This window comes from Rhodococcus sp. G6(2025) (assembly GCF_058628105.1).
This window is the reverse complement of sequence record NZ_CP179750.1, coordinates 392,518-507,860: the sequence shown is the minus strand read 5'-3', so window position 1 is coordinate 507,860 and position 115,343 is coordinate 392,518. Positions and strand designations below refer to the sequence as shown.

Annotated in this window: 105 protein-coding genes, 4 tRNA genes and 1 pseudogene (1 of these 110 running past the window's edge); 50 read left to right on the top strand and 60 right to left on the bottom strand. The window is 68.2% G+C overall.

Going from position 1 to position 115,343, the window contains the following annotated elements:
* Positions 1-9 precede the first annotated feature (9 nt).
* Positions 10-426 carry a VOC family protein gene (locus tag ACLIVD_RS02550; protein WP_491931885.1) on the bottom strand — a complete coding sequence of 139 codons (417 nt, stop codon included), beginning with the start codon at positions 424-426 and terminating at the stop codon, positions 10-12.
* A 168-nt stretch (positions 427-594) separates the two neighbouring features.
* On the opposite strand from ACLIVD_RS02550, the gene ACLIVD_RS02545 reads away from it, so the two are divergent.
* Positions 595-1,563, top strand: coding sequence for a sterol desaturase family protein (locus tag ACLIVD_RS02545; protein ID WP_491931884.1), 969 nt, complete (start codon positions 595-597; stop codon positions 1,561-1,563).
* Here the strand turns inward: ACLIVD_RS02545 and ACLIVD_RS02540 are convergent.
* The 6 genes from ACLIVD_RS02540 to ACLIVD_RS02515 form a co-directional block, all read right to left on the bottom strand.
* A complete protein-coding gene (locus ACLIVD_RS02540; RefSeq protein WP_105413961.1) occupies positions 1,495-2,178 on the bottom strand; it encodes a YceI family protein in 684 nt (227 codons plus the stop codon). The genes ACLIVD_RS02545 and ACLIVD_RS02540 overlap by 69 nt on opposite strands.
* A 69-nt stretch (positions 2,179-2,247) precedes the next feature.
* A complete protein-coding gene (locus ACLIVD_RS02535; protein ID WP_280781817.1) occupies positions 2,248-3,042 on the bottom strand; it encodes an SDR family NAD(P)-dependent oxidoreductase in 795 nt (264 codons plus the stop codon).
* A gap of 94 nt (positions 3,043-3,136) precedes the next feature.
* Positions 3,137-3,227 (bottom strand) — tRNA-Ser (locus ACLIVD_RS02530).
* Between the two features lie 55 nt (positions 3,228-3,282).
* Complete coding sequence (locus ACLIVD_RS02525; protein ID WP_280781818.1) at positions 3,283-3,474, bottom strand: CsbD family protein; 192 nt, start codon at positions 3,472-3,474, stop codon at positions 3,283-3,285.
* 138 nt (positions 3,475-3,612) lie between these two features.
* Entirely contained in the window at positions 3,613-4,071 is a 459-nt protein-coding gene (locus tag ACLIVD_RS02520; RefSeq protein WP_005561213.1) for a nucleoside deaminase, read from the bottom strand.
* Between the two features lie 11 nt (positions 4,072-4,082).
* The gene (locus tag ACLIVD_RS02515) at positions 4,083-4,622 is read right to left on the bottom strand and encodes a tRNA adenosine deaminase-associated protein (RefSeq protein ID WP_037228037.1); all 540 of its coding nucleotides are present in this window, start codon (positions 4,620-4,622) and stop codon (positions 4,083-4,085) included.
* Between the two features lie 49 nt (positions 4,623-4,671).
* Here ACLIVD_RS02515 and ACLIVD_RS02510 point away from each other — a divergent pair, with 49 nt between their 5' ends.
* The gene (locus tag ACLIVD_RS02510) at positions 4,672-5,640 is read left to right on the top strand and encodes a prephenate dehydrogenase (protein ID WP_280781820.1); all 969 of its coding nucleotides are present in this window, start codon (positions 4,672-4,674) and stop codon (positions 5,638-5,640) included.
* A gap of 51 nt (positions 5,641-5,691) precedes the next feature.
* On the opposite strand, the gene ACLIVD_RS02505 is transcribed toward ACLIVD_RS02510, so the two are convergent.
* Positions 5,692-6,279 (bottom strand): putative glycolipid-binding domain-containing protein, encoded by a 588-nt coding sequence (locus ACLIVD_RS02505; RefSeq protein ID WP_005248751.1) that lies wholly within the window; start codon positions 6,277-6,279, stop codon positions 5,692-5,694.
* A complete protein-coding gene (locus tag ACLIVD_RS02500) occupies positions 6,276-7,388 on the bottom strand; it encodes a hypothetical protein (RefSeq protein WP_283332852.1) in 1,113 nt (370 codons plus the stop codon). The genes ACLIVD_RS02505 and ACLIVD_RS02500 overlap by 4 nt, the downstream gene beginning before the upstream one ends.
* 180 nt (positions 7,389-7,568) lie before the next feature.
* Between ACLIVD_RS02500 and ACLIVD_RS02495 the strand changes: the two genes are divergently transcribed.
* The 4 genes and pseudogenes from ACLIVD_RS02495 to ACLIVD_RS02480 form a co-directional block, all read left to right on the top strand.
* A complete protein-coding gene (locus ACLIVD_RS02495; protein WP_491932839.1) occupies positions 7,569-8,714 on the top strand; it encodes a DNA cytosine methyltransferase in 1,146 nt (381 codons plus the stop codon).
* 14 nt (positions 8,715-8,728) lie between these two features.
* Entirely contained in the window at positions 8,729-9,133 is a 405-nt protein-coding gene (locus ACLIVD_RS02490; RefSeq protein WP_491931883.1) for a very short patch repair endonuclease, read from the top strand.
* 128 nt (positions 9,134-9,261) lie between these two features.
* Positions 9,262-9,528, top strand: coding sequence for a hypothetical protein (locus tag ACLIVD_RS02485; protein ID WP_280781821.1), 267 nt, complete (start codon positions 9,262-9,264; stop codon positions 9,526-9,528).
* Positions 9,529-9,617: 89 nt separating this feature from the next.
* A pseudogene (locus ACLIVD_RS02480) lies at positions 9,618-10,154 on the top strand (class I SAM-dependent methyltransferase); the annotation flags it as partial.
* 49 nt (positions 10,155-10,203) lie between these two features.
* On the opposite strand, the gene ACLIVD_RS02475 reads toward ACLIVD_RS02480, so the two are convergent.
* From ACLIVD_RS02475 to ACLIVD_RS02455, 5 genes are all read right to left on the bottom strand, one after another.
* Positions 10,204-11,007 carry an NmrA family NAD(P)-binding protein gene (locus ACLIVD_RS02475; protein WP_280781822.1) on the bottom strand — a complete coding sequence of 268 codons (804 nt, stop codon included), beginning with the start codon at positions 11,005-11,007 and terminating at the stop codon, positions 10,204-10,206.
* A gap of 76 nt (positions 11,008-11,083) precedes the next feature.
* Positions 11,084-12,397, bottom strand: a complete 1,314-nt coding sequence (locus tag ACLIVD_RS02470) for a serine hydrolase domain-containing protein (RefSeq protein ID WP_317569541.1) — start codon at positions 12,395-12,397, stop codon at positions 11,084-11,086.
* Between the two features lie 102 nt (positions 12,398-12,499).
* On the bottom strand, positions 12,500-14,068 hold the full coding sequence (locus ACLIVD_RS02465; RefSeq protein ID WP_491931882.1) for an MFS transporter: 1,569 nt from the start codon (positions 14,066-14,068) through the stop codon (positions 12,500-12,502).
* A complete protein-coding gene (locus tag ACLIVD_RS02460) occupies positions 14,065-15,303 on the bottom strand; it encodes a cation:proton antiporter (RefSeq protein WP_491931881.1) in 1,239 nt (412 codons plus the stop codon). Before ACLIVD_RS02460 ends, ACLIVD_RS02465 begins: the two co-directional genes overlap by 4 nt.
* Positions 15,304-15,425: 122 nt before the next feature.
* Entirely contained in the window at positions 15,426-16,499 is a 1,074-nt protein-coding gene (locus ACLIVD_RS02455; protein WP_283353568.1) for a D-2-hydroxyacid dehydrogenase, read from the bottom strand.
* Between the two features lie 208 nt (positions 16,500-16,707).
* Between ACLIVD_RS02455 and ACLIVD_RS02450 the strand changes: the two genes are divergently transcribed.
* Genes ACLIVD_RS02450 through ACLIVD_RS02440 form a run of 3 tightly spaced genes read left to right on the top strand, consistent with a single transcriptional unit; the run spans position 16,708 to position 19,657 of the window.
* Positions 16,708-18,156 carry an MFS transporter gene (locus ACLIVD_RS02450; protein ID WP_491931880.1) on the top strand — a complete coding sequence of 483 codons (1,449 nt, stop codon included), beginning with the start codon at positions 16,708-16,710 and terminating at the stop codon, positions 18,154-18,156.
* Positions 18,153-18,893 (top strand): fumarylacetoacetate hydrolase family protein, encoded by a 741-nt coding sequence (locus ACLIVD_RS02445; RefSeq protein WP_491931879.1) that lies wholly within the window; start codon positions 18,153-18,155, stop codon positions 18,891-18,893. Before ACLIVD_RS02450 ends, ACLIVD_RS02445 begins: the two co-directional genes overlap by 4 nt.
* Positions 18,890-19,657: an SDR family oxidoreductase gene (locus ACLIVD_RS02440; RefSeq protein WP_418341877.1), complete on the top strand. Its 768-nt coding sequence runs from the start codon at positions 18,890-18,892 to the stop codon at positions 19,655-19,657. The genes ACLIVD_RS02445 and ACLIVD_RS02440 overlap by 4 nt, the downstream gene beginning before the upstream one ends.
* A 4-nt stretch (positions 19,658-19,661) precedes the next feature.
* On the opposite strand, the gene ACLIVD_RS02435 is transcribed toward ACLIVD_RS02440, so the two are convergent.
* Positions 19,662-20,561: a LysR family transcriptional regulator gene (locus tag ACLIVD_RS02435; RefSeq protein ID WP_491931878.1), complete on the bottom strand. Its 900-nt coding sequence runs from the start codon at positions 20,559-20,561 to the stop codon at positions 19,662-19,664.
* A gap of 100 nt (positions 20,562-20,661) precedes the next feature.
* Between ACLIVD_RS02435 and ACLIVD_RS02430 the strand changes: the two genes are divergently transcribed.
* On the top strand, positions 20,662-21,027 hold the full coding sequence (locus ACLIVD_RS02430; RefSeq protein WP_283332683.1) for a YybH family protein: 366 nt from the start codon (positions 20,662-20,664) through the stop codon (positions 21,025-21,027).
* Positions 21,028-21,113: 86 nt separating this feature from the next.
* Entirely contained in the window at positions 21,114-21,587 is a 474-nt protein-coding gene (locus ACLIVD_RS02425) for a hypothetical protein (protein WP_280781832.1), read from the top strand.
* A 16-nt stretch (positions 21,588-21,603) separates the two neighbouring features.
* Here the strand turns inward: ACLIVD_RS02425 and ACLIVD_RS02420 are convergent, their stop codons facing one another.
* The gene (locus tag ACLIVD_RS02420; RefSeq protein WP_283332681.1) at positions 21,604-21,963 is read right to left on the bottom strand and encodes an Rv2640c family ArsR-like transcriptional regulator; all 360 of its coding nucleotides are present in this window, start codon (positions 21,961-21,963) and stop codon (positions 21,604-21,606) included.
* Positions 21,964-22,056: 93 nt separating this feature from the next.
* Between ACLIVD_RS02420 and ACLIVD_RS02415 the strand changes: the two genes are divergently transcribed.
* The gene (locus ACLIVD_RS02415; protein WP_491931877.1) at positions 22,057-22,527 is read left to right on the top strand and encodes an ArsI/CadI family heavy metal resistance metalloenzyme; all 471 of its coding nucleotides are present in this window, start codon (positions 22,057-22,059) and stop codon (positions 22,525-22,527) included.
* 73 nt (positions 22,528-22,600) lie between these two features.
* Here the strand turns inward: ACLIVD_RS02415 and ACLIVD_RS02410 are convergent.
* The 3 genes from ACLIVD_RS02410 to ACLIVD_RS02400 form a co-directional block, all read right to left on the bottom strand.
* Positions 22,601-22,673, bottom strand: a tRNA-Arg gene (locus ACLIVD_RS02410).
* Between the two features lie 45 nt (positions 22,674-22,718).
* Positions 22,719-22,810 (bottom strand) — tRNA-Ser (locus ACLIVD_RS02405).
* 99 nt (positions 22,811-22,909) lie between these two features.
* Positions 22,910-23,635 carry a dienelactone hydrolase family protein gene (locus tag ACLIVD_RS02400; RefSeq protein ID WP_283353571.1) on the bottom strand — a complete coding sequence of 242 codons (726 nt, stop codon included), beginning with the start codon at positions 23,633-23,635 and terminating at the stop codon, positions 22,910-22,912.
* A 61-nt stretch (positions 23,636-23,696) separates the two neighbouring features.
* On the opposite strand from ACLIVD_RS02400, the gene hisC reads away from it, so the two are divergent.
* The gene (gene hisC, locus ACLIVD_RS02395) at positions 23,697-24,773 is read left to right on the top strand and encodes a histidinol-phosphate transaminase (protein ID WP_280781836.1); all 1,077 of its coding nucleotides are present in this window, start codon (positions 23,697-23,699) and stop codon (positions 24,771-24,773) included.
* Between the two features lie 89 nt (positions 24,774-24,862).
* Positions 24,863-26,563: a bifunctional metallophosphatase/5'-nucleotidase gene (locus tag ACLIVD_RS02390; protein ID WP_283353573.1), complete on the top strand. Its 1,701-nt coding sequence runs from the start codon at positions 24,863-24,865 to the stop codon at positions 26,561-26,563.
* A gap of 9 nt (positions 26,564-26,572) precedes the next feature.
* On the opposite strand, the gene ACLIVD_RS02385 is transcribed toward ACLIVD_RS02390, so the two are convergent.
* Positions 26,573-27,574, bottom strand: a complete 1,002-nt coding sequence (locus ACLIVD_RS02385; protein WP_105413986.1) for an alpha/beta hydrolase — start codon at positions 27,572-27,574, stop codon at positions 26,573-26,575.
* Between the two features lie 250 nt (positions 27,575-27,824).
* Positions 27,825-28,457 (bottom strand): maleylpyruvate isomerase family mycothiol-dependent enzyme, encoded by a 633-nt coding sequence (locus ACLIVD_RS02380; RefSeq protein ID WP_283353574.1) that lies wholly within the window; start codon positions 28,455-28,457, stop codon positions 27,825-27,827.
* Between the two features lie 142 nt (positions 28,458-28,599).
* On the opposite strand from ACLIVD_RS02380, the gene ACLIVD_RS02375 reads away from it, so the two are divergent.
* The 4 genes from ACLIVD_RS02375 to ACLIVD_RS02360 are packed head-to-tail and all read left to right on the top strand — an operon-like array spanning position 28,600 to position 31,032.
* Positions 28,600-28,866 carry an ArsR/SmtB family transcription factor gene (locus ACLIVD_RS02375; RefSeq protein WP_009477195.1) on the top strand — a complete coding sequence of 89 codons (267 nt, stop codon included), beginning with the start codon at positions 28,600-28,602 and terminating at the stop codon, positions 28,864-28,866.
* Positions 28,866-29,849, top strand: coding sequence for a TIGR03086 family metal-binding protein (locus tag ACLIVD_RS02370; RefSeq protein WP_283353576.1), 984 nt, complete (start codon positions 28,866-28,868; stop codon positions 29,847-29,849). The genes ACLIVD_RS02375 and ACLIVD_RS02370 overlap by 1 nt, the downstream gene beginning before the upstream one ends.
* A gap of 25 nt (positions 29,850-29,874) precedes the next feature.
* A complete protein-coding gene (locus tag ACLIVD_RS02365) occupies positions 29,875-30,666 on the top strand; it encodes a VOC family protein (protein ID WP_280781841.1) in 792 nt (263 codons plus the stop codon).
* Positions 30,667-30,669: 3 nt separating this feature from the next.
* On the top strand, positions 30,670-31,032 hold the full coding sequence (locus tag ACLIVD_RS02360) for a TfoX/Sxy family protein (RefSeq protein WP_349307518.1): 363 nt from the start codon (positions 30,670-30,672) through the stop codon (positions 31,030-31,032).
* A 53-nt stretch (positions 31,033-31,085) separates the two neighbouring features.
* Here the strand turns inward: ACLIVD_RS02360 and ACLIVD_RS02355 are convergent.
* Positions 31,086-31,173 (bottom strand) — tRNA-Ser (locus ACLIVD_RS02355).
* 42 nt (positions 31,174-31,215) lie between these two features.
* Positions 31,216-31,698, bottom strand: coding sequence for a MarR family winged helix-turn-helix transcriptional regulator (locus ACLIVD_RS02350; RefSeq protein ID WP_005248780.1), 483 nt, complete (start codon positions 31,696-31,698; stop codon positions 31,216-31,218).
* 121 nt (positions 31,699-31,819) lie between these two features.
* Between ACLIVD_RS02350 and ACLIVD_RS02345 the strand changes: the two genes are divergently transcribed.
* Positions 31,820-32,815: an NAD(P)H-quinone oxidoreductase gene (locus ACLIVD_RS02345; protein WP_280781843.1), complete on the top strand. Its 996-nt coding sequence runs from the start codon at positions 31,820-31,822 to the stop codon at positions 32,813-32,815.
* A 109-nt stretch (positions 32,816-32,924) separates the two neighbouring features.
* Here ACLIVD_RS02345 and ACLIVD_RS02340 read toward each other — a convergent pair whose 3' ends face one another.
* Positions 32,925-34,127 carry a cysteine desulfurase-like protein gene (locus ACLIVD_RS02340; RefSeq protein WP_105413992.1) on the bottom strand — a complete coding sequence of 401 codons (1,203 nt, stop codon included), beginning with the start codon at positions 34,125-34,127 and terminating at the stop codon, positions 32,925-32,927.
* A gap of 133 nt (positions 34,128-34,260) precedes the next feature.
* On the opposite strand from ACLIVD_RS02340, the gene ACLIVD_RS02335 reads away from it, so the two are divergent.
* The 6 genes from ACLIVD_RS02335 (at position 34,261) to ACLIVD_RS02310 (ending at position 39,764) form a co-directional block, all read left to right on the top strand.
* Entirely contained in the window at positions 34,261-34,845 is a 585-nt protein-coding gene (locus ACLIVD_RS02335; RefSeq protein WP_105413993.1) for a bacterial proteasome activator family protein, read from the top strand.
* 48 nt (positions 34,846-34,893) lie between these two features.
* A complete protein-coding gene (wzm, locus tag ACLIVD_RS02330) occupies positions 34,894-35,766 on the top strand; it encodes a galactan export ABC transporter permease subunit Wzm/RfbD (RefSeq protein WP_280781845.1) in 873 nt (290 codons plus the stop codon).
* 12 nt (positions 35,767-35,778) lie between these two features.
* Positions 35,779-36,675, top strand: a complete 897-nt coding sequence (gene wzt, locus ACLIVD_RS02325) for a galactan export ABC transporter ATP-binding subunit Wzt/RfbE (RefSeq protein WP_005571489.1) — start codon at positions 35,779-35,781, stop codon at positions 36,673-36,675.
* Complete coding sequence (gene glfT1 / locus ACLIVD_RS02320; protein WP_007298361.1) at positions 36,672-37,583, top strand: galactofuranosyltransferase GlfT1; 912 nt, start codon at positions 36,672-36,674, stop codon at positions 37,581-37,583. The genes wzt and glfT1 overlap by 4 nt, the downstream gene beginning before the upstream one ends.
* Positions 37,584-37,740: 157 nt before the next feature.
* On the top strand, positions 37,741-38,823 hold the full coding sequence (rsgA, locus tag ACLIVD_RS02315) for a ribosome small subunit-dependent GTPase A (protein WP_491931876.1): 1,083 nt from the start codon (positions 37,741-37,743) through the stop codon (positions 38,821-38,823).
* 65 nt (positions 38,824-38,888) lie between these two features.
* A complete protein-coding gene (locus ACLIVD_RS02310) occupies positions 38,889-39,764 on the top strand; it encodes a class I SAM-dependent methyltransferase (RefSeq protein ID WP_105413996.1) in 876 nt (291 codons plus the stop codon).
* Here the strand turns inward: ACLIVD_RS02310 and ACLIVD_RS02305 are convergent.
* The 3 genes from ACLIVD_RS02305 to ACLIVD_RS02295 form a co-directional block, all read right to left on the bottom strand.
* The gene (locus ACLIVD_RS02305; protein ID WP_491931875.1) at positions 39,736-41,259 is read right to left on the bottom strand and encodes a glycosyltransferase family 39 protein; all 1,524 of its coding nucleotides are present in this window, start codon (positions 41,257-41,259) and stop codon (positions 39,736-39,738) included. The two genes, ACLIVD_RS02310 and ACLIVD_RS02305, sit on opposite strands and share 29 nt — an antisense overlap.
* Positions 41,256-43,145: a glycosyltransferase gene (locus ACLIVD_RS02300; RefSeq protein ID WP_491931874.1), complete on the bottom strand. Its 1,890-nt coding sequence runs from the start codon at positions 43,143-43,145 to the stop codon at positions 41,256-41,258. Before ACLIVD_RS02300 ends, ACLIVD_RS02305 begins: the two co-directional genes overlap by 4 nt.
* An 81-nt stretch (positions 43,146-43,226) precedes the next feature.
* A complete protein-coding gene (locus ACLIVD_RS02295; RefSeq protein WP_491931873.1) occupies positions 43,227-44,030 on the bottom strand; it encodes a glycosyltransferase in 804 nt (267 codons plus the stop codon).
* Positions 44,031-44,112: 82 nt separating this feature from the next.
* Here ACLIVD_RS02295 and ACLIVD_RS02290 point away from each other — a divergent pair, with 82 nt between their 5' ends.
* Positions 44,113-46,296 carry a glycosyltransferase family protein gene (locus ACLIVD_RS02290; RefSeq protein ID WP_491932838.1) on the top strand — a complete coding sequence of 728 codons (2,184 nt, stop codon included), beginning with the start codon at positions 44,113-44,115 and terminating at the stop codon, positions 46,294-46,296.
* Here ACLIVD_RS02290 and ACLIVD_RS02285 read toward each other — a convergent pair.
* Positions 46,268-47,119 (bottom strand): SGNH/GDSL hydrolase family protein, encoded by an 852-nt coding sequence (locus ACLIVD_RS02285; protein WP_317569570.1) that lies wholly within the window; start codon positions 47,117-47,119, stop codon positions 46,268-46,270. The genes ACLIVD_RS02290 and ACLIVD_RS02285 overlap by 29 nt on opposite strands.
* Before the next feature lie 61 nt (positions 47,120-47,180).
* A complete protein-coding gene (locus tag ACLIVD_RS02280) occupies positions 47,181-47,774 on the bottom strand; it encodes a helix-turn-helix domain-containing protein (protein ID WP_280781959.1) in 594 nt (197 codons plus the stop codon).
* A gap of 115 nt (positions 47,775-47,889) precedes the next feature.
* Here ACLIVD_RS02280 and ACLIVD_RS02275 point away from each other — a divergent pair, with 115 nt between their 5' ends.
* Positions 47,890-48,846, top strand: a complete 957-nt coding sequence (locus ACLIVD_RS02275; RefSeq protein ID WP_491931872.1) for an NAD(P)/FAD-dependent oxidoreductase — start codon at positions 47,890-47,892, stop codon at positions 48,844-48,846.
* Here ACLIVD_RS02275 and ACLIVD_RS02270 read toward each other — a convergent pair.
* A complete protein-coding gene (locus ACLIVD_RS02270) occupies positions 48,836-49,801 on the bottom strand; it encodes a Gfo/Idh/MocA family protein (protein ID WP_283353584.1) in 966 nt (321 codons plus the stop codon). The genes ACLIVD_RS02275 and ACLIVD_RS02270 overlap by 11 nt on opposite strands.
* Positions 49,801-50,901 (bottom strand): DegT/DnrJ/EryC1/StrS family aminotransferase, encoded by a 1,101-nt coding sequence (locus tag ACLIVD_RS02265; RefSeq protein ID WP_491931871.1) that lies wholly within the window; start codon positions 50,899-50,901, stop codon positions 49,801-49,803. Before ACLIVD_RS02265 ends, ACLIVD_RS02270 begins: the two co-directional genes overlap by 1 nt.
* Positions 50,902-51,005: 104 nt before the next feature.
* Here ACLIVD_RS02265 and ACLIVD_RS02260 point away from each other — a divergent pair, with 104 nt between their 5' ends.
* From ACLIVD_RS02260 to ACLIVD_RS02250, 3 genes are all read left to right on the top strand, one after another.
* Positions 51,006-51,725 carry a DapH/DapD/GlmU-related protein gene (locus ACLIVD_RS02260; RefSeq protein WP_491931870.1) on the top strand — a complete coding sequence of 240 codons (720 nt, stop codon included), beginning with the start codon at positions 51,006-51,008 and terminating at the stop codon, positions 51,723-51,725.
* Between the two features lie 69 nt (positions 51,726-51,794).
* A complete protein-coding gene (locus ACLIVD_RS02255) occupies positions 51,795-52,787 on the top strand; it encodes a lysylphosphatidylglycerol synthase transmembrane domain-containing protein (RefSeq protein ID WP_317569577.1) in 993 nt (330 codons plus the stop codon).
* A 10-nt stretch (positions 52,788-52,797) separates the two neighbouring features.
* A complete protein-coding gene (locus ACLIVD_RS02250) occupies positions 52,798-53,589 on the top strand; it encodes a class I SAM-dependent methyltransferase (RefSeq protein WP_317569578.1) in 792 nt (263 codons plus the stop codon).
* Here ACLIVD_RS02250 and rfbB read toward each other — a convergent pair.
* Positions 53,579-54,583: a dTDP-glucose 4,6-dehydratase gene (gene rfbB, locus ACLIVD_RS02245; protein ID WP_317569579.1), complete on the bottom strand. Its 1,005-nt coding sequence runs from the start codon at positions 54,581-54,583 to the stop codon at positions 53,579-53,581. The genes ACLIVD_RS02250 and rfbB overlap by 11 nt on opposite strands.
* Before the next feature lie 63 nt (positions 54,584-54,646).
* Between rfbB and rfbA the strand changes: the two genes are divergently transcribed.
* Genes rfbA through ACLIVD_RS02215 form a run of 6 tightly spaced genes read left to right on the top strand, consistent with a single transcriptional unit; the run spans position 54,647 to position 59,035 of the window.
* Positions 54,647-55,522, top strand: coding sequence for a glucose-1-phosphate thymidylyltransferase RfbA (gene rfbA, locus ACLIVD_RS02240; protein ID WP_283353590.1), 876 nt, complete (start codon positions 54,647-54,649; stop codon positions 55,520-55,522).
* 1 nt (position 55,523) lies between these two features.
* Positions 55,524-56,111, top strand: coding sequence for a dTDP-4-dehydrorhamnose 3,5-epimerase family protein (locus ACLIVD_RS02235; RefSeq protein ID WP_280781860.1), 588 nt, complete (start codon positions 55,524-55,526; stop codon positions 56,109-56,111).
* Between the two features lie 57 nt (positions 56,112-56,168).
* Complete coding sequence (locus ACLIVD_RS02230; protein WP_491931869.1) at positions 56,169-56,675, top strand: SRPBCC family protein; 507 nt, start codon at positions 56,169-56,171, stop codon at positions 56,673-56,675.
* 22 nt (positions 56,676-56,697) lie between these two features.
* A complete protein-coding gene (locus ACLIVD_RS02225; RefSeq protein ID WP_105414011.1) occupies positions 56,698-57,507 on the top strand; it encodes an enoyl-CoA hydratase in 810 nt (269 codons plus the stop codon).
* Between the two features lie 15 nt (positions 57,508-57,522).
* Positions 57,523-57,930, top strand: coding sequence for a TIGR03618 family F420-dependent PPOX class oxidoreductase (locus tag ACLIVD_RS02220; protein ID WP_105414012.1), 408 nt, complete (start codon positions 57,523-57,525; stop codon positions 57,928-57,930).
* A 28-nt stretch (positions 57,931-57,958) separates the two neighbouring features.
* Positions 57,959-59,035: a S1C family serine protease gene (locus ACLIVD_RS02215; protein WP_491931868.1), complete on the top strand. Its 1,077-nt coding sequence runs from the start codon at positions 57,959-57,961 to the stop codon at positions 59,033-59,035.
* On the opposite strand, the gene ACLIVD_RS02210 is transcribed toward ACLIVD_RS02215, so the two are convergent.
* The 3 genes from ACLIVD_RS02210 to ACLIVD_RS02200 form a co-directional block, all read right to left on the bottom strand.
* Entirely contained in the window at positions 59,036-60,073 is a 1,038-nt protein-coding gene (locus ACLIVD_RS02210) for an alpha/beta hydrolase (protein WP_105414014.1), read from the bottom strand.
* Positions 60,074-60,243: 170 nt separating this feature from the next.
* Positions 60,244-61,152: a PIN domain-containing protein gene (locus ACLIVD_RS02205; RefSeq protein ID WP_491931867.1), complete on the bottom strand. Its 909-nt coding sequence runs from the start codon at positions 61,150-61,152 to the stop codon at positions 60,244-60,246.
* Positions 61,153-61,274: 122 nt separating this feature from the next.
* Positions 61,275-61,751, bottom strand: coding sequence for a GtrA family protein (locus ACLIVD_RS02200; protein WP_280781864.1), 477 nt, complete (start codon positions 61,749-61,751; stop codon positions 61,275-61,277).
* A gap of 98 nt (positions 61,752-61,849) precedes the next feature.
* On the opposite strand from ACLIVD_RS02200, the gene dprE1 reads away from it, so the two are divergent.
* The 4 genes from dprE1 to ACLIVD_RS02180 all read left to right on the top strand — a co-directional run bounded on the left by dprE1 (position 61,850) and on the right by ACLIVD_RS02180 (position 66,335).
* Positions 61,850-63,283, top strand: a complete 1,434-nt coding sequence (dprE1, locus tag ACLIVD_RS02195) for a decaprenylphosphoryl-beta-D-ribose oxidase (protein ID WP_005253221.1) — start codon at positions 61,850-61,852, stop codon at positions 63,281-63,283.
* Positions 63,283-64,044: a decaprenylphospho-beta-D-erythro-pentofuranosid-2-ulose 2-reductase gene (dprE2, locus tag ACLIVD_RS02190; protein WP_005248822.1), complete on the top strand. Its 762-nt coding sequence runs from the start codon at positions 63,283-63,285 to the stop codon at positions 64,042-64,044. The genes dprE1 and dprE2 overlap by 1 nt, the downstream gene beginning before the upstream one ends.
* A gap of 11 nt (positions 64,045-64,055) precedes the next feature.
* Positions 64,056-65,948 (top strand): galactan 5-O-arabinofuranosyltransferase, encoded by a 1,893-nt coding sequence (locus ACLIVD_RS02185; RefSeq protein WP_283353595.1) that lies wholly within the window; start codon positions 64,056-64,058, stop codon positions 65,946-65,948.
* Positions 65,949-66,059: 111 nt separating this feature from the next.
* A complete protein-coding gene (locus ACLIVD_RS02180) occupies positions 66,060-66,335 on the top strand; it encodes a hypothetical protein (protein WP_491931866.1) in 276 nt (91 codons plus the stop codon).
* Here the strand turns inward: ACLIVD_RS02180 and ACLIVD_RS02175 are convergent.
* Positions 66,332-67,033, bottom strand: a complete 702-nt coding sequence (locus ACLIVD_RS02175; protein ID WP_280781868.1) for an MspA family porin — start codon at positions 67,031-67,033, stop codon at positions 66,332-66,334. The genes ACLIVD_RS02180 and ACLIVD_RS02175 overlap by 4 nt on opposite strands.
* Before the next feature lie 214 nt (positions 67,034-67,247).
* On the opposite strand from ACLIVD_RS02175, the gene ACLIVD_RS02170 reads away from it, so the two are divergent.
* Positions 67,248-69,038: a glycosyl transferase gene (locus ACLIVD_RS02170; protein WP_491931865.1), complete on the top strand. Its 1,791-nt coding sequence runs from the start codon at positions 67,248-67,250 to the stop codon at positions 69,036-69,038.
* Positions 69,039-69,045: 7 nt separating this feature from the next.
* Here the strand turns inward: ACLIVD_RS02170 and map are convergent, their stop codons facing one another.
* Positions 69,046-69,810, bottom strand: coding sequence for a type I methionyl aminopeptidase (gene map / locus ACLIVD_RS02165; protein ID WP_283332645.1), 765 nt, complete (start codon positions 69,808-69,810; stop codon positions 69,046-69,048).
* Positions 69,811-69,864: 54 nt separating this feature from the next.
* Here map and ACLIVD_RS02160 point away from each other — a divergent pair, with 54 nt between their 5' ends.
* From ACLIVD_RS02160 to ACLIVD_RS02145, 4 genes are all read left to right on the top strand, one after another.
* Entirely contained in the window at positions 69,865-70,125 is a 261-nt protein-coding gene (locus ACLIVD_RS02160; RefSeq protein WP_005572349.1) for a helix-turn-helix domain-containing protein, read from the top strand.
* 59 nt (positions 70,126-70,184) lie between these two features.
* Positions 70,185-73,421, top strand: a complete 3,237-nt coding sequence (locus tag ACLIVD_RS02155) for an arabinosyltransferase domain-containing protein (protein WP_491931864.1) — start codon at positions 70,185-70,187, stop codon at positions 73,419-73,421.
* 66 nt (positions 73,422-73,487) lie between these two features.
* Complete coding sequence (locus ACLIVD_RS02150; RefSeq protein ID WP_280781872.1) at positions 73,488-76,811, top strand: arabinosyltransferase domain-containing protein; 3,324 nt, start codon at positions 73,488-73,490, stop codon at positions 76,809-76,811.
* 223 nt (positions 76,812-77,034) lie between these two features.
* Positions 77,035-78,009 carry a hypothetical protein gene (locus ACLIVD_RS02145; RefSeq protein ID WP_491931863.1) on the top strand — a complete coding sequence of 325 codons (975 nt, stop codon included), beginning with the start codon at positions 77,035-77,037 and terminating at the stop codon, positions 78,007-78,009.
* Between the two features lie 5 nt (positions 78,010-78,014).
* Here ACLIVD_RS02145 and ACLIVD_RS02140 read toward each other — a convergent pair whose 3' ends face one another.
* The 14 genes from ACLIVD_RS02140 to glf form a co-directional block, all read right to left on the bottom strand.
* Positions 78,015-79,559, bottom strand: coding sequence for an acyl-CoA carboxylase subunit beta (locus tag ACLIVD_RS02140; RefSeq protein ID WP_491931862.1), 1,545 nt, complete (start codon positions 79,557-79,559; stop codon positions 78,015-78,017).
* Entirely contained in the window at positions 79,556-84,523 is a 4,968-nt protein-coding gene (gene pks13 / locus ACLIVD_RS02135) for a polyketide synthase Pks13 (RefSeq protein WP_491932837.1), read from the bottom strand. Before pks13 ends, ACLIVD_RS02140 begins: the two co-directional genes overlap by 4 nt.
* 73 nt (positions 84,524-84,596) lie before the next feature.
* Positions 84,597-86,492 carry a long-chain-fatty-acid--AMP ligase FadD32 gene (fadD32, locus tag ACLIVD_RS02130; RefSeq protein WP_025431657.1) on the bottom strand — a complete coding sequence of 632 codons (1,896 nt, stop codon included), beginning with the start codon at positions 86,490-86,492 and terminating at the stop codon, positions 84,597-84,599.
* Positions 86,493-86,679: 187 nt separating this feature from the next.
* Entirely contained in the window at positions 86,680-87,669 is a 990-nt protein-coding gene (locus ACLIVD_RS02125; RefSeq protein WP_005248835.1) for an LLM class F420-dependent oxidoreductase, read from the bottom strand.
* A gap of 194 nt (positions 87,670-87,863) precedes the next feature.
* Positions 87,864-88,844, bottom strand: a complete 981-nt coding sequence (locus tag ACLIVD_RS02120) for a cutinase family protein (RefSeq protein ID WP_005260436.1) — start codon at positions 88,842-88,844, stop codon at positions 87,864-87,866.
* Between the two features lie 6 nt (positions 88,845-88,850).
* Positions 88,851-89,426 (bottom strand): DUF732 domain-containing protein, encoded by a 576-nt coding sequence (locus ACLIVD_RS02115; RefSeq protein WP_005260437.1) that lies wholly within the window; start codon positions 89,424-89,426, stop codon positions 88,851-88,853.
* Between the two features lie 126 nt (positions 89,427-89,552).
* The gene (locus ACLIVD_RS02110) at positions 89,553-91,439 is read right to left on the bottom strand and encodes an alpha/beta hydrolase-fold protein (protein WP_283332642.1); all 1,887 of its coding nucleotides are present in this window, start codon (positions 91,437-91,439) and stop codon (positions 89,553-89,555) included.
* Between the two features lie 131 nt (positions 91,440-91,570).
* Positions 91,571-92,566, bottom strand: a complete 996-nt coding sequence (locus ACLIVD_RS02105; RefSeq protein ID WP_280781876.1) for an alpha/beta hydrolase — start codon at positions 92,564-92,566, stop codon at positions 91,571-91,573.
* A 285-nt stretch (positions 92,567-92,851) separates the two neighbouring features.
* Complete coding sequence (locus tag ACLIVD_RS02100) at positions 92,852-93,862, bottom strand: alpha/beta hydrolase (RefSeq protein ID WP_283332640.1); 1,011 nt, start codon at positions 93,860-93,862, stop codon at positions 92,852-92,854.
* Positions 93,863-94,199: 337 nt separating this feature from the next.
* Positions 94,200-96,119: an arabinofuranosyltransferase AftB family protein gene (locus ACLIVD_RS02095; RefSeq protein WP_491932836.1), complete on the bottom strand. Its 1,920-nt coding sequence runs from the start codon at positions 96,117-96,119 to the stop codon at positions 94,200-94,202.
* A gap of 1 nt (position 96,120) precedes the next feature.
* On the bottom strand, positions 96,121-97,026 hold the full coding sequence (locus ACLIVD_RS02090) for a decaprenyl-phosphate phosphoribosyltransferase (protein WP_280781878.1): 906 nt from the start codon (positions 97,024-97,026) through the stop codon (positions 96,121-96,123).
* Complete coding sequence (locus ACLIVD_RS02085) at positions 97,023-97,541, bottom strand: phosphatase PAP2 family protein (RefSeq protein WP_477950777.1); 519 nt, start codon at positions 97,539-97,541, stop codon at positions 97,023-97,025. Before ACLIVD_RS02085 ends, ACLIVD_RS02090 begins: the two co-directional genes overlap by 4 nt.
* On the bottom strand, positions 97,522-99,438 hold the full coding sequence (locus tag ACLIVD_RS02080) for a glycosyltransferase (RefSeq protein WP_280781879.1): 1,917 nt from the start codon (positions 99,436-99,438) through the stop codon (positions 97,522-97,524). Before ACLIVD_RS02080 ends, ACLIVD_RS02085 begins: the two co-directional genes overlap by 20 nt.
* On the bottom strand, positions 99,435-100,652 hold the full coding sequence (gene glf / locus ACLIVD_RS02075; RefSeq protein ID WP_005248845.1) for a UDP-galactopyranose mutase: 1,218 nt from the start codon (positions 100,650-100,652) through the stop codon (positions 99,435-99,437). The genes ACLIVD_RS02080 and glf overlap by 4 nt, the downstream gene beginning before the upstream one ends.
* A 147-nt stretch (positions 100,653-100,799) precedes the next feature.
* On the opposite strand from glf, the gene ACLIVD_RS02070 reads away from it, so the two are divergent.
* Positions 100,800-101,924 carry a glycosyltransferase gene (locus ACLIVD_RS02070; protein WP_283332637.1) on the top strand — a complete coding sequence of 375 codons (1,125 nt, stop codon included), beginning with the start codon at positions 100,800-100,802 and terminating at the stop codon, positions 101,922-101,924.
* Here ACLIVD_RS02070 and ACLIVD_RS02065 read toward each other — a convergent pair.
* A complete protein-coding gene (locus tag ACLIVD_RS02065) occupies positions 101,921-103,495 on the bottom strand; it encodes a SpoIID/LytB domain-containing protein (protein ID WP_283332636.1) in 1,575 nt (524 codons plus the stop codon). The two genes, ACLIVD_RS02070 and ACLIVD_RS02065, sit on opposite strands and share 4 nt — an antisense overlap.
* Positions 103,496-103,731: 236 nt before the next feature.
* On the opposite strand from ACLIVD_RS02065, the gene ACLIVD_RS02060 reads away from it, so the two are divergent.
* A complete protein-coding gene (locus ACLIVD_RS02060) occupies positions 103,732-105,876 on the top strand; it encodes an N-acetylmuramoyl-L-alanine amidase (RefSeq protein ID WP_491931861.1) in 2,145 nt (714 codons plus the stop codon).
* Positions 105,877-105,907: 31 nt separating this feature from the next.
* Here the strand turns inward: ACLIVD_RS02060 and ACLIVD_RS02055 are convergent, their stop codons facing one another.
* The 3 genes from ACLIVD_RS02055 to ACLIVD_RS02045 are packed head-to-tail and all read right to left on the bottom strand — an operon-like array spanning position 105,908 to position 108,270.
* The gene (locus tag ACLIVD_RS02055) at positions 105,908-106,729 is read right to left on the bottom strand and encodes a Cof-type HAD-IIB family hydrolase (RefSeq protein WP_005248850.1); all 822 of its coding nucleotides are present in this window, start codon (positions 106,727-106,729) and stop codon (positions 105,908-105,910) included.
* Positions 106,730-106,773: 44 nt separating this feature from the next.
* Entirely contained in the window at positions 106,774-107,505 is a 732-nt protein-coding gene (locus tag ACLIVD_RS02050; protein ID WP_280781884.1) for a lysophospholipid acyltransferase family protein, read from the bottom strand.
* A 9-nt stretch (positions 107,506-107,514) separates the two neighbouring features.
* On the bottom strand, positions 107,515-108,270 hold the full coding sequence (locus ACLIVD_RS02045) for a lysophospholipid acyltransferase family protein (RefSeq protein WP_009477124.1): 756 nt from the start codon (positions 108,268-108,270) through the stop codon (positions 107,515-107,517).
* An 89-nt stretch (positions 108,271-108,359) separates the two neighbouring features.
* Here ACLIVD_RS02045 and ACLIVD_RS02040 point away from each other — a divergent pair, with 89 nt between their 5' ends.
* Positions 108,360-109,187: a hypothetical protein gene (locus ACLIVD_RS02040; RefSeq protein WP_491931860.1), complete on the top strand. Its 828-nt coding sequence runs from the start codon at positions 108,360-108,362 to the stop codon at positions 109,185-109,187.
* Between the two features lie 99 nt (positions 109,188-109,286).
* The gene (locus ACLIVD_RS02035; protein ID WP_491931859.1) at positions 109,287-110,834 is read left to right on the top strand and encodes a Rieske 2Fe-2S domain-containing protein; all 1,548 of its coding nucleotides are present in this window, start codon (positions 109,287-109,289) and stop codon (positions 110,832-110,834) included.
* A gap of 52 nt (positions 110,835-110,886) precedes the next feature.
* Here ACLIVD_RS02035 and ACLIVD_RS02030 read toward each other — a convergent pair whose 3' ends face one another.
* The 5 genes from ACLIVD_RS02030 to ACLIVD_RS02010 form a co-directional block, all read right to left on the bottom strand.
* Positions 110,887-112,074: an MFS transporter gene (locus ACLIVD_RS02030; protein ID WP_283332632.1), complete on the bottom strand. Its 1,188-nt coding sequence runs from the start codon at positions 112,072-112,074 to the stop codon at positions 110,887-110,889.
* A gap of 104 nt (positions 112,075-112,178) precedes the next feature.
* Complete coding sequence (gene bfr / locus ACLIVD_RS02025; RefSeq protein ID WP_280781890.1) at positions 112,179-112,664, bottom strand: bacterioferritin; 486 nt, start codon at positions 112,662-112,664, stop codon at positions 112,179-112,181.
* Positions 112,665-112,756: 92 nt separating this feature from the next.
* Positions 112,757-112,936, bottom strand: a complete 180-nt coding sequence (locus tag ACLIVD_RS02020) for a (2Fe-2S)-binding protein (RefSeq protein WP_009477119.1) — start codon at positions 112,934-112,936, stop codon at positions 112,757-112,759.
* A gap of 90 nt (positions 112,937-113,026) precedes the next feature.
* Positions 113,027-114,283: a serine--tRNA ligase gene (gene serS, locus ACLIVD_RS02015; RefSeq protein ID WP_105414036.1), complete on the bottom strand. Its 1,257-nt coding sequence runs from the start codon at positions 114,281-114,283 to the stop codon at positions 113,027-113,029.
* A gap of 33 nt (positions 114,284-114,316) precedes the next feature.
* The gene (locus tag ACLIVD_RS02010) at positions 114,317-114,736 is read right to left on the bottom strand and encodes an ankyrin repeat domain-containing protein (RefSeq protein WP_280781891.1); all 420 of its coding nucleotides are present in this window, start codon (positions 114,734-114,736) and stop codon (positions 114,317-114,319) included.
* Between the two features lie 81 nt (positions 114,737-114,817).
* On the opposite strand from ACLIVD_RS02010, the gene ACLIVD_RS02005 reads away from it, so the two are divergent.
* Positions 114,818-115,343, top strand: partial view of a septum formation family protein gene (locus ACLIVD_RS02005; protein ID WP_280781892.1) — the start only. 581 nt of this gene lie beyond the right edge of the window; only the first 526 of its 1,107 coding nucleotides appear in the window; it begins with the start codon at positions 114,818-114,820; the stop codon falls past the right edge of the window.

Genomic DNA, 115,343 nt, shown 5'->3' with positions numbered 1-115,343 from the left:
ACGGGCAACTCACGCTTCGCCGCGCGAACCCAGGACGTCGAGGTAGTGCGGGTTGTACGTGACGCCGAGGATGTTGCCGAACGGGTCGACGACCGAGGCGGTGACGAATCCCGACTCACGTTCGGTGCGCGGCTCGTGCTCTTTCGCCCCCATCGACAGCAGCTTCTCGACGGCGGCGGTCACGTCGTCGACGTGCCAGAACACCACCACGCCGGACGGGCTGTCCGCGGCTGCGTGCGGGGCGTATAGACGGTCGATGATGCCGAGTTCGTGCTGGTAGTCGCCGATCCGGTATTCGATGTACGCCGGGTTCTCGGAGTCGGGGCGTTGGAAGTAGGGGGCGATACCGAGCAGCGCGCTGTACCAATCGCGGGCCGCCGCGATGTCGTCGGCGAAGAGGCTGACGGTGGTGAGTCCTCGCAACATGATGAATCCCTTCGACTGATCCGGTTCTTGCTGACGGAATTCATTCTCCGCGGCAAAGTGCGCATCCAATGAGCACTTTGTTTCCCTCTCCGGATCAGGGGCGGATAGTGATGCGTGTCACTCCGAGGTACATTGAACTGGACGATCGTCTTGTGTGGAGGAAGCAGCATGTGGGAGACCGTGACGTCGGCGTGGAATTCGGCGCTGCTGACGCCCCTGCACGAGCCGGTGACGCTGGCCATCCCGGCGTTCGTGCTGTTCCTCGCCATCGAATGGTTCGCAGCCCGGCACCTCGAGGACGCGACATTCGACCCCGACGGACGGTCCCGCCCGGTGCGCGGCGGTTACGAGCGCCGCGACGCGCGGGCGAGCGTGTCGATGGGCGCCGTGTCCATCCTGACGACCACGTTCTGGAAGCTACTGGCCCTGATCGGGTACTCCGCCATCTGGGTGTACCTCGCGCCGTGGCACCTACCCGCGGACGCCTGGTACACCTGGGCGATCCTCATCCTCGGCGTCGACGCGCTGTTCTACGCGTATCACCGGATGGCGCACCGCATCCGCCTGATCTGGGCCACCCACCAGGCGCACCATTCGAGTGAGTACTTCAACTTCTCCACCGCGCTCCGCCAGAAGTGGAACAACAGCGCCGAAATCCTGATGTGGATTCCGTTGCCGCTGATCGGCATTCCGCCGTGGATGGTGTTCATCGGATTTTCCGTGAACCTCGTCTACCAATTCTTCGTCCACACCGAGCGCATCGACACGCTGCCCCGGCCCGTCGAGTTCGTGTTCAACACTCCCTCGCACCACCGCGTTCACCACGGCTGCGACCCCGAATACCTCGACCGCAACTACGCAGGCATCCTCATCGTGTGGGACCGGATGTTCGGCACGTTCCAACCCGAAACCCACCGCCCCACCTACGGACTCACCACACCGGTGGGCACCTACAACATCTGGAAGCTGCAGACCCGCGAATACGGTGCCATCGTCCGGGACTGGCGCCGGGCGTCGTCGTGGCGCGACAAGCTGGGCTACGTGTTCGGGCCGCCCGGGTGGGCGCCGTCAGGAACGCGCGAAGCTGACCAGGAAGTCGACCGTGCCGTTGCCGTCCACGGTCACGAAGCCCAGTGACGGCGGCGTCACACCGAAGTCCGTCCAGGTGACCGGGATGCTGCCCGAGGCGATGAGGTCGTCGCCGGAACGCAGCACGTCGATGTCGACGGTCACCGGACGCGACTGCCCCTTGAGGGTCAGCGTTCCCTGGGCCGTGACCGTTCCCACGGAACCGTCCGCAGGCAGCCCCGACAGATCGACCGGGGAATCGACGGTGAACGTGGCGGTCGGGAACGTGCCCGTGTCCATGACGTTGCCGCGGAACTGGTTGTCGCGGCGGGACTGATCGGTCGCGATGGTCGCCACCTGCACGGTCACCTCGCCCGCGGTGAGTTTCTCACCCTCGACGGTCGCGTTGCCCGTCACGTCGCCCGTCGACCCGACCACCGTGACGCTGGCGCCGTTGAGGATCTCGTGGACGGTGTACCCCGCGGCCGTCTGATTGGAGCCCTGCCCCGGCGTGACGGTCCACTGCCCGTCGACCGCTCCGGTGGCCGCCTCCGCGCCCTCGGTCGACACCGAGGCCGCCGGTGCGTCGTCCTCTGCGATGAATTGGCCGTAGAACCACGGGCCCACCAGCACCGCGATCACGACGATGACGACTGCGCCGACCAACCACCACAGCTTTTTCATGGGATCAGGCTAGTTGCAGCTTCAATGGATGTCACTCGGTACGACCTGGGAGAGGGCTGTGAACGTCGGTCACGGGACGATGGAATCGATGTAGCCGCCATCGACCCGCACCGCGGCGCCGGTGGTCGCCGACGCCTGCGCCGAACTGAGGTACACGACCATGTTCGCGATCTCCTCCGGCTCGATGAGGCGCTGCAGCAACGACTGCGGCCGGTACTTCCTCATGAACTCGCGCTGCGCCTCGTCCCACGGCAGGTCCGTGTCGACCAGGCTGTAGACGAAATCCTCCACGCCGCCGGTGTGGGTGGGGCCGGCCAGCACCGAATTGACCGTGACCCCCGTCCCCGCCGCCTCTTTCGCGAAGCCCCGCGAGACCGCCAGCAGCGCCGTCTTCGACATCCCGTAGTGGATCATCTCGGCGGGAATGACGATCGCGGAGTCACTGGCGATGTCGAGGACCCGGCCCCAGGACCGTTCGACCATGCCGGGCAGGACCAGGCGGGTCAGCCGGATCGCCGACAGCACGTTCACCTCGAAGTAACGCCGCCACTCGTCGTCGTCGATCTCCAGGGCCGGCTGGGAGCCGAAGATCCCGAGATTGTTGACGAGGATGTCGACGCCCGGAACGATCTCCAGGACCCGCCGCGCGCCCTCGTCCGTCGTGACGTCGGCGGCCGCCGGAACGAATTCGCCGTCCGGGACCTCGGCCCGCAGTCGTTCGATCGCCTCGCCCACGGATTTCTCGGTGCGGCCGTTGATCGCCACCCGCGCGCCGGAGCGGGCGAGGCCCGCTGCGATCGCGGCGCCGATGCCCTGCGTCGATCCGGTGACCAGCGCCGTTCTGCCCGTCGAGTCGATGCGCATGTCGCCTGCCCCTTCCCTCCAGGACACGCTAACGAATATCCCCGGCCCGGATACACAAAAAAGCTCCCCACCTGCGTGTGCAGGTGGGGAGCCTTGGCGGTGGCGGAGGGATTTGAACCCTCGGACGGGGGTTACCCGTCACACGCTTTCGAGGCGTGCTCCTTAGGCCGCTCGGACACGCCACCGCCGGTGACTTTACCGGATGTGACGCCCGAGCCCGAAATCGCCAGGTGAAGCCGTTTAACTCAGCTTGTCCTTGAGGTTCTTGGCGGCGTCCTTGACCTTCTCGCCGGCATCCTTCACCGCCGAGGACGCCTGGTCGGCCTTGCCCTCGTCGCGCAGGTCCGGATCGCCAGTGGCTTTGCCGGTGGCTTCCTTCGCCTGGCCCTTGAGGTCTTCCGCCTTGTTCGAAGCTTTGTCTGCGATTCCCACGAGATACCTCCGTGAATCCGATTTCGAACCCGGGGACGGGTCCGGCGGCGCCTCGTCGGCGCCTGTCTCCAGAGAAGCACGGGTCATGCGGACCCGGCCACATAGTGTCGAGTACCCCACGAAAGAGTTTGAAACCGGTCAGCGCCGTTCACGAAAGAAGTCTTCGAGGATGCCGGCGCATTCGTCCTCGAGAACACCGCCCCTGACCTGCGGTCGGTGGGTGAGGCGGCGGTCGCGGACCACATCCCACAGTGAGCCGACCGCACCGGTTTTCGGCTCCCATGCCCCGAACACCACCCGGGAGATCCGGGCCAGCACGAGCGCACCCGCGCACATGGTGCACGGCTCCAGCGTCACCGCGAGCGTCGCCCCCTCGAGGCGCCACCCGTCGCCGTACACCCGCGCTGCGGCCCGCAACGCGATGATCTCCGCGTGCGCCGTCGGATCCGACATCGCCTCCCGCGAGTTCACGGCCCGCGACACCTCCACACCGTCGGCGTCGAACACCACCGCACCCACGGGCACGTCGGCGTCGGTGGCGGCCCGGGCCGCCTCGATCGCCGCGCGGATCATCCGCTCGTCGTCCTGAAGAGTCACGGCGCGTGGAACTACCGGGGAAGCTTGTCGAGAACCCCGGCCAGCTCCGTGGTGAACCCGAGCCGCTGCGCGATCATCCCGAGCTGCTCGTCGGGATACAGGTCCGTCTCGGACGTGATGACAGCCAGAACGGGTTCGGGCAGACCGAGGTCGGCGAGCAGCGACAGGTCGCCTTCCTCCCACGGCTCGATGTCGTCGAGTTCGTCCGGGTCGATGTCCGGGACCTCGACGTTGAGCGCCTCGAGGACGTCGGCGGCGATGTCGTAGTCGATGGCCGCGGTGGCGTCGGACAGCAGCAGACGCGTTCCCGACGGCGCAGGCCGGAGCACGACGAAGAATTCGTCGTCCACGTCCAGCAGACCGAAGAACGCGCCCGCGCTACGGAGGGCCCGAAGCTCCTCCTCCGCGACGCTGAGACTGGTCAGAGCAGCCGAAGTGAGGGCCTTGACCTTCCACCGGCCGTCCTCGTGTACTACCGCGACACCGAAGCCCTCCAGATCCTCTGCCCGATCCGAGGAGGCGCTGTTGTTTTCCGCGCGCTGTGCACCCATGAGCGCAACGGTAGCCCGCGGGGTGCCGGTAAATGAAGTCCGCACTCGAATGTGCCAACCTGTTCGGGTGTCTGATACCCCTTCCGCACCTCCGGTGTGCGTGCTCGGCCTGGGCTTGATCGGCGGTTCACTGCTGCGTGCGGCGGTCCGGGCCGGCCGCGAAGCGTGGGGTCACAACCGATCCGCGCCGTCCGTCGACGCCGCCCGGGCGGACGGTTTCGACGCCGACACCGATCTGGTCGCGGTGCTCCAGCGCGCGTCGGCCGAGTCGGCGCTGATCGTGATCGCGGTCCCCGTGCCCGCCGTCGCCGCCACCCTCACCGCGATCGCCCTGTACGCCCCGAACTGCTCGATCACCGACGTCGTCAGCGTCAAGGCGGAGGTCGCGGCGGCGGCAGCCCGTCAGGGACTCGCCGACCGCTACGTGGGCGGTCACCCGATGGCGGGAACGTCGGCGTCCGGGTGGAGCGTCGGCAGCGCCGACCTGTTCCGGGAGGCCGTGTGGGTGGTCGGCACCGACGACGGCGTCGACCCCGCCATCTGGACACAGGTCGCGCAACTCGCGTTGGACTGCGGTTCCGTCGTCGTACCCGCCGAGTCCGCCGAACACGACCGGGCGGTCGCACGCATCTCGCACCTGCCGCACCTACTGGCCGAAACCCTCGCGATCACCGGTGCCCGCGGCGGACCGCTGGCCCTCGGCCTGGCGGCCGGCTCGTTCCGCGACGGCACCCGCGTGGCCGGCAGCGCTCCCGGACTCGTCCGGGCCATGTGCGAAGGCAACCGGGACGCCCTGCTGATCGCCCTGGACGAGGCGCTGGTACTGCTGCAGGACGCGCGGACCGAACTGGCGGAACAGTCGTCGACGGCGACGCTCGTCGAGGCCGGCCACACCGCTCGCCTGACGTACGACAACCAGGAGACGTGGGAGATCACCGGCATCGTTCCCGGCCGCGAAGGCTGGATCGACGACATGCGTGATGCGGGTCGGCGGGGAGGGCGGCTCCGCCGCCTGTGAGCCTTTCTGGTTGCCGGAGCTACCAAAAAGGGGCACGGGCGGCTGCGCCGCCTAGATCCGTTCGGCCAGGCCCGGGTAGTCGATGATGAACCCGTCACGGTCGACGGTCACCGAGGAACTCGACACCGGCGACAGCACGTGGATGCCGTCCGGACCGCTGCTGTAGGTGAGGATCGCGCCCTCGACCCGCAGGTCCAGGAGGTTCACGTAGACGACGGGGACCTCGACGTCCTCGGACCCGAGGTGCAGTCCGTACCGCCGGATGGGCAGGGCGTTGAAGAACGGGCTGAGCACCATGTCGACGTCGAGGGCGCCGTCGAACGTGGACCGCTGGTGGTTGGCGCCGTGCTCCACCATCCACGTGCCCTCTTCGTCGCGGCTGATCGACATCTGCCGTTCACCGGCCGCGACGGACGTCCGCAGCGACAGCCGGCGGGTGACGCCGCTTTCGTCGGTGACGAGGTCGTAGGACGCGCTGAACGCCGGATGCTCGGGGCACTCGCCGCCGATGATCCGGCCTGCTGCCTTGATGCGGTCGCCGTTGAGCTGGACGCGCACCGATTCCATTCGGGGTGCGTTGTCCGCCCGCCACGTCAGTACTGCGGGCCAGGTCGAGGCACCGGAGGCTTGGATGCTCACCTGTCTACGGTAAGCGACGACGGCTCCCGGGGTGGCAACGGGCCGAGTTTCGTTGCAGCAGAGTTGTCGAGAGCCAATGCCCGGGCTCGTTCCGTGACCGCGATGCGCGACGAGAAGACGACGAGGGCGCCGAGTCCGACCGCCACGTTCAGCAATGCCCCGAACTCCTGGGCGACGAAGTCGAACACCTCGGTGAGCAACACCGTGACCAGGGCCGCGGCCCGCAGGAACTGCAACGGCCACAGCTTTCCGTTCCGCAGTCGCACGATCGCCGACCAGCACAGGACGAACGCGATCGCGGACCCGGTGAGCTGGCCGACCGTCGTGATGTCCGTTCCTTCGTCGCCGCGGAGGTCCTCGTCGAGCGTGACCACGGCGCTGAGCAGTCCCAGGGTGGAGAACAGGGTGAGGAGTACGGCCGCGGTCCACAGCATGCCGGGCCCCTTGGCGAAGGCGGGGGTAGCGCGCCGGGCCAGCTCCCGGGCCGTGGGCACGGTCCGGCCGTTCCGGTCCGGGCAGTGGGCGAGCAGATCCCGAACCGATGTCAGCGTCGCCTCGTCCGCGCCGGCGGCGGCCGCCCGGCGCAGTTGCGCCAGCGCCTGCTCCCGGCGCACGTGGTCCAGACCACGGTCCAGGCCGCCGAGCGCGATGGCGGCGGCGTTGGCGACGTCCTCCGTCGGGGTCGGCGGCCGGACGTCGTGCAGCGACCGGTTGACCAGCAGCAACACGACGACCACCACGTACATGATCGCGACGGACGGCCGGTAGAAGTAGTCGTTGGTCTTGGTGACGAACTTGCCGATCTCGTCGAGGAACAACCCGAACCCGATGCCGCCGATCACCACGCCCAGGACGCGCGGTTTCATCCCGAGGAACGAGAACACGGTCACCAGAGCCACGACCATGCCGAGCCCGCCCCACAGGACGTGCGCGATGTGCAGCGACGAACCCCCGACCTGCGGGTAGCCGGTGAGGTGCAGGTAGGCGCGGGTGAGCAGGATCGTGACGATCCCGATGATGACGAACGCTTCGACGAGGCCGCTGCCCTGGGCGTCGCGCAGGAGGTGCGACCGGTTCCGGAAACCCGAGATCCGGAAACCCGAGATCATGGCGCCTCCCTGTGCTCCCACCTACACGAAGTCTATGTGGCTTCGCCACCCGTGAGTACTTGTTAACCCCCCGCGGTTAACAAGTACTCACGGGTCGTTGGTCAAAGCAGGCACAGATCTCGAGTAACGTTCTCGGGTGACTGGTTCGTGAGGAAGGGTGCCGTGACGTCAACCGGGAGCATGGTGGGCCTGTTCGCCGGTATCGGCGGGCTCGAGTTGGGTCTGAGAGAGCACGGCTGGAACACCGAACTGCTCTGTGAGATCGACCCGGGCGCCCAGGCGGTTCTGCGTACCCGATTCACGGACGTCCCTGTGCATTCCGACGTCACCAAGCTGCGTTCCCTCCCCCAGGACATCGAACTCGTCGCCGCCGGTTTCCCGTGCCAGGACCTCTCGCAGGCCGGCCGGACCGCCGGCATCACGGGTTCGCGTTCCGGCCTCGTCGACGAGGTGTTCCGGTTGGTGAAGCGGAAGAAGGGTCCGCGCTGGCTCCTGATCGAGAACGTGCCGTTCATGCTGCAGCTGGGGCGCGGGGCGGCTATGAGGCATATCACGGACGCCCTCGAGGACCTCGGCTACACGTGGGCGTACCGGGTGGTCGATGCGCGCGCGTTCGGACTCCCCCAGCGCCGTCAGCGGGTCCTGATGCTCGCCTCGCGCACCGAGGACCCCCGCGCGGTGCTGTTCGGTGAGGACGCCGGGGAACGCCCCGTCGACGACCATGCCGACTTCCCGTGCGGTTTCTATTGGACCGAGGGCACCCGCGGTCTCGGCTGGGCGGTCAACGCGGTCCCCACGCTGAAGGGCGGTTCGTCCGTCGGTATCGCGAGCCCACCCGCCGTGCGACTGCCGTCGGGCGAGATCGTGACGCCCGGGCTCGTGGACGCCGAACGCCTGCAGGGCTTCGACCCGGACTGGACGGCGCCCGCCGCATTGGTCCCCGGGCTTCGCAACAGTCATCGGTGGAAGCTCGTCGGCAACGCGGTGAGTGTGCGGATGGCGTCGTGGGTCGGTCGGCGTCTGCTCGAGCCGGCGGACTACGAGCGGGGTATCGAGACGCCGATGAAGCCCGGCGACGCGTGGCCGGTGGCAGCGTGGGGTAGCAATCGTCAGGCGTTCCGGGTGCACACCTCGACGTGGCCTATGCAGGAGCCGTACGAGGATCTCAGCGGATTCCTGGAGGACACCCGGCTGCTGTCGGCGCGCGCGACCGCCGGCTTCCTGAAGCGGGCGCGGATGGGCAATCTGCGTTTCGTTCCGGGGTTCATCGACGACGTCGAAAGCCACCTCGACCGCATGGGCGGCTTCCCCGAGGCCGCCGCGTAGCGGACGGACCCGCGATGCCCGCCACCGATCCCGCAACCAGCGCCCGGATGCGGGCGCAGCGGCGTCGCGACACCGCACCCGAACTCGCACTCCGCAGGGAACTGCACCGGCGCGGGGTCCGGTACTACGTGGACCGGGCGCCGATGAAGGGCGTCCGGCGGCGCGCCGACCTGGTGTTTCCGCGGCGGAAGGTGGCCGTGTACGTGGACGGGTGCTTCTGGCACAGGTGCCCGCAGCACGCCACGTTCCCGAAGAACAACGCGCAGTGGTGGGCCGAGAAACTCGCCGGGAACGTCACCCGCGACCGTGACACCGACACGAGGCTGACCGACGCCGGGTGGACGGTGGTGCGGGTCTGGGAGCACGAGAATCCGGTGGTCGCGGCGAACAGGGTCCAGGAAGCCCTGGACGACGCGTGACCCCCACTTCGCAGGCGGTGGCAGGTCGAGGTGTTGAATTTTCCACCCCTAGGGGTCTGGTCGCCGACGACGGATCGGTGCAGGATGGTCTCAACAGCAACCATTCGGACCCCCTTCGGAGGAGCATGATGATCCGCCGAATCGTCGCGGCGGCCTCCATTGCCTTTGCAGCAGCGGCCGTCCCACTCGTCGGTCCGGCACCCTTTGCGGTGGCTGCACCGGGCGACACCTACATCAGCAATCCCCCAGCCAACCCGACGGACCAGAGTTTCTGCGACGACCAGGCCGCCCTCGCGAACAACCTTGCCTCGAAGGGCGACTACGCGCGTGCCGACGGGGTCGTGTCGGCGGCGAACATGAGCGGTTGCCGCATCTACACGTTCTCCAGCCCGTAATCGGTTGCCGCTCCGGCAACGGGATTCCCTGTTCGGCGGGCCCGGCGGCCACAGTGGGAGCATGACCCAACCCGCACCTCGTCGAGCAGGTCGCGGACGTGGCCCCGGGCAGCGCCCTGGACGTGGGCAGCGGCGAGGGCGCCGACGCGATCTGGCTGGCGGCCCGCGGATGGAACGTCACCGGAGTGGACGTGTCCACGGTGGCGTTGGAACGTGCCGCCGACCGGGCCGCCGCGGCCGGCGCCGACATCGCGGACCGGACGACGTGGGAGCAGGCCGACATCCTGGAGTGGGAGCCGCCGACCCACCGATTCGACCTGGTGTCGGCACATTTCATGCACCTGCCTGGGCCTGCCCGCGAGACCCTGCACCGTCGCCTCGCCGGAGCGGTCCGACGAGGCGGGCGACTTCTCGTCGTCGGACATCACCCTTCCGATCCGGAGACGTCCGTCGGGCGGCCCAATGTTCCCGACATGCTGTTCGCACCGGAACAGGTCGCTGCCGTGCTGGACCCCGCGGAGTGGGACATCCTGGTGTCGGCGGCACCCTCGCGTGAGGCGCATGACCCCGAGGGACAACCCGTCACCGTTCACGACACCGTTCTGCACGCAGTTCGCCGGGCCTGACGACGGTTTACCTTGGCGGGGAGCGGAACGGGATCAACCACGCCGGCGCTCAGCGGAACTCGTCGACGTGCTCCGACGCCCACTGCGCGAAGGGGGTCGCGGGGCGTCCGGTGAGTTGTTCGACGAGCCGGTTCGCCTGCTGGGGAGCGTCGACCAGGCTCGCCATCCCTTCCAGGTACCAGCGTGCGTACTCCCCCATCGCCGGCGTCAGGACGTCGACGGCCTCGTCCAGCGGCACCTGCCGGTACTCGATGTTCCGGCCGAGGGCGGCGCCGAGTTGTCGGACGATCTCGGCGCGGGTGATCGTCTCGGGGCCGGTGAGTTCGTACGACGCGCCGACGTGCCCGGACTCGAGGAGAGCGACGGCCGCGACCTCGGCGATGTCGTTCATGGCGATCGGCGCGTTCGCCGCCGTCGGGTACGGCTCACGCACGGTGTCTCCCGCGGCGATCTGCGGTGCCAGGATTCCCGCGTTTTCCATGAACTCGCCGGGCCACAGGTGCGTCCACTCGATGCCGGACGCCTCGACGGCCCGTGCGACGTCACCCCAATGGCCGTCGTGAGGACCGGACAGGTCGACGACGTGCCGGACCCCGGCCTGCTTCGCCAGGGCGAGCGCGTCCGGGGCGGTGTCGGGAGTCGGTGCGAGGTAGAGGGAATCGACGCCCTCGAACGCCGCGGGCAGGCTGTCGAGTCTGCGGAGGTATCCCTCGACGACGGTGACCGAGCCCGGAAGTTGCGCCTTGTCAGGATGATTCGTGAGGGCCCGGACGTCCGTCGCACCCCGCGCGAGCAGGTGGTCGACGAGCATTCTGCCGATGTTCCCGGTTGCCCCCGTCACGAGAATCGTCATGCCCAGCACGCTACCGCCGCGGGAGGGCATGTGAGTGGCAAAGTGTGCTCGCGCACGCTTTGCCACTCACATGGGGTCAGCTGGTCGGCGGGGCGGAGGTCGAGGACGTCGCCGGGGCCTCCGAGGGCGTCGGCGTGACCGGGGTCGACGCGTCCGGATTCTGCACTCCGGCGCTGAGCTTGTAGATGTGTTCCGGCGAGATGATCTCCGTGACGGCCCCCGCCAGCGCGGTGCTCGGTTCGCTGCCCTGGTAGGGGACGTCGGTGTTGATCATGATCGCGAGGGTGGTCTCCTGCTCCGGAAGGTAGACGCAGACCGTCTGATACCCGGGGAGGCTGCCGTTGTGCCCGATCCAGCCGGCGACGTCGAAGATGCCCAGCCCGTAGCCGACGTCCGATGCCAGACCCGGCGCGTTGACCGTCTCGAGCCGTTGCGCCTGTGTGGCCGGCTGCAGCAGTGTGCCGGTGGCCAGCGCGGGCGCCCAGATGTGCAGGTCGTCGAGGGTCGAGATCATCGCGCCCGCCGCCCATCCCCAGGACGGATTCCAGTCGGTGGCCACGGCTTCCTTGTCGTCCAAGGTCTGCTCGGTGTAGCCCTGCGCGTGCGGTTCGGGGAACGCGTTGGTGGTCGGGAAGCTCGTGTCCGCCATCTTCAGCGGCTGAACGATCTTCTGCGTCACGTACTCCGGGAGCGGCAGCCCGCTGACCTTCTCGATGACAAGTCCCAGCAGGGTCGTGTTCGTGTTGGAGTATTCGAATCCCTGCCCGGGTGGGAACGTCGCGGGCTGCGCAAACGCGTACCCCAGCAGTTGCTGCGGGGTGAACGCGGCCTGCGGGTCGCTGAGCAACGCCTTCTGGAAGTCCTCGTTCGCCGAGTAGTTCGCCAGCCCGCTCTGCATCCGGGCAAGCTGGCGCAGCGTGATCTGATCACCCAGCGGCACGCCCTCCACGTACTTCGAGATGGGGTCGTCGAGCGCAACCTTGTCTTCGTCGACCAGCTGCAACAGACCCGTGACCGTGAACGTCTTTGTCACACTGCCGATTCGGTGGAAGAAATCGGTCTCCATCGGCGCGCCCGTCGTCTTGTCGGCGACGCCGAACGCCTTCACGTAGTTACCGTCAGGCCCCCACACGCCCACAATCGCGCCGGGAATCGCCGCCATCGACATCGTCTTCTCGATCGCCTCGTCGAGTCGGTCCGCGACACCGGGGTCGATCTGCGCGTCGGCCCCGGCGTTCGGTGATCCCGTCTGCGTCGTCGTGGAGGTAGCGGAGGTGCCTGTGGAGGAGGAGTCGTCGGAGCACGCCGCGGGCACTATCAGCAGGAGGGCCGCTGCAGCCGCCGCGAGGCCGCGTCGCCGATTCGTCCTGGTCACGACCTGAGCTGTCATCGTGCGTCCCGTCGTCGAGGTGCCCCTCCCGGGAACTTACTCCGCGACCGCCGGGTGAATGTACCTTTCGGCGCTTCTGAGGCGACCGGCGATACATTCGCCCTACTGTGCTCTGTCGGTCGCGTATTCGGCCAGCAGCCGCTTCTCCTTCTCCCGGTGCGGGTAGAAGAAGAACACCACCACGGCCCCGGCGCACACCACCAGGATCGCGGCGAGGTACGCCCGATCGTCGCCGTCGAGGAAGGCGTTGCGGGCGGCCGCGATGATCTGCTCGGCGTACTGCGGATAGCGTTCCGCGAGCACTTCGGCGCTGGAATACGACTTCGTGAGCACCGCTTGGGTTTCCGGGGTGATCTGGCTCGAGTCCGGCGACGAGGCGATCGTGGCCGACAGCGACTTCGCGTAGCCGGCGGTGAGCACCGCTCCGAGGATCGACTGCATGATCGCGCCGCCGAGGTCGCGTTGCAGGTCGGAGGTGCCGGACGCCATGCCCGCCCGCGACACCGGCACCGAACCGGTGAGCGACCGCGACGCCGGGGTGCCGGCGAACCCGACCCCGATGCCCACGAACGCGTACGCGAGAGCCACCCACCAGAAGGTTGCGTCCTCGTCCCACCACACCAGCGCGACAACCAGTCCGAGGACGACGAACAGGTAGCCGAGCAGCAGTGTGAACCGGGCGCCGTGCGATTCGACGAGTTTCGCGGAGCGGGGTGCGACGACGACCATCGCGACGGCCGCCGGAATGATCGCCGATCCGGCGGCGAGCGTGGAGTACCCGAGCACGTTCTGGAGGAACTGCTGCCCGATGAACATCGCACCCATCAACGCGCCGAACACGATCACCCCGCCGACGGCGGCCACCCAGAACGTCGGTCGGGCGGCGACGTGCAGATCGAACAGTGGGTGCGCCGCCCGTCGTTGCTGCAGGAAGAACGCGGCTCCCGCGGCGAGTGCGATCAACCCGAGACCGACGGCGAGCGCCCCGGCACCGTCCACCGGCGCGAAATTGATCGCGAGGATGAGGGCGGCGATGAAGACGACGGAGATGATGCCGCCGAGATTGTCGACGGGATCGGTCGTCTCGTTGACGTGGGCGGGCACCCACAGGATGGCGGCGACGAGGGCGAGAGCGGCGAGCGGAAGGGTCACGAGGAACACCGAGCCCCAATGGAAGTGCTCGAGCAGCGCGCCCGACACGATCGGCCCGAGCGAGGAGATCGCACCACCGAGCGCCGACCACAGTGCGATCGCCTTGGTCCGGGGCGGTCCCGACCACAGCGCGGTGATGATCGCGAGCGTGGTGGGGAACGCGAGCCCGGCGGAGACACCGCCGAGAACACGTGCGAGGAACAGTATTTCGAAGTTCCCGGCGAAGCCCGCGATCGCCGACGCCGGCAGCGACAGCGACATGCCGAGCACCAGCATCTGTTTACGCCCGTAGCGGTCGCCGAGCGCCCCCAGATAGAGAACCGACGCGGCGAGCCCGAGGGAGTACGCCACGGCGACGAGGTTCAGCTGCGTCTGACTCGCGTCGAAAGCGCGGCCGATGTCTGGGAGCGCGACGTTCGCGACCGACAAATTCAGGTTGGCGACGGCGGCGACGAGGATCAGGGTCGCGAGGATCAGCGTCGCGCGGGCCGGCGCCTGCGTCGTCTCGGTTCGAGTCACTGTCTGCTCCCGGGGTTCTGGTCTCCTCGTGGACCCGCCGAATCGGCCGCCGGTTCGGGGCTCGACGCGAGCAGCGACGCGGCGAGCGGGAAGAGGAGGACGGTGATCGCGCCGGCCGCGACGAGCACGGAGGCGTTGGCGGACGTCATGTCACCGGAGTCGACGGCCACTCCGGTGACGGCCACGATCAGCGGCAGGCCGGTTCCCGCGTACAGCGCCAGCTGGGTGCGTTCGCGGGCGGTGAAGGGTGGATCCGTGCCGTCGGCACCCCGGTCGAATCTCCCGGCGAAATAGACCGGGCCTGCCCGCACCAGCAGGATCAGCAGGACGAACGCGATGAGGACGCCGGGTTCGGACGCCACCGCGGCGACGTCGATGGCCATGCCGGACGTCACGAAGAAGATCGGGATCAGGAACCCGAACGCCAGGCCGTCGAGCTTCGTTTCGAGCGTTTCGTCGCCTTCGGGCGTGGCCCGCCGCAGGATGAACCCCGCCGCGAAGGCACCGAGGATCGTGTCGAGCCCGAACGACGCCGCGAGCACGGTGAGTGCGACGAGGAGCAGCATGGTCAGTCGCACCGTGGTCTGCGACGTCGTCTCCGATCCCGACCGGATGATCGCGGTGATCCGGGAACCCTCCCGCCGCACTCGGGCGGGGATGAACGCGACCAGCACCGCCGCGGCCGTGAACAGTCCGAGGACCACGATGGACGCCACGGACCCTCGGGAGCCGAGCAGAACCGCCATGGCGACGACGGGTCCGAGTTCGCCGAACGCGCCGTGATTGAGGATCGTCCGGCCCAGCCGGGTGTCGAGGGCGCCCGCGTCACGAAGGATCGGGAGCAGCGTGCCGAGCGCCGTCGACGTCAGGGCAATGGCCACCGCGGTTCCGGCGTCGACCACGTGGACGAGGCTCAGCAGCGACACCACCGCGAACGCCAGGGCCAGCGAGACCAGCCACGTCAGCAGGGCCCTCCTGCCGCCGCGACCGGTGATCTCGGCCGTGTCGATCTCGTACCCGGCCAGCAGGAAGAGCAGACCCAGCCCCAGGTCGCGCAGCAGCTCGATCTCACTGCCCTCGACCGCAATGTCGAACACGTGGGGGCCGATGACGATCCCGGCGACGAGCAGAAGTACCACCTCGGGCACCAGCTTCCGGGGAAACAACCCGGCGAGCAGCAGGGCGATCACGGCGCATGCCACGATCCAGAACAGCGACGCTCCCACGGAAGGCATGCATCACCCCGTCTCTCGAACCGCCGGACACAGCACTGCGTTCGAGCCTCACAGAGCCCGGACGACGAGACATCATCCGTGAGGGATGAACGCCGCCGCGCCGCCGACATGCACCGGAATCGTCAGTAGAACTCGACGGTGTCGACGCGGTTGATCAGCTCCTCGCCGTCGAGGAACCGGGTGGCGTTGCGCGCGAACAGTTCCGCGATGAGGCGGTCCTCCGCGGGGTTCAACGCCGCGGTGTGCGGGCTGACCAGCACGTTCGGATGAGCCCACAGCGGACTGTCCGATGCCAGGGGCTCGGACGCGAACACGTCCAGCGCGGCGAACCCGACCCGCCCGTCCCCGATCGCGGCGGTCATGGCGACCTCGTCGACGACGGTGCCCCGGCCCACGCTCACCACCGTGACTCCGGGCTTGACCGCGCCGAATACCTTTGCGCTGACGAGGCCTTCGGTGGCGCTGGTTCCGGGAAGCGTCACGACGATGCCGTCGGCGTCCCCGACCACATCGGCCAGCCGGTCGGGGTGGACGATCTCGTCGACGCCCTCGACCGCGGTGTCGCGCCTGCTCGTTCCCACGACGGTGGCGCCGAGGGCCTTCAGCTTCAGTGCCGTCGCACGGCCGATGCTGCCCAGTCCGACGACGACGATGCGCTGCCCGGACACGGTTCCCATCGCCCAGCGGCCGCTCCACACCTTGTCGCGCTGCTGGGCGAGGAGACGCGGGAGGGTCTTGGCGCCGGCCAGCAGGCCGAAGACGGCGAACTCGGCCAACGGTTCCGCGTGCACACCGGCGGAGGTGCTGAATGCGATGCGGTCGAGTTGCTCGTCGGTGAGCCCGGCCGCCTTCACCTGGGCCCCGCCGCCGGCGGGCATCGTGTGCACCCAGCGGAGGTCGGGGTTGGCGCCTGCCGTCCTCGTCAGTGCCGCGGGATTCTCGTCGGGCACGCCGTACAGGGCGTGCGCCGAATCGACCAGGTCGTCGAAGGCCTTCTGCTGCTCCGCGGTCCGGGAGAACGACGGATCGCCGGAGTGATCACCCGGGAATCGGGAGGGCGGCAGCAGATCCTGCTCGCGGATGAAGTCGATGCGCGGTTCCGCCCGGGTGACGAGACTGATGAGCTCTTCGCTCACGGGGGTCGCGGCGACGACGCGGAGTCGCCCGTCGAGTGGCTTCGGGTCGTGTGCGCTCACTGCAGATTCCTCCGGTACGGGCCGTTGCTGACCATATGTTCAGATCAAAAACTTTGCACTAATCATGTGATTCAGTCAACACTTTCAGTTATGTATGACAAATAGCCGTCCGCGCGGTATCGTCCTCGACACGCCAGTGACCTGGGTCACTACACCGACCTGTTTGTGACCGCGCTCGACGTGGTCCCGTCCCACAACGGAGCAGAAGATGTCCCCAGAATCGAAGATTCAAGTAGGCGCAGACTCGAAGATGCCGGAAGGCAGCAGCCACTCCACCCCACCGGTGCGCGCCTCCGACGACCCGGAGTACGCCGCAAACCTCAAACGCGCGACGCTCGCCAGTTCCATCGGCAGCGCGCTCGAGTACTACGACTTCGCCCTGTACGGCCTGGCGTCGGCACTGATCTTCGGCCAGCTGTTCTTCCCCGCCATGGGTGCGTCGGCCGCGTTGATGGCCAGTTTCGGCACGTACGCCGTCGGCTTCCTCGCCCGGCCCGTCGGCGGCCTGTTCTTCGGCGCCCTCGGGGACCGCCTCGGACGCAAGGCCGTCCTGATGATCACGATCGCGATCATGGGCGGTGCGAGCACGCTGATCGGGGTCCTGCCGACCGGCGCGCAGGTGGGCATCTGGGCCCCGATCCTGCTGGTCGCGCTGCGACTGCTGCAGGGCTTCGGCGCGGGCGCCGAACAGGCCGGTGCCACCACGCTGATGGCGGAGTACTCGCCCACCGAGCGCCGCGGATTCTTCTCCGCACTCCCGTTCGTCGGGATCATGGTGGGCACCCTGATGGCGTCCGGGGTCTTCGCGATCCTCGGCCAGATCGATCGCGAACTCCTCCTCGCCTGGGTGTGGCGGGTGCCGTTCCTGGCGTCGGTCTTCCTCATCGCGGTCGCCGTGTTCATCCGGCTCCGCATGCAGGAGAGCCCCACGTTCATCAAGCTGGAGAAGCAGGATCAGATCAGCGAGAGCCCGTTCCGGGAACTGATCGGCAGCTCGATGCCCAGCGTGCTCCGCGGCATCGGCCTGCGGATGGCCGAGAACGGCGGCTCGTACATCTTCCAGACCCTCGGCATCAGCTACGTCACGACCGTGGTGGGTGTCAGCAAGTCGATCGGACCGCTCGCCATCGCCTGCGGCGCCGCCATCGGCATGCTCGTCATACCGTTCTCGGGTGCGCTGTCGGACCGCTTCGGCCGGATGCGGGTGTACCGGTTCGGTGCGGCGCTGCAGCTCGTCCTCGCGGTCCCGTCGTGGTGGCTGCTCTCGCTCGGCAACCCGTACCTCGTGGTGGCGACGCTCGCGGTCAGCTACGGGATCGGTGTCAACGTGATGCTCGGCGCGCAGTGCGCGGCCCTGCCCGAACTGTTCGGAAATCGCCACCGCTACATCGGCGTCGCCGTCGCCCGGGAGACGAGCGCCATCCTCGCCGGCGGCATCGCCCCCTTCGTCGGCGCACTGCTGCTGTCGCTGCTGAACAACTCGTGGGTGCCGCTCGCGATCTACGTTCTGGTCCTCAGCGTCGTCACGTTCGCCACCACGTTCGTGACACCCGAAACCCGTGGCCGCGACCTCGGGCTGGCCTGGGATGCGATGGCCGACCCGGTCCACGGACCGGATGCCGTTACCACCGAGTCGAAGGATCGGGTCGACGCATGAGACTGGCCCGCATCGCCACCGACTCGGGACCGCGGCCGGTGTGCCTGCGCGACGGTCGCTGGCACGAGGTGGCGGATCCGTACGCCGATACACTGACGTTCACCGGACCCGCACACGGCATCGACGGCGCACGGCTGCTCGCGCCCGCCGAACCGCGGGTCCTGCTCGGGATGGCCCACAACGGCGCACCCGGAGATCGCGACCTGCCGTTGCAGGCGTTCATGAAGTCGACGCGCACGGTGATCGGCCCCGACGATCCGATCGTCGTCGACGAAGGGCTGGGGCAGGTCAACGTGGAGGGCGAACTGGCCGTCGTCATCCGCCGCACGTGCCGCAGGCTTCGCCCGGAGGACGTCCCGTCCGCGATCCTCGGGTACACGATCGGCAACGACGTCACCGCCGTCGAGCAGATAGCGCTGGACGACAAGCTCACCCAGGCGAAGCACGGCGACGGTTTCACCCCGCTGGGACCGTGGATCGAGACGGATCTCGGCTCCGGGGACGTTCCGATCACCGTGCGCGTCAACGGCGTGACCGTGGCGGAGGCGTCCACGCGGCAGCTCGCGTGGAACGTGTCCGAGCAACTGGTCCATCTCACCCGGTATCTGACCCTCGGGCCGGGAGACGTCGTGCTCACGGGTTGCCCGTTCACGCTCGGCCCGGTCAAACCGGGTGACCGTGCCGAGATCACGCTCGACGGTATCGGCACGCTGGCCAACCCGGTGCGTGCGCTGTGAACCTCTTCGATCTGTCCGGGCGCATCGCCCTGGTCACCGGTTCGAGCCGGGGAATCGGCTACGCACTCGCGCGGGGCCTGGCCGAGGCGGGCGCCACGATCGTCCTCAACGGGGTGTCGGCCGAGCGCCTCGCACAGGCACGTGAGCGCCTCCGCGAGCAGTTCGGCGAGACCCGCGTCCACGCGTACGCGTTCGACGTCACGGATCCCGAGCGGGTGACCGACGCCGTCGAACGGATCGAATCGGGGGTCGGGCCGATCGAGATTCTGGTGAACAACGCTGCGCTGCAACACCGTCAGCCACTTCTCGACGTCACCCTCGAGGACTGGAACAGGGTGCTCACCACCGACCTCACCAGCGCCTTCCTTGTCGGGCGGGCGGTCGCACGGTTTCAGATCGCCCGAGGGAGCGGCAAGATCATCAACGTCTGCTCGGTGCAGAGCGACCTGGCCCGGCCCACCATCGCGCCGTACACCGCCGCGAAGGGCGGACTGCGGAATCTGACTCGCGCGATGACGGCCGAATGGGCGGCGTCCGGGTTGCAGATCAACGGCCTCGCGCCCGGCTACATTCACACCGAGATGACGCAGGCCCTCGTCGACGACCCCGAGTTCGACGCGTGGCTCCGCGGCCGCGCGCCGGCAGGCCGGTGGGGCACCCCGGACGATCTCGTCGGTCCGGCGGTGTGGCTGGCGTCGGACGGTTCCCGGTACGTCAACGGTCAGGTGATCTTCATCGACGGCGGGATGACGTCGGTGGTGTGAGGATTTACCGGCCGACCGCGGCCGGCACTTCCCCGAAGGAGCGGCGGGTGTGCTGGACGAGTTCACGGAGCGCCGGACCAGCGAGACTCTTCCACACCAGCGCGAGCACGGCCGGGATGTCGACGTCGTCCAGTGCGACCGCCGTCAACCGCCCCAGATAGTCCGTCGCCATCGACTCGCTGAGGATCGCGACCCCCAGTCCGCGGATCGCGAGGTCGGCGACGGCGTCGGGCGCACTCGCCTGCAAGGCGATGTCGGGGCGGAGGCCGGCGGCCGCACACGCCTGGTCGAAGACCGTTCGGATCCCCGTTCCGGTCGGCATACATACGATCGCATGGTCGCCGAGTTCGGCCAGGGTGACGCGCGAACGCCCGGCCAGCGGGTGCCCGGGCGGCACGGCCGCGACCAGCCCCTCGCTGATGATCGGGAAGGCGTCCAGCCCGTCCGGCGGGGCGGTCGCGGTGCCCACGAGAGCGAGATCGATCGCACCGGCGCGGACCCGTTCGACGAGGCGGTCGGAACTGTCCTCGGTCAGCGTGATCTCGATCCCGGGGTGCGCGACGTGGAACGCGGACAGCGCGTCGAACAGCGGCTTCACCGTGCAGGCGGTGACCATCCCCACGACGAGCCGGCCCCGGATCAGCTGGTTCACGTCGTCCACGGCCTGCCGCATCGCGCCGGCCGAGGCGAGTGCCGCGCGGGCGTGCACGAGCGCCGCTTCTCCCGCGGACGTGAGTGTCGCCGTCCGGCTCGACCGGTCGATCAGCGTGGCGCCGAGGTCGTGCTCGAGCTGCCGGATCTGCGCGCTGATCCCCGACTGGCTGATGTGGACGCGTTCCGCGGCACGGGTGAAGTTCGCTTCCTCGGCGACCGCGACGAAGTACTCCAGCTGCCTCAGTTCCATAAGCAGTAATTCTAGTATTCAGCAGAACTATCTGTTGGACTTCCGGTTGAGGCGACACCACTCTGGGATGTGACAGCGGTTCACCCACGAAAGGATCCCCGTGTCCGACCACGAGAAGGCCCTGAACCCCGAAGATCTCACCCGACTGTTCGTCGAGCGCAGCAACGCCGGCGACGCGGCCGGAGTGGCCGCCCTCTACGAGGAGAACGCCGTCATGGCGTATCCGCCCGGGAGCCGGACGGTCGGCCGGGCAGCCATCCAGAAACTGTGGGAGTCGGTGCTCGCGAACGCGCCGCACTTCGAACCGGAGACGCCACTCCCCACGCTGATCAGTGACGACATCGCACTCACGTCCACCCCACCCAAGGACGGATCCGGCGCGCGGGCGCAGGTCGTCCGCAGGCAACCGGACGGAAGCTGGCTCCGACTGCTCGACCAGCCGGAGTTCGTCCCGCCCACCCGCTGAGGTCGCGGCTGCGCCGACCCCTACACGGCATGAACTTCGTTGTCCACCATTGCATCTGCATTCGGATCGGTGGGACTATAGGGGTCATGCGCAGACCGCGTTGGCCGGCAGTAGCACCACCCACCACCGGAGGACACCAGGTGCACGGCCCCCTGCTGCTCACGGCCGAAGACCACCTCACGCTCGAGCTGTTCGAGGTGGTGGCGTTCCCGGACGGTCTCCACCTCCGGATGGCCCTGACCGCGACGGGCAGGCCCGCGGAGCTGGCGCAATACGAGACCCGCCCGCTGTCCGACCCCGACGATCCCTCGACGCGGTGGTCCTATCTGTCGGTGCGGGCGCGCGTCGACGACATCGAAGGCGAGGCCGATCCCTACCATCCGGCGGCGGCGTCGAAGCCGTGCCGGAGCGGGCCGCCCGAGTACCGCACCGAACCGCACTACTGGCTGGACGCGATACCCGCGTCGGGATTCATCGCGGTCACCGCAGGCTGGCCACGGATCGGTCTCGGTTCGACCACCACCACGATCGGTCTCGAATCGAGCACGCGAACGTCGTGACCGATCCCGGCCGGCGTCAGGTGCAGCAGTTGGGGTCGAGGACCACCCGCAGTGCGTCGAGGGCGTCCGCCCGCGCACTGTAGAAGACGTTCATGCCGCGGCGGACGGGCTGGACCATTCCCGCCTTCTTCAGCTGGCCGAGATGGTGACTGACGGTCGATTCGGACAGGCCCACGCCGGTCGCGAGATCGCACGTGCACACCTCGCCGTCGCTCGCGGTCAGCAAAATCGACATCAGCTTGATGCGGACCGGGTCGGCCAGCGCCTTCAGGCGCAGCGCGAGGTGCAGGGCGGCCTCGTCGGTCATCGGGGCGGCCGAGACGGGCGCGCAGCAGATCGGCGCGGAGACATCTACGACCGGCAACGTCTTGGGCATGGCTCCATCGTCCCAGCTTCTTGACATATGTCAAAAAGGTGGGATTCTATGGATGCAAGTAATTCGACATATGTCACACAGGTGGAGGTTGTCATGTCCCGCGCCCAACTCGCCCTCAATGTCGACAATCTGGAGGAAGCAGTCACGTTCTACTCGAAACTGTTCGATACACAACCGGCGAAACTGAAGCCGGGCTACGCGAACTTCGCCATCGCGCAGCCACCCCTCAAGCTGGTGCTGATCGAGAACCCCGGCGAGGGTGGCACCATCAACCACCTCGGCGTCGAGGTCGAATCGAGCGCCCGGGTGCACGAGGAGATCGCACGGCTGTCCGGGGAAGGCCTGTTCACCGACGAGGAGATCGGCACCACCTGTTGCTTCGCGACCCAGGACAAGGTGTGGGTCACCGGCCCCGCCGGCGAGAAGTGGGAGGTCTACACCGTGCTCGCCGACTCCGACACGTTCGGGTCGAGCCCCCGGCACCTCGACCCCGACGCCGAGGGGGCCACCTGCTGCGGCACCGCGGACGGGGCGAAAGCCTCCGCGGGCACGTCCTGCTGCTAGGCGGCGACGGCCCGGATCGGCGACAAAGAGAAACCCCGCCACCTGCATCACTGCAGCTGACGGGGTTTCTTTGTGCGCCCGAAGGGATTCGAACCCCTAACCTCTTGATCCGTAGTCAAGTGCTCTATCCGTTGAGCTACGGGCGCATGTTCTTCAGTTGTCTAGCTTGCACCGGCCGACTAGGCCCGGTGTGGCGGAGGCGAGAGGATTTGAACCTCCGGTCCCTCGTAAAAGGGACAACTCATTAGCAGTGAGTCCCATTCGGCCGCTCTGGCACGCCTCCCTGGGGTGGTTCCGATCCCTTCGGACCGCCGGTGCGAAAGATTACACACCTTTCCACCACAAAGGCAAAACGGCTGGTCAGAGCGCATGGATGGCCGCTTTATCGCAGGTGGCTGTCGAACCAGTCGAAGATCCGCCGCTGTGCGTCGACGATGGCCTGGGCACCCGGGTCGTCGTCCCTGCCGTCGGGCACCTGGGGCGGTTCGTCGGCCCGGTGCGCGAGGCCGGCATAACTCACGACGAGCCCCGCGACGTCCGACTTGGCGGTGGCGTCGCGCAGCCGCTCGACCTGATCGGGCGGCGTGGACGGATCGTCTTCCCCGTACAGACCGAGCCAGGGGGCCTTCAGGTCGGGGGCGGCGTGCACCAGCGCAGGCGCGTCCTCCGACAGCGGCTCGACGATCCCGCGGGCGGCGACACTCACGGCTGCGCCGACCGGACGCGTCGTCGCGACGAGCAGGGCGGCGGTCCCGGCGTCGTCGAAACCCAGCACGCCCACGCAGTCGGCGTAGATGCCCCGCGCGATCAGCCAGTCGAAGGTGGCGTCGAAGTCGGCGAACAGGGCGTCGCCGAACACCTCGACATCGCTCGGCGCCGGTTCCCGGTGGAAGAGGTGCGGCGCCACCGCCACCCACCCCTCCATCGCGAGCGAGCGCATCAGATCGAGGAGAGGTTCGCTGAAGGTACGCGACTCGTGCAGGACCACGATCCCGCCCCGCGCCGGACCGTCCGGTTCGACCGCGGTGAGCGGAACACGCACCTGAGGGCTTTCCGGCGCGTCTCCGGACGTCCGCAGGGCTGCACTGTCCCTGAAGAATCCCGACATGCCCCTACCTTGGCACGAAGGGGGCGTCGGCGCAGTGGATCGGGAGGCGCATAATCGCCTGGTGACTCCGCGAACCAGGGCAGACCTCGAGACGATTCCGGCCTACATCCCCGGCAAGAACTTTCCGGGCGCCATCAAGCTGGCGAGCAACGAGACCACACTGGGGCCGTTGCCGAGCGTGCGGGACGCCATCGCGGACGCCGCCGCCAATGCCAACCGGTACCCGGACAACGGTCACGTCGCCCTGATCGCGGCGCTCGCCGACCACCTCGGGGTGGCCACCGAGAACATCGCCGCGGGTTGCGGTTCGGTGAGCCTGTGCCAGGAGTTGGTGCAGGCCACCTGCAACGACGGTGACGAGGTCATCTTCGCGTGGCGGTCGTTCGAGGCCTACCCCGTGGTCACGCAGGTGGCCGGGGCGACGCCCGTCAAGGTTCCGCTCACCGCCGACCACGGTCACGACCTCGACGCGATGCTGGCCGCGATCACCGACCGCACCCGGCTGATCTTCGTCTGCAACCCGAACAACCCCACCGGCACCGCGCTGACGAATGCCGAACTCGAGCGGTTCCTCGACGCCGTCCCCGCCGACGTCCTGGTGGCCCTCGACGAGGCCTACTTCGAGTACAACCGGTCCGACGCCGACGGCATCGAACTGTTCCGCGGGCGCCCCAACGTGGTGGTGCTGCGCACGTTCTCCAAGGCCTACGGTCTCGCCGGCATCCGCGTGGGGTACGCGGTCGCCGATCCCGCGGTCGTCACCGCGCTGACCAAGGTGCACATCGCGTTCGCGGTCAATGCCGTCGCGCAGGCCGCCGCCATCGCGTCGCTGGCCGCGTCCGGAGAACTGCTGGCACGCACGGACGGGGTCGTCGCCGAGCGGAACCGGGTGCGCGACGCCCTGCTCGCCGCCGGGTACGAGGTGCCCGAATCGGCCGCCAACTTCGTCTACCTCCCGTTGGGCACCCACTCCGGGGCGTTCGCCGCCGCCAGCGCCGAGGCCGGTGTGCTGCTGCGCCCGTACGGCGACGACGGGGTGCGGATCACGATCGGCGATCCCGCGGAGAACGACGCGTTCCTCGCCTTCGCGACGAGCACCGAGGCCCGCTCGATCGCGAACGTCGCGGTCCGGGCGTAACGCTCGAGACGTAAACGTTACCCACGGGTATAACGCTCGTGACTCCTTGTTGGCAGACTCAGTGAGGTTTTGCCGAAGGGAGCCCCCACATGCGTCGCCGCGCCGCGCTCCGCACTGCCGTGCCGGCTGCCGGACTGGCGATGGCGCTGGCGATCTCGGTGACGGCGGGGCTGTCCGTGGCGCAGGCGCAGGACACCGCGGTCTCCGTCCGGCTCCTCGCCTTCAACGACCTCCACGGCAGCCTCGAACCGCCGCCCGGCATCCGCAGTCAGGTGAAGCACGCCGACGGCTCGCTGGTCCCGGCCGGCGGTGCCGCCTACCTGGCCGCGTACGTCGATCAGCTGCGCGGCCAGGCGACGCATTCACTGCTGTATTCGGTGGGCGACAGCTGGGGATCGTCGGCGCTCGAATCCGCGATGTTCCACGACGAACCGACCGTGCAGCTGCTCAACAGGATGGGCGTCGACGCGTCCGCGATCGGCAATCACGAACTCGACGAGGGATACACGGAGTTCCGGCGTATGCAGACCGGAGGCTGCCACCCCACCGACGGCTGCCGCTTCGGAAACACGTTCGAGGGCGCGAACTTTCCGCTCCTCGCAGCGAACATGGAGTTCGACGACGGCGCGCCCGCGACCCTGCCGTTCACCGTCGACTACGTCGAGGGAATCCCGGTCGGGGTCATCGCGACCATGCCCGCCGACACCGCGACGATGGTGACCCCGGAGGGGGTGGGAGGGCTGCGTTTCACGGACGAACTCGCGGCCGTCGACCGGACCGCGGATCTCCTCGACTTCTTCGGTGTGCGGGCCATCGTGCTGCTGATGCACAAGGGAGCCGAACCCATCGCCGACAACGGTCCCAATTCGTGCGAGGTGACATCCGGCCCCGCTCGCGACCTCGCACTGCGGGCGTCCCCGAAGGTCGACGTCATCTTCACCGCCGACAACCACCAGCAGTACAACTGCTCGTTTCCCGACCCGATGGGGAACCCGCGCGTCATGATGCAGGGCGCGTCGCACGGGCGCATCGTGTCGGTGGTCGACGTGTCGGTCGACCGCACCACCCGCGACGTCCTGCGCGACCGCGCGTCGGCGTTCAATCAGGTGGTCACCCACGACATCCCGTCGGACCCCGACATCCAGGCGCTCGCCGACGGTGCCGCCGCCCAGGCCTCCGAGATCGGTGCGGCGCGCGTGGCGTCGTTGTCGGGCGACCTCACCCGCGACGAGACCGGCAGCGGCGAGTCCACCCTCGGTAACGTCGTCGCCGACGCCCAGCTCGCGGCGGGGTCCGGGCACGGCGCCCAGGTGGCACTCACCAACCCGGGTGGACTCCGCGAGGATCTGCTGCGCGGCCCGGACGGCGCTGTCACCTACGGGCAGGCCTACGCCGCCCAGCCCTTCGGCAATACCCTCGAGGTCCTGGCAGTCACCGGCACGACCCTGAAAACTGCCCTGGAGCAGCAGTTCCAGCCGCGCGGAGACGGCACGATCACGGAGCGGATCCTCGCCCCGTCGAGTTCGCTGGCGTACACCATGAATCGTTCGGCGACTGTCGGCGAACGCATCTCGGACATCCGGGTGAACGGCGACGCCGTCGTCCCCGAGGGCACCTACCGGGTGGCCGTCAACAAGTTCCTCGCCGACGGCGGTGACGGTTTCGACGCTTTCCGCACCCGCGCCGAGGCCGTGCACGCGGGCTGCGACCTCGACGCGTTCACGGCGTATCTGGGGACGAATTCACCGGTGACGACACCGAACACCGACCGGATCACCGTGGTCGGCTAGAGACGCCGGTCAGACGCCGAGCGCGCTCTTCAGGACGGGCCACGACGTGCGCAGTTCGTCCTGCCAGTACGGCCACGAATGCGTGCCGAAGTGGCGGTAGATGAACGTCGCGGGGATCGCGAGGTGGGTCAGGCGCTGCTGGAACGTCTGCGTGCAGAGGTTCGCCGCCGCCTCGAGGGGGCCGCCCACCGCGATCGTGGACGCGATGTCTCCGCTGATCTCGTACGGTCCGGGGAGCCCGTTGCCCGTCGAGATGTAGATCTGCTTGCCGCGCAGGGCTTCGGCGTTCACCGAGGGGTCGTGCGCGGTCCAGGCCGGATCGGTGTCGGGACCCCACATGTTGGCCGGGTTGCCGCCCTTGAACGCCACCGTGCCCCGCACCGAGTCCCGCGAGCTGGGCTGGGTGTTGTCGAGGCATCCGCTGTAGGCGGCGAGCCCGCGGTAGAGCTGCGGGTGCCGGGTGACGAGGTTGGCGGCTCCCATCGCGCCCATCGACACACCCGCGACGGCATTGACGCCGTTGCCGCTGAAGTTCTTGTCGATGATCGGCGGGAGTTCGTTGGCCAGGAATGTCTCCCACTTGTTGACCCCCAGCGTGGGGTCGGGCTGCTGCCAGTCGGTGTAGTAGCTGGCGGTGCCGCCGACCGGGAGCACCACGTTGACCTTCTTGTCGGCGAAGAACTGGACCACGTCCGTCTTCTGCGTCCAGGTGCTTTCCCGGAAGTCCGACTCGGCGCCTGCGCTGACCCCGTCGAGCAGGTACAGCGACGGCCTGGATCCGCCACCGGCGGGGTGCAGCACCTGCACCTGCACGACGCGGCCCATGGCGGGGGAATTGATGAAGACGGCACTACGGGTGTCGGTGAGCGGCACGATCTTGTCGACGCTCGCGACGCCATTCAACGGAGGCGCGACCGGAGCAGGCGCCGGATCGGCCACTGCAGTGAACGCCGGCCCCATGAGGGTCAGTGACACTGCCAGACCGACGGCAGCCAATGCTTCGCGACGCATAAAGAAATCCCTCTTCCCCGGACTGTGTGGACCCCGATTGCACAGTACAAACTGCGTCCGGTCAACAAGAGCTTAGAGGTTTTGTGACAGCTGTGTGCTCCAGCGTGATCGGGTTGTAGTCATCACGGTCCGCGGCCGGTCGTCCGGGCTCATCCGCCTCGGCAGACGCACCCGTTTCACGCAGCCGAACCCCTTCCGGGGCCCTGACGGGTGCGGCTACTCAGAAGGGGTGCGTGTGGATGACTTGCCGTTACTTGGGCAGGGCGGACTTCAGCTGGTCGAGACCGTCGCCGCCGAGTTCGTCGAGCGCGGCGCGGCGACCCGTCATCGCCAGCACGAGCGCCAGCATCGGCCCGGAGACCTCGGGCCCCGATCCGGTGGACCAGTCGGTGTCGGTTGCCCGCAGCGTCAGTCCCGCGACCCGGGACTTCGACCCGATCAGCAGGTTCGAGTTCTTGTAGAAGTCGGCGACGCGGACGACCGCGTCCATCGGGTACTCGTGTGCGATCCCGAGCGGTCTGCGGATGTCCTCGGCGTGGACGATGATCTCGCCCAGCATGGCGTCGATCGGGCCGGGCGGGCGCGTGGAGTCACTCATGTGCGCCCGGAACTCGTCGAGCGACTCCGCCGGTGTTCCTTCCTCTTCGTGTGCGATGTCCTTCTCGAACATGGTGTTGATCCGGAATCCCGACCCGACGAGTTTTCCGACGAACTTCGGCGGCGTCATCTTCTCCGTCGCCGTGATGTGCGCGAACACGTCCCGCACGGTCCACCGTTCGCAGAGCGACGGCGTCGACCACTGGATATCGGTCAGCGGTTCGAGGTCGTCCACCAGGGCGCGGCGTTCGTCGTGAATCGTGGGCCAGGGGCTTGACGTTGTCATTTCTCACTCCCTCGTCGCCATGAATTCTCCCACCTCACGACCGCTGCGGCGAGACCCATTGCACAACGTGTTAGTCACGACTAACGTATTGGTCGTGCTCGATCAGTTGGAAGTCGCAGCTGAGCCCACCCGGAGACGCCTCATGCAACTGCTGACGTCAGGTGAACAGACCGTCAACAACCTCGCCGCACACTTCCCCGCGAGCCGGTCGGCGATATCGCAACATCTCCGGGTGCTCACCGAGGCCGGGCTGGTTACTGCGCGCAAGGACGGACGCTTCAGGTACTACCGGCTCGACCCACAGGGACTCGCGCAACTGCGCGCGTTGTTCGACTCCTTCTGGATCGACGAACTCGACCGCCTCGTCGCGGACGCCACCGAGGAAGCAGCTTCCAAAGGAGACAGCTGATGCCATTCGACAAGACCGTCGTCGTCCCGCTGGACCCGGACGCCACGTTCGACCTCGTCACCCGACCGGAACGCTTGCGGCGATGGCAGACCGTCGCGGCCCGCGTCGACCTGCAGGCAGGTGGCGAGTACCGGTGGACCGTCGTTCCCGGACATTCGGCCGCGGGCACGTTCCGCGAGGTCGTGCCCGGCAAGCGGGTGGTGTACACGTGGGGCTGGGAAGGTGACGACGAACTCCCACCGGGAGCGTCCACCGTGACGGTGACACTCACCCCCACCGCCGGCGGGACCGAGGTGCGACTCGTGCACGACGGACTCACCGACGAACAGGCCGTCCGCCACGCGGAGGGCTGGAACCATTACCTCGACCGTCTCGTCGCCGCCGCGCAGAAGAGCGACGCCGGACCCGACGACTGGGCGGCCGCGCCCGATCCACTCGACGAACTGTCCAGTGCCGAGGCGACACTGGCCGTCGTCCAACGCGTTCTGCGCGACGTCACGGCCGACGACATGTCCAAGCAGACGGCGTGCACCGAGTTCACCGTCTCGCAGCTCGCCGACCATCTCGTCGGTTCGATCACGGCCCTCGGAGGCGCGGCGGGCGCGACGTTCGACGACGACCCCGGCAAACCTGTCGAGGCCAGAATCGCCGACCTCGCGCAACCCGCGCTGGAGGCGTGGCGCACTCGCGGGCTGGACGGCACGGTGACGATCGGGACGAACCACCCTCCCGCCACCGTCGCCGCGGGAATCCTCTCGATCGAATTCCTCGTCCACGCCTGGGATTTCGCCGCAGCAATCGGCGGCGACGTGGCCGTATCCGAGCCTCTCGCCGAATACGTGCTGTCGCTGACCCACAAGATCATCACGCCCGAAGGCAGGAAGGCCGTCGGGTTCGATGACCCCGTACCCGCCCCGCACACCAGCGACGCGGTCACCCGGCTCATCGCCTACACCGGTCGCCGCCCCGTCCCGGCGGCCTGACACCTCACACGGAAAGGGTCCAGTCATGCCCATCAAGTCGGAATACGCCCAGGGAACACCGGACTGGGTAGACCTGCAAACCAGCGATCAGGACGCCGCCAAGAAGTTCTATGCGGAACTGCTCGGCTGGGAATACGACGACCGGCCGATGCCCGAAGGCCCCGTCTACTCGATGGCCACCGTGCGCGGCGAGAACGTCGCCGCCATCGCGCCACTACAACCCGATGCGGCCGCAGCCGGGGCGCCGGCGAATTGGAACACCTACATCGCCGTCGACGACGTCGACGCGACGGTCGCGAAGGTCCCCGGCGCAGGCGGCCAGGTCCTGATGCCCGCGTTCGACGTGGGGGAAGCGGGCCGCATGTCCTTCGTCACCGACCCCACCGGGGCGGCCGTCGGATTGTGGCAGGCGAACAAGCACATCGGCGCCACCCTCGTCGGCGACCCGGGCGCCTGCCTGTGGAACGAACTGAACACCGACGACGTCGACACGGCGCTCGCGTTCTACAACAGCGTCTTCGGGATCACGTCGTCGAAGATGCCGATGGGACCGGAGTACACCTACACGCTGCTGGAGGTGGGCGACGACCAGGTCGGTGGATGCGGTGAGCCGATGAAGCCCGGCACCCCGAACCACTGGCGGGTGTACTTCGCCGTCGAGGACGTCGACGCCAGCGCCGCGAAGGCCGTCGAACTCGGCGGCACGATCGTCGAAGAAGCGATGGACATCCCCACCGTCGGTCGCATGGCCGCGGTCACCGACCCGCAGGGCGCGATCTTCAGCATCATGACGCCCGAGGAACGTCAGGATCAGTAGACCGTGAAGATGCCCAGACCCTCCGAGGAGGACAAACAGTTCTTCCGGTCGCTGATCCCCGACACCCCCGGCATCGAGGTGAAGCCGATGTTCGGCAACCTGGGCGCGTTCGTCAACGGCAACATGTTCGCCGGACTCCTCGGACCGAAAGTCGGGGTGCGATTCCTGACCGAGCAGGCGAGGGACGAGCTGGCGTCGTCCGACGGCGTCGGCCCGTTCGGTCCGGGAGAAAAGCCGCTACGCGAGTACCTGGCCCTGCCGGACCGGTGGCGCGACACCCCGAACCGCGCCGCACCGTGGGTGGAACGCGCGATCGCCGAGATCGGCGCACTGCCGCCGAAGCAGCCGAAACCCCGGAAGAGGTAGAGATACGACAACAGCCCTGACCTGGAAGAAACCAGATCAGGGCTGCCGGTCGTTGGCGGAAGCGGAGGGATTTGAACCCCCGGTCGCTTTCACGACGCTCGCTTTCAAGGCGAGTGCATTCGGCCGCTCTGCCACGCTTCCGTGGGCGATCTTATCGGTAGGGAGGCGTCGGCGGGCAACCGGTCAGCGGTCGCCGATGGCCTTGTCGACGCGTTCGAACACCTCGGCGAGAACCTTCAGCTGAGACTTGGTGAGCAGATCGACGAGGTTGCTGCGCACCCCGGCCACATGGGTGGGGGCCGCCTCGGCCAGCCGGGCGCGACCTTCGTCGGTGATGACGGCGAGCACTCCGCGGCCATCTTCGAGGCACGTGTCGCGGGTGACCATGCCCTGCGCTTCCATCCGCCGGATCTGGTGGGTGAGTCGGCTGCGGGAGGACAGGACGCCGTCCGCGAGATCGCTCATGCGCAGCGAACCGTCCGGCGACTCGGACAGCAGCACCAGAATGCGGTAATCCGCCAGCGACAGATCGTGTTTCTCCTGCAGATCCCGGTTGAGGACGTCCATCAGCCGCTGATTGCCGTCCATGTACCCGCGCCAGGCGCGCATCTCGGCCGGGGTCAACCAATTGGTCGCGGCTTCGGCGTCGGAGGTTTCTGCTGTCACAGGTTCACAGTCTAGTAGTGCGACATTACTTTCCAGTAGCGTGCGGTCCCGGGAACGCCGAGGGACCGCTGTGATCGGTCACATCCACCGGGCGCCGACGCATTTCGCTAGCGTCGTCCCCATGTATGCGATCACGATCGATCAACCGGGCGGCCCCGAAGTCATGAAGTGGGCGGAGCAGCCCGACCCGGAACTTCCACCCGGCCACGTCCTCCTCGACGTGGCCGCGACGGCCGTCAACCGCGCCGACCTGTTGCAGCGTCAGGGGTTCTATCCCCCGCCGCCCGGAGCCAGCGACATCCTCGGGCTCGAATGTTCCGGCACGATCGCCGAACTCGGCGAGGGAGTGTCGGGGTGGTCCGTCGGCGACCAGGTGTGTGCGCTGCTGGCCGGCGGCGGATATGCGGAGAAGGTGGCCGTCCCCGCGTCGCAGCTGCTCCCGCTGCCCGAAGGGGTGGACCTGCTCGTCGCCGCGTCGCTGCCGGAGGTCGCGTGCACGGTGTGGTCGAACGTCGTGATGGGCGCCGGACTGTCCCGCGGCGACGTGCTGCTGGTGCACGGCGGTGGCGGCGGCATCGGCACCCACGCCATCCAGGTGGGCGTCGCACTGGGGGCGCGCGTGGCCGTCACCGCCGGCTCCGAGGAGAAGCTGGCGCGCTGCCGCGAACTCGGCGCCGACATCCTCGTCAACTACCGCGAAGCCGATTTCGTCGACGAGATCCGCAAGGCGACCGATGGACACGGCGCCGATGTGATCCTCGACAACATGGGTGGCTCGTACCTCGACCGCAACGTCGACGTGCTTGCCGCCGACGGCCGGCTGGTCGTCATCGGCATGCAGGGCGGCCGCAAGGGCGAACTGGACCTCGGCAAGTTGCTGTCCAAGCGCGGCCACGTGACGGCGGCCGGACTGCGGGGGCGGGCCGAGTCGGGACACGAGGGCAAGGCCGAGATCGTCGCCGACGTCCGCAAGCGGCTGTGGCCGCTGATCGCAGAGGGCGCGGTCCAGCCCATCGTCTCGGCGGAACTGCCCATCACCGAGGCTCCGCGCGGGCATGAACTGCTGGACTCGGCGGACACCGTCGGCAAGGTGATCCTGACGATCCCGCGGAACTGACGGTCTGCCTGCTTCCGTCGCCCGATGTGACATTCGTCCACTCGAGCGGAACGAATGTCACATTGGGCGCACCGGGCGGCGGACGCAGCGGGCAAAGCGGGCGGCGGGCTCAGCCCAGGGTGGCGAGCTCGTTCACGAGCTGGTCGATCTCGTAGCGGGTGGTGTACGGCGCGAGACCGATGGTGACGGCGCCGCCCTCGTCGTTGACGCCGAGTGCGTCGAGCAGCCGGGAGCCGCCGTGGACGCCGCTGACGGTGGCGATGCGCTTGTCGGCGAGGTGCGACGCGACCTTGTCGGCCGAGACTCCGGCGACGGTGAAGCTGAGCGTCGGGACCCGGCTGGGCGAGCGCCCGATGACCATGACCTGCGGCAGCCGCTTCAGCGACGACATGAGGTGGTCGAACAGGGTGTCCTGGTAATTCTGCAGCGAGCTGATGGACGTCTCGAGTTTCTGACGCCGGGAACCGGTGGCCGATTCGTCGAGGTTCGCGAGGAAGTCGATCGACGTGGTGAGGCCGGCGAGGAGCGCGAACTGGTGCACCCCGACCTCGAGACGTTCGACACCCCGCGCATACGGGTTGAGCGACACGGCGGGGATGCGGTCGAGGAGGGTGGGGTCGCGGAAGACGAGCGCCCCGACCTGCGGCCCGCCCCAGGAGGTGGCGCCGACGGCGACGACGTCCGCTCCGAGTTCGTTGATGTCGACGTGCGCGTACGGGGCGGCGCCGATCGCGTCGACGACCATCAGTCCCCCGACTTCGTGGACGCGGTCCGAGGCGACGCGGACGTCGGGCGCCGATCCGACGATCGGGGATGCGGCGGTGAGTGCGACGAGACGCGTCGTGGTGGTGATGAGGTCCTGGAACTGCCAACTGGGGAGTTCGCACGTCTCGATCTCGACCTCCGCCCACCGCACCTGGGCGCCGTAGCGGCTGGCGACTCGGAGCCAGGGCGCGACGTTCGCTTCCTCGTCGAGGCGGGAGAGCACCAGCCCGGTTCCGAGGCCGAGTCGCGTGCTCAGCGACTCCGCCAGCCAGGCGAGGAGAACGGATCGGTCGGGTCCGAGTACGACCCCGGCGGGATCACCTCCGACCAGGTCGGCGACGGCTGCTCGGGCCGCATCGAGTACCGCCGCACTGCGCCGACTGGACACATGTCGCCCGGTCGACGAAGAGGCAGACGCCCGGAAGGCCGTGGAGACAGTGCGCGACACCGCGTCCGGAATCTGCATGCCGGCCTGCGGATCGAGATGGATCCAACCGTCGCCGAGTGAGGGGATGAGTCCCCGAACGCGGGCAACGTCGTAAGCCATGCCCGACACTCTAAGACCCCAAGTCAATACGGTCGAAGCCAGCCGTCGATTGTTGTGGAGTGCAACAAAGGTGGAATGGGCCCAAATCGGACGCACCTTCGCACTGCCGAGCGGGAACAGCCAAGATGGAGGCATGACGAACTCGGAGAATGAACACGTCGTCGTGATCGGCCCCGACGGTCAGCCCATGGCCATCCCCGTCGCCGAGGCCGCGACCAAGCCCGAGGGCTCCGAATCCGCCGCGGACGCGAACGGCAACGGCACGGAGTCGGTGGCCGACATGGTGGAGCAGCCGGCCAAGGTCATGCGCATCGGCACGATGATCAAACAGCTCCTCGAGGAAGTGCGCGCCGCACCGCTCGACGACGCCAGCCGCAACCGGTTGAAGGAGATCCACAAGTCGTCGATCCACGAGCTCGAGCAGGGCCTCGCCCCCGAGCTGCGCGACGAGCTCGAACGTCTCACCCTGCCCTTCACCGACGACACCACCCCCACCGACGCCGAACTCCGCATCGCGCAGGCGCAGCTGGTGGGGTGGCTCGAAGGACTGTTCCACGGCATCCAGACGGCCCTGTTCGCCCAGCAGATGGCGGCCCGCTCCCAGCTCGAACAGATGCGTCAGGGAGCACTGCCTCCGGGCATCAGCATGGGCAACCCGCACGGGGCGCACAATCACGATCCGGGGTCGCAGTCGAGCGGTACCGGCCAGTACCTGTAGCAACGGGCGAAACAGCATGGAACTCGACTCCCGGTAGGCTCGGTGCCCGTGTCAGCATCCGCTATCGAAACCGAGGCCGCAGGCGGCCCGCTCCCGGCGTCCGACTCGCAGACCTTCCGTCGCGCGTTCAAGGACCTCAGGGACGGCTTCGCTCAGCGCGAGCTGTGGCTGAGCCTCGGCTGGCAGGACATCAAGCAGCGCTACCGCCGGTCGGTGATCGGCCCGTTCTGGATCACGATCGCGACCGGCGTGCAGGCCGCGGCGATGGGCATCCTGTACTCCGCCCTGCTGGACATCCCGCTGGACGAGTTCCTGCCGTACGTCACCGTGGGTCTGATCGTCTGGAACCTGATCAGCGCGAGCATCCTCGAAGGATCCGAGGTGTTCATCGCCAACGAGGGGCTGATCAAACAGTTGCCGTCGGCGCTGAGCGTCCACGTCTACCGGCTGGTGTGGCGGCAGCTGCTGCTGTTCGCCCACAACCTGGTGATCTACGTGGTCATGTTGTTCGCGTTCGGCGTGTGGCGGCACCTGACCTGGATGTCGCTGGCCGCGATCCCGGCGATCGCGCTGATCGTCGTCAACGCGGCGTGGGTGTCGATCATGTTCGGCATCTTCTCCACCCGGTACCGGGACATCGCGCCGATCCTCGGCAGCATGACGCTGCTGCTGTTCGTGCTGACACCGATCATGTGGACGACGCAGAGCCTCGAAGCCCAGGGCGGGCAGGCTGCCGAGCGCGTCAAGCTCGCCGAGCTGAACCCGCTGTTCCACTACCTCGACATCGTGCGCGCGCCCATGATCGGTCAGGACCAGCAGGCGTACCACTGGTACATCGTGCTGGCCATCACCGTCGTCGGGTGGGCCGCCGCCATCCTCGCGCTTCGCAAGTACCGGGCCCGAGTGCCCTACTGGGTTTAGGGGTCTGAAGCAATGACAGAGCATGTGAGTATCGAGACGCGGGACGCCTGCGTCGACTTCCCGATCTTCGACGCCAAGTCCCGGTCGCTGAAGAAGGCGTTCCTCGGCAAGGCCGGCGGGTCGATCGGGCGCAACAACTCGGACGTCGTGGTGGTCGAGGCCCTGCGCGACATCAACCTGTCGCTGAAGGAAGGCGACCGGATCGGCCTGGTCGGCCACAACGGCGCCGGCAAGTCGACGCTGTTGAGGCTGCTGTCCGGCATCTACGAACCCACCCGCGGCAGCGCGAGCATCCGCGGCCGCGTGGCCCCGGTCTTCGACCTCGGTGTGGGCATGGACCCCGAGATCTCCGGCTACGAGAACATCATCATCCGCGGACTGTTCCTCGGGCAGACCCGCAAGCAGATGCTCGCGAAGATGGACGAGATCGCCGAGTTCACCGAGCTGGGCGAGTACCTGTCGATGCCGCTGCGCACGTATTCCACCGGTATGCGCGTGCGCGTCGCGATGGGTGTGGTCACCAGCATCGACCCGGAGATCCTGCTGCTCGACGAGGGCATCGGCGCCGTCGACGCGGAGTTCATGAAGAAGGCACGCGTGCGTCTGCAGGCGCTGGTGGAGCGCTCCGGCATCCTGGTGTTCGCCAGCCACTCCAACGAGTTCCTCGCCCAGCTCTGCGACAGGGCGATGTGGATCGACCACGGTCAGATCCGGCAGCAGGGCGGCATCGAGGACGTCGTCCGCGCGTACGAGGGTGACGACGCCGCCGACCACGTCCGCCACGTCATCTACGAGATGGACCGGGAGAAGTCCGGGCTCACCGCTTCGGCCGAACGGGACGCCCGTAGCGACAGATCGAACGAGCGACCCGTTCGTACGGCCGCGGAAGCCGAGGCGGAGTCCGCGTGAGCGCTGCTGCCGAGCGGATTGTCGGTGTCGTCGTCACCCACAAGCGCCGCGAACTGCTGGCGGAGTCGCTGAAGGTCCTCGGCTCGCAGACGCGTCCGCTGGACCATCTGGTGGTCGTGGACAACGCCGCCGAGGACGACGTGCGTGAGCTCGTCGAATCGTCCGGGATCCCTGTCAGCTACCTCGGTTCGCAGCACAACCTGGGCGGGGCGGGCGGCTTCGCGCTCGGCATCCTGTACGCCCTCTCGCTCGGCGCCGACTGGGTGTGGCTCGCCGACGACGACGGACGGCCCGAGGGGCCGAAGGTCCTGGAGACGCTGCTCGACTGCGCGCAACGGCACGGGCTGGCCGAGGTCTCCCCCGTGGTCTGCGACATCGACGACCCCGACCGTCTCGCGTTCCCGCTGCGCCGCGGGGTGGAGTGGCGACGGCTGCGTTCCGAACTGTTCGCCGACGGCGACGACTCCGCCGACCTGCTGCCGGGCATCGCGTCGCTGTTCAACGGCGCCCTGTTCCGCGCGTCGGCGATCGACACGGTCGGCGTTCCCGACCTGCGTCTGTTCGTCCGCGGCGACGAGGTGGAGGTGCATCGCCGGCTGGTGCGGTCGGGGCTGCCGTTCGGCACCTGCCTGCAGACGGCGTACGTGCACCCGAACGGCGCGGAGGAGTTCAAGCCGATCCTCGGCGGCCGGATGCACACGCAGTACCCGGACAACGAGACGAAGCGGTTCTTCACCTACCGCAACCGCGGCTATCTGCTGTCCCAGCCGGGCATGCGGAAGCTGCTGCCGCAGGAATGGGTGCGGTTCGGGTGGTACTTCCTCGTCACGCGGCGTGATCCGCAGGGTCTGCGGGAGTGGATGCGGTTGCGGAAGCTGGGCCGTCAGGAGCGGTTCGAGCGCCCGTAATTCGGTTGCGCCCGGGTTCCGCCGGGTGGGAGCATCGTGGGGTTCCGGTCTGAGAATCTCGATGTGTTGCGAAGGAGTGAGTGTCCGATGACTGTCTCGTCGGTCGACGCCGTGTGCGTCCACTCCCCCTTCCCCCTCGCCTGACCGAACCCGCGCAGTGGTCCGGTCGGCGCTCATCGACCCGAGGATCACACCCACCATGTTCGACCCTGGACAACTCCTGCCCTACGGCTGGAACGACACACTTTCCGACACCTTCGACAACTACCCGGCCGACGGTCGCGAGCCCGGTCGGGTGATCCGCGTGGACCGCGGTCGCTGCGACGTCGCGACGCCCGCGGGCGTCGTCCGCGCGCTCGCGGGCGAGCACCCGCTCTGCACCGGCGACTGGGTGACGCTCCACCCTCACGGTGACGAGATTGCCGTCGCCGACCTGCTCCCCCGGCGCAGCGCGATCGTCCGGTCGTCCGCGTCCGGCCGGTCGGAGGGCCAGCTCCTCGCGGCCAACGTCGACACGGTGGTGATCGCCGCCGCACTCGACACCGCCCTCGATCTCGGACGCATCGAACGCCTGCTCGCCCTGGCGTGGGAGAGCGGCGCCCAACCGGTGGTCGCGCTCACCAAATCCGATACCGTGCAGGATGTTTCCCTCGCGACCGCGGAGGTGGCGGCGGTAGCGCCGGGTGCGACGGTGCTCGCGGTGAGCGCCGACACCGGCGACGGCATCGACGTCCTCACCGCCGTCATCGACGGAACGGTCGCGCTCATCGGACCGTCCGGCGCGGGCAAGTCGACGCTCGCGAACGCGTTGCTCGGCGAGGATGTGCTCGCCACCGGTCGTGTCCGCGAGGGCGACCACAAGGGACGTCACACGACGGCGCACCGCGAACTCCTGCCGCTGCCCTCCGGGGGTGCCCTGATTGACACGCCGGGACTGCGGGGTGTCGGCATGTGGGACACCGCCGACGGCATCGACAAGACGTTTCCCGAGATCGAGGAGTTCGCGGCGCAGTGCCGGTTCGCGGACTGCTCGCACACGGCCGAACCCGGCTGCGCGGTGCTCGACGCATTGGAGCGCGGCGCACTGCCCGAGCGCAGGCTTGCCAGCTACCGCAAGCTGATTCGGGAGAACGGGTGGATCGCGTCACGCACCGACGCGAGGCTCCGAGCCGAGCGTGAACGCGAGTGGAAGAGCATCGCCCGCTGGCAGCGGCAGATGTACCGCAGTCGCGGTAACTGACACGGGCGCCGACCCGCATCCCGGTTCGAGCGGTGAGCCGGGATGCGGACTGGCAACATGGGTATATGTTCGATCTTCGGAGAAAGGCCCGTCTCAAGCTTCAACGTGCCATGTCCGAGGTGGTGGCCGAATCGGATCGGCGGTCCCGCGAGCTCACCGAGAACCAGCACGACCAGACCCTGGCCGAGCTGAGCGCGACCAACCAGGAACTCGCGCGGGTGCTGTCCGAGCTGTCCGATGCCCGCATGGAGATCTCCGACGTCCAGCAGCGGCTCGGCGAACTCGAGCAGCAGGCCCGCCGCGACATCACGCAGGCGCTGGACGTGCGGGCCACGAACGAGGCCGCAGCGTTCGTGCTCGAGCACATGCCGAAGGCGCCCGTGTTCTGGAATCCGCAGGACACACTGCGCTACGGACTGTCGCAGGTGGAGGTCGAGGGACTGGCCCTCGAGTTCGGGGTGGCGTCGGGCACCACGCTCCGGATCATCGTCGAACAGTTGAAGGACGCCGAGCACGAGGTGTTCGGGTTCGACGTGTTCTCCGGTCTGCCGCAGACCTGGCGCACCGGATTTCCCGCCGGGGAGTTCGCGCAGCAGAAACTGCCGCACGTGCGGGGCGCGCAGCTGGTGCCCGGACTGTTCGAGGACACGCTGGCGGGCTTCCTCGAGAAGCACCCTGGACCGGTGTCGTTCGTGCATCTCGACGCCGACCTGTACTCGTCCACGAAGTCGGTGCTCGACCGGCTCGAACGGCGGCTGGTCGCGGGCACGGTGATCGTGTTCGACGAGTTCTTCAACTTCCCGGGCTGGCAGGAGCACGAGTACCGGGCGTGGACGGAGTTCGTCGACCGCACCGGCGTCCGCTTCGAGTACCTGAGTTACACCGCGAACCACGAGCAGGTGGTCGTGCGGATCACCGCACCAGCTTCACCGCCTGCGTGACGTTGAACGTCGCGCGTTCGTCGATCCGCAGCCCGGACCGCGCGAGCACGGCGAACGCCTCGGTCTCCTCGAAGTGGTACGGCGGCAGCGTCCACACCTCGTTGGACGTGTGCCGGATGACGCGCTCGGTGTCGCGGTCGTAGTCGGTGAAGAACCAGACCACGAAGCAGGAGTCGATCGGGCCCGCGAGGTCCGGGACGGCGAGTTCGTCGTCCCACAGCGACCCCCGGCTCGCGGCCGTGGTCCCGAGCCCGATGTCGCGGGTGCCGTCGAATGCCTCCGGCCGCACGTTCTTCACGAGCCGCAGCGATGTGGGGTTCCAGGCCGGTTTGTCGAACAGCACGCAGTCGCCGGGACGGAGGTGTTCCCCGGCGAAACCGTTGACGGTGCTGAAGTCCATGCCGCTGGGTTTCGCCCACTGCTCGCGCTGGTCGAGGTAACTCGGCGATGCGGCCACCGCGAACACCGCGATCACCGCCGCGGACTGCCACCACTTCCGGGTCAGGGCGGCCAGGCAGAGTCCGCCGACGAGGGCCACCGCGGGCGTCGTGAATGTGAAGTACCGCGGGAGATACACCGGGCTGCGCAGAAGCGAATACGCGAGCAGCGCCGCCATCGGCACCGCGATCCACGGCAGCGCGACGGACAGCACCGGGGGCAGACGGCGACCGCGCACCAGCGCCACCGACCCGGCCGCCACCAGGACGGCGAACAGCACCGCGAACCACGGTGCGCCGACGAACCACTGGTACTCGGCGACGGCCCGCGGCAGGTGCCCGTCGAGCGGCGGGATCCACGCCACCTGGACGGATTCGCGGCGCACCAGCACCACGAACGGCGCCGCGACCAGCGCCCCCGCTGCCGCGGCGAACGTCCATCCGAGCCAGGACCGCCGGGCCTCGCGCAGCAGCAGGATCGTCAGCAGGTGCGCGGGAACGAGGGTGATCAGGTAGACGAACAACACGATCGACACCGCCAGGCCGGCGGCGTACAGCGCCCACAGCCACCACCGCCGGAGCCTCAGTGCCGCAAGGAGAATCACGGTCAGCCAGACCGCGGCCGCCGCCGTGGCCGCGTAGCCGCGAGCCTCCGCGGCCGCCCACGTGACGCTGGGCAGGATCACGAACAGGATCCCGGACGGCACCGCCACCCGCCTGGTCGAGATCAGCGCACCGAGCACCACCACCCCTGCGCCCGCCGCGCCCGCGGCCAGGGCGCTCGGGAACCGGGCCGAGAACTCGGAGGCACCGAACGTCGCGAACCAGTAGCGCATCCCGACGTAGTACAGCCCGTGCACGGCATCGATGTGGCCGAGCAGATTCGACAGGTCGGGGCGGGACCGCTGACTCGAGTACAGCGTCGCGACCTCGTCGTACCAGAACGACGGACGCCAACTCCACGCCGCGCCGAGCACCACACCGACAGCGAAGACGAGGAACGAATCCCGGAGCAGCCCCCGCACATCGCGGGCCTGCAACGGTCCGGCCGACGTCACTGACCGTAGAGGCGAGCCCAGTTCTCCCGGCTGGTGAGCTGCGGCAACGCATCCCGGTACTGGCGCTGCGTCGACGCCGCATCCTCGCGGAACCGCTTCATCAGCTTCGCCGTCCGGGCCGTGAGCTCCCGGGCCGTCTCCTTGTCGCGGCGGCGCACCCGCACCCCGGACTGGGAGGCGTCGGTGATGACCGCGGTGTCGAACAACGACACGTGCCACCAGTGTGCCTCGGCCACAGGGATACTCGCGACATCGTGCTGGGTGCGGCCGAGCCACTGGTACGCGGCCCGCTTGGCGAGGACGAGGTCGATCTTGCTCTTGTCCGGCTCGAAACCGGCGTACCGGGTGACGAGGTCGGAGTTGCGGACACCGGGAATGTTCGACGCGGGGTGCTTGACGGTTTCGGGGAACCGCTTGCGCTCCTCACGGATCGACGCCAGCACGGCCTGACCGCCGTCCTCGAGCACCTTCGGGCCCTCGAGGAAGTCCTCGATACCGCGAATCATGGTGTACGCCAACCCGTACTGCATCGACACGAGGTACTGGGTGATCTCCCGCGTCATCCTCTTGCTCAGCGACTTGGCGTCGAAGTCACTGTGCAGCGCGGCCGCGATCAGCGAGTTGCGGATGCTGAAGTACTTGGCCCAGTCATCGCGGTCTTTCCAGTGGAAGTCCGCGTGCCACACACCGGCGTTGGGCAGGGTGACCGTGACGAATCCGGCGGCGCGGGCGCGGATGCCGTACTCGATGTCGTCCCACTGGAAGAACATCGGCAGCGGGAGCCCGACCTGCGCGACCACCTCGGCGGGGATCAGACACGACCACCACGCGTTGTAGCCGGCGTCGACGCGCTTGTGCTGCTTCTTCTTGATCAGGTTGATGTCGTGCCGCGACCCGGCCGCCCAGCGGCCCGCCTTCAGCTTCGACAGGTCCGCTTCCTCGGCGCTGACGTGCAGGTGCTCCGGGTTCATCAGGTACAGCATCTGCGCGCCGACGAGCGTCGGCTCCGTGGTGACGTTGGCGAATGCGTTCATCCGCAGGATCGACTCCGGCTCGCACAGGATGTCGTCGTCCATCAGGATCAGGTTGGCGTGCTCGTTGATGCCCGAGACCTCGTACATGCCGCGGGTGAATCCGCCGGCCCCGCCGAGATTCGGCTGCCGCAGGTAGACGAGCTTGTCGCCCAGGATCTCGGCGACCTCGGTGAACTTCTCCCGGTCCGAGACGTGGTCGCTGCCCTGGTCGACCACGTACACGGCGTCGATGCCGGACGCCATCGTCGAGTCGTTCGCGATGGCGGCGACGGTCTCGGCGCAGTCGTCGGCGCGGTTGAACGTGCAGATCGCGATCGCGGCGGGCCGGATCACCGACGGTGCGGCGACGGTCCACTCCAGTTCGCTCACCGCGAGGGGGCCGTCGACGGCGGTGAACTCCACCCACAGGGAGCCGCCGTCGAGGTACGCGTCCAGCTTCGCCGACAGCGTCGCCGTGCCCGAGCCGTCGATCTGCGTCGTCGCGAGGATGCGCGAGTTTCCGCCCGAATCGGAGCCGCGCAGCGCCACCACGGCGCGTCCGTCGGCCTCGTGGTGGAACCCGACGGTCACGTCGGTGACCGTGGTCCAGCGCTGGTAGTAGCTGGCCGCGAACCGGCCGAAGTAGGTGTCGGTGTCGACCGTCGCACCCTTCTCGAGGTTCACGACGTGGCGCTCGCGGTGGGCGCGGCCCTTGACGATCCTGGCGTACAGGTCGTCCTTGACCCGGGTGGTCGGTCCCGTGAAGAGACCTCGCGCCACCACGAGGCGGTCGGGTGCGCGATGCTCGGTGAGAGCACTCCGTACCGCGGCCGTGCTCCCGTCCACAGGTGCTACCGACGCAGACTCGTTCATAGTGCTCCTACTGTTCCCCGCGAGAGGTGGGCTGGACCGCGCCACGGCGACGGCACGATCCTCTTCTCGGTTCGCAGGGTATCAACCCCGCGACGCGCTCCCCGACCATGCGAGGCGCCCTCCGTCCCGGTGACGGGCCCGCAGCCGGAACAGCCCCACCCCCATCGCGAGCACATCGGCCCTGGATATGCGGGTTTCGTGGCTGTCGTGATCTGCGCTCAGACGCACCGGGACCTCGACCGGCACGATGCCCGCCCGCTCCGCGAGGTAGACGAGTTCGGTGGTGAACAGGAACCCGGGCTCGACGAGGTCGGGAACCAGTCTGCGCATGAGGTCGCCGTCCATCAGGACGGTGCCCTGGGGGTCGCCCGTGCGCATCCCGAGAACCACGCGGCGCAGCGCCGCAAAACCCCACGTCAGGGTTCCCCGGAGCGCGCCGCGTCGCACCTGCGAGTCGGGGTGGGCCTTGGAACCGATCACGACTTCGGGCAGCCGGCCGTCGTGGCCGGCGGCGAGCGTCTCGGCACCGTCGAGGTCGTCGAACCCGAACGGCAGGTCGTCGGCGGTCAGCAGCACGTGCGCGCCGCGACTCGCCTCCGCTCCCGTCCGCAACGCGTTGCCCATGCCCTTCTCGCTCCGCAGGACGGTCAGCGACACGGGTCCGGGTGCCCAGTCGGCGGTCAGGCGGCCGCAGATGTCCGCGGTGTCGTCGGTGGAGCCGTTCTCCACCACGATGATCTCGACGTCGTGACCGGCCAGTCGTTCGGCCAGCCGGTGGACGGTCTGCTCGATGACGGCGGCGGAATTGTAGGCGGGGACGACGACCGACAGCGCCTTCGGCGCACGTGCGCCTTTCTGGTCGTGGGAACAACCGAAAAGGCGCACGGGCGCAGCCTAACTCGTAGGCTCGGAGTCCGTGGCACCCTCCGCATTCGTGTCCTCGACGTTCACCCGATCGATACACCGCATGCCCGAGTGGATGGTGGCACTGGCGGTCGCGGTGGCTGCCGCGGCAATCGCGACGATTCCCCGGATCGTGTACGACCGCTTCTACTACGGCGGCGACATGCTGGAATCGTTCGTGCCGTCCTGGCACCGGATCGGCACGGAACTCCTGGCCGGGCGGTGGCTCACCGTCAATCCCGACGCCTGGATCGGCGGGAACTATGCGGGCGAGGCCGCGTACGGCCTCTACAACCCGGTCAACCTGGCCAACTACGTCCTGGCCGCGAACTTCGAGAACCTGTCCGTCGCGGCGTTCGTGATCATGGCCGAGTTCCTCGCGCTGTTCGCCCTCGCGACGTATCTGCTGTGCCGCGAATACGGCGCCCGCCGCGGTCCCGCGATCCTCGCCGGACTGACCATTCCGTTCAGCGGTTTCACCCTGTTCTACGAGGCGGCGGGCTGGCCGTCCGGGATGATGGCCGTCGCGTGGGTGACGCTGTTCTGGTGGTCGGCGCTCCGCCTCTCCCACGGTCGCACGAACCCGCTGGTCACCTTCGCGATCGGCGCACTGACGGTGAGCATGGGCAACCCGTACGCCGCCCTGGGCGCCGTCGTCGTTCTCCTCGGCATCGGGATCGGCCTCCTCGCGCAGCGGCAGTTCTTCCGGTTGCTCGTGCTGGTGATCACCGGCGCGTGCGCGGGCACCGCCGCGCTGGTGACGTACCTGCCGCTGTTCCTCAGCGTCGACGTCACCACCCGCGCCGGCAGCACCGGCATCTTCAACGACACGTTCCTGCAGCCGCAGATCGGCGGCCTCGCGGGAATGAGCAGCCCGTCGTATCTCCCCGTCATCATGACGTTCGGCGGGCCGGTCGAGGTGATCCCGTCGCTGTACCTCGCGTGGTTCGTGCTGCCGCTGCTGCCGTGGCTGCCGTGGGGCCGGATCCGCGCGCTGTTCGCGTCCGCGGAGTTCCGTCGCGCGCACGGGCGACCACTGATCAGCCTGCTCGTGATCGCGGTCGTCTACTTCCTCTTCACGTTCGGACCGTCGAACGTCGGGATGTTCCGGTGGCCGATCCGGCTCGTCGAATACCTGTACCTGTGCGTGGTGATCGGCCTGGCGCTCGCGCTGTCGCTGGGCATCGTTCGCGACCGGGTGCGTCACCGGGCGACGGCGTCGGCGGTGCTGATCGCGCTGGGCTTCTACCTGGCGTTCTCGTCCTCACCCGCCCTGACGCTGCGGCACACGCTGTTCGCGCTGCTCGTCGCGGCGCTGTGCGTGCTCGCGTACACCGCCTGGCGCACGCGGGGCCCGAATGCTCTCGTCGCTGCCCTGGTCCTGGGCACCGTGGTGGTGGCGGCCGCGCAGGTCTGGTCCCTCACCCGTGACGTCGAGCGCGACAGCCGCGTCGACCCGGCGAGTACATCGGTGCTGTCCGAGCAGACGGACCGCTACCAGGGCACCGTGCTGCAACTCGCCGACCTGGACGACACCTCCCACGAGGACGTCACCGCCGGCCGGATTCTGTTCGGCAACGAGATCATGGCGTCGTCCGTCGAGGGCAGCATCAACGCCTACACCGGCATCGGGTTCACCGAGTTCCAGGAAGCCCTGTGCATGGACTACCGCGGCGCCGTCTGCCCCGGGGTGTACGGGGCGCTCTGGCAGCCGGTGAACGCGGACATCCCGATCCCGCTGATCGACTACCTCCGGGTGTCGACGCTCGTCGTGGAGCACGGGCTCGTGCCCGAGGTCGCGACGGCACCGACCCCACCCGGCTGGCACGTCACCGAACGCAGCGACTCCCGGACGGTGTTGCAGCGGGACCGGCCGCTGCCCCTGCCCGGACGCGTGGCGTTCGCGTCCGACGGCGTCCGGGTGCTCTCGTCCGACACGAGCGCGGCGACGGAGACAGTGCGGGTGGCAGGGAGCGGCGGCACCGTCTGGTTCGCGCGCCTCGCGTGGCCCGGCTACTCGGCCACCGTCGACGGCGAGCCGGTGGACGCGACCGCGGGGTGGCACGGTCTGCTCGAGGTGCCGGTGCCGCCGGGTGACCACGAACTGGTCGTGACGTTCCGGCCGCCGCGGCAGAACCTGTCCGTGGCGGCGTTCGGCGCCGCGACGGTCGTGGTGCTGATCCTGTCCGTCGTCGATGCGGTGCTGCGCAGGCGCAGGCTCAGCGCGGAGACCACTCGGACGACGTGAACGCCGACGCCTCGGTGGAACCGGATCCCGCGACCGCCGCGGACGACAACGCGTCGGCGATCAGCTGGTGTCCGATCTGGTTCGGGTGGTCGCCGTCGTCGGCGAGCAGTCCGGTGGGGTCGCCGTCGCCCCACGTCCCCTTGAACGTGCTGAACAGGTCGACGTAGGTGGCGCCCTCGGCACCCGCGACCTCCGAGATGACGTCGTTGGCGCGCAACGTCAGCACGGCGCTGTCCCGGAGGAACTGCGGGCCGTACAACTCGCGGGCCACGTCGCCGTCGGGGAAGACGTCCCAGTACCCGGTGACAAGCACCGCGGTCGGCTGCCCGGCCCGCAGTTCGGCGATGCGGTCGAGCACGGACGTCAGCGTGGTCTGCAGCTGCGGGAGAACGGGTTCGAAGCAGCCGAGGCCGTCATCGCCACCGCAGTCGCCGTCCAGGTAGTCGTCGAGTTCGGCGTAGAAGTCGTTGGCGCCGATCGTGACGGTGACGAGGTCGGCGTCGCGGACGGCGTCGGCGTCGTATTCGCCGGGTTCGAGGGAGTCGAGCAGGTCGGTGCTCGTCCAGCCCCCGACGCCCAGGTTGGCGACCTGCACCGGCAGCGCGTCGTCGCCGGACAGCTGATCGCCGAACAGTTCCACGAACGGCGTGCAGCCGGGGCATCCGTCACCGGCCGGGATGGAATCCCCCAGGCCCACGAGGGTCGCACCTGCGGGCGGCGATTGTGGCTGCGGCTGCGCCACGGGCGGTGCCACAGTCGTGGAACAGCCGGCGAGGAACGGAATCAGGACCGCTACGGGAACACCGAGAATCCAGCGTCGCACGGGGCCTCCCCATCACGTCCTGCGCCTCGGAGGGAGCGCTCGTCACCGGTCCGGACGAATTCTACCGACGGTCGCGCTCGGCTGCCGTTCCCCGCGGGACCGTGCGGACGTGCGCCCGCTCGCCCTGGGGACCGAACAGGCTGAGGATCTCCGCCGGTTGCGGCCCGGGGTTGCCGAACCAGTGCGGGACGTGGGTGTCGAATTCCGCGACCTCCCCCGGGGTCAGGATCACGTCGTGTTCGCCGAGCAGCAGTCGCAGCCGGCCGGACAGGACGTACAGCCATTCGTAGCCCTCGTGGACCTGCAGGTTCGGGATGCCGTTCGGGTCACCCGGCGGGATCACGTGCTTGAACGCCTGGATCCCGCCGGGCCTGCGGGTCAGCGGGATGATCGTCGAGCCGTTCCGCTCCAGGGGCCGCAGATGGACGCGGGGGTCGCCGGTGGCGGGTGCGTCGACGAGTTCGTCCAGGGGCAGCTGATGGGCGCGGGCCAGCAGGAGCATCAGCTCGAGAGTGGGTTTCCGCTGGCCGGACTCGAGCCGCGACAGGGTGCTCACCGAGATCCCGGTGGATTCGGACAGCTGGGCGAGGGTCGCGCCGCGCTGCTGGCGGAGGGCTTTCAGCCGCGGTCCCACGGCGTCGAGGACGCCGTCCAGATCGGGTACGTCGTCGTTCACACCCACATGTTGCCACAGCGGCAAACTTGCTTGCCAGTTTCGCTGGCTCCCCGGACAGTGGACGTCACGAGGTCGACGAACGAAGGAGAACGCGATGGAAGACAGTTACGACGTAGTGGTCGTCGGTGGCGGCGCGGCCGGACTCGGCGGGGCACTGACCCTGTCGCGGGCACGCCGCTCGGTGCTCGTGATCGACGCCGGCGCCCCCCGCAACGCACCGGCCGGGCACATTCACAACTACCTCGGCCGAGAGGGCACCCCGCCCGGCGAACTACTGGCCATCGGACGCGAGGAGGTCGCCGGGTACGGCGGCGAGATCGTGACCGGCACCGTCACGTCCGCCGACAAGGTCGGGGACGGCCAGTTCCGGGTGACGCTCGCCGACGGCGCGACCGTGCGGGCGCGCAGACTGCTCGTGACCACCGGCCTCGTCGACGTGCTCCCCGATGTCCCCGGGGTGGCCGAGCGCTGGGGACGCGACGTCCTGCACTGCCCGTACTGCCACGGCTGGGAGGTCCGGGACCAGCCGGTCGGCGTCCTGGCCGGCAGTCCGCTGGCGGTGCACCAGGCTCTGATGTGGCGACAGTGGACAGAGAACGTGACGCTGTTCCTGAACGACGCGGACGAACCCACCGGCGAGGAGTACGAGCAGCTCGCCGCACGCGGTATCGCCGTGATCGACGGCGGTGTGGCCGGGCTCGACGTGCAGGACGACCGGCTGACCGGGGTCCGGCTGCGCACGGGTCAGGTCTTCCCCGTGACCGCCGTAGTGGTCGCACCCCTGTTCCGGGCCCGCGCCGACTTCCTCACCAGCCTGGGCCTGGACACGACCGAGATGGAGATGGCCGGACACGTGATCGGCACCGCCGTCGCCGCCGACGCGACCGGCGCCACCGAGGTCCCGGGGGTGTGGGTGGCCGGCAACGTCGCAGACCCGAAGGCGCAGGTGATCGTCGCCGCCGGAGCCGGCCTGAGTGCCGCGGCTGCACTCAACGCCGACCTGATCGCGGAAGACACCCGCCTGGCGGTCGCCGGAGCGCTCAGCCGGTAGCCGACACCGTCGCCTCGTGGACCACGCGATGCGCGGGCAGGATCGAGTCGCGCTCCGCGTCGGCGTCTCCCTCGCCGCCGATCAGCCCGACGTAATGCGCGAGCTGGGCGGCGAGGGGTTCGTCGCTGTAGCGGAGGGTGGGGATCTCGATCACCGTCTGCTGCTTGTAGCCGTCGCGGTCGGCGGGCAGGTCGTCGTCGATGTGCCGGTAGATGGTGATGTCGCGGCGCAGAAGGTCGATCTCGATCAGGCGGTCCGGCTCCAACAGCGACAACTGCCGGACCTTCCGCTGACTCACCCGGCTGGCCGAGATGGTGGCCACCGCACCGGATTCGAAACGCAGCACCGCCTCCGCGCAGTCCTCGGCCTCGTTGCGCCGCGAACTGTCGTGGAAGTACCCGAACTCGGCCTTCACGCCGACGGGCGGTGACCCGACGAAACCGATCGCGAGGTCGACGTCGTGGATCAGCAGGTCGGTCGCGACGCCGGTGGGGATGCGGGAGACGAACGGCGAGTGACGGATTCCGTTGACCTGCCACACGTCACCGGCGAATTCGCGGGCCGTCCGGACCGCCGGGTTGTATCGCTCGAGCAGGCCGCACATCAGCGGAACACCGGTCGCGGCCGCGCGCTTCACCAGATCGGTGCTCTCCTCGTACGTTGCGGCGAGCGGCTTTTCGACGAGCACCGGCTTGCCGAGGTCGAGGACGCGGCCCGCCAACTCGTAGTGGGCGGGTGTCGCCGCCGCGACGACGGCGGCATCGATGCCGTCCAGTTCGTCGAAATCCGCGGCCCACGTGGTGTCGAACCGTGCGGCGACCTCCCGCCCGTGTTCCTCACGCGGTTCCACGAGCAGGGCGAGGTCACACAGCGGGGACTGCGCGAGAACGCGGGCGTGCAGCGAACCCATCTTGCCGGATCCGACGAGCGCGATCCGCGGTCGCGTGGACGTCATCACGCCTCCATCGCCTCGCGCACCGCGGCGACGATCCGGTCGACGTCGTCGGTGGAAAGTGCGGCGTGAACGGGGATGCTGAGGCACCGGCGGGCCACGGACGTCGCGACCGGCGTCGGTGAGACGATCACGCGGGGATGCTCGCGGTAGCAGTCGTAGTCGTAGACGGTTTTCGGGTAATAGACGCCGCTGCCGACGTCCCGATCGCTCAGGCGCTGCGCGAGGGTGTCGCGGTCGATCGGCGCATCGGGCGCGAGGATCACGGTGAACTGGTGCCACACGTGCCCGCGGCCCGCGAGTTCCGAAGGCAGAACGAGACCTTCGACGTCCTTCAGCCCGGTCTGCAGCGCTTCGGCGTTGCGGCGGCGCGACTCCACCTGTTGCAGATAGGAACTCAGCTGCGGCAACCCCAGACTGGCCTGCAGATCCGTCATCCGGAAGTTCTGGCCCGCCATCTCGTATTCGTAGCGCCGGCGCATGCCCTGATTCCGCAGCACCCGCAACCGGTCGGCCACCGCGTCGTCGTCCGTCGTGACCATGCCGCCCTCGGCGGTGGTGAGATTCTTGGTGGCGTAGAACGAGAAGCAGCCGAGCCCGAAACTGCCCGCACCCTTGCCGTCGAACGTGGCACCGTGTGCCTGGGCGGCGTCCTCGACGACGGCGAGCCCCTCGGTTCCGGCCAGCGGCATCAACGCACCCATGTCCGCGGTCTGCCCGTAGAGATGCACCGGCATCAGCACCCGGGTGCGCTCGTTCACGCACTGCGCCGCGGCGTCGGGGTCGAGCGCGAAATCGGCCTCCCCGATGTCCGCGAACCGGGCCGTCGCGCCGGAGTCGAGAATCGCGTTGAGCGTGGCCACGAACGTGAACGGGGTGGTGAGCACCTCGTCGCCCGGTTGGAGATCCAGCACCCGCAGCGCCGCGATCAGCGCGGTGGTGCCGCTGTTGACGGCCACGGCGTGCCGGGTGCCGACGAGCTCGGCGAACCCCACCTCGAACCTCGCGACCTTCGGTCCCTGCGCGACCATCCCGGATCGCAGGGTGTCGAGAACCTCGCGCTCGACGTCCTCTCCGAAAGAGATACTCGAGATCGCGATCACGGTTCCTCCGATAGATTGACGTGCGTTCACACCGTCTTCACAGATTGCACCCTCTTGAAGGTTCCCACGGTCTGCACGGCTCCTGGAAGGAATCGCCAACTTTCATGACCATCGGTGAAAACTGCGAGATCCACCCGACCGTCGTGATAGGCGACGGCGTCACGATCGGGGCCCGGGTGAGCATCGGACCGTATGCCGTCCTCACCGGCCCGCTCGACATCGGCGACGACTGCTGGATCGGCGCCCACGCGACGCTCGGGGCGCCGCCGGAATGGATCGGGAAGACCCATCCCCGCACGTGGACGGAGATCAGCCCGCACCAGGGGGTCGTGATCGGCGCGGGCACCGTGATCCGGGAGATGAGCGCCGTCCAGCAGGGCGCCGAGCGGCCGACGACCATCGGGCGCGGCGGATTCGTCATGAACCACACGTCCGTCGAGCACGACGTCCGGATCGGCGAAGACTGCGTCCTCTCGCCGTCCAGCACCCTCGGCGGTCACGTGACCCTCGGCGACGGCGTCAATCTCGGCATGAGCGCGGTGGTGCATCAGCGGCGGGTGATCGGTGCGCGCGCGATGGTCGGAATGGGATCGGTCGTCGCCAAGGACATTCCGCCGTTCGCCACGGTGTTCGGCAATCCCGCCGGCCTGCGCGGCACCAACCGGGTGGGCATGAGCCGCGCCGGGATCGCCGACCGGGACATCGCGGCCGTGGCGGCGCTGTACGCCTCGGGGCGGCTCGACGCCGACGCGGAACTCCCCCAGTCGCTCGCCGGCGCGTTCGCCTGGTGGCGGGAGCTGGCGGTGAAACCGCTCGTTTCCTGATCCGGCGCCCGCCGATTGCTATCGTCGGAAACGAACGCTGCACCGTCGCAGCGCACTGCCGGTGAGGGGGTGGTCCTCGTGGACGCCGATCCCGAGATCGTCCCGGACCGCGGCGGTCGCGCCGTCCTGATGAACGCGCTGCGGATCCTCGTCACCCTCGCGATCGTCGTCGCCGTCGCGTTCGCCGTGAAATCGCAGTGGGCCGAGGTCAGGGACACGATCACCCAGCTGGACTGGTGGGCCCTCGCCGTCTCCGCGGTGTTCGTCTTCCTCGGCATGGGCGCGGCGGTGCGCGCATGGCAGCACGCGCTCGGCGCCCTCGAACACCCGATCCCCGCCTTCGACGCCGCCCGCTGCTACCTGGTCGGTCAGCTCGGCAAGTATCTGCCGGGCAGCGTGTGGGCGTTCGTCCTCCAGACCGAGCTCGTGCGCCGGGCCGGGGTGTCGCGGGCCAACGGATTCGTCGCCGTCCTCGTCACCGTCGGGCTGAGCATCACGTCGGCGCTGGTCGTCGGGCTGCTGGCGCTGCCCGCCCTGTTCCATATCAGCACCGTCGCGGCGGTCGCGGTGATCGTTCTCGTCCCGATCGCCCTCGTCTGCTGCTATCCACCGGTCCTCACCCGGCTGGTGAACCTCGCCCTGCGGATCCTGCGGCGCGCCCCGCTGCAGCGGCAGCTGACGATGCACAAGATCGCGCGGGCCCTCGGCTGGTGCGCCGTCAGCTGGGTCCTCTACGGCGTGCACCTCTGGTTCCTCGCGTCGAGTTCGGTGGGATTCGCGGCGGGCACCTTGGTCCAGTGCATCGGCGCGATCGCCCTCGGCATGTGCGCCGGCGTGCTGGTGGTGGTCGCGCCGTCCGGCATCGGGGTCCGCGAGGCCGTCGTCGTCGCGGCGCTGTCCCCGTTCATGGACAGCGGGGTCGCGCTCGGGCTGGCCCTCGCGTCACGCCTGGTGTTCACGCTGTGCGAGGTGCTCGCCGGGTTCGTCGCCGCGATCGCCGGTTCCCGTTCGCTGCGCAACGCCCTCGTCCACGAGGATTCCCGGGTACCGCAGCCGTCCTGAGGAGATCGCGATGACGGACGCCTGGGAGATCGATCCCGCGTACGAGCGCTACATCGGCCGCTGGAGCCGGCCGGTCGCAACGCAGTTCCTGCGGTGGCTGGCCGCGGGCCCGGACGAGATGTGGTGCGACGTGGGTTGCGGAACGGGCGCCCTCGCCCACACCGTTCTCCGCACGGCGGATCCGGCCCGGGTGGTCGGCGTCGAACCGTCGCGGCCCTTCGCGGCGGCGGCTCGGGCCGGCACGGACGATCCCCGGTTCGACGTCCGGTCGGGCACCGCCGAATCCATCCCAGCCGAGGACGGCGAGTTCGACCGCGTGGTGTCCGGGCTGGTCCTCAATTTCGTTCCCCATCCGATCGATGGGCTCGCCGAGATGTGCCGAGTCACGCGAACCGGCGGGACGGTCGCCGGGTACGTGTGGGACTACGCCGAGGGGATGCAGATGATTCGCGCGTTCTGGGACGCCGCGCGCGAACTCGACGAGGCGACGGCGAACCTCGACGAGGGCGTCCGTTTCCCGCTCTGCCGGCCGCAGCCGCTCCGCGATGCGCTGTCCACCGCGGGGCTGGCCGGGGTAGAGGTGCACCCGCTCGACGTGCCGACCGTGTTCGCCGACTTCGACGATTTCTGGCTCCCGTTTCTGGGCGGGCAGGGACCGGCGCCCGGGTACTGCGCGTCCCTGCCCGCCTTGCGGCGAGACGCGCTGCGCGACCTGCTCGATTCCCGCTCGAGGCGCGACGACGCAGGCCGGATCGCACTGACCGCGAGAGCGTGGGCGTTCCGCGGAACCGTCAGCCGATGACGGATTCCGTGGCCGCGTACGCCTTCTCCGCGGATTCCTTCTGCGCCCGCCACCACGACTCGTTGTCGCGATACCACCGCACGGTGGCCTCGAGCCCGCTGCGGAAATCCTTGTATTGCGGCGTCCAGCCGAGTTCGGTGCGCAGCCGCGTCGAATCGATCGCGTAGCGCAGGTCGTGGCCCGGGCGGTCGGTGACGAAGTCGAGATCGTCGGCGTCGCGGCCGAACAGTTCGAGCAGCGTTCCGACGACGGTCCGGTTGTCGACCTCGCCGTCCGCGCCGATCAGATACGTCTGACCGAGACTCCCCTTCTCCAGGATCGTCCAGACGGCCGAATTGTGGTCGTCGACGTGGATCCAGTCGCGCACGTTCTTCCCGCTGCCGTACAGGCGGGGGCGCACCCCGTCGATCAGGTTGGTGATCTGGCGCGGAATGAACTTCTCGACGTGCTGGTACGGGCCGTAGTTGTTGGAACAGTTCGACAGGGTGGCCCGCACCCCGAACGACCGCGCCCAGGCCCGCACCAGCAGATCGCTGGATGCCTTGGTGGCCGAGTACGGGCTCGACGGGTTGTACGGGGTCGACTCGGTGAAACGCTCGGGGTCGTCCAGTTCGAGGTCGCCGTACACCTCGTCGGTGGAGATGTGGTGATACCGGACGTCGTGTGCGCGGACGGCCTGCAACAGCGAGAACGTGCCCATCACGTTCGTCTGCACGAACGGCGTCGGATCGGCCAGCGAATTGTCGTTGTGCGATTCCGCGGCGAAGTGGACCACCGCGTCCGAGTCCGCGACCAGACGGTCCACCAGCGCGAAATCCGCCACATCGCCGTGCACGAACTCGATGCGGTCGGCCACCGGGTCGAGCGACCGCCGGTTGCCGGCGTACGTCAGCGCGTCGAGCACCGTCACCTGCGCGTCCGGGCGCTCGGCGACCGTCTGGTGCACGAAATTCGCACCGATGAACCCGGCGCCGCCTGTCACGAGAAGCCTCATGTGCACCCACCCTAGTGGCGCGCCCGAGTTTCTATCCGACGCGAACACTGGAACACTGCGCACATGCGCGGAATCATCCTGGCAGGCGGTACCGGGTCCCGGTTGCACCCGATCACTCTCGGAGTGAGCAAGCAACTGGTCCCGGTCTACGACAAGCCGATGATCTACTACCCGCTCTCCACCCTGATGCTGGCCAACATCCGGGACATCCTCGTCATCACCACCCCGCACGACGCGGAGCAGTTCCGCCGGCTCCTCGGCGACGGCTCCCAGTTCGGGGTGAACCTCACGTACAAGGTGCAGGAGGAACCGAACGGCCTGGCGCAGGCGTTCGTGCTCGGCGCCGACCACATCGGCAACGAGTCCGTGTCCCTCGTCCTCGGCGACAACATCTTCTACGGCCCCGGACTCGGTTCCCGGCTGAACCGCTTCGAGAACATCGACGGCGGCGCCGTGTTCGCCTACTGGGTATCCGATCCCAGTTCCTACGGTGTGGTCGAATTCGACGACACGGGCCGGGCGATGTCGATCGAGGAGAAGCCTGCCACCCCGAAGTCGAACTTCTCGATCCCCGGGCTGTATTTCTACGACAACGACGTCGTGTCGATCGCGCGCGACCTGAGGCCGTCGGACCGCGGCGAGTACGAGATCACCGACGTCAACCAGGCGTACCTGCAGGCCGGACGGCTACAGGTCGAGGTGCTTCCCCGCGGAACCGCCTGGCTCGACACCGGCACCGTCGATTCGCTGCTCGAGGCGGCGAACTTCGTGCGCACGCTCGAACACCGGCAGGGGCTGAAGATCGGCGTTCCGGAAGAGGTCGCGTGGCGCCGCGGGTTCATCACCGACGCCGAATTGTGCGCCCGCGCCGACACTCTCGGCAAGTCCGGATACGGGGACTACCTCCTCGAACTTCTCGAACGCGGCAAGGACTGGTGACGTGGAGTATCGGGAACTGAAGGTTCCGGGCGCCTGGGAGATCACCCCGCGGCAGTTCGGCGACGACCGCGGCGTGTTCCTCGAATGGTTCAAGGGCTCGGAGTTCGAGGCCGCCGTCGGGCACAGCCTCGAACTCGCGCAGGCCAACTGCTCGGTGTCCGCCGCCGGTGTCCTGCGCGGCATCCACTTCACCGACAACCCGCCCGGGCAGGCGAAATACGTCACCTGCGTCAAGGGTGCGTTCCTCGACGTCATCGTGGACCTGCGCGTCGGGTCGCCGATGTTCGGGCAGTGGGATTCGGTGCTCATCGACGACGTCGACCGCCGTGCGGTCTACCTTCCGGCCGGTGTCGGCCACGCGATCCTGTCCCTCGAGGACGCGTCGACCGTGATGTACCTGTGCTCGATCGAGTACACCCCCGCCCTCGACCACGACCTCCACCCACTCGATCCCGAACTGGGAATCGATTGGCCCACGGTGGGCCGGGACGGCAGCCCGCTGACGTTCCAGCTGTCCGAGAAGGATTCGGCCGCACCGTCTCTGAAGCAGGCCCTGGACGCCGGAGTGCTGCCCACCTACCCCATGTGAGTGTTTTTGCGTGCCCGAGCACTCGATGGCACTCACATGGGGTGGCAGGATGCGGACATGACAACTGACACCGGCGAGCGGTTGGAGGTCCGGCGGGCTGTCGCCGCGGACCCGGCGACGATCTTCGGCCTCCTCTGCGATCCCGCGGGACACGTGGCGATCGACAGTTCCGGGATGCTGATGTCCGCGGAAGGGGACCACGTCACGGCGGCGGGCAACACGTTCGTCGTGCACATGGACCGCGACGCGTTGAACGACTTCGACCTCGGTCTCTACGACGTGACGGTCACGATCGAGACGTTCGTGCCCGACCGGGAGATCTCCTGGAAGGTTCTCGGCCAGATCCGGCCGCAGATCGGGCACGTGTACGGGTACCGGCTCGAGCCGATCGACGAGGGAACGATGGTGACCTCGTTCTACGACTGGTCGTCCATCGACCCGGTGTGGCGCGAGTCCGGGATCTTCCCGGTGATTTCCGAGAACGCCCTGCGCGCGACGCTGGGCATCCTCGCGCGCACGGTCGCCCCCGGGCGTCCGCGACCACAAATCGATCCACAGAATTGAAACGTGTTCTAGTATCGAGTGCGTGAACTTCGTCGTCGTCGACCACCCCCGGCCGGGCATCGCCCTGGTAACGCTCAACCGCCCGGAACGCATGAATGCGATGGCGTTCGACGTGATGATCCCGTTCCGCGACGCGCTGGAGAAGATCAGCAACGACAACGCGGTGCGCGCGGTGGTGATCACCGGCGCCGGCCGCGGCTTCTGCTCCGGCGCCGACCAGAGATCCGCGGGCACGCTCCCCCACGTCGACGGACTCACCCCGCCGACCGTCGCCCTGCGGGCCATGGAGATGCTCGACAACGTGGTGCTCTCGCTCCGCCGGATGCACCAGCCGGTGATCAGCGCGGTCAACGGCGCGGCCATCGGCGGCGGCCTGTGCCTGGCGCTCGCCTCCGACATCCGGATCGCGGCAGACGACGCCTACTTCCGGGCGGCGGGCATCAACAACGGCCTGACCGCGAGCGAACTGGGCCTGAGCTACCTGCTGCCCCGGGCGATCGGCTCGTCCCGGGCGTTCGAGATCATGCTGTCCGGTCGCGACGTGCACGCCGACGAGGCCGAGCGGATCGGACTCGTGTCGCGGTGCGTGCCCGGCGAGGACCTCCTGGACGAATGCTTCGACCTCGCCGAGCGCATGTCGCGGTTCTCCCGGCCGGGCCTGGAACTGACGAAGCGCACGCTGTGGTCCGGGCTCGACGCCGCCTCACTCGAAGCCCACATCCACCAGGAGGGACTCGGGCAGCTGCTGGTGCGGCTGCTGACCGACAACTTCGAGGAGGCCACCGCCGCGCGGAAGGACAAGCGCGAACCCCGGTTCCGGGACCGGCGCTAGGAGTATCTTTCGGACATGTCGAAGCCACCTCTGACACCGAAAGCCGCCGAGATGTTCGCTCGGCCCAATTACGCCACCATCGCCTGCGTCCGACCCGACGGCCAGCCCGTGTCCGTGGCCACCTGGTACCTGTTCGAAGACGGCAGGGTGCTGGTCAACATGGACGCCGAGCGTCGACGCCTGGACTACCTGCGCGGCGACCCCCGCGTCAGCCTCACCGCGATGGACCCCGACGACTGGATCACCCACGTCAGCGTCCAGGGCCGGGTGGCCGAGTTCGTGGACGACGAAGAACTCGCCGACATCGACCGCCTCGCGACGCATTACACCGGCAAGCCGTACCCCGTCCGCGACCGCAAACGGGTCAGCGCCTGGATCGAGATCGACACCTGGCACGGCTGGGGATCGCTGAAACAGTCCTGAACCGACTCCGCGACGACGACAACCGGGCATGATGACCCCCCGCGTCGCAACGGTCCTCGCCGTGGCCACGGCGGTGATCGGCAGCCTGCTGCTGAGCGCACCACCGGTCCGCGAACCGGGAACGCCCGCGGCGACGGTCGCTCAGCCCGCAGCGCCTCCTCCGCCGCCGCCCGTGGTCCTGACCCCGGAGGAGGTCGAGGCCAGGGCGGTCCCGGCGATCGTCACCCTCGTCGCGGATTCGGGTCTCGTCGAAACCGCGGGAACGGGGATCGTGCTCACCCCCGACGGCGTCGTCCTCACCAACCATCACGTGATCGACGGCGCCCTCGACATCAGCGCGGTGAGCCTGGGCAACGGTGCGGAGTACGTCGCGGACGTCCTCGGGTACGACAGTTCCCGCGATGTCGCGGTACTCCGGCTCCAGGGCGCGGGCGACCTCCCGGTGGCGACCCTCGCGAAGGACACCGCCATCGGAATCGGCGACCCGGTGACCGCGGTGGGTAACGCGGAGGGAGGCGGGGTTCCGGTGGCGGCCCGCGGGTTCGTGACCGACGTCGAGCAGACGATCACCGCCCGCAGTTCCACCGACGGTTCCCGGAACCGGCTGAACGGGCTGATCCAGATCGACGCGGCCGTACGTCCCGGCGACTCCGGCGGCCCCCTCGTCGACGCCACCGCCGCCGTCATCGGCGTCAACACCGCGGGCAACGCCGACTCCGACCCCACGAAACCCGCTCCCATTCAGCCGAGATCGTATGCGGTGCCCATCGACATCGCGATGACGATCGTCGATCAGGTCCGCGCCGGAACCACGTCCGCCACCGTGCACATCGGCGACACCCCTCTCCTCGGGATCAGCGTCACCGACGACGATCGGGGCGCCGAAGTGCTCTGGGTCAGCATCGGCACCCCCGCCGACGACGCCGGCATCGAGATCGGAGACGTCATCACCGAATTCGACGGAACACCCGTCCGGTCCTCGGACGATCTCAGCGAACGCATGATCGCGCGGCACCCCGGCGACGAGGTCGCGGTGCGCTGGTTCGACGAGAGTGGACAACAGCGATCGACGACGATCGTGCTCGAGAAAGGCCCGCCGCGGTAGTCAGGCGGTCTTGTCCCGGGCGACACCGTCGTCCGGTCGCACGCGTGTCGTGACGAAACGCGCGATACGCCGAAGCACCGCACGGCTTTCCGGCAGACCGGGCCACAACGCCGGGAACGCGTGCACCTGGCCGTCCCAGATCTGCAGCGTCGTCGGAACACCCGCAGCGCTCAGCCGATACGCCATCAGCTCCGAATCCGACCTCAGCACCTCACCTTCCGCAGCGACCAGCAGCGCAGGCGGCAGACCCTCGAGAGTCCCGTTCACGGGCGACAGCGCGGGGTCGAGCACGCCGTCCACCTCGCCGCCGAGCTTGCCGATGGTGACGAGCGCCTCCACGGGCGCGAACACGTCGCGGGCGGCATTGGCGTGCACCAGCTTGTCTGCGCAGTCCAGGTCCAGCAGCGGCGACAGTCCGACCAGGCCGGCGGGCAGATCGACGCCCTCCTCGCGGGCCTTCAGCGCGGTCGCGAAGACGAGGAACCCGCCGGCCGAGTCGCCGGCGAACACCGTCCCGCCCGCGCGGGCTCCGTTCTCCAGCAACCACTTGTACGCCGTCAGGCAGTCGTCGACCGAACCGCTGATGTTCGTGTCGGGCAGTTGCCGGTAGCCGACGTGCATCACCGGCAGCCCGGTCAGCTTCGCGATCGTCGCGACCACCGGCCGATGCGTGTTCAGCCCGCAACACAGGAACCCGCCGCCGTGCAGGTAGAGGACTACACCGTCACCCAGATCCGGAGACACCCCCGGCGCGCGCACGATCTCCGCGTCGAATCCGGGCAGTCGCACCTTCTGTCGGCGAATTCCGGACGCGGGACGGATCCCCGCCGCCAAGTCCAGCAACGCGGCCCTGCGAATCGCCGATTCGTTGATCGGGGCCATCCGCACCACAGGCCGGAGAAACCACCTGCACGCCTGGTAGAGAACCTGGGATTCGATACTCGGCCCCGCGAGCCTCGCCCCCGAACGGTACTGGACGATCGGTGTCCCGCTCCGCTGCTGCGCGGACGGCTTGCGGTCGTTCGGCACAGATTTCATGCCTTCTCCCCTGGTCGCCGGTACCCGTCGCCGTTGACGGATACGTAACTTCAACCTTGGGGTACCCGCCGCGGTCGTGTGTCACTCATGGTGGCTTCGGCCCCAAGTCGTTATCCCCTTTGCCCGAATCGTTATCGCAGGCGTGGCAAGTGGGCCATCGAGGGGTCGACTCAGCCGAAATCGAGCTCGTCGAGCTCGTCCACCACGGTGACCTTGCGCTTTCGTCCGCCCATCATCCTGCCGATGCCGCGACGCCCGCCGGTGTCCGCGTTGCCCGAGGGCAGGATCCGCTGCGGCGCCACCCGGGGTCGTGCCACGTGCACGGGGGGAAGCGTCGCGGCCGGGGGTTCGACGGTGTCGGGAGTCGCTACGGGTGCCCGGGGCGGGAGGGGAGGCCGGGGCGGGAGCGGAGCCGGCACCGCGATCGCGGGCGGCGGCGGCAGGACCGGTTCGAAGACCCGCTCGCGGCGAGGCACGTCCGTGTCCCGGAGATCGACGTCGTCGAGATCGACCACCCACCGCACCCGGTTCTCGAGGCCGCGGTCCTGCAGCTCGGCCCAGATTTCGTCGTGCCACGTCGAGGGTTCGCCGCTGCCGAACGCCCGGGAGTTCGCACTGACCCACACCACGTCCTCGGACGGGCGGCGATCGGCGATGTCCAGGACCGTCAGCCAGTTCACCGTGGCGGTGTAGCCGTACCGCTTCTTGTCCACGTACGGGCGACGACGCTGCAACTCGCGACCGGCGATGTCGAGGTGCGATACGTGGGCCGGCTCGATTACGTCGCAGCCCATCGCCTCCAGCTGCCGGGCGAGCGAGTCGACGTACCCGTCGGCCTTGGCCCGGGCGGCGTCCACGAAGACCGACAGGTCCTCCCGGAGCCCGAGCCGGTCGTACATCCGCGCCTGGACGGTCAGGGCGTCGATCATGGCGACGGATTCCCGCTGGTACCGGTGCGCTACCTCGACGAGGACGAGGCGGGGAACGAGCACCCGGCCGCCGTGGTCGAGGGCGTCGCGGACGAACGTCTCGAAGCGCGCGTCTCGTGTGACGGCCGAGGTGTCGAGAACAATCAGCATTGATCGATTCTCACCGAACACGCCTGCCGCGCCAGAGAAGTTGCTGAGTCGTTACCGAAACACCCGGATCGGGGTCATCGCAGCACCCATCGGGGCATTGCCGTGTGGTTGCCCGGCAGGCCCTAGTGGATCTTGAAGATCACCGCGCGCTGCACGACGAAATTGATGACCGTCGCCGTGCCCTGGGCGATGACGAACGCAAGCGGCAGACGCCACCATTCGTCGGGGAAAGCGTGATACATCACCCAGTTGAGGCCCACCTGCACGGCGAACGTGACCGCGTAGAGGACGACGACGGCCACGAAGCGGGCACGGCTCGGTTCGGCCTTGAACGTCCACCGGCGGTTGATCAGGTACGCGGTGGTGGTGCCCGCGATGAAGCTGATCGACTTCGCCACGTTCACGGGGAGCCCGACCACTTCGAACAGCAGGACGTACAGGCCGAAGTCGACGATCGCCGACAATCCGCCGGTCAGGACGAAACGGATGATCTGCGTCTTCAGGTCCAGTGCGTCGTCCGCGATGTTTTCGGTGACGGGGATCTCGACGGGGAGCGGAACGTGCGGTTCGTGCTCGTGACTCGGCTGGGTTTCTGACACGACGACGAGGCTAGCGCCCCGTGAGTACTTGTCGACCGCGTGCGGTGGATAAGCACGCACGGGCCCGCGGGGCCGGCCTCCGGGTACCCTCTACCTCGATGTCCACGACAGCAGAAGAGACGCCCACCCAGGCGCTCCCCACACAGACCCGCACCCTCACCGGCTGGGGACGCACCGCGCCCACCACCGCGCAGGTGCTGTCCACTCCCGACGTGGAAGTGATCGCGCGAGCGGTCGCCCAGGTCGCGGAGCAGAACGAGTCGAAGCCCGCTCACCTGCAGCGTGGGGTGATCGCCCGCGGCCTCGGCCGCTCCTACGGCGACCCGGCGCAGAACGCCGGTGGCCTGGTCATCGACATGAATGCGCTGAACCGGATCCACCGCATCGACCGCGACACCCACCTGGTGGAGGTTGACGCGGGCGTCAACCTGGACCAGCTGATGAAGGCGGCCCTGCCGTTCGGTCTGTGGGTTCCGGTGCTGCCGGGCACCCGGCAGGTCACCATCGGCGGCGCCATCGGCTCCGACATCCACGGCAAGAACCATCACAGCGCCGGCAGCTTCGGCAACCATGTGGTGTCGCTGGACCTGCTCACCGCCGACGGCAAGGTGCGCACGCTGACGCCGAAGGGCGGCCGCAACGACCCCAAGGGCGCGCTGTTCTGGGCGACGATCGGCGGCATGGGCCTGACGGGCATCATCCTCAAGGCGACCATCAAGATGACGCCCACCGAGACGGCGTACTTCATCGCCGACGGCGACGTCACCCAGACGCTCGACGAGACCATCGCGCTGCACAGCGACGGCAGCGAATCCAACTACGAGTACTCGAGCGCCTGGTTCGACGCCATCGCGGCGCCGCCGAAGCTGGGTCGCGCGGCGATCTCCCGCGGTTCGCTCGCGAAGCTCGACCAGTTGCCGGCCAAGCTGCAGAAGAACCCCCTCGCGTTCGATGCCCCGCAGCTGCTGACGTTCCCGGACGTCTTCCCGAACGGCCTTGCCAACAAGTTCAACTTCTCGATGATCGGCGAGCTGTGGTTCCGGAAGTCCGGCACCTACCGCGACAAGGTTCAGAACTTGACGCAGTTCTACCACCCGCTCGACATGTTCGGTGAGTGGAACCGCGCCTACGGATCCAACGGGTTCCTGCAGTACCAGTTCGTGGTGCCGACCACCGCGGTCGAGGAATTCAAGGCCATCATCCGCGACATCCAGAAGTCGGGGCACTACTCGTTCCTCAATGTGTTCAAGCTGTTCGGCGAGGGCAACCAGGCCCCGCTGAGCTTCCCGATCCCGGGCTGGAACATCTGTGTCGACTTCCGCATCAAGCCGGGCCTGAACGAGTTCGTCACCGAACTCGACAAGCGGGTCCTGAAGTTCGGCGGCCGCCTCTACACGGCCAAGGACTCGCGGACCACCGCCGAGACCTTCCACGCCATGTACCCGCGGATCGACGAGTGGATCGCCACCCGCCGCAAGTACGACCCCACCAATGTCTTCGCCTCCGATATGTCCAGAAGGTTGGAACTCTAGTGATCAACGCTGTCGGGAACCCCCAGACTCTGCTGCTGCTCGGTGGCACCTCCGAGATCGGTCTCGCGATCTGCGAGGAGTACCTGAAGAAGGCGCCGATGCGGGTGATCCTCGCCGCGCTGCCGGGTGATCCCGGTCGCGATGCCGCCGTCGCCCAGTTGAAAGCGGCCGGCGCCAACGCCGTCGACGTCATCGACTTCGACGCCGTCGACACCGAGAGCCACCCGAAGGTCATCGACGAGGCGTGGGCGAAGAGCGACGTCGACGTCGCCATCGTCGCGTTCGGCCTGCTCGGCGACGCCGAGGAACTGTGGCAGAACCAGCGCAAGGCCGTCCAGATCGCCGAGGTCAACTACACGGCCGCGGTGTCGGTGGGCGTGCTCGTGGGCGAGAAGATGAAGGCACAGGGCTTCGGCCAGATCATCGCCATGTCGTCCGCCGCGGGCGAGCGCGTGCGCCGCTCCAACTTCGTGTACGGATCCACCAAGGCCGGACTCGACGGCTTCTACCTCGGACTCGGTGAGGCGCTGCGCGAGTTCGGTCCGCGCGTCCTCGTCATCCGTCCCGGCCAGGTCCGCACCCGCATGTCCGCGGACGTGAAGGAAGCCCCGCTCACCGTGAACAAGGAAGACGTGGCCAAGCTCGCCGTCACGTCGGCGGAGAAGGGCAAGGATCTCGTGTGGGCGCCGGGCGCCTTCCGCTACGTGATGATGATCCTGCGGCACATCCCGCGACCGATCTTCAAGAAGCTGCCCATCTAAGCTTCGCCCTCGTGACGGAAGCAGACGTAGCACCGGCCCGACGGTCCCTGTCGACAGCTGTCGAAATGCTGCTGGGGGCCGTCGCGGCCGCAGTGGTGGCGGCGGTCGGACTGTTCGCGTTCGCGCGGGTGCAGTGGCCGGCGTTCAACTCGTCCAACGTGACCCAGGCCGTCACCACGGTCGGCCAGGTCGTGGCCATCGCCGGTATCGCGGTGTCCGTCCTGCTCGTACGACTGCACCGGGCCCCGCGGTTCGCCCGGCTGCTGTCGTGGGCGAGCCTGTCCGGGTTCGTGACCGTCACCCTCGGTCTGCCTCTCGCAGCCACCAAGCTCTACCTGCACGGCGTCTCCGTCGACCAGGAGTTCCGCACCGAGTACCTCACCCGGCTGACCGACTCGGCGGCGTTGCGCGACATGACGTATGCCGACCTGCCGCCGTACTACCCGGCCGGCTGGTTCTGGGTGGGCGGGCGCGTCGCCAACCTCCTCGGCATGGACGGCTGGGAAGCCTTCAAGCCATACGCCATCGGATCGCTCGCCGTCGCAGCCGTCGTGGCACTGGTGTTGTGGAGCAACCTGATCCGCCACGACCTGGCCATCGTCGTGTCCCTCGCGACCACGGCACTCGTCCTGGCCTACGGATCACCCGAACCGTACGGCGCCGTCATCACCCTGCTGATCGGTCCCGCACTCGTCCTCGCCTGGGGCGGGCTGAACCGCGTCGACGGGCGCGGCGGCTGGGGCGCCGTGATCGGCACCGGACTGTTCCTCGGCCTCGCCGCTACGTTCTACACGCTGTATCTCGGGCTCGCCGCCTTCGCGATCACCCTGCTCGCACTGCTCGCCGCGACCCTGCGGATACGCGCCCGGAAGTCGTGGCGGGCGGCGATCGATCCGCTGGTCCGGCTGATCGTGATCGCCGCCGTGTCCGGCCTTCTCGCACTGACGGTCTGGTTGCCGTATCTGCTGAAGGTCGTGGGCGGTTCGCCCGCGGCGTCGGGAACAGCGCTGCACTATCTGCCCGAGGCAGGCGCACATCTGCCACTGCCGATGATCCACTTCTCCCTCACCGGGGCACTGTGCCTGCTCGGCACCATCTGGCTCGTCGCCCGCGCGTCGACGTCGCGGCGCGCGCAGGCACTCGGCGTCGGGGTGGTGGCCATCTACCTGTGGTCGCTGCTGTCGATGGCGGTCACCGTGCTCGGCAGCACCCTCCTCTCGTTCCGACTCGAGCCTGTGCTGATCGTCCTGCTCGGCGCGGCAGGTGTCTTCGGATTCGTCGAATTCGCAGGCTGGCTCGTGCTCGCGACCAGCGACAACCCGCGGGTCAAGGGGGCGGTCCTGGTGATCGGCGTGCTGGGCGCGCTGTCGTTCGTCCAGAACATCCCCAAGTTCCTCGACTCCGACATCGCCGTCGCCTACACCGACACCGACGGCAACGGTGAACGCGCCGACCAGCGCCCACCCGGCGCCGCCGCTCACTACGCGGCAGTCGACGAGCTGATCCAGGCGCAGGTCCCCCGCGACCGCGACGACACGGTGGTCCTCACCGCCGACACCAGTTTCCTCAGCTTCTATCCCTACCTCGGGTTCCAGGCGCTGACGTCGCACTACTCGAATCCCCTGGCGGACTTCGCCGGACGCGCCGGGACCATCGCGGACTGGAGCGAACTCGAGACGCCCGACCAGCTGGTGACCGCACTCGACGCGGCGCCGTGGCGCGCCCCCGACGCGTTCGTGTTCCGCCAGGGCCCCGACGGGTACACCTTGCGGCTCGCCGAGGACGTGTATCCCAACGATCCCAACGTGCGCCGCTACACCGTCACGTTCCCGAAAGAACTGTTCGACGACCCCCGATTCACGGTGTCGGAGACCGGGCCGTTCGTGGTCGTCACAAGAAACTGATCGGTCTGTTCACGTTTATCTCGCCACCTCGCGGGAACCCCGCAGCCAATCAGGGAGGCGGGTATTTCCCGCGCCCCGAGGGGAATTGTCGGGTCGTCGCGAGGAGCGGTCATGCCGGATGCAGTGGAGCCTCGACGTGCCGATAGCGGTGCCGAAGACTATCTCCTCGGCACCGCCGGCGGTGAGGTGGTCGTGCATGCCGGACTCGCCGTGACGATCGGAGCGATCGTCGGTGTCTGCGCCGGGCACTGGGTGCTTTTCGTAATCGCCTTGCTCGGCGCCGCCGTATGGATCACAGGCGACGCCGTCGTCCATGTCAGTCGACAAAGGTCGCCGGACATCAGTCCGGCGACCCCTGTCAGGCACCCTGTCGGGCGGGCTGCCTAGTTGAGCTTCTGCGGCACACCGTAAGTCATCACGGTGTCACCGTTCTCCGTCACGGCCATTGCGTACGGACGGATGGTGACCGGCCCGATAGCACCGGAGATGGAGCCATGAACTCCCTGCATCCTGACCACAGCGGCCGATCCGTCGAACTCCTGACCCTCGAGGATCGGAACGGTGGTGATTCCACCGGGCTCCAGGTCGATGTCGAGTTCCTGCGACGGAATGATGTCACCGGCGAGTTCGACGTTCGTCCCGGCATTCAGACCCAGCGAGAGCTCCGGGAGGAGTCCCAGGTCGATTCCGTTGCTCGACCCGATCGCGAACCCGAGTCCGGGCGTGTTCAGGACGATCGTCGCGCCGGCCAGTGCGACCGGGTAACCGATCTGATAGCCGACGGTGAGCTGAGTTCCCTCGAACTCTTCCGCGTTCGGCCCGGTGATGGCGACCCCGGCGTAACCGTTGTGGAAGAACTCCACGCTGGTGGGTACGCCGTCCAGCGGCGGAACTGTCTGATACTGCGTGTCGCCCTGCACGACTTCGATGCGATTTCCCTGTGCATCGATCACGGAACTGGAATTGTCCACGCCGGCCGACGCGGTGCCATTGCCCATGACCATGGCGAGCGCGGCGATGCCAGCGACTGCCACCGAGCGTGTAAACCGTTTGTACCCAAATCGAGATGTGCTGATGTCCGTCATGCCGACCCCATTCAGAGTGCACTGCAACCGATACGAAAAAGCATGCTGAGCGTAACCAGTGGGGCAGGAGAATATCCCTGTATTGATCAGAAGTTCACAAATCAACTTGATGTGATACACGCAACAATCACGAGATCGCAACCAAGGAAGCTCTCAGCGACCTCCGGTACCCTCGGTCGATTGACATCGACCCGAGAACCGGAGGCGCAGCTGCGTGACTGAGATACTCACCCAGGTCGAGACCACTCGGCAGGCAGAGAGCACCAGCACCACTGCTCGCCCTCTCCGCTCCCGTCTCCGGCCGCACCCGGCCGATGTCGCGGCGGTCGTCTTCTACGTCGGCCTCGCGGCATTCGTGTTGGCCCGCCAGTGGAAACACCTCGGGACCGGCTATCTGGTGCGCAGCGGCCAGGACCAGACGATGTGGGAGTGGTTCTTCGCGGTCGCCGCACGCTCACTGGTCCATCTGGACAATCCGCTCTCCAGCGACCTGCAGAACTACCCGCTGGGCGTCAATCTCATGGGCAACACGGCGATGTTCGGCATCAGCATTCCGCTGGCGCCGGTCACGCTGTTGTTCGGACCGAACGTCACCTTCACTCTCGCGCTCACACTTGGCCTGTCGGGCACGGCAATTGCCTGGTATTGGGTGTTTTCGCGGCATGTCGTGTCGTCGCGACTCGCGGCCGCCGTCGGCGGTGGTCTGTGCGGTTTCGCCCCCGCCCTGATCTCGCACACCAACGGGCACCCCAACTTCGTCGCCCTGTTCCTGTTGCCCTTCATCGCGCTGGCCGTGATCAGGCTGGGCAGCGGTGCGCGCCCGGTGCGCGACGGCATCGTCCTCGGCTTGCTGATCGCCTATCAGATCTTCCTCGGCGAAGAACCCCTGCTGATCTACGCGCTGGCGTTCGCGGTTTTCGGTGCCGCCTTCGCGGCGTCGCGTCCGCGCGCGGCATTCGCGGCGGTCACGCGCAGCATCAAGGGTTTCGCGATTGCCGGCGGCGTCGCGCTGGCCATCGCCGCCGTGCCCCTGTGGTGGCAGTTCTTCGGGCCCGACAGCTACCGGGCGATCGAACACGGCCCCGTCGGCAACGACACCGAAGCGTTCACCAGCTTTCCGACGTCCTCGCTGGCAGGCGAGCCCGGGTCCGCCGAGTTCAGCATGAACGCCACCGAGGAGAACGCGTATTTCGGCTGGCCCCTGCTGATCCTCCTCGGCCTGTCGGCCCTGTGGCTGTGGCGCATGCCGCTGGCTCGCGCCGCGGCCGCGACCGTCGCAGTGATGGGCGTCCTGTCGCTCGGAACTTCGCTGACGATCGGTGGCTGGGACACCGGAATTCCCCTGCCGTGGAAGCTGATCTCACACCTGCCGCTCCTCGAATCCGTACTCGAATCGCGCTTCGCGATGGGCTGCCTGCCCGCCGCCGCCCTGCTGCTCGCGCTGGGCACCGACCGCGCCCTGGCGTCCGCCCGAGAGGGCCAGCGGACCACCACCCTGCTGTGGGTCGGCTGGCTCGCGGTGGCGCTGCTTCCGCTGGCGCCCACGCCGCTCGCCGTCGTCCAACGCGATACCGCACCGAGCTTCTTCACCGACGGCACGTGGCGGGAGTACGTCACCGACGGCTCCGTCGTCACGGTGCCGCTTCCCTCCCCGGAGAACGCGCGGATGCTGCGCTGGCAGACCGAGCAGGATCTCGCATTCCCCATCGCCGGTGGGTATTTCGTCGGCCCGGCCGGCAGCGAGGACAGGGGTAAGTACGGTCCCGACGACCGCCCCACCGCCCTACTGCTCGCGTCCGCGCAGTCGTCCGGCCAGGTGCCTGCCATCGACGAGGCCACGAAAGCCCAGGCACTGGCGGACCTGAAATTCTGGAACGCCGACGTCCTGGTCCTGCCGCACACCCAGAACGATCGCGTTCTGCGCGAAACGGTCCAGCAGCTCGTCGGGGCACCCGCGAAGCCGGTCGACGGCGTGTGGGTGTGGGACGTGCGAGCACTGACGTAGGAAAGTTCTACCGCGTCAACACTTCCGGTCCGTCCTCACCGATGGCGACGGTGTGCTCGCTGTGCGCGGCACGGGCGCCCGTCGCCGTGCGGAGCGTCCAGCCGTCGGCCTCGTGCCGGTAGTCGTCGGTGCCGTCGGCGATGAGCATGGGTTCGATCGCGATCACCATCCCGGGACGCAACAGCATCCCCTTCCCGACGCGACCCTCGTTGGGCACGTGCGGATCTTCGTGCATCTGCCTGCCGATGCCGTGCCCGCCGTGGTCGGCGAGCATGCCGTACCCCGCGCCGCGCGCGAACAGTCCGATGGCGGCACCGATGTCTCCCAACCGTTTTCCCGGCCGGGCGGCCGCAATACCGTGCGCGAGAGCGGCTTCGGTGGCCTCGACGAGGGCGATGTCGGCCGGGTCGGCCGTTCCCACGACGAAACTCACGGCGGCGTCCCCGCACCAGCCGGCGAGCCTGGCGCCGCAGTCGATGCTGACGAGGTCACCGTCGCGGAGTCGGTACTCGCCGGGAATGCCGTGCACCACCGCATCGTTCACGCTCGCGCAGATGACCCCGGGAAACGGGCTGGGCGCCCAGTTCGGGTGATAGTTCAGGAACACGGGCTCCGCCCCCGCGTCGCGGATCACCGTCGCGGCCACCGCATCGAGGCCCTGAAGTGTCACCCCGATCGCGGCCGCCTCGCGCACTGCGGCCAGGGCGTCGGCCACCACCCGGCCCGCCGCGCGCATCGCCTGCACCTCGGCCGCCGACTTCAACTCGACCACGGCTCACCCTCCACGTCGGGATCCAATTTCTATACCGGTATTACTATATGGCACATGGTGCGTGTGCCGTTGACAGCAGAGGAACTCGAACGCGGGCAGAGGCTGGGTGAGCTGCTGCGATCCGCGCGGGGAGACATGAGCATGGTCACGGTCGCACTCGACGCGGGCATCTCCGTCGAAACCCTGCGCAAGATCGAGACCGGACGCATCGCCACACCCGCGTTCTTCACGATCGCCGCGGTCGCCCGGGTTCTGGACCTCTCCCTCGACGACGTCGCCGCGGTCGTGACCTTCGGTCCCGTGAGTACTTCTTAACCGCCGCGCGTTAACAAGTACTCACGGGTGGCGGAGCCACCATCGCCTAACATCGTCCTGTGCCGTCCCAACCCCCGCCGCCTGACCTTCGGACCATCCGCACTTCCCGGCTCGTCGCGATCGTCACCGGCCTGATCGGGTTCGTGCTCGCGCTGGCCACCCCGTTCCTCCCGGTGAAGCAGGACGCCGCGTCGATCGACTGGCCGCAGGACGGCACCGTGAACAGCGTCGAGGCGCCACTCGTCTCGTACACACCGCTGGACATGCAGGTGACCGTGCCGTGCTCGGTGTTCACGCAACTCGGACCCGACGGCGGCACCGTCGTCTCCACCCTCCCGAATCGCGCGCCCGACTTCGAGAAGAACGGCCTCGTGGTGAAGGGCGGCGCCGGCGGCACGGTCGACGTCACGATTCGCGGCATCTCCCTGATCTCGGCGGACGCCGCGGATGTCCAGGGCTGCACCGCCCTCACCGTCACGTCCGACCACCAGCGGACGTCGGCGGAGATCACGGGCACCGCCGAACCCCTCGCCGGTTCCGTCGAGGGCGACCAGCGCCCGCAGATGGTCGGCCTGTTCACCGACCTGCAGGGGGCGGCGCCGGCAGGTTTGAACGTGCACGTCCACCCGGACTCCCGATTCTCGTCCAGCCCCACCCTGCTCAAACTGCTGGCGATGATCGTGTGCGTCCTCGCAACACTGACGTCGCTGTACGCGTTGCACCGTGTGGACGGCATCGACGGTCGCCGCGCGCGCCGCTTCCTGCCCGCGCACTGGTGGAAGTTCACCGGTGTCGACGCCGTGGTGATCGGGACGCTGCTGCTGTGGCATGTGGTCGGCGCCAACACCTCCGACGACGGTTATCTCCTCGGCATGGCGCGGGTGTCGGAGCATTCCGGCTACATGGCCAACTACTTCCGCTGGTTCGGTGTCCCCGAGGCGCCGTTCGGGTGGTCGTACGAACTCCTCGCGGCGCTGGCGAAGGTGAGCACGGCGAGCATGTGGATGCGACTGCCGACGCTCCTCGCCGCCCTGCTCTGCTGGATGGTGATCAGCCGGGAGGTCATTCCCCGCCTCGGTGTGGCCGTGCGGCGCAACAGAACTGCCCTCTGGACCGGCGGACTGGTCTTCCTGGCGTTCTGGTTGCCGTACGACAACGGGCTGCGTCCCGAACCGGTCATCGCGCTCGGCGCCCTCCTCACGTGGTGTTCCATCGAGCGCGCCATCGCCACCGGACGACTCCTCCCCGGTGCCGTCGCCGTGCTCATCGCCGCGTTCTCCCTCGCGGCCGGACCGTCGGGCCTGATCTGCATCGCCGCCCTGATCGCCGGTGCGCGGCCGATCCTGCAGATCGTCATCGCGCGCGGCCACCGGGTGGGATTCGCGTCCCAGATCCTGCCGATCCTCGCCGCGGGAACCGTCGTGATGGTGGCCGTCTTCGCGGATCAGACATTGGCGACGGTGCTCGAGTCGACGCGGGTCCGCACCGCCCTCGGCCCCAACGTGGCCTGGTTCGACGAGCGGCTGCGCTGGGATTCGCTCATGGGGATCTCGCCGGACGGCTCGCTGGCCCGCCGGTTCGGCGTGTTCGTGATGCTGCTGTGCGTCGTGGTCTGCGTGATGCTGATCCTGCGCAAGGGGAAGGTGCCCGGGACCGCGATCGGACCGTCCCGCCGCATCCTCGGCATCGTGTTCGCGTCGCTGCTGCTGATGATGTTCACGCCCACCAAATGGACCCACCACTTCGGTGTGTACGCGGGTCTCGCCGGCTCCGTCGCGGTGCTCGCCGCGGTCGGGGTGGGAGCCGCGAGCATCCGCTCCAAACGGAACCGCACCCTGTTCGCCGCGGGTGTCCTGTTCATCCTCGCGGTCGCGTTCACCAGCTCCAACGGCTGGTGGTACGTGTCCAGCTACGGCGTCCCGTGGTGGGACAAGCCGCCGATGATCGCGGGCAAGGGCTTCTCCACGCTGTTCCTGGGCCTCACGGTCCTGACGCTGCTCCTCGCCGCCTGGTACCACGTCCGAGAACCGTACGAGAGCGGCAAGAAACCCAACGGCAAACGTGCCCGGATGCTGGCGCCGTCGCCGCTGACCGTCGCGGCCGGTGCCGTCGTCCTGTTCGAGGTGCTGTCGCTGGTGAAGGGTGCTGTCGCGCAGTACCCCGGGTACTCCATCGCGAAGGCCAACATCGAGTCGGTGACCGGCAACTCGTGCGCGCTCGCCGACGAGGTCCTCGTCGAGACCGACCCCACCGCCGCACTGCTGCAGCCGCTCACCCCGGTCACCGACCCGAACGGCGCAGGCGCGTTCGGCACGACGTCCGCGGAGGGCTTCACCCGCAACGGCATCGCCGACGACCTCACCGCCGACTCCGAGAAGATCGCCACCGGCGGCGCCAACACCGTCGACACGGAGACCGACGAGACGACGACGGGCACCAGCTCCGGCACCGGTGGCGGCACCGAGGCCACCGCCGGCGTCAACGGCAGCACCGTCACGCTGCCGTTCGGCCTCGACCCCGCCCGGACCCCGGTCCTCGGCAGCTACCAGCCGGGCGGGGAGCAGACACCCGCCTCCCTCACCACCGGCTGGTACGGGCTGCCCGACCGCAGCGACGACGCACCGATCCTCACCCTCTCGGCCGCCGGGCGCATCCGGTCGGTCGACGCGGACGGCGTCGTCACCCCCGGTCAGAGTCTGAAGGTCGAGTACGGGGTCACCGGCCCCGACGGGTCCGTCACCGCGCTCGGCACCGTCGACCCGATCGACATCGGACCGTCCCCGTCGTGGCGCAACCTGCGCGTGCCACTCGACCAGCTGCCCGCCGAGGCGAACACGGTCCGGCTCGTCGCGGACGACCCGGATACCGACCCCGGCCAGTGGCTGGCGGTCACACCGCCCCGGGTGCCGACGATGCAGACCCTGCAGACCGTCGTCGGCTCCAGCGACCCCGTGCTCCTCGACTGGGCCGTCGGGCTCGCTTTCCCCTGCCAGCGGCCCTTCGACCACCGCTACGGCGTCGCCGAGGTCCCGCAGTGGCGTGTTCTCCCCGACCGCATCGGCGCCGAGTCCACCAATGCCTGGCAGGACAAGTTCGGCGGCGGCCCGCTGGGCTGGACCGACCAGCTGTTGTCGGCGAGCACCCTGGCCACCTACCTGTCCAACGACTGGGACCGCGACTGGGGCTCGCTCGAGCGGTACACACCGCTCGACGAGTCGGCGACGCCCGCGCGGGTCGAATCCGAACAGGTGACCAGGTCTGGTACCTGGTCGGCCGGACCGGTGCGTTACTACTAGAAGTGTCCCTACCCTCTGGTAGGCGGCAATATGCCTACTCAGGTTCCTGACATACCATCGACAACCGTGCCCGACGCTCTGACAACTTCCGTCTCCGACGCCGAATCCACTTCGCCACCTGCTCGCCAGGACCGGCGGAGTGAATACCGGACCGCTCGTCTGATCGCCATCGTCACCGGACTCATCGGGTTCGTGCTGGCAGTGGCCACCCCGTTCATGCCGGTGCAACAGACCACCGCAGCGGTGAACTGGCCGGAGAACGGCGTCGTCGGCGACCTCGAGGCACCGCTGATGTCGCAGGTCCCGGTCGACCTGTCGGCGGCGATCCCGTGTTCCGCCGTGGCCGGGCTCCCCCCGCAGGGCGGAATCCTGCTGGCCACCGCCCCCGCACAGGGCGAGGGTGCGGCACTGAATGCGATGTTCGTGCGGGTATCGGACAGGTCCGTCGACGTGCTCGACCGCAACGTCACCATCGCGACGGCGCCGCGCGAACAGGTGCAGTCGGGCGCCTGCACCGAGATCCGCATCACGTCGAACATCGACGCGACGTCCGCCGAGTTCGTGGGTCTGACCACTCCGACCGGTGACCCGATCGCCGGTTCCCTCACCGGCGACCTCCGCCCGCAGGTGGTGGGCGTGTTCAGCGACCTCCGTGACGGGGCGGCGCCGGCAGGCCTGTCGTTCACGATGAACGTCGACTCCCGGTTCTCGTCGAGCCCCACGCTGATCAAGCTCGTCGCCATGATCGTGGCCCTCCTCGCCACGGCCGTCGCCCTGGTCGCCCTCGGCCGCCTCGACGGCACGGACGGGCGCGGGCACCGCAACTTCCTGCCGTCGCACTGGTGGAAGTTCACCGGACTCGACACGATCGTCGTGGGCACGCTGGTGCTGTGGCACTTCATCGGCGCCAACACGTCCGACGACGGCTACCTGCTCACCATGGCCCGGGTCTCCGACCACGCCGGCTACATGGCCAACTACTTCCGCTGGTTCGGTGTCCCCGAGGCGCCGTTCGGCTGGTACTACGACGTCCTGGCCGCGATGGCGAAGATCTCGACGGCCAGCCCGTTCATGCGACTGCCCGCCCTCATCGCCGGCATCCTGTGCTGGATGGTGATCAGCCGGGAGGTCGCTCCGCGCCTCGGCCGGTCCGTCCGGCGCAACAAGGTCGCGCTGTGGACCGGCGGACTCGTCTTCCTCGCGTTCTGGCTGCCCTACAACAACGGCCTGCGGCCCGAGCCCATCGTGGCGCTCGGCGCCCTGCTCACGTGGTGCTCCATCGAGCGTTCCATCGCGACCGGACGTCTCCTCCCCGCGGCTGTCGCCGTCCTGATCGGCGCGTTCACGCTCGCGGCCGCCCCGACGGGACTGATGTGTGTGGCCGCCCTGCTCGCCGGCGCACGTCCGCTCGTCCGGATCGTCGTCAAGCGCCACCGCCAGGTGGGGACACTGCCACTGCTGGCTCCGATCGCGGCCGCGGGCACGATCGTCCTGGTGGTCGTGTTCGCCGACCAGACCGTCGCCGCGGTGATGGAGGCCACCCGGGTCCGCACCCTGATCGGCCCGAACCTCGAGTGGTACAAGGACTTCCTGCGCTACTACTACCTCTTCGTCCCGACCGTCGACGGTTCCGTGGCTCGTCGTTTCGCGTTCCTGACGATGATTCTGTGTCTGCTGACGACGCTGTTCATCCTGTTGCGCCGCAAGCGGATCCCCGGCGCCGCCACCGGACCGTCGTGGCGTCTGCTCGGTGTCGTGTTCGGCACGATCTTCTTCATGATGTTCAACCCCACCAAGTGGACCCACCACTTCGGGGCGTACGCGGGCATCGCCGGTTCCCTGGCCGCACTCACCGCCGTCGCGGTGTCGGCGTCCGCGCTGCGGTCGCGCCGCAACCGCACGATCTTCCTCGCCGGCCTGCTCCTCATGCTGGCCCTGACGTTCGCGGGCATCAACGGCTACTGGTACGTCTCGAGTTACGGGGTGCCGTGGTTCGACAAGACCGTCTCCATCGGCGGCCGCCAGTCCAACACGTTCTTCCTCGTCCTGTTCGCGCTGGCCGTCGCGCTGGCCGCCTGGCAGTACCTGCGTGAGGGATTCGCGGCGCCACCCGCCCGCGCCAACACCGAGAAGGGCAGGCGGATCAGAAAATTCGCGGCCGCCCCGCTCACCGTCATCGCCGGCATCATGGTGCTGTTCGAGGTCCTCTCGCTCCTCAAGGGCGCCGTCTCCCAGTACCCGGCGTACTCGCTGGCACGCTCGAACTTCGACTCCCTCACCGGGCAGACGTGCGGACTCGCCGAGGACGTCCTCGTCGAAGGCGACACCAACGGCGGAAACCTCACACCCATCAACGATCCCGCGCAGCCGCTGGCGAACCCCGCCGACCCGCTCGGCGGAGCCGATCCCGTCGGCTTCTCCCCCAACGGGGTGCCGTCCGACCTGACCGCCGACTACGTCGAGGTCAAGCAGGGCATGGGCAACACCGACAACCAGAGCGTCGGGCCCAGCTTCGAGACCGGATCGAGCGCCGGAACCAGCGGCGGCACCGGCAACGTCGGCGTCAACGGCAGTACCGCCAAGCTGCCGTTCGGACTCGACCCCGGCACCACACCCGTCATGGGCAGCTACCAGGAAGGCGTGCAGGAACCGGCGACGCTGTCGTCCAGCTGGTACGCACTCCCCGAGCGCAGCGACGACGCCCCGCTGATCGTCATGTCCGCCGCGGGCCGCATCTGGTCGGTCGACTCGACCGGCGCCCTCACCTACGGTCAGTCACTGCTCCTCGAATACGGCAAGCGTCAGCCCGACGGCACCGTGCAGGCCCAGGGCACCTACCTGCCCAAGGACATCGGTCCCGCACCGTCGTGGCGCAACCTGCGCGTCCCGATCAGCGAACTGTCCCCCGACGCCGACTCCGTTCGGATCGTCGCCAACGATCCCAACCTCACCGGTGACCAGTGGCTGGCCTTCACCCCGCCGCGGGTTCCGAAGCTCGAGACCCTCAACTCGACGATCGGCAGCTCACAGCCGGTGCTGCTGGACTGGGCCGTCGGGCTGCAGTTCCCGTGCCAGCGTCCGTTCGACCACCAGTACGGTGTCGCGGAGATGCCGAACTACCGCATCCTCCCCGACCGCCCGCTGGCCGTCAGCTCCACCGACACCTGGCAGTCCCCGGAGAACGGTGGCCCCCTCGGCTTCACCGAACTGCTCGCCAGCGCCACGGCCATCCCCACCTACATGCGGGACGACTGGGGCCGCGACTGGGGCTCCCTCGAGCGCTTCGACCGGTATTACCCGGACGCCACCGCGGCCACGGTCGACACCGAGACCGCCACCCGCTCCGGACTGTGGAAGCCGGGCACCCTGCGGGTGTACAGCAGCCCGTAGACCTGCCTGCCTGCCTGCGCCTGCCCTGCTTGCGTCGCCCGATGTGACATTCGTTCACTCTGACTGAACGAATGTCACATCGGGCGCCGCGCCGGGTGGTCCGAAACGGCGAGACAGCTCCGCCGCCCGCGGAGTTGTCCACAACCTTCCGTCCATCCACAGGGCAATTTCCGACGTGGGCTTTCCGGCGACGGTCCGATTCGCCCGCGGCATGCTCGGACCCATGCGACGAGGAACCTGGGCCGAAGATCTCTCTGCGATAGCCGCCGTCAGCCGCGACGGTGTGATCCGCGCGGCCACCCTGGAACGGCTGGGGGTCGCGAAGGGCACCATCTCCGCACGCTGCACCGACGGCGGTCCCTGGCAGCGGATCCTCCCCGGCGTGGTCCTGCTGCACAACGGGCCGCCGACGACGCTGCAGCGCAATCTGGCGGCGCTCGAATACGGCGGTCCGGACGCGCTGCTGTCGGGTCACGCCGCGCTCGCCGCGTTCGGCTACACGTCGTCGGCGGCCCGGAACTACGTGCTGCTGCTCATCCCGTCCACCCGGCACCGTCGGGACTGGGCGTACGTGAAGGTCGAGCGGACGTGGCGCATGCCCTCACCGGTCCACCGGGGGCTCCTGCGCCTCGCTCCCCCGGCGCGCAGCCTCCTGGACGCCGGACGTCGCACGCTTCAGGCCGACAGCTGCCGGGCGCTCCTCGCCGGCGGCATCCAGCGCGGCGACGTGACCGTCGACGAACTCGTTCGTGAACTCGCGCACGGCAGCGACCGCGGAAGCCGCCTGCCCCGCGCGGTCCTGCGTGAACTGAGCGACGACGCGCATTCCGTCGCCGAGGTCCACGCGCAGAAGGTGTATGCGACGAGTGGTCTTCCGCCGATGCGGCACAACGTGGACGTCCTGTCCGCTGCCGGGCTGTGGATCGCACGTCCCGACGGCTGGCTGGACGATGTCGCCGTCGCCTGGGAGATCGACTCGCTGAAGTACCACTTCTCGCCCGAACTCCACGAGGCGACGATGAGGCGGCGGGCGCGCATGCAGCGCGAGGGCATCATCGTCGTGACGCACCTGCCGAAGCAGATTCAGGCCGACCCGGCGACGGTGCTCGCGGACCTCCGCGCGGCGCACACGCTCGCGGCGTCGCGCCCGCGGCCGCCGGTGTTCGTCCACACCGAACCGAAGCTGCGGTCGGCATGAGTCACCTACAGAGGCATCAGATCGTGCTTGCGCGGGTTGCGCTGCACCTTCTTGTCGCGCAGCATCGTCAGCGCCTTGCGAATCTCGAGCCGGGTGGTGGCGGGCTCGATGACGGCGTCGATGTAGCCACGCTCCGCCGCGATGTACGGCGTCGCGATGTTCTCGTTGTAGAAGTTGATCAGCTGCCTGCGGACGGCGGGAGCGTTCTCACCCGCGGCCTCGATCTGCCTGCGCCCGATGAGGTCGACAGCACCCTCCGCGCCCATCACCGCGATGCGGGCGGTCGGCCACGCGAAGTTGATGTCGGCGCCCAGCTGCTTCGAGCCCATGACGGCGTACGCGCCGCCGTACGCCTTGCGGATCACGACGGTCACCTTCGGGACCGTCGCCGTCACGAACGCGAAGATGAACCGGCCGCCACGCTTGATGACGCCGATCCGCTCCTGTTCGAGGCCGGGAAGGAACCCGGGCGTGTCGACCGCGAACACCAGCGGGATGTCGAAGGCGTCGCAGATGCGGATGAAATGCGCGGCCTTGTCCGAGGCCTGGGCGTCCAGCGCGCCCGCCGCGACCAGCGGCTGGTTGGCGATCACGCCGACCGTGCGCCCGTCCACGCGGGCGAAGCCGGTGATGATGTTCAGCGCCACCTGCCCGCCGATCTCGTGGAACTCACCGTCGTCGAATATCCGCAGCAGGATGTCGTGCATGTCGTAGCCGGCGTTGTCGGCGTCCGGGATGAACGTGTCGAGGTCGCGGTCGGAGTCCGTGATCTCCGGTTCCAGACCCGGGTTGACCACCGGCGGCTTCTCCATGCAACTCGACGGCAGGAAGCTGAGGTACTTGCGCACCCACTCGAACGCGGCCTTCTCGTCGGCCGCCACATGGTGCAGGTTGCCGTACTGGGCCTGGTTCCGGGCGCCGCCGAGTTCTTCGAGACTGACGTCCTCGCCGGTGATCTTCCGGACCACGTCGGGTCCGGTGACGAACATGTACGACTCCTCGGTGGCCACCAGGACGTCGGTGTTGATCGGCGCGTACACCGCACCGCCCGCGCACTTGCCGAGGATCATCGAGATCTGTGGGCACATACCCGACAGCGGTTCCTGCCGACGGCCGAGCTCCGCGTACCAGGCCAGCGACGTCACCGCATCCTGCACCCGCGCTCCACCGGAGTCGTTGATGCCGACGCAGGGGCAGCCGATCTTGGCGGCGAACTCCATGATCGCGGCGACCTTGCGGCCGAACATCTCGCCGACGGAACCGCCGAACACGGTCTGATCGTGCGAGAACACCGCGACCGGGCGTCCCTCGACGGTTCCGTGGCCGGTGACCACGCCGTCGCTGTACAGGGCACCCGGATCACCGGGCTGGCGCATCAGGCCGCCGACCTCGATGAAACTTCCCCGGTCGAGCAGCATGTCGATGCGTTCGCGCGCGCTCGGGATGCCCTTCTTCGCGCGCTTGGCGATAGCCTGTTCGCCCGCGGGTTCCTTTGCCGTTTCAAGCTTTTCGCGCAGTTCGGCAAGCTTCTCTGCGGTGGTGGTGGTCACTGATGCGCTCCGGTTCCGGCGGCCTGGATCGCCGCCAGCTTCTTGGTGAGGTCGGCACCGACCTTCGCGATGTACGGCTCGTCGACGATCTGGATGTGATCGCCGCCCACGTGGATGATCTCCAGGTTCTTCACCGCGTCGCCCCAGCCGCCGTCCGGCTTCCGGGTCTTGAACGCGGGCTCCAGGTTCATCACGTCGTCGTGGTAGCGGTCGGCCATGTACAGGACGACGTCGCCGTCGTACTGCTCGAGCTCGGCGGTCTGGATGGCCCGGTTGTCGAGCCACGACGTGCGCTGGTGCTCGATGATTCCGCCCGGAATCTTCGTGCCACTCAGCTTGAGCAGTTCCGTCAGGATCTTGATCTGCTCTTCGTCGCTCTCTGCCGCGGCGAGTTTGTCGTACGGCAGCGGGTAGTCCACGTTGTACGTCTTCTTCGCGAACGCGGCGTACCGCTGCCAGCGCTTACGGATCTCGTCCGGGGTGTCCTCGACCTTCTCACCGGCCATGACCGTGTCGATCAGGCCGACGATCCGGACGTCGGCGCCCGACTCACGCAGCAGCTTCGCCACCGCGTAGGCCAGCACACCGCCCAGCGACCAGCCGTACAGCACGTACGGTCCGTCACCCTGGATCTCGCGGATCAGCGGCAGGTACTCCGCCGCCCGGACCTCGATCGGACCCTCGGTGCGCTCGAACCCGTACATCGGCGTGCCCTCGGGCAGACGCTTCAGCAGCGGCTCGTACGCGACGGTCGAACCACCGGCCGGGTGGAACACGAACACGGGGACGGCGTCGGATCCTTCCGGGCGAGGCCGCAGCGCGCGGACCAGCCCGTCGATCTTGCCGGAATCCTCGAGGAATCCACGCACCACGTTAGCCAGTTCCTCGATGGTGGTGGAGTCGAGGACGTCGTCGAACGTGATTTCACCGTTCGCGCGTTCCGACAACCGCGCCGCCAGCTTCTCGGCCGTCTCGTCGTTCAGGATCGGCAGCGTGTTGAAGATGCCCTTGGCGGACTCGCCGGTGACGACGGCCCACGTGGCGAACGTCAGACGCTCGGCGGCATCGCGCGGCGGAACGTCGGAACCGGTCGCGTCGGCGAACGCCTCCTTGCTGTCCACGGGGGCCGTCTCGGGAGCCGCGGCCGTCGCCGGCACCGGGGTAGTGGCGAGGATCGCCTCGGCCTCGGCCTCCACGGACGTGTCCTCGGCGTCGAGCGGGGAGCCGGAAGCCTCCGATTCACGGTCGGCCTCCAAGTCACGGTCGGCCTCCGCGGCCTCCTCCGCCTCCTTCTCGGCCTTCTGCTTGTCCGCCAGCGCCTGCACCTCTTCGCGGTTCTCGACCGCGTAGCGCAGGTACTTGCCGACCTCCATCAGATTCGCGTCGCGGACCGCCTGAAGCTGCAGCTGCGGGATGTCGAACTCGTACTCGACGCGATTCTTGATGCGGACGGCCATCAGCGAGTCGAGGCCCAACTCGATGAGCGGGATCTCGGCGGGCAGGTCTTCCGGGGCGTAGCCCATGGACTCGGCGACGATCAGCGCCAGACGGTCTTCGAGGGTCTGCGAACCGTTGGGGTCCCACTTCTCGCCGATATCCTCGACGACCTCGGGCAGCTCCTCCACCGGGGAGGTCGACTGCACCGGCGGCGCGACGACGGGTTCGGGAAGCGCCTCACCGGACGTGACGGCGGCATCGAACAGCAGCGTGAAACTCGGGCCGCTCTTCGCGTGCACCTGCAGCGACGCGCCACCCGGATGCGGGTTGAGCGTGGTGGTGAGCGTTCCCTCCGCCGGAGCGTGGGCGTGCAGAACGGACGCGGCGAGCGTCACGTCCGACAGCACCTGCGACGCGGCGGCGGTGACCAATGCGGGCAGGTCGGTGACCGCGCCGGCCTGGACCTCCCACACGTGGCGGCCGTCGGGCAGCGACACGTGCGCACCGGGGACGCGGGTGTTGCCGCTGGAATCGATGCGGGTCTCCACCCAGTACGGCTTCCGGATCCACGCGGTGCGCGGAACGGACGCGAAGTCGCCCTCGGGGAGCAGCGACGACAGGTCGACGGCGTGCCCGTGCACGTACAGCTGCGCGAGCGCGGCGAGGACACCGAGCGGCTCGTCCTCCTTGCGCTTGAGCGTCTGGATGAGCTGCATGTCGTGCAGACCGGCGTCGAACGCGGTGGCGGCGACGGACATCAGGGCCACCGGGTTGGGCGCCAGCTCCACGAACGTGGTGTGCCCGCTGCCCACGGCGAGGCGGACGGCGTTGGTGAAGTACACGCTGTGGCGCAGACCCTTGGTCCAGTACTCCTCGCGGTGGATCGGCTCGTGGCCGGCGCGGTAGTACGTGTCCTGGTCGACCGACGAGTACACGCCCAGCTTCAGCTTGGTCGGCTCGATGCCCGCCAGTTCCGCGGCCAACTCACCCAGCAGTGGATCGACCTGGGAGGTGTGGCTGGCGCCCTTCGTCTTGAGGACGCGGGCCATCTTCTCCTCGCCCTCGGCGCGCGCGACGATGGCGTTGACCTCAGGCTCGGGGCCACCGATCACGGTGTGCGTCGGGGCCGCGTACACGCAGACCTCGAGGTGCGGGAAGTCGGTGAGGACGGTCTCGATCTCGGACGCGCTGTACTCGACGAGCGCCATCAGGCGGATGTCGTCGCCCTCGAGCGTGGCCTCGGCCTCACCCATGAGGCGGGACCGGGCGCAGATGACCCGCACCGCGTCCTCGAGCGGCAGACCACCCGAGATGTACGCGGCAGCAGCCTCACCCATCGAGTGTCCGACCACGGCCTCGGGCTCGGCGCCGTGGTGACGCAGCAGGGCCGCCAGACCGATCTGGATGGTGAAGATGCCGACCTGGGAGGTCTCGACGTCGTAGTCGATCGCGTCGTCGAGGAACTTCTCCTTCATGGAGTAGCCGGCCTCGTCCTCGATCAGCGCGTCGACCTCGTCGATGGCGGCCGCGAAGACCGGGTTCTCCAGGTAGAGCTGCTTGGCCATCTTGCGGTGCTGCGAACCGAAGCCCGACAGGACCCAGACGGCGCCCTTCGACGACGGCGAATCCGCCGAGAACACACCCTGCCCCGGCTTTCCGGCGGCGATGGCGCGGAGCCCGGTGACGGCCTCGGAGCGAGTCTTCGCCAGGACGACGGCACGCGAGCGTCCGTGGTTGCGGCGGGCGAGAGAGCGCGCGACGTCGGCGAGCGGAGTGGTGCTGCCCTCTTCGGTCTCCAGCCAGTCGGCCAGATCCGCGGCGGCACGGCGACGACGCGACGGCAGCGCACCCGACACCGCGAGAACGACCGTCGGCTCGACGGCCTCGGCCACCGATTCCTCGGCGGGAACAGCGGGCTCGGTGACCTCGGCCGCGTCGTCGGCGGCAGGCCCGGTGTACTCACGCACGACGACGTGCGCGTTGGTGCCACCGAACCCGAAGCCGGACACACCGGCGACGGCCGTGCCCGTGTAGCGCGGCCACGCCGCACCCTCGGGAATGACCTGCAGGTGCGCCTTGTCGAACGCGATGTACGGGTTGGGTCCGGCGAAGTTCAGCGTCGGCGGCAGGGTGTCTTCCTGCATCGACAGCACGACCTTGATCAGGCCTGCGGCGCCTGCGGCTGCCTCGAGGTGACCGAAGTTGGTCTTGGCAGAGCCGAGCAGCGCGGGCTGGTCGTCGGCGCGTCCACGCCCCACGACGCGTCCGAGCGCATCCGCCTCGATGGGGTCGCCGAGGATGGTGCCGGTGCCGTGCGCCTCGATGTAGTCGACGCCGGCCGGGTTGATGCCCGCGTCCCGGTAGGCGTGACGCAGGACGTCGGCCTGCGCATCCGGGTTCGGCGCCGCGAGACCGTTGGAGCGGCCGTCCTGGTTGACCGCGCTGCCGGCGATGACGGCGAGGATCTCGTCGCCGTCCCGCTCCGCGTCCTCGAGACGCTTCAGGACCACGAGACCGCCGCCCTCGGCGCGAATCATGCCGTCGGCGTCGGAGGAGAACGCCTTGATGCGGCCGTTGGGGGCCATCACACCCAGCTGGTCGAAGCCCAGCGTGGCGGGCGGCGCCACGAGCATGTTCACGCCGCCGGCGAGCGCGAGATCCGACTCACCGGACCGCAGCGAGCGCACCGCCTGGTGCACCGCGACGAGCGACGACGAGCACGCCGTGTCGAGGGCGATGGACGGCCCGCGGAAGTCGTAGAAGTAGGAAACCCGGTTGGCGACGATCGACGTCGACGTACCGGTCAGCGCATACGGGTGCGCGTGGACGGGGTCGCTGACCGCGAGCAGCTGGTAGTCGTTGGCCGAGCTGCCGATGAACACACCGACCTGCTCACCCTTGAGGTCGCTGGCCGGGATGCGAGCGTGCTCGAGTGCCTCCCACGTCAGTTCCATCGCGAGGCGCTGCTGCGGGTCGACGTTCGCGACCTCCAGCGGGGACATCGCGAAGAACTCCGCATCGAAGGTCTTCACGTCGTCGAGGTAGCCACCCTGCGTGTTGGCCTTCTCGACGGCCGCCTTGATCTGCGGGTCGGAGGTGAACTCCTCCCAGCGACCCTCGGGCAGGTCGGAGATGCCATCGCGGCCCTCCGCGAGCATCTGCCACATCTCGGCAGGAGTCTTACCCGCGCCGGGGAAACGGGAGGCCAAGCCCACGATCGCGATGTCGTGCGCATCCGACGTCGGCGCCGACGCGTAGTACGCGGCGTCCGCGGAGTCGTCGAGCTGCTCGGGTTCGCCCTCGATGATGCGGGTGGCCAGCGACGCGATGGTGGGGTGCTGGTAGGCGACGGTCGCGGTGAGCGTGACGCCGACCAGTTCCTCGATCTCGCCGCTGAGCGCGACGGCGTCGCGAGACGACAGACCGAACTCTTCCATCGGACGGTCGTCGGTGATCTGACCGACCGGTTGCCCGGTTGCGTCGGCAATCCAGTTACGCAGCCACTCGCGCAGCTGCGCGACCGTCATGTCACCTGTGCTGCTGGTCCGGTCATCATCTTTTTCAGCCATCAACTCACCAAGCTACCCGTCAGGAAGTGGACTATTCGGAAACGCTATCGGGGAAGGCCGTCTGCGTGTATCCGCCGCGCAGGGTGCCTTCGATGTAGCTCGCCTTGCACGCGCGGCGGGCGATCTTGCCGCTCGACGTACGAGGAATCGAGCCCGCGGGCACCAGCAGGATGTCGCGCGCGGTGACCCCGTGCCTGCTCGACAACGCCGCCCGCACCGTGTCGGCGATCGGCTGGGGGTCGGCCTTGCCCGCACCCGGTGCGCGCTCGGCGACGATCACGAGCTGCTCTGAGGAGTCGCCCGCGTCATAGTTCAGACCCGAATGTGTGTTCTCGAACACGACGGCGGGCAGCTGGTTGGCCGGGACCGCGAATGCGGCGACGAAGCCGGGGCGGAGCGCGGTGCTCGCCTCCTGCGCCGAGTACTCGAGGTCCTGCGGGTAGTGGTTGCGGCCGTCGACGATCACGAGGTCCTTGACGCGGCCCGTGATGAACAGCTCGCCGTCGATGTAGACGCCGTAGTCGCCGGTCCGCATCCAGTTGGCGTCCTCGGGCGTGCCCTCCGCGTGGCTGCCCTCGGCGAGCCGGTTGGTGAGCTTGTTGTGGAACGTCTCGGCGGTCTCGTCGGTGCGACCCCAGTAGCCGATCCCGATGTTCTCGCCGTGCAGCCAGATCTCTCCGACCCGGTCGTCGGGCTGCTCGATCCGCGACTCCGGGTCGACGATGGCGGCCCACTGGCTGCGGGCGACGTAGCCGCACGACACCTGCGGGATGGCGTTCTCGGCGTCCTGGTCCACCTTCACGACGCGACCGGCGTTGAGCTCGTCGCGGTCGACGTAGATGACGCGGGCCTCGTCCGAGTGCCGGGTGGAGGACACGAACAGGGTGGCCTCGGCCATCCCGTACGAGGGCTTGATCGCCGTCTTCGGCAGGCCGTACGGCGCGAACGCCTCGTTGAACTTGCGCATCGACGACGTGGTGACCGGCTCGCTGCCGTTGATGAGACCGATCACGTTGCTCAGGTCGAGGCTCTCACCGTTCTTCGGCAGACCGCGGGCGGCCGCGTGCTCGAACGCGAAGTTGGGTGCGGCCGCGAACGTGCCCGCACCGTCGGAGACCGCTGCCAGTTCCTTGATCCACCGGTACGGCCGCTGCACGAACGCGCGCGGGCTCATGATGGTGATGTACTTGCCGCCCAGGGCGGGCAGGATGACGGTCAGCAGACCCATGTCGTGGAACAGCGGCAGCCACGTGACGCCGCGCGAGTTCTCGGTGAGCTCGATGGAGTCGACCATCTGCAGCGCGTTGGTGCCGACGGCGCGGTGCGTGATCTCCACACCGGCGGGCACACGGGTGGAACCGGACGTGTACTGCAGGTACGCGATGTCGTCGAGATCGATCTCGGGGCGCACCCAGGACTCGCCGACGCTGTCGGGGATGGCGTCGACGGCGATGATGCGGGGGCGCTGGGCGGCGGGGAGGGACCGGAAGAACTGTCGAACACCCGCGGCGGAGGAGGTGGCCGTGAGGATGGCGGCGGGCGTGCAGTCACCGAGGACGGCGTGCAGACGGTCGGTGTGGCCGGGTTCGTCGGGGTCGAACAGCGGCACCGAAATCGTTCCGGCGTGGATGGCGGCGAAGAAGGAGATGACGTAGTCGAGACCCTGCGGCGCCAGGACTGCGACACGGTCGCCGGGCTTGGTGACCTGCTGGAGGCGAGCCGCGACGGCGCGCAGGCGGTGGCCGAACTGTTCCCAGGTCAGCTCCTGTGCTTCGCCGTCTCTGTCCCGCGAATAGTCGATGTAGCGGTATGCCAGCTCGTCCGAGTTCTCCCGGGTGTGCCGCTGGACGTAGTCGACCAGCGTGCTTCCCGAGTCGAGCCTGATATGGCCCTTCTCGTCGATAAAATCATCGAACTTCGCGTTCATTCCATCTCCTCCGAAGCGATCACACAGGCATGCCACCGGCATGACTGCGCCCCAGACTTCCTTCGCCGAATCGGATCTTGTACAACTCGTGGGGAATGACGTAACACGCCACTCACCCGAATAAGTTCATCGATTCCAAACCATCGATATGTTACAGATTGGCATCGCCGCCCTCGGTACGCTGCGTCTACTCGCCCTTCAGTTGCGAGATGATCGGCGCGAACGCATCCATCTGTGTGGGGAACACACCGACGTAAGACATTGTCGTCTTTTCTCGCACCATACGTATCTGATCGGCGATCTCCTCGAAGCTTCCGATCGCGAGATACGGCGAGCTCAGGATGTCTTCGACGGACAGTTTGGTGTCGACCTCGATGTTCGGCGGGAAGCCCTGATCGAGTGCGGCGAGCGCCATCTCGGCGGTCTGCTCACGGTCGTCGGTGATGACGATGGTGGTGATCGTCCAGTTCAGTTCGATGTCGTCGAACCGGTCGCCGGCAGCCTCCCGGATCCGGTCGACGCGCTCCATCGTCTTCTCGAGCGTGACACCCGAGAGCAGGAGCTTGCCTTCCTTGCTGGTCGGCGTCGCCACGGAGATGATGTCGGCGTACTTGGCCGCGAGCGCCAGCATCTTGGGGCCGCCGCCGCCGACGGCGATCGGGGGACGCGGGCCCTGCCGCGGTCGCGGGCTGCCCGTCAGGCCCTTGATCTGGTAGTACTTGCCGTCGAAGTTGCACTCCTGGCCGCGCAGCAGCACGTCGAGGATCTGCAGGGTCTCCTCGAGCTTGGCGATCCGGATGCCCGGGCGCTCGTAGTCGATGCCGCCCTTGTCGAACTCTTCCTTCATCCAGCCTGCGCCGATGCCGAGTTCGAGGCGACCACCCGACAGGACGTCGATGGTGGCGGCGTCCTTGGCGAGGATCGCCGGGTGCCGGAACCCGTTCGCGAGGACGGCGGTGCCGAGCCGGATCTTGTCCGTGGCGATCGCGAGTGCACCCAGAGCGGCGATCGGTCCCACCTGGTTACCCAGGTGGTCGGGGATCATGAAGCTGTCGAACCCGAGTTCCTCGGCCTTCTGCGCGAGCTTGACGAACCGACGCGCGCCGCCCTCGTCCGCGTTGCCCTCTCCGCCTGCTGCGAATCGGAACTTACGCAACGAGCTGGCGTCGGAACTCATGAATAGCTTCTCCTGTGGTGAAACGCCCGCGTTTCAGGACGTGAACATCGGTGGGGTCGGGCACCGGTGATGCCGCAACAGTGCAGCACTCTACCGGTGCCGAGAAACGCACACTACCGGCCAGTACGCGTCTCGCCTATCTGTTTGGGACGTTTCACGGCTCACCGACCACGGTGAACCCATCCGCCACAAAATCAACTGTGTGCCGGGGTCGGAGCGGCTTCGATCTTCTCGGCAGCCCAACCGGCGATCCACTGCGTGGCCGTGGTGCCGGAGTCGTCGACGACGTACGAGTTGTACAGCGCGTGGACGGGGTTGTTGTTGTACTCGAGCAGACGCAGACCGCTTCCGATCCAGTTGCTCGGTTTCAACGCCTGCGCTGGGGCGTCACAGATTCCGTCCGACGGGGCGCAGATCTCGACCGCCCGGTCGGTGAGATCACCGAAACCGCCGGGGCGGGGACCGGTCATCGTGATTCCGGGGATCTGCAGACCGGCCAGCGACAGTTCGGCTCCGACACCGGCGACCGGCTGCCCAATATTCGTGGCGGCGGCCGGGTCGCGGCGACCGTCGGCGATGAGCCCGACACCCAGTACGAGATCCGCCGGAACAGGACCGTCACCTGCGCCGATACTCGACGCGACGTCGCCGGCGATGACCGCGCCCTGGGAGAATCCGGTGAGCAGGAAGCTGGTCAGCGGGCACTCGGCATGACGACGGATCAGGATGTCGTTGGTGGCGGCCGTGCCCGCGCCGCGGCTGTTGTTGTACGACTGCTGCCCGTCCGGCGGGAAGGCGACCGGGTTGGAGAACTGTGCGACGTACGGAACCGTGTACACATCGGCGCGCGACGGCTCGAACTGCTCCTGCAGCGGCCGCGACACGTTGAGCATCAGCGACGCCGGGTTGGCCGTCGGGTTGTACGGGTCGTCGACGGCGCTGGACTCCCACGTGCCCGGGACGACTACCACCTGGACGTCGGGGCAGCTGGCCGGCTGGGCGTTGGGACGCTCGGGACCGGGCGGGGTCGGGATCGGCTTGGGCAGCCGCCCTGCGAGGAGATACCAGAGCGCGATCACTGCGACGAGAATCACCAGCAGGATCACGATCAGCACCATCAGCTTGCGCAGGAGGCTGCTCTTCTTCTTCCGCGTTCCGCGCCCGGTCAACGACATCGGCGTCTACTTGCAGTACGTCGCGTGGGCGACATCCATGTAGGTCTGGGCGTTGGCCGTCGCCTGCTCCTGGGTCAGTTCCTGACCCGCAGCCGACGCCTCGGTGCCGACCATCGCTGTGACGAACACCATCGCTTCGGCGTCGCTCTTGCCTTCGGCCTTGGCCTGGCAGATGAAGTCGGCGGTGCTCACGGCCATGGTGCCGTCAGCGGCCGGCTCGATGCCCTTGCTCTTCAGCGCGTCGAGGAACTTCTGGCCTTCGGCGCTGACCGGGACCTCGGCGGGGCCGGGGAAATCGCCCGGAACTTCCTCGGGCTGCTGCGGCGGCGCGGTCGCCGCCTCACCCGGGCTCGTCACCGGCGCGGAGGCCGAAGCCGAGGCGCTCGCGCTGGGCGCGGCGGACGCCGAACTCTCGGCGGAACTGGACGCCGCAGCCGACGTCGCGGCGCTGGTGGACGGGTTCGACGTCGCCGTGGAATCGTCGCTGCCGCACCCGACCAACAATCCGCTCGCTGCGACGGCGAGCGCGCCTACGGCGATCGCCCGTCGGAAGGTGGTGCTGATACGTGAGTGCTGCGGCATCTATTTCCGTCCTTGCTTTCCAAGTCGTTGTCTCTCGACAGGGTACAGACGCAGATCGGGCGGAAGCCGGGTCCGCTGGACCCCGCCCCGCCCGCTGCGCGTGAGATTTCTAGTGCGGTCCGGCCATCAGTGAATCTCGGCCTTGTTGTCGATCACTGTGACGTAACCGGTCTGGAAGTTCTGCTGAACTCCGCCGGGGATGGCGAATTTGTCGCTGATCGGGAAGCCGAGTCGGCCGCCCTCGTAGCCGGCGCTCTTCCAGGCGTCGAAGATCGGTCCGTTCTCGACGGCCCACGCACCCGACAGCGGACTCCAGTAGATGTTGCCGCCCTCGAACTGGTTGAACCGGCCGCCGTCCTTGACCGCGATCTCGCTGGTCTTCGGGAATCCGAGCCACCCGCCCTCGTAACCGAGTTCGGCGTACTTGCCCATGATCATTCCCTGCACGCGGTGGGTGCCGTTCGCGGGACTGAAGTACATGGCGCCGATCTCGAAGCCCTGCACCGCGCCGTCCTTGCCTGGCGTCGGAACTTCCTCGGCCACCGGGTATCCGAGCGGTCCGCCCTCCCAGCCCTGACGTGCCCACTCGTCGCGGATCGCGCCGCGGACGGCGTGCGCCCCGGTCTGCGGCGACCAGTAGACGGACCCGTGCTCGAAGTGGTTGAAGCGACCGCGACCGTCGGGGGTGGCCAGTTCGGGCGTCGTCGGGTAGCCGAGCGGCCCACCCGGACCACCGGTCGCCTGGTAGACGCCGCCGATGGCGCCGGCCACCGGCTGCGCGCCGGTGTCGGACTTGGCGAAGATCCGGCCGTTGCGGAAGTCCTGGACCGTGCCGCCCGCGAGGCTGTACTCGGGGGTGAGACAGTCGCCGATCCACGGGTTCGCGCCGGCGACCCCGGCGATGGAACCGCCTGTGGTGCATACCGGCTTGTCGGGTTCGACGTCGACGGCGCTGGCGAGCTGCGGCCACAGCTGGTGGAGCTCGAACTGCCAGTACGGCCATGAGTGCGTGCCGGACGGCCGGTAGTTGACCTGGGCGGGGATGCCCAGCTTGTTGAGCTTGGTCGCGAAGGTCTGGGACGTGAGCCGCGACAGGATCTCGAGGCCCATGCCCGCGTAATTGGTGCTGACGCCGGGGATTCCGGAGGGCTGGTCGTACGGGCCCGTGGTTCCGCTACCGCTGGAGATGTACAGGCTGACGCCCTTGAGCTTGTCGGCCAGCAGGTAGGGGTCGTGTTCCTCCCACGCCGAACTGGTCGGGGGACCCCACATCGCGTCCGCGTCGAATCCGCCCGCGTCGCTCATCGCGTACGCGACGGCCTGCGGCATGCCGAGCGCGGTGGTGGTGAGCATGCCCGACAGCGACGCGGCGAACGTGAAGAATCCCTGGTTGCGGGCCGCGAGGAACATCGCGGAGGTGCCGCCCATCGAGAGTCCGATGACGCCGCGGGTCTGCGTGGTGCGCCAGTCGCTTTCGAGGATCGGGGGCAGTTCCTTCGTGAGGAACGTCTCCCACTGGTAGTTCTGACCGTTGTCCTGGGCCACCCAGTCGGAGTAGAAGCTGGACTGGCCGCCGACCGGGAGGACGACGTTGATGTTCTTGTCGGCGAAGAACGATTCGGCGTCGGTCTCGAGCGTCCAGCCGTTCTCGTTGTCCTGCGCGCGGAGTCCGTCGAGCATGTAGACGGACGGGAACTTCTCGGTGGGCTTCGAGTTCCAGTCGCGCGCAAGCAGCATCTGCACCTGGATCGGCACGCCCATCGACGGGGAGTTGATCCAGATCGCCACGCGACGGTCGGTGAGCCAGTCGACGTGATGGATCGTCGCGCCGCCCGGGGCCTGTGTGGCCACCGGAGCGTGCGCGGCGGCGGGCGCAGCCGAGACGGTGGCGGTCTGGGTGAACCCGACCGCCACCGGCACCACGAGCACAGCGGCAAGCGAGGCCAGCGTCCGCCTTCGAACATTTCCGGCCGACGAACGCTGACGTTCTGCCTTGAACAGGCCTACTCGCATGACGTTCACTCTCTCTCTGCGCGTCGAGGCCAACACGGAGCACGGCCTCGCGTTCCGGTTCTTTCTACACGCAAACGACAGACGAGTGGGAGTGCCGCGCTGTTACAGCTGGTGCAATTGTTACTTCCGAGCTACCCGATCGTGTTGCCGAGGTCGCCGGCCAGATCGTGGATCTGCTGCTGCCAGTAACGCCACGTGTGGATGCCGCGGGGCGGGAAGCTGTAGGTGACGTTCTTCGCGCCGAGGGTCGCCATCTTGACCTGGAAGGCACGGGTGTTCGCCAGCGACAGCGCCTCGAGGCTCGCACCGGTGCTCGCGTTGAAGACGTCCATGAATCCGGTCGGTGCGGCTCCGCCGGGGGCGGGGATGCCGTTGGCGGCCGACACCCACAGGCGGGTGTTGTTGTCGCGAAGCTTGTTCGCGAACACGAACGGGTCGTTGCGCAGCCACGCCGGGTTCCACGGCGGGCCCCACATCGAGTCGACGTTGTAGCGGCCGGCGTCGAGCATCGCGATGCGGATCGCCTCACGCATGCCGGGAGCCGAGATGTTCAGGTAGCCGGACAGCGAGCCCGCGTAGTTGAACTGCTCGGGGTGGTAGGCGGCGAGGGTCAGGGCGGCGCTGCCACCCATCGACAGGCCGATCACGCCGTTACGGGTGGACTGGAACCCGAGGCGGTTCGCCAGTGCGTCGCGAAGTTCCTGAGTGAGGAACGTCTCCCACTTGTACGGGGTCTTCTGGCCGTTGAGGTTCGAGTTCGAAATCCAGTCGGAGTAGAAGCTGGACTGTCCGCCGACCGGCTGGACGACGTTGATGTTCTGCGACGCGAGGAACGGGCCCGCGTCGGTGTTGACCTCCCAGCCGCTCAGGTCGTCCTGCGCGCGCAGACCGTCGAGCAGGTAGACGACCCGGTTGGTGTTGCCGTCGGCGGCACGCCAGATGCGGCTCTTGATCGGTCCCATGGCGGAATCGACCCAGAAGTCCTGTGCGGCGGGGTCGAAGGCTGCGGATGCCGTTGCGCCGCCGCCCACCATGGTCACGCCCAGTGGCAGTGCGACCGCCAGAGCAATCGCGGCGGCGGTACGCCTGGCCCATCCGCTTGTTCTCGTCGAACCCCCAACTCGCATGAACTCGTCTTCCCTCCGCTTGATCCGTCTCGCGCCGCGGCCGCGGCAACCTCTCGATAACTCTCGTGAAAATCTCACGTACAGACGCCACCCGCGCAGCGCTCGCTGCGCGGGTGGCGTCTCGACGGGATCACCTTACTGACAAAACGTTCCGTTGTGCACTCCCGGGGAAGGGAATCCTGGGTTTTCCCTCACGTTCCCGGTCCGGGCACATGCACTCCAGAGCGCACGAGTGCCGCCCCGCCGGTGAGGCGGGGCGGCATTCGTCACGAGGGTGGTGTCAGATCACCAGGCGCCCAGTGTGTCCAGGATCTGGCCGCGCGCCTTGAACAGCTCCGAACCCCAGTACGGCCACGAGTGCGTGCCGTTGGCGGGGAAGTCGAAGGTGGCCGGGACACCGAGGGTGGCCAGACGCACCTGGAAGGCGCGGGTGTTGGCCAGGGCGAGAGCCTCGAGGCCCATGCCGTTGGCGGTGTTGTAGTAGTCGATCGGAGCGCGCGGGTGGTCGAACTCGCCGGGCAGACCGCTGGCAGCCGAGATGAACATCGACAGGCCGTTCAGACGCGGCGCGAACACGAACGGGTCGTTACGCAGCCACGCCGGGTTCCACGGCGGGCCCCACATCGCGTCGACGTTGAAGCGGCCGGCGTCGAGCATCGCGACGCGGATCGCCTCACGCATGCCGGGAGCCGAGATGTTCAGGTAACCGGACAGTGAACCGGCGAACTTGAACTGGTCGCGGTGGTACGCGGCGAGGGTCAGGGCGGCACTGCCACCCATCGACAGACCGAGGACGGCGTTGTTCGTGCGCGAGACGCCGTAGTTGGCCAGGAAGTCGGGCAGTTCCTGCGTCAGGAACGTCTCCCACTTGTACGTGACGGGCTGACCGTTGAAGTTGCTCGCCGAGTACCAGTCGGAGTAGAAGCTGGACTCGCCGCCGACGGGCATGACCAGGGTCACGTTGTCGTTGCGGTACTGGTCGAACGCGTTGGTCTCGAAGCTCCACGCGTTGCGGTCGTTGCGGGCGCGCAGTCCGTCGAGCAGGTACAGGGCGGCGCTACCGCCGCGGGCTGCCCACTGGACCTGGACCTTGATCGGTCCCATGGAAGAGGGAACCCACAGTTCCTCGTAGCCACCGGCGGGCGCGGTCTTGGCGGGACCCGCGTGCGTCGGTGCTGCTGCGGCGACGGCTCCGCCAGCGATTCCTGCGCCCATAGGCAGTACCAGTGCGACGGCTCCGATGGCCATCGCACGCTGCTTGAGGCGCTGAGACAACCTCGGTCTGGCAAAACGCATGAATACTGCTCACTCTCTTCGTCTGCGGACTCCGCCACTGGGCGGCTCCGGCGGATTCCGTCGGGGAACAGGCGACCTGCCGGCCCGGGCGTTGAAGCCGGGTCGGCAGCGGACCTCTTCCAAGTCACACTGCGCTCGGTGGACTGTATGTCACACGAACTTCCCTGACAAACGCTCACGGAGCGCTTTTCGAGGAACTTCCAGACCACCGTCACGATGACTCATCATCGACGTACATCGTCGCCGACAGTTCCCGCGTTACACAAACGAGATCTGTTGTTCCGACATCGAGATCTGCCCGGGACGCCCCGGTGACACCCGCCCCGCCCGGTTCGCCCTATTTGGCCGGTTCCGGGAACGGCGGCTCGAGATTGCACCGCTGAATTTCATATGCGGGCACTCGCTCGAATCGATAACTCGCGAAATGCAGCGCATCCTTGAAATTCTGCTTGAATCGCGGCCACGTCAGTTCCGACCGGTACGACGTCAGCAGGTCCTGCGTCTCGGGGCACGTGAGCGCGACCCGCGCCTCGGTCACCCATTCCTCGTCGAGGAATCCGGGCATCCACGGGTGCTTGTCGATCATTCCCGTGTCCACCACGACCCAGTCGGGGTAGAGGGCCTTGTCGTGCCCGATACGGCCGTCGTCCAACCGCTCGGTGTGCGCCGCGAGCGGGTAGGCGAGACCCATCTGGTCCAGCACCCGCACGTCGAGTCCGACGTTCATGCTCGTCATGCCCAGGTTCAGGAAGTACACGGTGTGGCCTGCGCCGCCGTCCGGGATCGGAAGGGGCGGAGGAACGACGAACCAGTACGTGTAATCGGCGGACGGGATGAGCAGGCCGCCGTCGGGGGTGTCCGAGATGGTCTGGACCATGGCGCGCATCCGCGGGTAGTCCAGATAATCGTCCGCGCGAATCGGGTGCGCATGACCGGTGTTGAGGACGTAGAAGGCGCGTTCGTCGACAATTCCGGACCGTCCGATAACGACGCCCTCCGGCATTCCCGTCGTGTTCGACGCGAAGAATGCCCACACGACGGTGCCGACCCACAGGGAAGCCATTGCGAGGAAAATCGACGATTCCCTATTACGCCCCCACGCGGCCCGGTCCGGAATTCGCACCGGAATTACGGCGACGGGAACGATGAAACAGAACAGAACGGGGAGAAGAACGCGGCCGTGCATGAAGTCGCCGCCGACGCGCAACGAGTACAGACCGAGGATCAGCCCGCTCGCGAGAATGAAGACGACGACGGCATTCTGCGTCCGCAGCCATCCGCGCAGACGCGTCAGCCGATTCCCCTCGGTGTGACGAACACCATCTTCGATGGACTTGTCCCGGCCCCGCCAGGCGATCACGGCGCCGGCGAAAAGGAAGACCAGCGGCAGCCACAGCAGGTACGGGCCCAGCAGATTCCAGAGGTAGGCGAAACCCTGCGCCCACTTGGCGCCGCCGGCGTCCTTCGACACCGCGGTGTTCGGGTACGGGAGGGCGTAGTAACCCATGCGCCAGATCTGGTAGCCCACCGGAACGATGCCGGCGACGAACACCATCGCCACGCGCACCACCCACGTGAGACCGGGCGCGAGGAAGATCATGGCCAGCGACAGCACACCCAGGATCGCCAACTCGGGGCGCACGAGGGGCCCCATGCCCGCGACGAACGAGAGCACGAGCACCGAGGTGGTGGACGGGGTGGTCGCCTGACTCCATCGGACCAGCAGCAGCCAGAGCAGCGCGATCCAGAAGATGACGAGGCAGCTTTCGAGACCCGACGTCGCGAAATCGCGGGCCGGGGGCACCGCGATGTAGACGAGCACACCGGCGGGCATCAGGAACAGCGTGCCGCCGCCGGCGAAGGACCCACCGCGGTACAGGCGCGCGGTGCCGAACATGGCGAGCACGATCGCCGCCGTGGACAGGATCAGCGCGATCGTCAGGACGACGTATTCGAGCCGGGCCTGGGAGAGCCAGCCGAACGCGTAGACGATGTACGTCCACGCGGTGCTGGTGTTGGCCTCGACACGCTCGCCCGAGTTGAAGACCGGACCGTTGCCTGCGAGGAGGTTGCGGACCGTGCGCAGCACGATCAGGCCGTCGTCGGCAATCCATCGCCGTTCCCAGGCACCCCAGAACATCAGGAGAGCCGAGACGGCCACACCCCCGAGGAAGACCACCCTCGAGAGGATGGCCTTCCGGTGGCGTTCGGTGGTCCGCTCCGCGGCGGCGTCCGAGTCCTCGGCGCCTCCTACCAAGTCAGACGAGGTAGACAGCGACACCCACCACTCCGATCCAGGCAATCGCGAGGAGTTGGAGCACGCGGTCGCCCAGCGCAATCTCCTCGGGCTCCCCCGCCTCACCGCCGTCGACGTCCACGGCGTAACGCAGGATCGCGATGGTGAACGGCACCATGGAGATGGCGTACCAGTTGGTGGCCTTCAGGTCGTCTTGCTGGAACGCCCACAGCCCGTAGCAGAGCACGACCGCGGTGGCGCTGAGCGTCCAGACGAAACGCAGGTACGTCGTGGTGTAGTTCTCGAGGGATTTGCGGATCTTCGCGCCGGTGCGCTCCGCGAGCTGCAGTTCGGCGTACCGCTTACCGGCCGCCATGAACAGCGAGCCGAAAGCCATGACCAGCAGGAACCACTGCGACAGTGCGATCTCGGCGGCGACACCACCGGCGATGGCGCGCAGCAGGAACCCGGACGAGACGATGCAGATGTCGAGGACGGCCTGGTGTTTGAGACCGAAGCAGTAGGCCAGCTGGATGCCGATGTAGACGGCCATCACCACCGCCAGCTGCCAGTTGGCGAGGAACGACAGGGCGATCGACGCACCGAGCAGCACGACCGCCATGCCGAACGCCAGGTTGACGGGCAGCACACCGGCCGCGATGGGACGGAATCGCTTGGTGGGGTGCGCGCGGTCGGCCTCGACGTCCATCGCGTCGTTGACGAGGTAGATGCCGGACGCTGCCATGCAGAACACCACGAAGGCGAGTGCGACGGGAAGCAGGACGTCGGATTCCGTCGCCGTGCCCGCGGCGACGGGAGCTGCGAGGACCAGGACGTTCTTGACCCACTGACGCGGGCGAACGGCCTTGACGATGCCTGCCGCCAGGGATGTCGGGGGTCCGGTGACGACGGCCGGTTCCTCGCTCATTTCTCTCCAAACTTCTGCTCGGCCTTCAGCACCGCGACCGCAGAGGCGGCCCCCAGGGCAGATCCGGCGAGCACATCGGTCGGGTAGTGCACTCCCAGAACGAGCCGGGAGAGCAGCATCGGCGGTACCAACAACGCAGGCAAGGGTAGCCCGGTGAGGCGGCCGAGCAGCACGGCAGCCGCTGTCGTGGACGTCGCGTGCGACGACGGGAAGCTCAATTTGCTGGGCGTCGACACGTTGACCTGGATCGACGGGTCATTCGGCCGGGGGCGGCGGACGATGCGTTTGATCACGATCGACGCGGCGTGGGCGCCGACGGCACCCACCGCGACTCCCGCCCACTGCCGGCGACGAGGCTTGTCGAGTGCCGCGCCGATGCCGGCGACGGCCACCCACCCGAGGGCGTGCTCACCGAAATGGGACATACCCCGTGCCGTCGAGACGACGCCGGGACGGCTCGCGATCGTCGATTGGACGGCCGCCAGGATCTGGACCTCACTTGATGCCGAAGACACGTTCCCACCTCTCCTTGCTGGTCAGGGCAGGAACGGCGTCCTGGTACTCGCGCTTGAGTTCGGGGAACCGCTGGGCCAGTTCGCGGCGCAGCCGGATCGCTTCCTTCAGCAGCGCGAGCGCCAGCTTGGGGTTGCGCTTGCGGTAGACGACTCCCCGCCCGTCCGCGGTGGTGACGGTGACGCCGTCCACCTGGGACAGCAGGAACCACCGCGCGTCGATGGTGGGCACGTTGAGCTGGGGGCGCTCGTGGTGCTGCTCGTGCGCGGGCTTGACGTTGTGGATCAGGCCCTTGCCGAGGCGCACGATCTTCGCGAGCGGGTTCGTGGGCAGGCCGACCGCGCCGACTTCCTCACCGGAAGGCAGCGGCAGGCTCGTCGACGACGGCAGGACCACCGCGTCCGGGTACTCCTTGCGCATCGCGTGGACGTTGCCGAGCGCGGTGGGGAGCAGTTCGAAGATGTGCTCGGGGCCCTGCAGGAAGTCGGCGATGGCCTGGTTCTGGATCGCGACTGTCGAGTATTCGAGGCACAGCAGGTGCTTGATCGTGGCCTTGACGGTGTTGATCACCAGGCCGCGGCCGTTGCCCGGCATGTGCAGGGACGCGACGACGAGCCGGTTCCGCAGGTGGAAGTACGCCTGCCAGTCGATGGCGTCGTCCTTGTCACTCCACGCCATGTGCCAGATCGCGGCGCCGGGCATGGTGACGGTCGGGTAGCCGGCATCACGGGCACGCAGGCCGTATTCGGCGTCGTCCCATTTGATGAACAGCGGCAGCGGCTGACCGAGTTCCTCGGCGGCCTGCCGCGGGATCATGCACATCCACCAGCCGTTGTAGTCGACGTCGATCCGGCGGTGCAGCAGACGCGAGTTCTCGCGGTCGCTGAGCGGGTAGCGGGAGAAGTCGTGGTCGTACTCGACGTTCGGGGCGGCAGTCCACATGAAGATGGACCGGTCGACGACCTCGCCCATCGAATGCAGGTGACTGCGCTCCTGGAGGTTCAGCATCTGCCCGCCGACGAGCATCGGCGTCTTCGCGAACCGCGACATCGCCAGCGCGCGCAGGATCGAGTCGGGCTCGATCTCGATGTCGTCGTCCATGAACAGGATGTGCTGGCAGTCGGTGGTCTTCAGCGCCTCGTACATGATCCGGCTGTAGCCGCCGGACCCGCCGAGGTTCGCCTGGTCGTGGATGGCCAGCCGGTCGCCGAGCGCTTCGGCGGCCTCCGTGAAGCCGGGCTCGTCCTTGACCTTGCGGGTGCCCTGGTCCGGGATGATGACCGCCTTGACCACGTCCATGACGAGTTCGTCGGACGCCAGCGCCGTCAGTGCCTTGACGCAGTCGGTGGGCCGGTTGAACGTGGGGATGCCGACGGCGACGGTGGCCTCACCGGGGGCATCGACCGGTGCGTACCAGCCGGCGCTCTCCAGCACGACCTCGGTGTCGGTGGTGATGTCGAACCAGATCCAGCCGCCGTCCTCGAACGGGGCGAGTTCGATCTCGAACTCCAGCGCGGCGTCACCGTCCTGGAACTCGCGGCCCTCGACGTGGATGCGCGACGAGTCGGCCTTCGAGCGGTACACGTCGATGCGGCAGTGCCCCGACAGCTCGAGACGCAGCACCACCGAGTTCAGGGTGCTCCACCGGCGCCAGTAGCTGGCCGGGAACGCGTTGAAGTAGGTGCAGAACGACGCCTCCGCCTCGGCGCCGACCGACAGCGAGGTGCGCGACAGCGAATGCGCGCGGCGGCTGTTGGTCTTCGCCTCCTCCAGGTAGAGGGTGCGGACGTCGAGCGGCTCACCGGCGCGCGGCAGGATCACCCGTTGCAGCAGCGACTTGCCGAGTAACGGGGCGTCGTCGGTGACCTTCTCGGACTCGAGCAGATGTCGGGCGCTCATTCGGCATCCCCCACGAGGGCCGCACCGGATTCGAAGTGCGGTCGCAGGGAGTTGTCGAACATCGACAGCGCGCTGGCGATCGCCATGTGCATGTCCAGGTACTGGTAGGTGCCGAGACGGCCACCGAACAGAACCTTGTTCGACGCCATCTCCTCCTTCGCGCGGTCGCGGTAGGCGGCGAGCATCGCGCGGTCGTCGGGAGTGTTGATCGGGTAGTACGGCTCGTCCTTGCTCTCCGCGAACCGCGAGAACTCCCGCATGATGACCGTCTTGTCCTTCGGGTAGTCCCGCTCCGGGTGGAAGTGGCGGAACTCGTGGATCCGGGTGAAGGGCACGTCGGCGTCGTTGTAGTTCATGACCGGGGTTCCCTGGAAGTCACCGGTCTCCAGCACCTCGGTCTCGAAGTCGAGGGTGCGCCAGCCCAGCTCGCCCTCGGAGTAGTCGAAGTAGCGGTCGAGGGGGCCGGTGTAGACGACGGGGGCGTCGGGGCTCTCGGCGCGCAGGTCGTCGCGGACGTCGAACCAGTCGGTCTCGAGCCGGACCTCGATCTTCGGGTCCTTCGCCATGTTCTCGAGCCACGCGGTGTAGCCGTCGACGGGCAGGCCCTCGTACGTGTCGTTGAAGTAGCGGTTGTCGAACGTGTACCGCACCGGCAGGCGGGTGATGTTGCCCGCGGGCAGGTTCTTGGGGTCCGTCTGCCACTGCTTGGCGGTGTAGTCGCGCACGAACGCCTCGTACAGCGGCCGCCCGATCAGGGAGATCGCCTTCTCCTCCAAGTTGGACGCAGATGCGGAGTCGATCTCGCTGGACTGCTCGGCGATCAGCTTCCGCGCCTCGTCCGGGGTGAAGTAGCGCCCGAAGAACTGCGACACCAGGCCCAGCCCCATCGGGAACTGGTACGCCTGCCCCTTGTGGAGCGCGAACACGCGGTGCTGGTAGTTCGTGAATTCGGTGAACTGGGTGACGTAGTCCCACACCCTCTTGTTCGAGGTGTGGAACAGGTGCGCACCGTACTTGTGGATCTCGATGCCGGTCTCGGGCTCGGCCTCCGAATAGGCGTTTCCGCCCAGGTGATGACGTCGGTCGAGCACCAGCACACGCTTACCCAGCTGTGTTGCTGCACGCTCGGCGACGGTCAGTCCGAAAAATCCGGAGCCGACGACGATGAGGTCGTACCGGCCAGGGGCGGTTGTCTCTGGGGTTGCAGCGGTCACGATGAACCAGGGTAAGCGACTCCGCCGCCCGTGCGCGGCCAAGGGGGGCAAGCACCCCCTCGGCACGCACGAGGAGTTCTCCCTGTATTCACCGGTTCTGCAGACCTCGTTGTTCCCGCCGACGCGGCGATCGCGCTTGATGAGCGGGTGCGCATCGTCCAGCTGGCGAACTTCTACGGACCGCGGTCCGGTGGGCTCCGCACCGCCCTCCACAACTGGGGTCAGGGCTACGTCGAACGCGGACACGAGGTGATCCTCGTCGTCCCAGGTCAGCGCGACTGCGAGGAGCTGCTGCCGAGCGGGGTCCTGCGGATCACCCGGTCGGCTCCCACCATCCCCGCGACCGGGGGTTATCGCGTGGTCAATCCGCGGCGGGTGGCCGACGTGGTCAGCGGTCTGCGGCCCGACGTCCTGGAGGTGTCCGACCGGCTCACACTGCGCGGTTTCGGGGGCTGGGCCCGCGCCCGCGGGGTGCGCAGTGTGGTCGTGTCACACGAACGCCTCGACCGGCTGCTCGGCCAAGTCGCTCCGCGCCGCGTGGCCCGCGGCTGGGCCGATGTCGCGAACCGCCGGATGGCACGCAACTATGACGCCGTGGTCTGCACGACGGACTTCGCGAGCGAGGAGTTCACCCGCATCGGGGCCCCCAACCTGCACCGGGTCCCGCTCGGTGTGGACCTGACGATGTTCCACCCCGGCAAACACGACCAGGTGATGCGCGACTCGTTCGCCGACCCGGCGCAACGCTTCCTTCTGCACTGCGGCCGGCTGTCGGTGGAAAAGCAGGTGGAACGGAGCATCGACGCCGTCCGGCTGTTGCGCCGGCAGGGTCACGACGCCCGGCTGGTCATCGCCGGGGACGGCCCGCGGCGCGAGGCGCTGCAGTACCGGGCCCGGGGGCTCCCCGTGCACTTCACCGGGTTCATCAGCGACAAGGGCCGCCTGGCGTCGCTGTTCGCGTCGGCGGACGTGTCGCTGGCACCCGGACCGCACGAGACGTTCTGCCTGTCGGCGCTCGAGTCGCTGGCGGCGGGCACCCCGGTGGTCGCGTCACAGTCGTCGGCGCTCGCCGAGATCATCACACCCGGCTGCGGCGCCCTGGCCCGGGACCGCGGTCCTGCGTTCGCCGAAGCGGTCAGCGGCATTCTCGCGATCCCCTCGCACACGCGCCGGGCGTCGGCCCGCCGGCGGGCCGAGGACTTCGGCTGGGGCGAGTCCGTCGACGGGATGCTCGCGGTGCTCGAGGGAACCGGTCCTCGCTGCCCGGCCTAACTGCCGCCCGTCGGTAACCACTCGCGCAGCACGCTGGCGTCGATCACCTGTGCGCCCAGCTTCTTGGTCCAGATGATGGTTCCGTTGGTGTACATCCGGAACTTGCCCGCCTCCGACGGCAGCATCAACTCGGGACCGATCGGCGCTCCCAGCGTGCTGTTGACGCCGCCGAGTTCCTTGTACTTCTCGGCGATCGGCGAACCCTCGGTGGTGCCGACGGTGTCCTCGTCCTCGCCCGCGGACGCGAGGGTGGACTCGGGTTCGGGGGCGACCGGCGGCGCGGGGACGCCGAGCCCGTCACCGACCGTGAACCAGTCGGACTTGAGCTTCAGCTTCGACCGCGCCTCGGCGCCCGTCGCCTCGGCGGTGCCCGACGATCCGACCACCTTCACACCGGTGACGCGTCCGCCGTCGACCCCGAAGTTGTTGCGGGTGACCACCTCGAACGATTCGAGGTCTCCGACGTTGAACGCGGATGCGATGTCGCCCGCGGTGAGGGTCACCGTCCAGTCGTGGTTCGGCGACACGGTGTCGCCCTGGTCCTCGACGGCCGGGAACTCGCCGCCCGCGGTGTATCCGCCTGTGGACGAGGAGAATTCGGCGGCGACGGGCTTGTTGTCCTTCGTCAGGATCATGCCCTTGGTGGAACGGACGGCGTCGGTGGTCCGCGGGTCTTCCTTCGCCGAACCCCCGTACACCTGGCAGCTCTGGGTGTCGCAGGTCTTCGCCCACTCTTCCCGGTTCTCGGCAGCGGCGTAGGAGCGGGCCGCGACGGCCTGCGCCCGAAGTGCCTCGGCCCCACCGGTGTCGGCCCAGCCGGCCTTCGCCTCGGCGGGCACGACACCGAGGAGGTAGTCGTCCATGTCGAGGACGTTGACGGTGCGCACGGCGGCGCCGTCGAGTGCGACCCCGAGGGCGCCGCGATAGGGGGTGTCACCGGCGCACAGCTTCAAGTGCTCGTTCGCGGGACGGTCCGGGGCCAGGTCGACCGGGTCCACCCACGGGTGGTCGGTGGCGTCCTGCCACAGGACCTCGCCGGCACATCCGCGGGTGACCACGACGTTGGCGCCGCCGTCGGCGGTCGGCGTGAGGTGGACGGCCTCCCCCGGACCGACGGGTTTGCCGGCGACGACGGCGCCGGCGTCCGAGTAGACGTCGAGCGGCTGATCGTCACGCGCCTGCAGCCGGACGCTGATCTGTGCGTCGGCGAGGGTGCCGAGCGTGGTGCCGCCGTAGTAGTGGCCGAGGATGCGCTCGGCCGCCCACCCCTGATCCTTCGCGTATCCGTAGGCACCCCACTGGCCCATTCCGCGGCCGTGGCCGTTGCCGTGGCCGGAGAGCGTGAACGGCGTGTCGGAGGCGACGGTTTCCCGGACGTCCTGGCCGGGGGAGCGCAGGTGCACGACGACGCCGGTGACGGCGCCGATGACGAGGACGGGTGCGATGCCGAGCGCCGACGCGCGCAGAAGCTTGGCCCGGAATCCGCGCGGGGCGGGAGGGCCCGCGATGTACCGCCTCCTGCGGGTCCAGGCAGGCCTACCTGCACGAACCCCGAATTCGGTCTTCGCCATCACTGCACTCCTCATCGCTGAACAACGAGCGCTGAGACGGGGCGTGCACCTCGTCTCAGCGGGTCCGAGAAATTCGGGATAAAGTCTCAATGTAAGGTTGAGCGTTATGGACCTGTGTGACTAGTGTGGCAAGAGTGGTTGGAGTTAGCAACAACAGTCTCTTCAGTCACACGAGCATCACGAGTTGCAGACACGCGAGGTCGCTCGCAGGAAACTACAACTGAGGAGAGTCCCCCTTGCCGCACCGTCGACCGAAGCCCTCGATTGTCCTCGGGGCTGTCGCCGCTCTGGCTGTCGCAAGTCCCGTTGCGGTCTACGGCATCAGTAGCGCACCCTCCGACGTCAAATCCACGAACGAAACCTCCAACTCCGCAGTGTCCACCGAGATCGCGCAGGTCGTGCTGTCGCAGATCCCCGACATCGTGATCCCGCTGAAGGAACTGACCGGGCTGAACCTGCCCGACGTCAACATCGGCGACCTGCGGAACCTGAAGATCCCGCCGTACCTCCACATCCCCAGCAATGTGCAGCTCCCCGGCGGAATCCAGATCCCGAACCTGCAGATCCCGTTGAAGCTCCCCGCGCCGGCCGACGTCTCCGACCCCGCGATCCTGCCCCCGGCCGATCAGCAGCCCGGCGCGATCGTCAAGGAACTGTCCCGCGACACCCCGTTCAGCATGGTGGCGCTCACCTCCGAGACCCTCGCGTCCGCGGAGTCGAAGGTCCGCGCGCTGCAGGCCGACGGAACGTGGGGACAGTGGGTCTCCCCCGACATGATCGACACGCGACGCACGGACAAGACGGCGTCGGACGGCAAGGTCGCCACCGAACCCGTCTATGTCGGGCTGACGAAGGCGATCCAGATCCTGACCCCCACCTCGACGCCCGCACCGGCCGGTGCACCCGCTGCAGTTCCCGCTCCCGCACCGGCACCCGAAGCCCCTGCTCCCGCAACGGCTCCCGCCGCCGGAGGTGCCGCACCGCTCGGTTACACCCCAGCCGCCGTCAACACGCCGTTGCGGCAGCAGCCGGCACGCGCTGGCGCCGACGACGTCACGGCCGTCCTCATCGAACCGGGCAGCGGCCCCGGCGACGCGACGCTCGGCGACATCGCGAGCCCGCTCGACAGCGGCGGTCCCAAGGTCATCAGCCGCCAGCAGTGGGGTGCCGACGAGTCCATCCGGTGCCAGGACCCCGACTACGACGACTTCATCGGCGGTGCCACCGTGCACCACACCGCAGGAGCCAACGACTACTCGAAGGCCGAATCGGCCGAGATCGTCCGCGCGATCTACGCCTACCACGCGCAGACGCTGGGCTGGTGCGACATCGGATACAACGCACTGGTCGACAAGTACGGCCAGATCTTCGAGGGCCGCGCAGGCGGTCTCGACCGTCCGGTCCAGGGCGCGCACGCCGGCGGGTTCAACGAGAACACCACCGGAGTCGCGATGATGGGCGACTTCTCGTCCGAGGATCCGCCGCAGGCCACCCTCGACGCTGTCGGCAAGTTCCTCGGCTGGAAGCTCGGCAAGGCCGGACTCGACCCACTCGGTGAGACGACGATGTACTCCGAGGGCACCGAATTCACTCCCTACGCGGAGGGTGAGGCTGTCGATCTTCCGGTGATCTTCGCGCACCGCGACGTCGGCAACACGTCCTGCCCGGGAGACGCGGCGTACTCACACATGGACGAGATCCGGCAGATCGCGGCGGCCAGCCTCGGCGGCGGCAACGCCTCGCTGGCCGCGGACGCACCCTCGGGTGAGGCTCCGGCGCCGTCCGGCGGTCCCGGCACGGACGCCAGCTCCAGCCTCGGTTCCGGGATCCCCGCCCTGGTCAACGAACTGCTGCGGCTCACCGACCCGTCGCCGGTCGCCCAGAAGTGGGTGGCGGAAGGCGGCGACACCGGCCGGCTCGGCCAGGCCATCACCGGACTGCTGCAGGCCAAGGCTGGGAACTCGGGCGCACAGTTCGCCAACGGCGCCATCTTCACCTCGCCCAACGGCGGTGTGTGGGCGGTCCTCGGCCAGATCTTCAAGACGTGGCAGAACCTCGGAGCCGACAACGGCGAACTGGGTCTGCCGACCAGTGACGAGTACCCGATCCCGGGCGGTCTGCGCACCGACTTCGAGAACGGTTCGCTGATCTTCAACGAGATCACCGGCATCGTCACCAAGGTGCTGAAGACGTACAACGACACGTACGCGGAGGCCTACAAGAACGGTGCCCCGGTCGATGCCGCGGCCCCCGTCGCACCGCCCGCGGACCCGGCGCAGGTTCCGCCGGCTCCGGCAGAGCCCGCTCCGGCTCCGGCTCCGGCTCCCGAACCGGCTCCCGCACCCGCACCCGTCGAGCCGGCACCGGTTCCGGCCGGCTGATCGGGTTTCACCCTCTCGGGCGCTGGTGGTCTCAGGACCACCAGCGCTCGAGTACTTTCGCGACCCCGTCGTCCCAGTTGGTGGCCGTCACCTCGTCGGCGGCGGCCTTGGCGTCGGGGTGCGCGTTCTCGACGGCGACACCCCGGCCCGCGAGGTTCAGCATCGGAATGTCGTTGGGCATGTCACCGAAGGCCACGATGTGCGACGCCGTCACGCCGAGCCGTTCCGCCACGAGCGCGAGACCCGACGCCTTCGTGATTCCCGACGCCGACAGTTCGATCAGCCCGTTGTCGGTGGAGAACGTGACATCCGCCCGGCGACCGATGTGCGGCGCCAGCGCGTCGACCATCGCCTGACTGGACATTTCCGGCACCCGGATCAGCAACTTCACCGCGGGGGCCGCGACGACCTCGTTCTCGGACATCTCGGTGTTGTCGGGGTTGAGCCAGGCGTGCTGGTAGCCGGGTGAGCTCACGAACTGCGGTGTCGCGGCGTCGTGGGCGCTGACCCCGACACGCTCGGCCGCGAGCCCGGCGCCCGGCAGCACGCGGAGCGCGATCTCCGACAGCCAGGTGAGGGTGTCGACGTCGAGGGTCGCGGCGCTGAGCACGCGGTCGCTGTCGCTGTCGTAGATGACGGCACCGTTCGCGCAGACGGCGAGCGGCGCGTAGCCGAGGCCCTCGACCACGGGATGGATCCAGCGCGGGGGCCGGCCGGTGGCCAGAACGAAGGGCGTTCCCGACGCGACCACCGACGCGACGGCGTCGCGGGTGCGGGCGCTGATGCGCTCGTCCTCCCCGATCAGGGTGCCGTCGACATCGGACGCTACAAGGCTCGGTCGGTCTGGGCTCACCCAGCCATTCTGCCTGCCGAGTCCGCGGCGCCGCCGGGGGGCCGTTACCGGGCCCGCCGTTCCTCGGCTTCGCGGCGGTCCATCTCGGTGGCCTCCTCGATGGTCGGCGCGCTACCGCCGAGTCGCCGGGGCACCCAGTACGCGCCCGCCGGATGGTCGAATCCGCCCTGAACCCGGCGCAGGATCGCGTCCATCTCCGTGTGCAGGGTCGCGGTGAGGGCCTCCGCCGGTTCTCGCGGCTCGATCGGCCTGCCGACCTCGACGGTCACCGGGAACCGATGCCGCCCAAGTTGTCTCGGCTGCCCTTTGGTGGCGATCCGATGAGCGCCCCACACGATGACGGGCACGAGCGGCACCCGGGCGTCGATCGCCATGCGCGCCGCACCCGACTTCAGTTCCTTGATCTCGAAGCTCCGGCTGATGGTCGCCTCCGGGTACACACCCACCAATTCGCCCTCGCGCAGCCGGTCCACCGCAGCGAGGTACGCGCCCGCGCCTGCGGTCCGGTCGACCGGGATGACCCCGCACCCGCGCATCAGGAACGCCATCACCGTGTTGTTCGCGAGTTCGGCCTTGGCCATCAGCCGCAGTTTGCGGTCCACCGCACCGACCGCCAGTGCCAGCTGGACGAAGTCCAGGTAGCCGGTGTGATTGACCGCGAGCACCGCACCACCCTCGGTGGGAATGTTGTCCAGGCCGACTCGCGTCATCCTCAATCCCTGGAACAGGGACAACGCCTTGGCCGTCGACTCGACAGCCGCGTAGACAGGCTCCACCGCCACCCTCTAGCTACCGGTCTCCCGGGCCCGACGGGACTGCGCCTTCGCCTCGGCGTCGGCGGCGTCCATCTTGTTCGCTTCGTCGAGCGTCGGCGCACTGCCCCCGAGGCGCGCGGGCACCCAGTACTCGCCCGCCGGGTGGTCGTAGCCCTGCTGGAGGTCGGCGAGCATCGTCGTCATCGTGGCGTGCAGCTTCGCGGTCAGCTCGGATGCGGGTTCGAACGGCTGGATCGGCTCGCCGACAGCGATCGAGATGGGAGTGTTCGTGCGGCCCAGCCGCTTCGGGAACCCCTTGGTCCACACCCGCTGCGCGCCCCAGATGACCACCGGGATGATCGGCACATTCGCCTCGATCGCCATGCGCGCGGCACCCGACTTGAATTCCTTGATCTCGAAGCTCCGGCTGATGGTGGCCTCCGGGTAGACGCCCACCAGTTCGCCGCGGCGCAGGAAGTCGACGGCCGCCTTGTACGAATCCGCGCCGGCGGCCCGGTCGACCGGAATGTGCTTGAGCGCGCGCATGATCGGGCCCGAGATCTTGTTGTCGAACACTTCCTTCTTCGCCATGAAGCGGACGTACCGCTTCACCCTGCGGGCCGGAAGTCCGGCGTAGGTGAAGTCCATGTAGCCGGTGTGATTGATCGCGATCACCGCCCCACCCGTCGACGGAATGTGCTGATCGCCCTCGACCGTGAACTTCAGCCCCTCGAGGGCGAATACGGTGCGGGCGATGCCGATGACGGTTCGGTAGACGGGTTCCACAATCGGCTAGCGTAGCCGGGTATCCGCGATCTGGCCCGCCGTCGGGGACGGACATTCGGTGGGGAGTCGAGAGAAAGGGCGCGCTGGAGATGGCTGGCAGGGGCAGGAGGGCGCTCATCGCGCCGGTCGTCGCGGTGATCCTCGGCGCGGGGGTGGCGTGCGATTCGCAGTCCGGCATCCCGACGGACGAGCCCCCGGCCGACACCGTGTCCGCGCCCACATCCGCCGCCGAGCCCACGACCACCACGCCGCCTGCCCCGGTGCCGCAGGTGATCGTCGGCGAGGTGCCCGGCAACCCCGCAGCGGTCGACGCGGTCCGCGCCTGGGCCACCGACCTTGTCACCCGGCCCGGCACCGTCCCCGCGAAATGCTGGACGCTGCCGCCCGCCCAGGCCGCCGACCAGTACGCCGACACGTCCGCGATCCTCGGGGCGCTCGCGCAACCCGGCGTCGACGGACAGTTCGCGGTGTCGTGGACCGGCGGCGGCACCACGGTGTCCGTCAAACGCAGCGAGATCGCCTCCGGCTACGCCTGCCCACACGTCCACCCCGCCGGGACCGTCGACTTCTACACCCCCGCCGACGCCGAGTACGCCGTCGCCCGATTCCTGTCGCGGGAGTCGGGCGCGCCGGTGAACAGGGCAGACACCGAGACCGCCTACCCGCTGATCTGCCCCGGCTTCAGCCCCTGGGACCCGTCCGGCACGGGCACCGGAGGCCGGCCGCCACTCCAGCTCGACCCCGACGTCCTCGCCGGGACCACGGCGTTCGCCGCCGACGCGATGACCGCCACGCCGGTCCGCGGCGACTACCTGGAAGTGTCCGTTCCCGTCACCGACGTGTCCGGTGTGACGAACACCAGGCAGGTCACACTGTCCATCGGCCCCGACGGCTACTGCCTGGGCGAAGTGACCTGACCGCACGTGAGTGGCACGGTGTGCTGGAGCGCGCATTGCCACTCACCTGGGGGGAACGCCTACTCTGGAACAGTCGCTCAGCTCCCAGGAGGCATACCAGTGCAGGTCACCAGCGTCGGACACGCCGGATTCCACATCCAGACCGAGGCAGGCTCGATCCTGTGCGACCCCTGGGTGAACCCCGCGTACTTCGGGTCCTGGTTCCCGTTCCCGGACAACACCCAGCTCGACTGGGACGCCCTGGGCAATTGCGACTACCTGTACGTGTCGCACCTGCACAAGGACCACTTCGATCCGGAGAACCTGAGCAAGCACGTCAACAAGGACGCGACGGTCCTGCTCCCCGACTACCCGGTGCCGGACCTCAAGCGTGAACTCGAGGCGCTGGGCTTCCACAAGTTCTTCGAGACCGAGGACTCGGTCAAACACAAGGTCACCGGCCCCAAGGGTGACCTCGACATCATGATCATCGCGCTGCGCGCCCCCGCGGACGGTCCGATCGGCGACTCGGGTCTCGTGGTGTCCGACGGCGAGACCACGTGTTTCAACATGAACGACGCACGCCCCGTCGACATGGACGTCCTGCACGACGAGTTCGGCAAGATCGACATCCACCTGCTGCAGTACTCGGGCGCCATCTGGTACCCGATGGTCTACGACATCCCCACCAAGACGAAGGCCAATTTCGGCAAGCAGAAGCGTCAGCGCGGCATGGACCGCTGCCGCAGCTACATCGAGCAGGTCGCGGCCACGTGGGTGGTGCCGTCCGCCGGGCCGCCGGTGTTCCTCGACGACGCGCTGCGCTACCTGAACGACGACCGGGGCGACGAGGGCAACATCTTCCCCGACCAGATCACGTTCCTCGAGCAGATGCGGATCCACGGCAATGACGGCGGCATCCTGATGATCCCGGGGTCGACCGCGGACCTGAAGGGCGGCGAGCTGACGCTCACGCACCCGATCCCGGACGCCGAGGTCGACAAGATCTTCTCCGACAAGGCCGCGTACATCGAGGACATGGCGAAGCGCATGGCGCCGGTCCTCGCCGCCGAGAAGGCCACGTGGGCCCCCGCCGAGGGTGAGCCGCTGATGGAGGCGCTCAAGGCGAAGTTCGAGCCGATCATGAAGCAGTCCGACCTGATCTGCGACGGCATCGGCTACCCCGTCGGCCTGGTGATGGGCGACGAGACCGTCGTCCTCGACTTCCCGCAGCGCACCGTCCGCCCCCGCGGCGAGAAGGACGGCAAGTACCGCTACGGCTTCCGGATCGCCCCCGAGCTGGTGCGGACGGTGCTGCGCGACGACGAGCCCGACTGGGTGAACACGATCTTCCTGTCCACCCGCTTCGAGGCGTGGCGCGTCGGCGGATACAACGAGTTCCTCTACACGTTCTTCAAGTGCCTCACCGACGAACGCATCGCGTACGCCGACGGCTGGTTCGCCGAGGCCCACGACGACTCCGCGTCGATCGAACTCGGCGGGTACGAGATCCAGCGCCGCTGCCCGCACCTGAAGGCCGACCTGTCGAAGTTCGGCGTCGTCGACGGCACCAACCTCACCTGCAACCTCCACGGCTGGCAGTGGGACCTCGAATCGGGGCGCTGCAAGACGTCCAAGGGCCACGAACTGCGGTCCACGAAGCTCTGACCCCGGCGGGCGAACGTACCCTTCGGCGCACCTGAGGCGCCGAAGGGTACATTCACCCGGCTGAGGGGGCGTCGGTTCGGACGGGCGGCAGCCACCGACGCACCAGGACCGCCGACAGCAGCACCGGAACGGCGAGTGCCGCGACGAGCGTCGTGACCGACAGCCACAGAGATCCGACGGCGACGCCCGCGTAGATCAGCACCGCGGCCACCTCACCGAACAGTCCGGCCACCGATGTGACGGTGGCGCGTGCGGGACCGGTGATCGCGTCCTGCACGCGCGCTTCCGACACGATCATCGCGTTGCCGAGGATGCCGTAGCCGACGCCGAGCGCGAGGAATCCGGGGACACCGCCGAGCAGCGCTCCCCCGCCGAGCAGGATCGCGGCGAGGGCGACGGCCCGCCCCATCGTCACGGCACGCATCGAGGCCGTGCGTCCGGCGAGTGCTGTGCCGACGACCTGACCGCTCACCGTGATCGCGACGAGCAGCGGTACGGACGCCGTCGCCGTTCCACCGTCGCGCGCGAGTAGCCCGAAGTACTCGTCGAACGCCAGGAACGCGATCAGCACTGCCGACAGCAGCACTCCGCACCGGACCACCGCCTCGCGCGTCACCTCGCCGAGGCCGGCCCGCAGCATCGAGGCGTACCGGGCACCGAGTCCCCGTCGTTCGTCCGTGGCTTCGAGAGTCTCGTCCGCCTCCTCGACCTTCGGCGCCGCGGGCAGCAGCAGGGCGAAACAGCCGTGGACCACGGTCGCGCCGACGCTGACCCACCCGACCAGTGGATATCCGCCGAGGATGTAGAGTGGTGCCGCCGTCAGGGTCGCGAGAAGGTTGCACACCATGGCGCCGGAGTTGGCGTAGCCGAGCAACCTCGCGAAGTCACCGGCAGCGCCGCGCGCCACGAGTTCGTCGTACAGCAGCGCCTCGAACGTGCCCGACTGGATGGCGCCGCTGATGCCCCACAACACGAATCCGGCGGCGAATCCCGCGTACGACGGCACGACGATCCACACGGTGAATCCGGCCGTGTACAGCACGGATGCGAACACCAGAAGGCCACGTCGAGACACGGTGTCGGCCCACGCGCCGGACGGCACCTCCGCGACGAAGGACACGACCGACCAGATGACGAACAGCGACGAGATCTGACCGACGCTCAGTCCGTGGTCGGCGAACAGCAGGTCGTACAGACCGTAGAGCGGGATGAGGTCGCGCGTGGACACGTAGCCGACCACGCGGAAGGCGAGAGAACGCTGCGAACTGGGTCAAGGCTGGGCGGCGGGATATCTCACGCGCCCAGTTTCGCACTCCGCACCGGGGGTGTCACCCCGTTTTCGGCCTATCCGACGGTCGGCGGCTGATCGACGAGCTGGGCCATGTAGAGCTGGTCGCCCATCTTGTCCATCAGTTCGATCTGCGTCTCCAGGTAATCGATGTGATCCTCTTCTTCCCCGAGGATCGTCTCGAGCAGTTTCGCCGACGTGGCATCGCCCTTGTCGCGGCACATCTGGATGCCCGGACGCAGGCGCTCGACGACCTCGACTTCGATGGAGAGGTCGGAATGGAACTGCTCGCGCAGGTCCTGCCCGATACGCAGCGGCAGCAGCTTCTGATAGTTCGGAAGCGCCTCGAGAAACAGGATCCGGTCGGTGAGGATCTCGGCGTGATTCATCTCCTCGATGGACTCCGCCCGAGTCTTGTCCGCCAGTTTGGTAAAGCCCCAATTGGCCTGCATCTTGGAGTGCAGGAAATACTGGTTGATCGCAGTCAGCTCACTGGTCAACTGTTCGTTGAGAAGAGCAATTACTTCGTCGTCGCCGCGCATGACTTCTCCGTTCGCCCCGGTTGAGGCGAACGTACCACCGGCAATATCCCGCGATGTAGAGAATCGCGGGATTCAGTTGTGCTGCGGTTTCGTCACGCGGCCACGCTGTTCGCGGCCGACCGCTCCAGAATCTCCTTCAACCGATCGACGCAGGTCCCACATCCCCATCCGGCGCCGCAACGCTCACCGATGGCATCCGCGCTGTCAGCTCCGGCGGCGCAGTGCTCGTGCACTTCGTCTTCCGTCACTGCCTTGCAGATGCACACGAACATGTGGAGCTCCTTACCAACTCGATTAGGTAAGGGTTACATCATTTCGTCGTTCGCGCAAGGGTAGCCTTCCCAAAAATCCTGGGCCTGCTTTTATGGCTTCAGGACATCCGTACCGACGAACGGCACGAGGGCCTCGGGCACCCGCACGGTGCCGTCGGACTGCTGGTGGTTCTCCAGGATGGCGACGATCCACCGGGTGGTGGCGAGGGTGCCGTTGAGGGTCGCGGCCGTCTGCGGCTTCCCGTTCTCGTCGCGGTACCGCACACCGAGACGACGCGCCTGGAACGTCGTGCAGTTGGACGTCGAGGTGAGCTCGCGGTACGCCTGCTGCGTGGGCACCCAGGCCTCGCAGTCGAACTTGCGGGCGGCCGACGACCCCAGGTCGCCGCCGGCCACGTCGATCACCCGGTACGGCACGTCGATCGCGGCGAGCATGTCGCGCTCCCACGCGAGCAGGCGCTGGTGCTCCGCGTCGGCGTCCTCGGGCTTGCAGTAGGTGAACATCTCCACCTTGTCGAACTGGTGGACCCGGATGATGCCGCGGGTGTCCTTGCCGTAGCTGCCGGCCTCGCGCCGGAAGCACGTCGACCAGCCCGCGTACCGCTTGGGGCCGTCGGCGAGGTCGAGGATCTCGCCCGAGTGGTACCCGGCGAGCGGGACCTCGGACGTGCCGACGAGGTACAGGTCGTCGTCGGCGAGGTGGTAGATCTCGTCCGCGTGGGCGCCGAGGAACCCGGTTCCCGCCATGATCTCCGGCCGCACCAGCACCGGCGGGATCATCATCTGGAAGCCGTTGGCCATCGCCTTCTGCGCGGCCAGCTGCAGCATTCCCAGCTGCAGCATCGCGCCGAAGCCGGTGAGGAAGTAGAAGCGGGCGCCGGAAACCTTCGCGCCGCGCTCCATGTCGATCAGCCCCAGCGACTCACCCAGCTCGAGGTGGTCCTTGGGTTCGAAGTCGAACGCGGGAATGTCGCCCACCGTCTCGAGGGTGACGAAGTCGTCCTCGCCGCCCGCGGGGGCGCCCTCCTGGACGACGTTGGAGATCGCCCGGTGCGCGGCGTCGAGCGCGGCCTGCGCCTCGTGCTGCTCGGCCTCGGCCTGCTTGACCTTGGCCGCGAGTTCCTTGGAGCCCTCGAGCAGCGCCGGACGCTCCTCCGGGGACGCCTGCCCGACCTTCTTGCCGAACGCCTTCTGCTCGGCACGCAGATTGTCGCCGGCGAGAACGGCGGCGCGCCGGGACGCGTCGGCCTCGAGCAATGCGTCGACCAGGGCGGGATCTTCGCCACGGGTGCGCTGCGACTCGCGGACGGCGTCGGGGTTCTCGCGGAGGAACTTCAGGTCAATCACGGCTTCAAACCCTACCGGGCGCCGCTGAGCGGCTCACTCCGGTTTCGGTTCCAGCAGGCTCAGAAGGTCCTCACGGCCGAACATGCGGGCGGCGTCGACGGCGGTCGGGTGGCCTGCCGTGGCGTCGGCACCGCCGGCGACGAGGGTCCGCACAACGGCGTCCTCACCCTTGAACAGCGCCCCTGCCAGCGGAGACTGTCCCTTGTCGTTGAGGCGGTCGACGTCGGCGCCGCGGTCGATCAGGACCTGAACGGCCACGGCGTGACCGTGGTAGGCGGCCAGCATCACCAGGGTGTCGCCGTTCTGATTGGCCAGGTTCACCGGGACACCCGCGTCGAGGTACGTGGCCAAGGACACGGCGTCACCGGATCGTGCCGTGTCGAACACGCGCCCGGCGAGCTCTTGCAGTTCAGGATCCACCGGCTCGGCGGACTGCTGAGGATCGTCACTCATGGTCGTCGAAGTTACGCCAGGTTCGAGCCGATTGCGGGAGTTGTTCTGCTTCCACGATCGGAACAGGCATTATGGAAATCGATGTCCTCAGATCAGTCGAACGGCGCCGAACCCCAGCCGAAGAATGCCGGGCAACCGGACAAGGCGCCCCGCAGCATGTCCGCGACCACGACGCGTCGCGCGCTCGCGGCCGTCGCGGCAGGTGCCGTGGTGGCGGCGATCGCCACGTTCGCGATCGCCGGCGGTTTCAACCGCAGCGAGAATCTCCCCGCGCACTCCACCGGTTCCGGACCGCAGGCGACGGGTTCGGTGGAGGGTGACGCGTTCGCTTCGGCGGCGGCAGGCGACTGCCTCGACTGGACGCCGTCGAACGATCCGCAGGAGGACCGGAAGGACGTCGCGAAGGTCGACTGCTCGGAGGAACACCGGTTCGAGGTGGCGGCGCCGCTGGATCTCAGCGTGTACCCGGGCGCCGAGTTCGGTCCGGGTTCGCGTTACCCGGGTGCGCTGCGGTTCGCCGCGTTGCGCGACGAACACTGTGTGCCCGCCGTCGACACCTACCTCGGCGCGAAGTTCGATCCGTACGGCAAGTTCAGCGTGGGTCTCA

Bases quoted from the DNA above. Each gene is read 5' to 3' on its own strand.
- ACLIVD_RS02080 (WP_280781879.1), bottom strand. From the start codon at position 99,438: ATGAGCGCCCGACATCTGCTCGAGTCCGAGAAGGTCACCGACGACGCC.
- ACLIVD_RS02100 (WP_283332640.1), bottom strand. From the start codon at position 93,862: ATGCGTTTTGCCAGACCGAGGTTGTCTCAGCGCCTCAAGCAGCGTGCG.
- ACLIVD_RS02120 (WP_005260436.1), bottom strand. From the start codon at position 88,844: ATGTCGTTGACCGGGCGCGGAACGCGGAAGAAGAAGAGCAGCCTCCTG.
- ACLIVD_RS02310 (WP_105413996.1), top strand. From the start codon at position 38,889: ATGTTCGATCTTCGGAGAAAGGCCCGTCTCAAGCTTCAACGTGCCATG.
- ACLIVD_RS02450 (WP_491931880.1), top strand. From the start codon at position 16,708: ATGTCCCCAGAATCGAAGATTCAAGTAGGCGCAGACTCGAAGATGCCG.
- fadD32 (WP_025431657.1), bottom strand. From the start codon at position 86,492: ATGAACGCGAAGTTCGATGATTTTATCGACGAGAAGGGCCATATCAGG.
- ACLIVD_RS02545 (WP_491931884.1), top strand. From the start codon at position 595: ATGTGGGAGACCGTGACGTCGGCGTGGAATTCGGCGCTGCTGACGCCC.
- ACLIVD_RS02105 (WP_280781876.1), bottom strand. From the start codon at position 92,566: ATGCGAGTTGGGGGTTCGACGAGAACAAGCGGATGGGCCAGGCGTACC.
- ACLIVD_RS02550 (WP_491931885.1), bottom strand. From the start codon at position 426: ATGTTGCGAGGACTCACCACCGTCAGCCTCTTCGCCGACGACATCGCG.
- ACLIVD_RS02115 (WP_005260437.1), bottom strand. From the start codon at position 89,426: ATGCCGCAGCACTCACGTATCAGCACCACCTTCCGACGGGCGATCGCC.
- ACLIVD_RS02260 (WP_491931870.1), top strand. From the start codon at position 51,006: ATGACCATCGGTGAAAACTGCGAGATCCACCCGACCGTCGTGATAGGC.
- ACLIVD_RS02065 (WP_283332636.1), bottom strand. From the start codon at position 103,495: ATGGCGAAGACCGAATTCGGGGTTCGTGCAGGTAGGCCTGCCTGGACC.
- ACLIVD_RS02515 (WP_037228037.1), bottom strand. From the start codon at position 4,622: ATGGGTGCACAGCGCGCGGAAAACAACAGCGCCTCCTCGGATCGGGCA.
- ACLIVD_RS02290 (WP_491932838.1), top strand. From the start codon at position 44,113: ATGCCCGAGTGGATGGTGGCACTGGCGGTCGCGGTGGCTGCCGCGGCA.
- ACLIVD_RS02435 (WP_491931878.1), bottom strand. From the start codon at position 20,561: ATGGAACTGAGGCAGCTGGAGTACTTCGTCGCGGTCGCCGAGGAAGCG.
- ACLIVD_RS02380 (WP_283353574.1), bottom strand. From the start codon at position 28,457: ATGACAACGTCAAGCCCCTGGCCCACGATTCACGACGAACGCCGCGCC.
- ACLIVD_RS02145 (WP_491931863.1), top strand. From the start codon at position 77,035: ATGCGACGAGGAACCTGGGCCGAAGATCTCTCTGCGATAGCCGCCGTC.
- ACLIVD_RS02490 (WP_491931883.1), top strand. From the start codon at position 8,729: ATGCCCGCCACCGATCCCGCAACCAGCGCCCGGATGCGGGCGCAGCGG.
- ACLIVD_RS02210 (WP_105414014.1), bottom strand. From the start codon at position 60,073: ATGAAATCTGTGCCGAACGACCGCAAGCCGTCCGCGCAGCAGCGGAGC.
- pks13 (WP_491932837.1), bottom strand. From the start codon at position 84,523: ATGACGGTCGCGCAGCTGCGCGAGTGGCTGCGTAACTGGATTGCCGAC.
- ACLIVD_RS02300 (WP_491931874.1), bottom strand. From the start codon at position 43,145: ATGAACGAGTCTGCGTCGGTAGCACCTGTGGACGGGAGCACGGCCGCG.
- ACLIVD_RS02230 (WP_491931869.1), top strand. From the start codon at position 56,169: ATGACAACTGACACCGGCGAGCGGTTGGAGGTCCGGCGGGCTGTCGCC.
- ACLIVD_RS02460 (WP_491931881.1), bottom strand. From the start codon at position 15,303: ATGCCTTCCGTGGGAGCGTCGCTGTTCTGGATCGTGGCATGCGCCGTG.
- ACLIVD_RS02215 (WP_491931868.1), top strand. From the start codon at position 57,959: ATGATGACCCCCCGCGTCGCAACGGTCCTCGCCGTGGCCACGGCGGTG.
- ACLIVD_RS02470 (WP_317569541.1), bottom strand. From the start codon at position 12,397: ATGACAGCTCAGGTCGTGACCAGGACGAATCGGCGACGCGGCCTCGCG.
- ACLIVD_RS02495 (WP_491932839.1), top strand. From the start codon at position 7,569: ATGGTGGGCCTGTTCGCCGGTATCGGCGGGCTCGAGTTGGGTCTGAGA.
- rfbB (WP_317569579.1), bottom strand. From the start codon at position 54,583: ATGAGGCTTCTCGTGACAGGCGGCGCCGGGTTCATCGGTGCGAATTTC.
- ACLIVD_RS02375 (WP_009477195.1), top strand. From the start codon at position 28,600: ATGCAACTGCTGACGTCAGGTGAACAGACCGTCAACAACCTCGCCGCA.
- ACLIVD_RS02090 (WP_280781878.1), bottom strand. From the start codon at position 97,026: ATGAGCGAGGAACCGGCCGTCGTCACCGGACCCCCGACATCCCTGGCG.
- ACLIVD_RS02425 (WP_280781832.1), top strand. From the start codon at position 21,114: ATGCGCAGACCGCGTTGGCCGGCAGTAGCACCACCCACCACCGGAGGA.
- rfbA (WP_283353590.1), top strand. From the start codon at position 54,647: ATGCGCGGAATCATCCTGGCAGGCGGTACCGGGTCCCGGTTGCACCCG.
- ACLIVD_RS02385 (WP_105413986.1), bottom strand. From the start codon at position 27,574: ATGCGTCGCGAAGCATTGGCTGCCGTCGGTCTGGCAGTGTCACTGACC.
- ACLIVD_RS02540 (WP_105413961.1), bottom strand. From the start codon at position 2,178: ATGAAAAAGCTGTGGTGGTTGGTCGGCGCAGTCGTCATCGTCGTGATC.
- ACLIVD_RS02415 (WP_491931877.1), top strand. From the start codon at position 22,057: ATGTCCCGCGCCCAACTCGCCCTCAATGTCGACAATCTGGAGGAAGCA.
- ACLIVD_RS02180 (WP_491931866.1), top strand. From the start codon at position 66,060: ATGCCGGATGCAGTGGAGCCTCGACGTGCCGATAGCGGTGCCGAAGAC.
- ACLIVD_RS02175 (WP_280781868.1), bottom strand. From the start codon at position 67,033: ATGACGGACATCAGCACATCTCGATTTGGGTACAAACGGTTTACACGC.
- ACLIVD_RS02420 (WP_283332681.1), bottom strand. From the start codon at position 21,963: ATGCCCAAGACGTTGCCGGTCGTAGATGTCTCCGCGCCGATCTGCTGC.
- ACLIVD_RS02040 (WP_491931860.1), top strand. From the start codon at position 108,360: ATGGCTGGCAGGGGCAGGAGGGCGCTCATCGCGCCGGTCGTCGCGGTG.
- ACLIVD_RS02270 (WP_283353584.1), bottom strand. From the start codon at position 49,801: ATGACGTCCACGCGACCGCGGATCGCGCTCGTCGGATCCGGCAAGATG.
- ACLIVD_RS02160 (WP_005572349.1), top strand. From the start codon at position 69,865: ATGGTGCGTGTGCCGTTGACAGCAGAGGAACTCGAACGCGGGCAGAGG.
- ACLIVD_RS02340 (WP_105413992.1), bottom strand. From the start codon at position 34,127: ATGGCTTACGACGTTGCCCGCGTTCGGGGACTCATCCCCTCACTCGGC.
- ACLIVD_RS02020 (WP_009477119.1), bottom strand. From the start codon at position 112,936: ATGTTCGTGTGCATCTGCAAGGCAGTGACGGAAGACGAAGTGCACGAG.
- ACLIVD_RS02445 (WP_491931879.1), top strand. From the start codon at position 18,153: ATGAGACTGGCCCGCATCGCCACCGACTCGGGACCGCGGCCGGTGTGC.
- ACLIVD_RS02500 (WP_283332852.1), bottom strand. From the start codon at position 7,388: ATGATCTCGGGTTTCCGGATCTCGGGTTTCCGGAACCGGTCGCACCTC.
- ACLIVD_RS02365 (WP_280781841.1), top strand. From the start codon at position 29,875: ATGCCCATCAAGTCGGAATACGCCCAGGGAACACCGGACTGGGTAGAC.
- ACLIVD_RS02205 (WP_491931867.1), bottom strand. From the start codon at position 61,152: ATGCTGATTGTTCTCGACACCTCGGCCGTCACACGAGACGCGCGCTTC.
- bfr (WP_280781890.1), bottom strand. From the start codon at position 112,664: ATGCGCGGCGACGACGAAGTAATTGCTCTTCTCAACGAACAGTTGACC.
- ACLIVD_RS02010 (WP_280781891.1), bottom strand. From the start codon at position 114,736: ATGAGTGACGATCCTCAGCAGTCCGCCGAGCCGGTGGATCCTGAACTG.
- wzt (WP_005571489.1), top strand. From the start codon at position 35,779: ATGACAGAGCATGTGAGTATCGAGACGCGGGACGCCTGCGTCGACTTC.
- ACLIVD_RS02370 (WP_283353576.1), top strand. From the start codon at position 28,866: ATGCCATTCGACAAGACCGTCGTCGTCCCGCTGGACCCGGACGCCACG.
- ACLIVD_RS02110 (WP_283332642.1), bottom strand. From the start codon at position 91,439: ATGCGAGTAGGCCTGTTCAAGGCAGAACGTCAGCGTTCGTCGGCCGGA.
- ACLIVD_RS02510 (WP_280781820.1), top strand. From the start codon at position 4,672: ATGTGCCAACCTGTTCGGGTGTCTGATACCCCTTCCGCACCTCCGGTG.
- ACLIVD_RS02275 (WP_491931872.1), top strand. From the start codon at position 47,890: ATGGAAGACAGTTACGACGTAGTGGTCGTCGGTGGCGGCGCGGCCGGA.
- ACLIVD_RS02535 (WP_280781817.1), bottom strand. From the start codon at position 3,042: ATGCGCATCGACTCGACGGGCAGAACGGCGCTGGTCACCGGATCGACG.
- ACLIVD_RS02400 (WP_283353571.1), bottom strand. From the start codon at position 23,635: ATGTCGGGATTCTTCAGGGACAGTGCAGCCCTGCGGACGTCCGGAGAC.
- ACLIVD_RS02485 (WP_280781821.1), top strand. From the start codon at position 9,262: ATGATCCGCCGAATCGTCGCGGCGGCCTCCATTGCCTTTGCAGCAGCG.
- ACLIVD_RS02345 (WP_280781843.1), top strand. From the start codon at position 31,820: ATGTATGCGATCACGATCGATCAACCGGGCGGCCCCGAAGTCATGAAG.
- dprE1 (WP_005253221.1), top strand. From the start codon at position 61,850: ATGTCCACGACAGCAGAAGAGACGCCCACCCAGGCGCTCCCCACACAG.
- ACLIVD_RS02335 (WP_105413993.1), top strand. From the start codon at position 34,261: ATGACGAACTCGGAGAATGAACACGTCGTCGTGATCGGCCCCGACGGT.
- ACLIVD_RS02125 (WP_005248835.1), bottom strand. From the start codon at position 87,669: ATGAGTTCCGACGCCAGCTCGTTGCGTAAGTTCCGATTCGCAGCAGGC.
- ACLIVD_RS02220 (WP_105414012.1), top strand. From the start codon at position 57,523: ATGTCGAAGCCACCTCTGACACCGAAAGCCGCCGAGATGTTCGCTCGG.
- ACLIVD_RS02475 (WP_280781822.1), bottom strand. From the start codon at position 11,007: ATGACGATTCTCGTGACGGGGGCAACCGGGAACATCGGCAGAATGCTC.
- ACLIVD_RS02390 (WP_283353573.1), top strand. From the start codon at position 24,863: ATGCGTCGCCGCGCCGCGCTCCGCACTGCCGTGCCGGCTGCCGGACTG.
- ACLIVD_RS02250 (WP_317569578.1), top strand. From the start codon at position 52,798: ATGACGGACGCCTGGGAGATCGATCCCGCGTACGAGCGCTACATCGGC.